The sequence below is a fragment of the Blautia sp. OF03-13 genome, assembly GCF_003460685.1.
Taxonomy (GTDB): domain Bacteria; phylum Bacillota; class Clostridia; order Lachnospirales; family Lachnospiraceae; genus Fusicatenibacter; species Fusicatenibacter saccharivorans.
In genome coordinates, this window is record NZ_QTVR01000011.1 from 1 (window position 1) to 115,343 (window position 115,343).

Here is a 115,343-nt window from a genome sequence, read left to right on the forward strand (position 1 = left end):
GAGGAACTATCCCGATGAATTACACCCAAGCACAGATTGACCGGGCAAACGCCGTCAGTCTGGAAGATTTTCTCCGCACACAGGGAGAGACACTTATCAAAAGCGGACGAGAATACCGCTGGAAAGAACATGACAGCCTGACCGTCCGGGGAAACAAGTGGTTTCGCCACAGCCAGAGCAAGGGCGGCTATCCCATTGATTTTGTCATAGAGTTTTACGGCAAGTCCTTTCCCGAAAGCTGACAATTATCCAGGGCAATCCCGGCGAGGGCAAGACCTACTTTGCCATGCGCCTTGCGGCGGCTTGCACCAATCGAAAGCCTTTGCCCGGTATGGAGACACTTGAACCTTTCAATATCATCTATCAGACCGCCGAGGACGGTCTGGGCGATACGGTCAAGCCCCGATTGATGGAAGCAGACGTAGCCCTTGCGCTGTAATTCTTTTTCAAGTTTTCTGCGTTCTTTCTCAGAATCCTTAAGTTCGCGGTTAAGCCGGGAAGCTTCTTTAGCGATGCCACCATTGGCATTCATGCAGGCATCTTTCCAGGCTTTGATCTGCTCGATATAAAGACCTTTTTTACGGGCATACTCGGCAAGTTCCGTTTCATTCATACCTGCTGTTTCAACAACAACTAAAAATTTATCCTGTGTACTCCAGTCATCAGGAACAGCATCCGTACCAGGAGCAGCATAGCCTTCCTTTCGGGCTTTATCCCGCCAGTTACGAAGTGTCTGTTCAGAGATTCCTTCTTCTCTGGATATCTTGGTAATAGATTCATTGTTTGGTGGAAGCATCCTCCTGAGGAGTGCATCCTTTAATTCTGGACTATCCTTTCGACATTTGCCCTGTCTCTTTTTTTACCAATACCATAGACAGTTTTCTTTCATTTGCTGTTGTCTCCAATCTCCATACACTGATATGGATAAAGCCTGCCAAGTATCATGCTGATACAGCACCCGGCAGTGCTTTCTGAAAATATGGTTTCTCTGTACTTTTTCTTATCACCCCAGAGATGTAGGATTTCTCACAGGCGGCAGTGTGCTTCACTGCTCCATTGGAAGTTGTCACTCTGTCAGTCGATTCTCCTCGCCCCAGACACAGAGCTGATCCAGCACAGTCATCAGCGTTTTTCCTCGTTCCGAAAGCGTATATTCCACCTTCGGCGGAATCTGCGGATACTCGGTGCGGACGATCAGTTTATCCGCTTCCAGCTCCTTGACAGTCTACATCTGCATTTTTAAAAATATGCGTTTCAAGATTTTTTGAAAGTAAGCGCAAAATAATTCGACGGATTGTGTTGCCCTAAAAATCAATTCATAATAATCATTAGAGAATGCAAGCATTTCACTTCATTTTCTCTTGCTTGAAATGATAGATGCGAGCATTTTACTCTATTCAAGTTATCCCTGTGTGTTAGGATAGTTGTCAGTGAAAGATAATTACTTTTGTGGTAGTATGTAGCTATCACAGGAAGGGAGCTTTCGCTATGAACTATGACGAAGAAGGCGATGGATAAACTGATTACAAGGAAGGAAGCAGCCAGTATACTGGGAATCAGCGTAAAAACACTGGATGCTGTAAGAACAGACGGTTTGATCTCCTATGTTCAGTATGTGGAAAACGGCTGCTGATGCAGTCAGCACAGATTAGGATGACAACGCTGATCGACTATACATCAAAAGTGAAGAACTTGGCTTTGTTGGCAGTAGTCTACCAGAATTTTTCATTACAGTGTTTTGCTAAAGGAATCCGATGGAGCTATACCCTGGATTTTTCTGTATTCTCTGGGTGACATTTTGACTATAGACTGAAAAGCGCTTGAAAACTTTCCCTGGGTTTGGTAGCCTACCTGGGAAGCAATATCCGCGATAGTGTCATTTGTTTCCCGTAATAATTTCATAGCCTGACGCACTCGAAATTCCTTCATATAGGTGGCGATAGGCTGGCCGTAGACTGCCTTGAATATCTCCTTTAGAGTGGAGGTATTTATCAAATACTGTTTGGAAAGTTCTGCGATCGTAAATCGTTGATCCAAGTGCTCTGTCAACTGTTGATGAATTTCTTTTATCAATTCGGTTTGCTGGGAGAAGTATTGAGTCAATTCTTTATGCTCCGATTTCATGTTGCTCAAATAAATCAAAATTTCCAGCACCTTCAATTTCAAGAGGGAAATTCGAACGGATACAGGAGCAGAAAAGAGTGGGGCAAAAATGTGCTCTAAATCGGAACAGGACGGGATTGCGGATGGTTTTCCGGAGCAAAATCGATCCCGTAACTGGTCTGCCTCCACACCGGCATTCTTTAAAACTTCCGGGCAAATGGAAGAGAGCTGTTTCAGATCCACGGAAATGGAAATTCCCTCTGAATATCCTAGGGGAAACATCATGGCGGAATCCGCGCAGCAGGCCATACTGTGTGCTGTCACATCACCTGTACCTAAATAGACGGCAGTACCGTCTTGCATATTCCAACCCACGCGACCACTGCGACAATAGTAAATTTCTAAAACAGAATCCGAAGCATCATGCTGAAACTTGATCTCTGAAGCAAGAAAAACATTGAAGGATACCTCTATTCCAGGAAAAGTTTCATATGCCTCCATAACCCCTTTTCCAGCGGTAACCGCTCGAAACTGTTCTCCAAAGAGTGTGGTACCCGTTCCGCCAGCCCGGCAATGCTTCAAGGCGAGGGTGCCGTTTGGAATCTTTTGAAATTTTTGAGCGATAACTTTGGATTCTTCTTTTTTCATGGCGTTCCTTTTTGTTTTTCTACTTGCGACGGACAGGCGATTTTTACAAGCCACTCAATCATGTGATGGAAATTTCGGGCCTGCTCGGTATCGGCCGCTTTATAATAGACCTCTTTTCCGTCCCGGCGGCTAACGATCAGACCTGCTGATTTCAACTGCTTGAGATGGTGAGAAACTGCAGGACTGCTCATATTTACCATGGCTGAAAGATTGATAACACATTCCTCACAGTGGCAAAGCAACCAAAAAATGCGAATACGGCTGCCATCCCCCAGCTGCTTGAAAATATCAGCTACGGTTTGAAAGTTTTCTACGCTGGGCATATGTTCCAGTTCCTGCTCGATAGTTTGTCCGTGGTCGTGTGGTAAGGGGTTCTGAATCATTTAGCACTCCTCCTTAAAGTCTATCTTACCACAGGCTGAAGGAAAAAGAAACTTTACTTCTGAAATATTTCTGGTTCAGGACCAGCGTCATGGGTGTAATCCAAGATACGGACACCATCACCTATCTCTTTCTGCACCAGCTCCCGCATACGTTTGGCAAAAGGACAGGGGTAACCAATGGGAGTCATGTGATATTGTTCCAGCACATCTTTCAACGTGATTCCTTGCATTCTTTGTTCCGCTGTTTTTTGAATGTCCAAGTAAAAATCCCGCAGCACCAGTTGAATATTTACACCCACGCCACAGGCAGGATTGGTGTGGATGTCCTGATGGAGCAGGGGCTTGTTGCCCTCTACTGCCCGATAGGCATCCAGTAGAGTGATTTTCTCCGGCTCACGAGCCAGAGCAGGTCGGGGATGTCCCTTCACGCTGACCAGCAGTCCTCCCTTCCGCAGGGCGGACATGAGCTGGCGCACATAGGCAGGATTCGTCTGAATGCTCTCTGCCAGCTTGTTACTGGTCAGGTCGCAGTTTGGGTACAGAGCGATAAAAGCCAGAATATGAACAGCATCGCTAAGACGGGTAGAATATTTCATAGCCTGATCTCCTTTTTTGCTTTGATGTTATTTTTATTATAACAACATATTGACAGTGACGCAAGAGGATGCTAAAATAATTTGAAGTAAGAATAAAAATAACACCCACTTGAAAGGAATGGTGACAATGAACTTCTATGATGATCTGGTCATGCAGACCCAGATGAATTATTCCAGGCACTATCATATCTATGCTTCCGGCGGTACGCCTTATCAGCTGACTGACAAAAAGCCGCTGCCGTATAGCGAACAGATCCATCGTTTGGTACAGGAGGTAAAGGAAGCTGACTGTGTGGTAGTGGGCGGGGCCTCCGGCCTGTCCGCTGCCGGTGGTGGAGATTTTTACTACGAGGACAACGACTCTTACCGCAAATACTTCCGCCCTTTTGCCGAGAAGTACCACTTCAAAGGTGCTTTTGCAGGGATGATGCACCCCTGGAAGACAAGGGAAGAGTATTGGGGGTATCTCGCCACATTCCTTCACACCACCCAGACCGCACCTGTGCGTCATTCCTATTTGGATTTAGACGCTTTGCTGAAAGGCAAGGACTTCTTCATCCTCACCACGAACCAGGATACCCAGTTTGTCAAACTCTACCCGGAGGAGAAGGTGGCAGAGATTCAGGGGGATCACCGCTTCTTCCAGTGTGCCGCCTGTTGTACCGATGACACTTGGGATGCGGTAAAGCCGGTGGCTGATATGGTAGCCGCTATGGGGAGTGACACGAAGATTCCCACGGATCTCATTCCCCGATGCCCCCACTGCGGCGGCGAGGCATTCCCTTGGGTGCGAGGATATGGGAATTTTCTGCAAGGAAAGAAATACGAAGAACAGTACGAAAAAATTTCTCGCTATGTGCTGGAACACAAAGACAGCAAAATTTTGTTCCTGGAGCTGGGCGTGGGCCGAATGACTCCCATGTTTATCCAAGAACCTTTCTGGAACATGACCCTCAGCTTTCCCCATGCTCGATATATTGCTGTCAACAACAAGTATGACTTCCTGCCCAAGCAGTTGGAGGACAAGGGCATGACCATTGTGGCCGACATTGCTCAAGTGCTGCGGGATGCACGGGATACCATGGACAGCGGAGATAACGATCGATGAGGGTTGCAAACCAAGCGACGCTTCAGGAACTTGCCGAGCGTATTGATCAAGCAGATGCTGTTGTGATCGGAGGCGGCTCCGGCCTGTCAAGCGCGGCTGGATACGACCACTACCATTGGTCCCCGGCACTTTCGGAGGCATTGGCTCCCTTTCGCGAACAGTATGGCTTTACCTCTCCGCTGGCTGGATTCTACCATTGCTTTTCCAGCTATGGGGAACAGTGGGGGTATTACAGTCAATATATCCGCTTCATGTGGGAAGCCCCTACTGGGCAGCCCTATCTGGACCTGCAGGCGCTTGTTGCGGACAAACCTGCTTTTGTTCTGACCACCAATGTGGATCAGCAGTTTTTTCGAGTATTTCCCCAGAAACAAATTTGCGCCTTTCAGGGAGACTTTAGCTACTGCCAATGCAGTCAGCCCTGCCGGGATGATATTGGGGAAAACCGCGAACTGGTGAAGGAACTGACTGGTTGCCTGGCAGGTGTTCGCCTGCCGGAGGAGGCTGTTCCTCGTTGCCCGGATTGCGGGCGGGTGCTGGTGCCCTGGGTACGAGATGATACCTTTCTAGAGGGAACCTTCTGGCAGGATAGTCTGCATCGCTACCATAGATTCCTGCGACACTGGATAATGGATCAGTCCGACAAAAAAGTCCTGCTGTTGGAACTTGGCGTGGGTGAGATGACACCCAGTATCATCAAATTGCCCTTCTGGGAACTTACTGCCAAAAACGAAAACGTCTTTTATGCATGTCTTAATCGAGAGGCAGCTCATAGGCCAGAGCATCTGCGGGGACGCAGCCTGTATCTGCAAGGAGATTTGGCGGAAACTCTGGCTGCCCTCCGGCAGGAGCGATCCATCGCAGCAACCATAAAATAGAAAGGAGCGAACGAATATGATTGATTGGAACCCTATTGCGAAAAAATTCAGAGAAGCGGACGCTATCCTGATCGGAGCCAGTAACGGCCTGTCCATCACCGAAGGACTGCATTTGTTTGCGGACAATGCGACTTTTGAAAGACTGTTTGGGGATTTCAAACAAAAATACGGCTTACGTTGTATTTTGCAGGGCATGATGGCCGGATGGCCCAGCGAGGAGGAAAAATGGGCCTTCTGGGCCCGGCTCATCCATCGTTACTGTGGGCAGTACCAGCCTACGCCGGTGATGAACGATTTGAAGGCCATTGTAGGAGAAAAAGATTACTTTGTCGTCACATCAAACGGAGAAGGTCACTTTGAACTGTGTGGCTTCGATCCGACGAAAATCTATGAGATTGAGGGCAACTGGATTACTATGCAGTGTGCCCGCCCCTGCCACGATACCCTCTATTCAAGTTTAGAGGTGGCCGAAAAATTATCGGCTGCCGAACAGGGCGGCCATGTGCCTACAGAGTTGGTGCCGCGTTGTCCCAAGTGCGGAGGTCCCATGGACATCCACATGGGCGCGGGTCAGAGAATGATCCCGGATGCCGCTGCCCAGGCACGGTTCCAAAACTTTCTGAAAACCTACCACGGAAAGAAACTGGTGGTTCTGGAGCTGGGCATTGGCTGGCGCAATCAGCTGATCAAGGCCCCGATGATGCGCCTGGTGGCCGGCGAGCCAAACGCCACTTATGTGACCATCAATCTGGGGGAGATCTACATTGCGGACAATATCAAAGAGAAGTCCTTCGGACTGGACGGGCGGCTGGATGAGCTGCTGCCTGCTCTCTGGGAGGCGTGTGAGGTATGACGATTTCGGAGCAGGTTCAAAATGACTATACAAATGCATAAACTCTCATGAACCAGGTTGCTTCCTGAATCCTTTGCAGCAGTAGAGAATGCATAAAAAGCCGGGAAGTTGACTCAAATTGTCAATGCCTCCCGGCTATTATCAGGCAGATATTAATATAGTTAGAATCATGGTATATATTTCATTCCCCATTGGGAAATGGTGTAAAAGACCGGCAGCAGGTCCCGCCCTTTTTCGGTGAGGGAGTACTCCACTCGCAGAGGCATTTCATTATATTGGATACGCTGAACCAATTCGTCCGCTTCCAGCTCTTTCAGCGCGTTGGTCAGAGCTGTGTTGGTAATGGGTTTGAGAACTTTTTTCAGTTCCCCAAACCGCATAGGACACTTGATGCACAGTTCATAGAGAATTTGGAGTTTCCATTTGCCCTGCAGCATTTGAACCACCGGCGTGACCGGGCAGTTTCCCTCGCCGGTTAGAATGACACTGCCAACCTTTTCTTTGAATTCTTCATAAGTCATAATTGGATCGTTCCTCGTCTTTTGCAGTATATTTTTTGATACCAGGTATAAATAATTTGCGTACTTGAACAAAAATTACTATCAGATATAATAAATATATCACTGGTTGGCCATACAGTCAACGACTGAAATCTCTTAGAAAGGTCTGAATTTTATGAAAGAACTGAACATTATGGAGGCTACTGTTCTGACCTCCCCCAATCCGCTGACACTGATCTGCTCTAAAAAGGAGGATGGTTCTACGAACCTGGCTCCCATTTGCTTTGTGTCTTACCTCTCCTTCAATCCGCCTATGGTGGCTTCGCCACTGGCAAACAGTCCCACACCGGCAAGCGTGTGCGTGAGACCGGCAAAGTCATTGTCACTGTTCCCGGTGAGAGTCTGGCAGGCGCAGTAATGGCCTGCGGAGCATCTACCGGTGCCGAGACCGATAAGGTGGCCGCCAACAACATCGAGATGATGGCTGTGGAGGGCAGCGATATCCAGATTCCGGCGGACACCCGGCTGGCGATGGTGGCTATCTTGCAGCAGTCGGTGGAGGTGGGCGACCATATCCTGCACATCTGTCAGGTGGACAAGTTCCTGGGCGATGAGGACAAGAAGGGCCTGTATGCCTGGAACGGCTTCGGGAAAGTTGCACCTGCGGCAGAAGGCTAAATCTAAAACGGTAAGGAGGCATCAGCGGTGGCTGTTTGTATTAAATTGAGTGGATCGTCATTGGGACTGAGACCGGACATAGGAAGGGCAAAGCCGTATCGAAACCGGAATGGGTGTGGAACCTGACACATCAGGCCCATTCGCTTGGCATCCCTGTATTTATGAAGGAAGATCTGCTTCCTATCATGGGCGAGGCACAGATGGTACAAGAATTTCCCCTGGCTTTTTACCGGGTATTGGAGGAACAGAAGACATGACAGAAGTAAAAGAGAGCAGCATTCTGATTCAGGATGTAGAAACCAAAAATATTATGACAAAATCCGCCCTGCCGGTGGGAGGCTATTCCGTCAATCCTTATGTGGGCTGTACCCATGGCTGCAAATACTGCTACGCCTCGTTTATGAAGCGATTTACCGGGCACACCGAACCGTGGGGGACATTCCTGGATGTGAAACATTGGCCAGCAATCAAAAATCCGCAAAAATACAAAGGGCAGCGCGTAGTCATCGGTTCAGTGACCGATGGATATCTGCCCCAGGAGGCTCAGTTTCAGAACACCCGAAAGCTTCTTGAACAACTCCGGGGCAGTGAGGCAGAAATTCTCATCTGTACCAAGTCAGACTTGGTAATCCGTGACATCGACCTTCTGAAAAAATTGGGAAAGGTCACGGTCTCTTGGTCGATCAATACATTGGACGAAGGCTTTAAAAATGATATGGACAATGCCGTCAGCATCAAGCGACGGCTGGATGCCATGAAGCAGATCTATGATGCGGGCATTCGCACCGTCTGCTTTATTGCCCCTGTCTTTCCGGGTATCACGGATTTTGAGGCTATCTTCCATCAGGTCAGAAATCAATGCGACCTGATATGGTTAGAAAATCTAAACCTGCGAGGCGGATTCAAAAAAGACATCCTTGACTATATACGTAAAAAACATCCTGACTTGGTTCCGCTGTACGACGCTATCTACAACAAGAGAGACAGAAGCTACTTCCGTGGTTTGGAGGATCAAGCGGAACGGCTGGCGAAAGAAAACAGCTGTCCCTTCGTGGACAACGAGCTGCCCTACGGCCGGGCAGAGCCTGGGCACCCGGTCATTGTGGATTACTTTTACCATGAGGAAGTGCGTGGCTCGGAAAACACCGGGCGACGCAACTCCCAAAAATAATTTGTGAAATAAATGGGTTCTGACATGGAGCTGTGCTTCAATGTCAGAACCTTTTTTAGCACTGTTTACCCATTCAGAAGTTTTCTTATCCCTCTTGGAAGGACTTGTACTCCGTCCATTGTTTTTCGATTTTCCCCGCTCTACAATGTAGACAGAACGATTAAATGATAGGTGTTTATCAAGTTTTACATAAAATTATATTACCGGTAAGCATACGATGAGCAGATGTTTTTTATTGCCTTTCGAGTATAGATACGTTAAAATATACTTATTAAGCATGATGAATTTGGGAGGTATTTTTCGTGGAAATTAGAGTTCTTCGATATTTTCTGACTGTAGTAAGGGAAGAAAGTATCACAAAAGCCTCAGAAGTTTTACATATCACGCAGCCGACACTTTCACGTCAGCTTGCACAGATGGAGGAAGATATTGGTGTAAAGCTGTTTGATAGAGGGACACGGAAAATCAAATTGACAAATGAAGGAATACTTCTTCGCCGTCGTGCGGAAGAAATTTTGCAGCTTGTAGATAAGACAGAAAAAGAATTAGTGGAGCAAGAGGAACAGGTGGAAGGTAAAATTTCCATTGGGTGTGGAGAAATTGCTGCTGTACAACTTCTTCCTAAAATAATTGAGTCCTTTCGTCGGAAATATCCCCGTGTTACTTTTGACATTTTTACAGCCACAGCAGATTTGGTAAAGGAACAAATGGAGAAGGGACTACTGGATATTGGTTTGCTTCTTGAGCCGGTTGATATGGAAAAATATGAATTTATTCGCTTGAATATAAGGGAAAAATGGGTGGTTCTGATGAAATCGGATGATCCACTCTCCAAGAAAGAAACGGTAAGCGCAAAAGATTTGTCTGTACTGCCTTTGATTCTTCCTAGGCGTATGAATGTGCAGAGTGAGTTGGCAAGTTGGTTTGGCAACTACTATGAGAAACTGGATATTGTTTTTACCAGCAATTTAAGTACGAACAGCGCAATTATGGTGAATGGAGGCTTGGCATATTCATTGGTGATTGAAGGGGCTGTACCGTTCTGGAATCAATCAAAGGTTACATTCAGACCGCTTGATCCGCCACTTACAGCAACAAGTGTATTAGCATGGAAACGTGGTCAGCCGTTTAGCTTAGCAACCACAAAATTCATCAAACATATTCAATGCTTTTTAGGCATGGACAAACCATAAAAACTAAGTATTTGATATAATTCAATTAGAAAATTATAATATAGGTGTAGAGATAAAGCAAACAGCTTTAATTTCTGCACCTATATTTTTTATTGAGGAGGGAGTGCCATTTCATGAAACCGGATTATGATTCCCGTATAAACGCCGGATTAAGCAAAGAAGAAATCGCAAAAATTTCAGGATGCGAAGATCAAGAAATGCAGATAAGGATGTTGCGAAAATATCGGTACAAATTGCTTGATGAGGTACATGAAAAGCAGCAGTCACTTGATGCAATCGATTATATGATCTGTAAAACAAAAAAATAACAATAAGAGGAGGAAAAGGCGTGAATCAGCAAACAACTCTGTTTTCAAACGAGAAGTTGATGGCTATGATTATTCCCCTGTTTTTAGAGCAGCTGCTGATAATGCTTGTAGGGATGGCGGACACACTGGTGGTCAGCTACGCAGGAGAAGCGGCAGTATCCGGTGTTTCACTGGTAAATCAGTTCAATACTATTTTTATTTATCTGTTTACAGCATTGGCATCTGGAGGGGCGGTTGTGATCAGCCAGTATATTGGTAGAAAGAAAAATGATGACGCTGGAGAATCCGCCAGTCAGCTTCTTTCATTTTCTGCGATTTTTTCCATACTGATCGTAGTGATGGTTCTAATTGGAAATGAAGGGATGCTTCGTCTGATGTTCGGTAAAGTGGAAGATTCTGTGATGCACTCTTGTATTACATACCTTAGGATTTCTGCATATTCCTATCCGGCATTGGCGGTTTACAATGCTGGCGCTGCCCTTTTTCGCAGTATTGGAAAAACCAGTGTGACCATGTATTTGTCGGTAATTTCCAATATCATCAATGTTATTGGAAATTTCATTGGTGTACTTGTTTTGCGTGCAGGTGTTGCAGGTGTTGCATACCCTTCACTGATCGCTCGGACATTTTCAGCCGTGATGATTACAGTACTTTGTTTTCAGAGAAAAAATGAAGTGTTCTATCGCTGCAAGTGGATTTTCCGGTGGAATGTGGATTTCATGAAACAAATTCTAAAAATCGCTATTCCAAATGGGATGGAAAACGGTATATTCCAGTTAGTCAAAGTAGCATTAAGCGGTATCGTTGCACTTTTTGGAACATATCAGATTGCTGCAAATGGTGTTGCACAAAGTATCTGGTCATTGGCTGCGCTGGCGGGAGTCGCTATGGGTCCCGTATTTATAACGGTCATTGGACAGTGTATGGGAAATGGGGATGCAGATGCTGCGGAGCATTATTTTAAGAGATTGACAAGAATCACATTGCTGATTTCATCGGCATGGAATCTTTTGATTTTTCTTCTGACTCCATTCTTTATGAAATTTTATGCTTTGCAGCCGGAGACCAAACGGCTTGTAATCTGGCTGGTTTTAATCCATAACGTGTTTAATGCAGCAGCATATCCCTTTTCCGGTGCGCTTAGTAATGGGCTGCGGGCAGCGGGTGATGTGAAATTTACCATGTATGTTTCGGTTATCTCCACGATAGCGGTGCGTCTGCTTTTATCATGGCTCTTGGGAATTGTTTTGAAAATGGGCGTGATCGGGATTGCTATTGCAATGGTTTGTGACTGGAGCATTCGGGCGGTCATTTTCTTCTGGAGGCAGAAGTCCGGAAAATGGAAAACATTTCAGGTGATATAGATTCATTTATAATAAGTTCAATATCGGTATATTATGCCTTATGGTCTTAGCAAGTTTTGCCGTTTTGCTGTGAATGTGTGGGAGGTCAATCCTGCTGGAAAAGCTGATGAACAGGTTGCCAGAGAAGGGCTTTCCTGTATGGAAGTTTGGATGAAAGAACTGGGACTTACAATGAATCTCCATGAGTTGGGGGCAACAGAAGAAATGTTGCATGGTATTGCAAATGGAACCATCATCATGGAAGGTGGATATAAGGTGTTGAATCATGATGAGGTATTGGAGATTTTGAAGAACAGTTTGTAAGCATTCAAGTAGGAGCTTTTATAACGATAATATAATAGAAAAAGGCAAGTGCTGTGAAAGAAATTTTTCTTTGATGTTGCTTGTCTTTTTTTAATTCATCACTTGACATTGTGGCAAAGAAATCCTGAAAGGGGACGAGTAGAAAAAAGAGCAGCTGCATGAGCAGGAAGAAGAAAATAGACAGAGCAGTTGATGATGTGGAATGTCCGGTGCAGTGTGGGTGTAATGCTCATGCTACATCGGACTTTTTTCGAAAATGATTTTTAATAATGTTGATTTTCAACTACTTTTAACTCAAATATTGCATCTTAACTTAAAAAGAGTTAAGATTGCAAGTAATGACATGGAATATCTCGATAAAGTTCCTGGAGTCAAGAATCAAAGTGTTTTTAAAGAAGCTTATGTTATGGGATATTCTATTTACTAATGTTGATTTTCAACTGCTGGACGAATGGGAGGTATGCTTCATGCCGTTGCAGCTTATCAGAAACGATATTACAAAAATGAGTGTTGATGCGATTGTCAATGCGGCCAACACGTCCCTTTTGGGTGGCGGCGGTGTGGACGGCTGCATTCATCGTGCGGCCGGACCGGAACTGCTTGCAGAATGCCGTACGCTGCATGGCTGCGAAACCGGCAGTGCAAAAATTACAAAGGGATACCGTCTGCCCTGCAAATATGTGATCCATGCAGTCGGTCCGCGCTGGAGGGATGGCAGGCATCGGGAGCAGGAGCTTCTGGAATCCTGTTATCGGACATCTTTGAATCTGGCGAAAGAAAATGGCTGTCAGTCTGTAGCCTTTCCGCTGATTTCCTCCGGTGTTTACGGCTATCCAAAAGACCAGGCTCTGAAGGTTGCAGTCGATACCATCAGCGAATTTCTGCTGGAAAACGAGATGATGGTCTATATCGTTATTTTTGACCGAAAGACATATCAGATTAGCGGAAAGCTGTTTGATGACATCGCAGTGTACATAGATGACCGGTATGTGGAAGAACATACCGACAGGCGGGCAGAACAGAGTCGGTGTTCCGAAGCATGGCAAGAGGAATCCTGCTTTGAAGCTGCATCTGTCCCGCTGCCGCCCGAAGCAATCTGTAAATCCTGCAGCAGTCAGTCTCTGGAAGAGGCGCTGGGACAGATGGATGAGAGCTTTTCAGAAATGCTGCTTCGAAAGATTGAGGAAAGCGGTATGACGGATGCACAGTGCTACAAGAAAGCAAATATTGACAGAAAGCTCTTCTCAAAAATCCGTTCGGATAGATTCTATAAGCCATCCAAACCTACGGTGCTGGCATTTGCCCTCGCTTTGGAGCTGCCGCTTGCCCAGATGCAGGAGATGCTCGGCAAGGCAGGATTCACATTGTCCCATTCAAGTAAATTTGACATCATTGTAGAATATTTTGTCGAACGGGGAAACTATAATGTGTATGAAATTAACGAGGCACTGTTTGCCTTTGACCAGAGTCTGATCGGAGCATAAGAACAAAGAAATGTCGCTTTCCATGCGACCACTCCACAAAAGAAAATCGCTATACTATGACTGTAAGGTACAAAACCGAGCAGCCATATGCGCGTGTAATGAGCCAAAGTTCGAGCTTGCTCGAAACCTTGGCGAATACCGCGACAGCGAGCCCGCAAGGGCGAGATCTTTTTGGAGGAGGACAAGCATATGAGAAAGAATTTAACAGAGATCGTTTTTATCTTAGACCGCAGCGGTTCCATGAACGGACTGGAACGGGATACCATCGGCGGATTCAATTCTATGATTGAGCAGCAGAAAAAAACAGAGGGCGAAGCACTGATTTCAACGGTACTGTTTGACAATGTGAGTGAAGTCCTGCACGACCGTGTAGATGTAAAGAAAATCCGACCGATGACCGACCGGGATTATACAGTTCGCGGATGCACAGCGCTCTTAGATGCCATCGGCGGTGCGATTCATCACATTGGAAATGTTCATAAGTATGCAAGACCGGAGGATGTACCGGAACACACCATGTTCGTAATCACTACGGACGGAATGGAAAATGCCAGCCGCAGGTACAACAGCGAAAAAGTGAGGCAGATGATCGAGCGGCAGAAAGCGAAATACGGTTGGGAGTTTTTGTTCCTCGGTGCTAATATTGACGCGGTAGAGACCGCAAGCCAGTTCGGAATCGGTGCAGACCGTGCAGTCAACTATCAGTGCGACAGCGAAGGAACTGCGTTGAATTATGAGGTGGTCAGCGAAGCAATCAGCTCTGTCCGGTGCAGTGCCCCGTTGAACGCAGACTGGAAAAAACGTATAGATGAGGATTATAAAAAACGTGGAGGAAAATAGAAATATGCAGGCGTATACCTACGTTTCAAAAGGAAAATTCGAATTAAGAGAGAAGCCAAAACCGACCCTGATGCAGGAGCGGGATGCTATTGTCAAAGTGACACTCGCCAGCATTTGCTCCAGCGATCTGCATATCAAGCATGGCAGCGTTCCGCGGGCAGTACCCGGGATCACGGTTGGCCATGAGATGGTGGGGATTGTGGAAGAGGTTGGAAAGGCAGTTACCAAGGTAAAACCAGGAGACCGGGTGACAGTAAACGTGGAGACCTTCTGCGGTGAATGCTTTTTCTGCAAGAAAGGGTATGTGAATAACTGTACAGATGAAAATGGCGGTTGGGCGCTGGGCTGCCGGATTGATGGCGGCCAGGCGGAATATGTGCGTGTGCCCTTTGCAGATCAGGGACTGAATAAGATTCCGGATGGCGTTACGGATCGACAGGCATTGCTGGTGGGCGATGTTCTGGCTACCGGTTACTGGGCAGCGCGTATTTCAGAGATCTCAGAGCAGGACACGGTGCTGATCATCGGAGCCGGCCCCACCGGTATCTGTACCCTGCTTTCGGTAATGCTGAAAAAACCAAGACGGATTATTGTGTGTGAAAAGGATAAAAATCGTCTGCAGTTTATCCGACAGCATTATCCGGAGATTTTGTTGGTTTCTCCGGAGAAGTGTGAAGCGTTTGTACGGGCAAACAGCGATCATGGGGGAGCTGACGTTGTGCTGGAGGTTGCGGGGGCGGAAGCTACCTTCCGTCTGGCCTGGGAATGCGCGAGACCCAATGGTCTGGTGACGGTGGTTGCTCTTTATGATCAGGCACAGATCCTGCCGCTTCCGGATATGTATGGAAAAAATCTTACCTTTAAAACCGGAGGGGTGGATGGTTGTGACTGTGAAGAAACATTACGGTTGATTGCAGAGGGAAAACTGAACACAGAGCCGCTTATCACCCATACCTATCCCTTAGAAAGGATAGAGGAAGCCTATGAACTCTTTGAAGGTAAGCGGGACGGTGTAATTAAGGTAGTAGTAGAATGCTAAAAGAAGATATAGATAATTCCAATCATTAATGTACTATATATGGTATGATAATGATTGGAATTTTGTTATAACAGGGGGGATTTCCAACCATTAGTATATACGATTCATGAAAAATCAGGTAAAATTATGTATAGGTAATTAAGGGATCGGTTTTATGAATCCGCTGGGTCCGGATGTGGCGACAATCCGTACTTCTGGCTGTATCGTCTTTTCGCATGGAGGCAATGGCTGCCGGAGGATTTGCCGGAGAATATGAACGATGGATGGATATGGCAGATCTGCCGACCGAAGAGGAAGAGAAGGAATTAATTGCCACGCTGTTTTCTCTGAGCTGAATGATCTGACGGCTGAAGCGAGGAATAAATTTACGGAAGAGGAAAACGGTTAATGCAGTGCTTTTGAGGGACAAACTTTCGTGCATTCATAGCAGAGAATACACTCTGTTCCGTTTTTCCGCTTGCGGGTTTCCTTATTAACCTCCACGTTCATGGGGCAGACCTGCAGACACTTCCTGCAATGGACACACTTATCCTCATCGCAGTGGACGCGCAGAAGAGAAAAATAGCTCATAGGTTTGAGAAAAACTGTAATGGGACACAGATATTTGCAGAACGCCCGATTATCTTGAAACAGGAAGGCAAACACAATACCGACAAGGTAATAAAGCGCATTCCCGGCCAGGAAAAGCCAGAACATGATTTGCTCCAGATGTGCCACCTGCATCAGAAACAGCCCAGACACCAACGCCAGAGACAGAAAAAACATCACATAGCGAAGGAAGCCCAGCTTTTCTTTTCGTGGCTTCTGCGGCTGATTGTAGGGCAGAAAGTCCAGCACCATAGCTGTCCAGCAGGCGTAGCCGCACCAGCCACGCCCAAAAAGCAGCGGTCCGAAAATTTTTGCAACCGCGTAGTGGATAGTTGCTGCTTCGAAAACGCCGAGAAACAGGTAGTACCAGAACCTTCGATCTGCATATTTTCACGGGAAATCACGCCAAGGTACAGCAACATATAGCTGCCCACCGCCAACTGGACGAAATGCCGGGCATACCGTTTTCCGGCGGTAAATAGTGCTGTTCCAAGCCCAAGGCAGGCTCCGATGTAGCTGAAATTCAGCAGATAGAAAAAATTCTCCTTTGTGAGCCACAGCGTAACTGCCACTGCTTCAAACAGCAGAAACAGCAGCATAGATGGCACGTATTTGTGAAGTCTGTTAGGGATTTTCGTCATCTCTTTGATCCTCTGCTTTCTTATCTTTTCTCAATGCACGGACTGCCAGGCCGGTGCAAGAGCGTGTCTGATATCTTAGCATAAGTATAGCAGAGAAATAAAAAAATAGGAATCAGATTCTTATAAAACATCTGCAAAAAAAGTGAAACGATTACAGGCGCAGACGGTTATGACCGCCTGCGCCTGTAGTCGTTTGGAGTCATTCCAAACTGTTTTTTAAAAGCTGTCTGGAAGTGGCCTGGACTGGAAAAGTTTGATGTATTTCTATGCATAGGGTATAATGTCTTTAGGGAAAAAGATATGATTACGAAAACAAAATATTCCGGAAACATGATAGAGAAAGCAGGTATGCTATGAAAAGAAAAATTATGATTGCTGCAGTGGCAGCTGCTGTGATTTTTGCGGTGATTGCGATTCTTTCCGTTTTGGCGCAGACACCGGCATTAATCTGAGAAATCGAAATGATCTGCTGTGAAATTTCCGGCGGATCATGGAAGGATGGGAAACTGGCGTTTTGCAAATGATTTTGCCTACTTTCATACAAAAAATACTTTGAATATCAAGAAATCTATGCTACACTGATACTGCATGACAAAATAAAAGAAAGTGGGGATTGTAGTATGAGTGGTCTGTTTCGGGCTCTTCATCGGACAAAAGTGTTTCGAAATCTGACGGAGCAGGAGTTTGCATGGGTTTTATATGATGTGGGAAATTCGGCATTTATTATGCTTGCCTGTTCGCTGATTCCGATCTGGTTTAAGAGTCTGGCAATCGGTACAGGGCCGGGAAAAATCAGTTCGGATCAGGCGACGGCGTATTATTCGATTGCCATTTCCATTGTTACGGTGGTGGTGGCACTGATCGGTCCTGTCTGCGGTGTGCTGGCGGATCGTAAGGATAAGAAAAAGATCTTTTTACCACAACGGCAGGTCTTGGCATCACAGGATGTGTGCTGAATGGCGTTGCAACGAGCTGGGTGCTGTTTCTGGTCATTTATATTGCGACAAGAGTCTGCTATAATGCATCGCTGACGATTTACGATTCCATGCTGAATGATGTGACAACGGAGGAACGTATGGATGAGGTATCCTCCTATGGCTATGCGTGGGGATACCTGGGATCCTGCATTCCGTTTCTTGTAGCACTGATTGCTTACGTTCTGGGGCCGGATATGGTCGGGGTGCTGCCGGATTTTGTCTCTAAGATGATCGGTTTTGGCGTGACGGCTCTCTGGTGGCTGGTGGTGACGCTGCCGTTGCTGAAGGAGTATCGGCAGAAGAATTACGTGGAAATGAGAACGGTTACCGTCGGTCAGACATTTGGAAAAATATTCAGAACCCTGAAAAAAATCGCAGTTTCGGACCGGAAAGTATTTTTCTTTCTGATTGGATTCTTTCTCTATATTGATGGGGTCGGAACTATCATTGACAACTGCATCAACATCGGAACCGATCTGAACCTGAATACGGTTGGACAGGTTGTTTTCCTGCTTGCCACGCAGGTTGTCGCTTTTGGAGGATCTCTGTTTTTTGCAAAACTGTCGCGGAAAAAAGATACGGTATCCCTGATTCTGATCTGCATCGCAGGCTATTTTGTCATCTGCCTCTATGCGCTGACACTGCGGACGCTGGTGCACTTTGCGATTCTGGCATTTGGAGTGGGATGCTTTCAGGGATCAATTCAGTCGTTGTCGCGGTCGTATTATTCCAAAATTATTCCGGCGGAGAATTCGGGAGAATATTTTGGCATCTATGATATTTTTGCCAAGGGCGCTTCCTTCCTTGGATCTGTAGTCATTGCAGTTGTAAAGCTGGCGGGAGGAACGATCAACGTAGCAGTTGCATGTCTGGCGGTTTTCTTTGCACTTGGATTTGTTTTTCTGAAAATTGCAGACCATCAGCCGGTGACGGGTGAAAAATAAAAGATACACAGCATAAAAAAATCTCAAAACCAGGCGAACAAGAGCAACTGGTTTTGAGATTTTTTGCTTTTGACTCCGGGGTTTCACAAAGAGAGGTTACGTGTTACGATAATCAGTGAGTCGGGCTGCCGGGAATGTGGCTGCCTGAAAAAAGCACAGACAGGCCAGATCCGGAAAGCCGGAAGAGTCGATCACAAGGATGCGTTTCTGGACACCGAGGAGCTGCACATTGGTACCAGACCCCATTACACTTCTATCTGCAGACCCCGATTGCACAGATTCATGATTACAGCATGGCGCAGTTTGAGCATTGGACGAAAGAAACATTCTCTGCCAATTTTCGCAAAATGCTGACGCTGGAACAATACCGCGATCCAAAACTTGCGCAGCTTCATCATGATTATCTGGCGGGCGGACCATTGAAATATATGGCGGTGATTTTTCGTAAGCTGGCGGATTCTGATGAAACGGCCATGCAGCTGGCGTTGGAGTTTTATCTGTGACAAGAACCCGGAAGCTTTTGAAAAATTTGAAGCCGCATTCCCCAAAAAGGAAAAGCTGAAACTGCTGGGGCAGCTGTTCTGATTCGAGCGATAAAGTTTGGCAGCAGAACGATGCTGAGGGGTAAGCAGGTGTGTGATAAAAGGAGAACAGGACAATGGGGGAATCCCGTGTCCTGTTTTTTTGCCCCTGAAAAGTGGAAATTTCCTATCCCCTCTGCATACAATACAGGTAGAGTATCTTTTCAAACCCGTTCAGAAAGGATGATCATTATGACGAAAGGCATTGTAAAAATAAAGAAAAACCGTGCATTTGTAGAGCAGCAGAACGGCGAGGTGGAAATGGCTTCCGGGCAGTATGTGTATCTGAAAGTGGAAAATTGCTGGATTCCGGTGGTGGTGCGGTATTCGGCGCGGAGGAAGAAGTGGTATTTTAAGTATCTCGAGGAAATCCCGGTCTGCGGGCAGAAGGTGCTGCTGAAGGCGTAGCCGGTAAAGGGCGTTTCACGTATGTTTAACATGTGTTTAATCTTTCTGAGTCAGAAATTCATTATGCAGCTCATGGATTCTGCGCTGTTCGGCAGCTTTCTGTTTTTCACGCTCCGATCAATACGAAGATCCTGCAAGCAGAGCGCAGATCAGCGTCAGACCGAAAACAAGAAGAAAAGAATAAAGATATGGATGACCGGGATGATTTTCATGATTCATAGGAAGCCTGGCTTTCTGAATGTAAAATTCGTAGATAAGGATTTTCTGTGTCTAAAATTCAGTATAGCAAACGGAATTTTTCGCGTCAATGGAAAGGATTGGTTTCTCGATTTCCAAATTCATCATTTACGCCGTCCCCAAAGTCTGCTAAGATAAAGAAAACTTGTTACCAAACGAGAAAACAGGAGTGATTTACATTGAAAAAGATCTTATTTATCGCAACCGGCGGCACAATCGCTTCGAAGAAGACGGAAAATGGTTTGACTCCGCAGATTACGCCGGAGGAGTTATTGTCTTATATTCCGGAGGTGGAAGGCCTCTGTGAGATTACGGCGGTGAATCCGTTCAATCTGGACAGCTCGAATGTGGTTCCGGAGAACTGGAGCACGCTGGTGAAAGTGGCGAAGGAGCATTACGAGGATTACGACGGTTTCGTCATCGCGCACGGAACTGATACGATGGCGTACACGGCGGCGGCGCTTTCCTATATGATTCAGAATTCGGAAAAGCCGATCGTCATCACCGGAGCACAGCGGCCGATTAATTTGGATATCACGGATGCAAAGACAAACCTGTCCGATAGCTTTTATTACGCCTGTGATGATGCATCCCAGGGTGTACAGATTGTGTTCGACGGAAAAGTCATCGCGGGAACGCGCGCGAAGAAGGTGCGGACGAAGAGCTACAATGCCTTTTCCAGCATCGATTTCCCGTACCTTGCGGTAATACAGGACCGCAGGATTCTGCGGTATCTGCCGATGCTGCCGTATGAAAAGCCGGTTCGTTTTTATGAAAACTTAAGCGATAACGTTTTTCTCTTGAAACTGATCCCGGGAATCAGCCCGGTATTGCTTCCGGCGATTTTTGAGCACTACGATGCGATCATTGTGGAGAGCTTCGGTGTCGGCGGTATTCCGGCGAGCATCAAGGAGCCGTTTTACGAGCTCTGCCAGAAGTACCCGGAAAAACTCATCATCATGTGTACCCAGGTTTCTCACGAGGGAAGCGATATGACCGTCTATGAAGTCGGCCATGAGATGAAAACCCTGTGCAACATTCTCGAGTCATACGATATGACCCCGGAGGCAGTCGCAACTAAAACCATGTGGCTTCTCGGCAACCGTCCGGATGATCATGAGAGCCGGGAAAAAGCATTCTATAAACCGATCAACTACGATACGGTCTGGAAATAAGAAAAAGAAAGACGGCAAAAAGGCTGTCACGGTCCGCAGGAAAGAAATGTTTCTGCTGGCTGTGAACGCCTCTTTTTCTTTTTGAGGAAAAAGAAATTTTCCACAAAATTTTCAGATAGTACGGACGCAAAGTTGATTTTTATTGGAAGAATTGTGCAAATTTCATAGAAAAATCAGAAACAGGTTGACATCTTTTGAACATTTTAGTAGAATTGAATTCATGATGCAGTGCGGAAAACGGCGGATTTTGGATGACGAATCCAACCGCTGGTTACAGTTACAACATATGTGTGAACGATAACGATTTCGGAGGTGCATGCATGAAACGGTTAAGGTTTACAGCAGATATGACAAAAGAACAGAAGCGAAACACCGTTGAGGCGGCGCTGCTTCTTGGTTTCCAGGCAGAGACGGCAGTGTTTCCTGTTGCAGCCGCGGATGGAGAAATCCCGGTACCGGAAACAAAAGAAGAATTCCGGAAGCTGTGGAAGAAAACAGCAGATGCAGCCCCGGAGGGGTATGAGGCGGCTTCGGACCACATCGGGCCGGTTTACGACCTGGATTTCCGGGAAAAAACAGGATTGGAAAAAATGTTCCAAAAAGGTCCGTTTTTAAAAGATCAGAATCACGATTTCCTCCCGGATGCACTTGATGTAAAACTGGTGCTTCCAGAGGACGCAAGCGATGCTATGTTTCTTGCAGCGTGTGATCTGGCATACCGTTTCGGGATGGAGACGACAGGATACGAAGGAACCATTCTTGCCGAGGCGGGTTACAAGGGAAATCAGATTATTTTTGAAAAAGCAGATCAGACAGAACTGGTCCTTGGAGAGACAGACGGTGACGGCGTAAAAGTGTATCTGCGCGGAGACGGCGAAGCACTGACCGCATTCACCGCCCGCCTCTGCAATACATTTCCAAAGATCTGCGGTGAGAGAAGCTGGAAAGATCTCCTGATGGACATGGTGGATGATTTTATCCTACGCGGAGAGGACGGCCAGCTTGCCGAACTGAAAGCTTTACAGGAAAAAGAAAGCGGCGCCTATGCGGTTTACGGATCGCCGCGCTGGAGCGAAGAGCAGAAAAAAGAGGCCGGAGATGCAGAAGTTTACAATTACAAATCCGGTCAGAAAATGTACGAGAAAGTATATGAATTCCCGTGGGAGGTCGAAGTATTTGAAGAACTTCTGGAAACGGAAGTCTATCCGAAACTCAAAGAGGGAAGCACCGTAAAAATCACCGGAGCAGTCAGCGAGACCGAGAGCGTGCGCCGGAAGATGTGCGAAGCGATCGATGCAAAAATCCGCGAAGCAGGCGCTGTGCCGGAACAGACAACGATTTACTGTGCCTACAAACAGGGCTATTCCTGGCTGGCAGAAGAGATGCTTCCGCGTCTGAAAGAGGCCGGAGCCGATACGGTTACCGTTTATTTCAAACCGTTTCTCCCAGAAGGCCAGACGGAATGGAATGATGAAAACGGAGCCATCCCGTCTTACCACAACCTGAGTGCCGAGACGCCGGACAAATGGTACGACCTACCGATCCGTTATCTGCAGGAGCTGTACCCGATCGAGGATCTTCTGGTAAAAGAGCTCGGTATCGAGAGAAAAAATGTCGTATTCAAAGCCTATGAGGGAGAAGATGACATCACATATCTCTGCCAGGGAAGCAAAGAAAACAGCGTCTGCTGTGAGGATGCGTACAAGGCCGCGTGGTCGGAGCGTCCGTATATGAATGAATACCCGCAGATGGGAAAAGTTCACCCGTCGACCGGTTATATAAAAGCAGAAGTAAATGGCAAGCCCATTCTTGACAAAAAAGTCCGCACCGATCTGGAAGAAATCTGGGATGTCTACCAGAGCGAAGTCCTTCCGGACTGCCGCCGCTATATCGAGGAAAAAACGGGCGGAACCGTTGCGGAGGAGATGCAGCCGTTCTTCCACGAACTGAGAATGGACATTACGGTAAGCGAGCCGGACGAGCCGACCGGTTCCCGTGAGGATCTGATCTCATCGCTTGATGCACTCCATGAGGACATGTATTTTGTGGGCGGTGATTATTTTAAAAATTACGGCATTCAGAAAGCCGGCGTGATGCTGGATGCACCGGGCCTGATTCTGCCGGTGATCCATCAGAAAGAGGGCCGGCCGGTCTTTCGCGTTACGCTGACAGAGCCGTTAAAAGATGCGGCATGCATCACAAAAGACGGAGAGACCGCTGCCGCAGAGAGAAAACGAAGTGAAGTCGAAACCTGGATTTCCGCAGTTTCGTGGGAAAACGGAGAGCTGAATTTCCATATCACAGTGAAAGGCGCAGCAGAGGCTACCGTAAAAGCATACGCAGCGCTGTGGTCGAAAGGTGTTCTTGAAAAATGCAGCTGTGTTCCTGTGGAAACAGCGCTTGTCTTTGAAACAGAAAGCGGCGCATCGTATGCGGCACAGACCCTGGAGCGGGAAGAAAAGCCAAAGGCGAAACGGATCGAGAACATCAACCTGCATGAGCACGAACTGATCGGATACGATACGTATCGGGAGATCATTGAGGAGCTGAAAGAAGTTCCGGGTATCGAGGTCTTCCGGATTGCCGTTTCCTATACGGGCCGCGAGCTCTATGCTGTCTGGCTGAAACCGGAGTACGAGGGATATCTGTCGCTGACGAAGCGTCTGGCGAGAGTGCCGAGCGAGGTGATCAATGCAAGACACCATGCAAACGAGGTTGCCTCAACGAATGCATCGTTTATGCTGCTGAAGAAACTTTTAACAGAAGATGTTTACAAAGAGCTGCCGGATAAGCTGAATCTGATCCTGATCCCGATGGAAAACGTGGACGGTGCAGCGATTCACTATGAACTGCAGAAGGAGCATCCGACGTGGAAATTCCATGTGGCGCGGTTCAATTCTCTTGGAAAAGAGTTTTACCGTCATTATTTCCAGCAGGATACGATTCACAGCGAAGCGATGGGCATCAGCCGGATTTACGAGAAATATGCACCGGATATGATGGTGGATAACCACGGTGTGCCAAGCCACGAATGGGAGCAGCAGTTTTCTGGTTATACCTCCCCGTCCTACAAAGGTTTCTGGCTTCCGAGATCGCTCTTATATGGTTATTTCTGGTATGTAATGAATCCGGAATACAAAGGAAACTATGATGTGAATAAGGTCATGGAGGATGTGATCGCAGACAAGATTGCAGCGTATCCGGAGATGAAAGCACTGAACCAGGAGTGGAGTGCACAGTTTGAAAAATATGCCCATGCGTGGATGCCGAAACTGTTTCCGGCCAATTATTATAAAGAAATGATCAATTACTGGATTCCGTATGAATCGAATCCGGCGCATGGATATTCGTCGATCCGCTATCCGTGGATTACAACCGTCGCTTATACGAGCGAGGTTGCGGATGAAACGGCACAGGGAGAATACCTGAACCTGTGTGCGCGGGCTCATGTGGCGCACGACGAAGTGACAATACAGATGCTCATGGAGGCGCGGAACGTTATGGACTGCCGCTTTACCGAGCAGGATGGAACGATTTTGACCAGCTACATACGAAAGAGACCGATGATTGTCTCTAGGTAACTGGAAGAAATACAGGATACAGGGTTGTGAAAGCACGAGCGTGCGGAGCAGCCTGTATCCAAAAAAACTACATTTTATTTAAGGAGGAGTTTAGGTATGGAACTCATCAAATTACTTGGCGTGTTAATCGTTATCGTCGGATTCGCGCTGAAACTGGATTCAATCCTCATCATTTTCCTGGCGCTGATTACGACAGGGATCGTTGGCGGCCTTGGCGTCGGCGGTCTTCTTGAGACCATCGGAACCAACTTCGTAGCGAACCGAAGCATGGCGATCTTCATGATGATCCTGCTCGTTACTGGTACGCTTGAAAGAAACGGTCTTCGTGAAGCAGCAGCAAACCTGATTAAGAAAGTTAAGAGTGCAACAGCCGGCAAGCTGATCGCTGTATACGGCGTATTAAATGGCCTGTTCGGTGCATTCAACGTAGGATTCGGCGGTGTTGCCGGATTCATCCGTCCGGTTCTTCTTCCGATGGCAGAAGGTGCGATCGAGAACAAAGAAGGTACCGTAAACGAAGAGCACTTAGAAGAAGTCAAGGGACTTGCAGCAGCAATGCAGAACTTCACCTGGTTCTTCTTCCAGGTTCTGTTTGTCGGCGGTGCCGGTGGAATTCTGGTACAGACGACACTTGCCGGTCTTGGCTATGAAGTAAGCCTGATTGACCTTGCGGCAATTGAAATTCCGGTTGCATTATTCTCACTGGTTGTTTCCTGTGTCTATATCATTGTAAAAGACAATCGGATTTCGAAAAAATACTATGAAAAATCAGCCGGCAAAAAGGCACAGAAATAGGAGGAACACTAGATGAGCGCATTAAAAGTTATACAGGTTCCAGCCGCATTTAATACGGCCGGATTAAATATTGTATGGATTCTCGTTGGCCTGATTGCAATCTACGCGGGCATTAAAAACCTTCTGGATGAAGAAAATCCGTCCAGAATCGGAACAGCCATTTTCTGGTGTTCGTTCGGTATTGTTACAGCACTTGGCACCTGGCTTCCGGCCAAGGTTTCCGGTGTCCTCGTTATTATTATGTGTCTGCCGCCGATCTTCAAGAAAGTAAAGGTTGGAAAAACAAACGCACCGGAAAAAGCACACACCGAAGCACAGTTTAAGAAGATTGGAATGAAGATTTTCGTTCCGGCATTCTGTGTTGCTGTATTTTCCCTTGCTTTTTCACTGTTCTCCAATATGAGCTCCATGATCGCGATTACACTTGGTGTTCTCGTAGCCATTATTTTCCTGGTTGCATACGACTCGAAAGAGAACAAACCGCAGGTTTTCCTGAAAGATTCCGAGCGTTTCCTTTCCCTTACAGGACCGCTCAGTATGCTGCCGCAGCTGCTTGGCTGCCTGGGCGGTGTCTTTACTGCAGCCGGTGTTGGTGAGGTTATTGCACAAATCGTAGAGAAAGTTGTTCCGAAAGGAAATGTTAATATTGGTATCATCGTTTATGCCGTTGGTATGGTACTGTTCACCATGATCATGGGTAATGCATTTGCAGCCATCACCGTTATGACGGTTGGTATCGGTGCTCCGTTCGTACTGGCATACGGTGCAAATCCGGTAGTCATCGGTATGATCGCACTGACCTGCGGTTACTGCGGAACCTTAATGACTCCGATGGCAGCAAACTTCAATATCGTACCGGTTGCAATCCTGAATATGAAGGACCGCTGGGGCGTAATCAAAAATCAGGTGCTGGTTGGATTAATTATGCTTGTATTCCAGATCTGTTATATGATAGTATTAAAGTAAATCGTCAGGACAGACTAACTAAGGTCATCGTATTTTCCGAAAGGGAAGGGCGGTGGCCTTAACGTCCGTAAAATGGTCGACTAGATATGACAGGAGAAGGAAGAGAAACAAATGACACCGAACATGGAACGGGGGGCCCGGATCATCATCCGCGAATGGGTAAGAGTAAAAGCGTGGGATAAAGTACTGATTGTGACATCAAAGGAGCATCAGGCGGAGGCGAAAGCGCTGGAAATGCAGGCGCGGAAAAAAGCGCGGTCCGTCAACACACTGATTGTTGAAAATAAAGGACGCCATGTGGGCATCTTTTTCGACGATAACGAGGCGGTCTTTGATCCCTACACTGCGATCATTGCAGCGACCGAGTATTCGCTTGTGACAACAAAAGCAGCGAAGCGTGCGATTCAGAAGCACAAAAAGTTTCTGTCGCTTCCGCTTTCGACGAACGACGGAAGAAGTCTTCTGGAGTTCGATTTCCTTTTGATGGACACGAAAAAGAGCCGCATGATGGCAAAGCTGTTTATGAAGTATCTCCGTTCATCCGGCAAAGTGCATGTGACGACACCGGCAGGAACGGATATGATGTTCTACAAAGAGAACCGCAATCCGGGATTTTTCAACGGCGTATTAAGAGACGGAAAAGGCTATTCGTCCTCAAGTATTGAGGTCTATGTGCCGATCGAGGAGACAAAGACAGAGGGCATTATGGTGCTCGACGGATCGCTGGGATACATCGGACGAGCCGATGAGCCGACGAGAATCATCTTCAAAGGCGGCAGAATCGTCGATATCGAGGAGACACCGACCGGCATCCGCTTAAAGAAGTACATGGAGGAATATTTCGATCCACGGATTTATATCGCAGGAGAGCTTGGCATCGGACTGAATTCGTGCTCGAACTGCCTCGGCAACTGCTACATTGAGGATGAATCCGCGTATGGAACCTTCCACGTAGGGCTTGGACGCAATATCGCGCTCGGCGGCGTGCAGAATGCGAAAGGCCACTTCGACCTGGTCTGCCGGGAACCCGATATTTTTACCGATAACCGTCAGATCATGGACCGGGGAAAGATTATTGCACCCGAGCCTGTGTTATACTAAAGGACAGAACCAGGAGACAAAAATTAAGAGACAAAAGGAGAAAAGACGATGAAAGTTTTATTAACAGGATTTGACCCATTTGGAGGAGAGAGCGTGAACCCGGCATTCGAGGCCATCAAACTTCTGCCGGATACCATCGCCGGAGCAGAGATCGTAAAAGTTGAGATTCCGACCGAGTTTACCAGAAGTATTTCCTGTGTGGAAGCAGCCATCAAAGAGCACAATCCGGACGTTGTCATCGATGTCGGACAGGCAGGCGGACGCGCATGCGTAACCGTAGAGAAAGTCGGCATCAACCTTGCAGACGCAAGAATCCCGGACAACGCCGGAGAGCAGCCGTCCGATGAACCGCTGCAGGCAGACGGCCCGACCGCATACTTTGCAACGATTCCGGTCAAAGCAATGGTTCAGAACGTCCGCGAACACGGCCTTCCGTGCCACGTATCCTTCACCGCAGGCACCTACGTATGCAACTGCGTTATGTACAATGTGCTTCACCTGTGCGCAACGAAATATCCGAACATCCGCGCAGGCTTCATCCACGTACCGTTCGCATGCGAGCAGGTAGTCGGAAAAGCAAGCACCATGGCAAGCATGCCGCTGGAAACGATTGCAAAATCTCTGGAGTACTGCATTGAGGCGGTTGTAACCAACAAAGAAGAAGTAAAAGAGGCAATGGGAACGACCCACTAAAGAAGCATTTCAGGCCGTCTTACCGGAAAAAGGTGAGGCGGCCTATATTTTTTGCTTTTTTTCCTTTTGCAAACCATATCTTTTGTGTTACAATAGATTTTGTCAGAATTTTTATGCGAAAGGAACGAAAGAAAATGGAACAGGGTAAAATTTTTAAATTTCATAATGACCTTGATACAGACCAGATCATCGCGTCCCAGTATCTGCTTCTGCCGAATCTGGATGAGATGAAAGGCCATGCGTTTGAATCGTTAGATCCGGACTTTGCAAAAAAAGTAAAACCGGGAGATTTTGTCGTAGGAGGAGAAAACTTCGGCTGCGGTTCTTCAAGAGAGCAGGCACCAGGCGTCTTAAAAGCACTCGGCGTGCAGGCCGTCATCGCAAAATCCTTCGCCAGAATCTTTTTCCGCAATGCCATCAACATCGGTCTGCCGGCGATTGTCTGTAAAGACCTGCCGGATGCCGTAGAAGACGGGGACACCATGGTCCTCCATATGTCCGAGGGAACCGCAGAGGTGAACGGCAAAACGTACACCTGCACCAAACTGCCGGAATATATGCAGAACATACTGAATCAGGGAGGCTTGATTGCCTCTTTGAACCGCGAGGAGGAGTAAGAACCATGGGAATGACAATTGCAGAGAAAATTATCGCCGCTGCAGCCGGCGTTCCGGAAGTAAAGCCGGGAGATATCCACACCGTAACACTGGATCGTCTGATGAGCAACGACGGAACCACCCATCTGACGGTTGATATGTACCGCAACAAATTAAACCACCCGCACATTGCGGATCCGAAAAAGCTCGTTTTCATCGTCGACCACAACGTGCCGTCCGACAGCCCGAAAACAGCAGCATCCCAGAAAAAGATGCGTGATTTTGCAAGAGAGAACAACATTGACTTCTGGGAAGGAAAAGGTGTATGCCATCAGGTGATGATTGAGAACTATGTCCGCCCGGGCGAGCTGATCTTCGGCGCTGACAGCCATACCTGCTCTTACGGAGCACTCGGCGCATTCGGCACCGGTGTCGGCTGTACCGATTTCCTGTACGGCATGGTAACGGGAACTTCCTGGGTACTCGTACCGGAAAGCGTAAAATTCAATCTTGTAGGAAAACTGCCGGAGGGCGTTTATGCGAGAGATCTGATTCTCACCATCATCGGCGAGGTCGGCGCAAACGGATGCAACTACCAGGTGATGGAGTTTACCGGTGAGGGTGCAAAGACTTTAAGCATCAGCGACCGTATGGCACTTTGCAACATGGCAGTTGAGGCCGGTGCCAAGACCGGTATCTTTGAGGCAGATGAGAAAGCCATCGAGTACCTGAAAGAGCACGGAAGAGAGCCAAAAGAAATCTTTCACAGCGATCCGGACGCAAAATACGTCAGAGAGTACACCTTTGACCTTTCCAAAGTCCGCCCGGTTGTTGCAAAACCGGATTTCGTAGACCGCGTTGTTCCGGCAGAAGAGACCTGCGGAACGCCGATCAACGAAGCATTCCTTGGATCCTGCAACAACGGAAGAATCGAAGATCTCCGCGTCGGCGCAGAGATCATCCGCGGAAAGAAAGTCGCAGAGGGCGTCCGTTTCCTCGTTGTTCCGGCAAGCCAGACGATCTACCGCCAGGCATTAAAAGAAGGCATCATCGACACCTTCATGGAGGCCGGAGCCATCGTCATGAACCCGAACTGCAGCGTCTGCTGGGGAAGCTGCCAGGGTGTCATCGGCGAGAACGAAGTGCTGATCAGCACCGGAACCCGTAACTTCAAGGGCCGTGCCGGTCATCCAAGCTCCAAAGTATACTTGGGCTCTGCCGCAACCGTAACCGCATCCGCAATTGCCGGAAAGATTGCGACGGCAGATCAGATCTGACCATTTTCTTTGAGGGATATATAATATTTTTGGGAGAATAAACATATGGAAGCATTTACAGGAAAAGTATGGGTGCTTGGAGACGATATTGATACCGATATCATTATCCCGACCGAGTATCTTGCTTTAAAGACAATTGACGATATGAAACAGTACGGCTTTTCCCCGCTCCGCCCGGAACTGGCCGGACAGATCGAAAAGGGCGACATCATCGTGGCAGGAAAGAACTTCGGCTGCGGCTCCTCGAGAGAGCAGGCACCGGAGATCATCAAGGCGCTCGGCATTTCCTGCGTCATCGCGAAGTCCTTTGCCCGGATCTTTTTCCGCAACTCTATCAACAACGGTCTTCTTCTGATCGAGCAGCCGGATCTGCACGACGATATCAAAGAGGGCGACACCATCACCGTCAAGATGAATGAGCATGTCGATTACAACGGAAAAACATACCCGATCGCAGCTCTGCCGGAGAACCTGATGGATATCATTCAGGCAGGCGGCCTGGTAAAGGCAATGCGCAAGCGCAACGGACTGGACTAAGAGCGGGAGGAAGAAACGATGGGCAATACAGTAATTGAAAAAATCATCCGCCACAACACCGGAAAAGACGTAAAACCGGGCGACATTGTGACGGTCAACGTGGACAGAGTCATGATTCATGATATCTTCATCCCGTTTGTCGGCGATAAATTCGAGGAGATGGGCTTTACCAAACTGTGGGACCCGGATAAAGTCGTTCTGATCTACGACCACCTCGTTCCGGCAAGCCAGGTGGACGATACGAGACATTTCCACAAAGGCGATGAATTTGCAAAGAAATACGGCATGAAAAACGTACACAGAAGCGACGGAATCTGCCATCAGTTAATGACAGAGGCAGGTTACGTAAAACCGGGCGACGTTGTTTTCGGAACCGACAGCCACACGACGACATACGGCTGTGTCGGTGCATTCTCTTCCGGAATCGGCTACACAGAGATGGCGAGCATCCTTGGAACGGGTACGATGTGGATCAAAGTGCCGGAGACGATCAAAGTTGTCATCGAAGGCGAGCTGCCGAAAAATGTGATGTCAAAAGACATTATCCTGCGTCTGATCGGTGACCTCGGTGCAGACGGCGCAACGTACCGCGCACTGGAGTTCTCAGGAAGCACCGTAGAAAATATGACCGTGGCAAGCCGTATGACGATTGCCAACATGGCGATCGAGGCAGGTGCCAAATGTGCACTTTTTACCCCGGATGAGAAGACCGCAGAATACTGCGAGATCGAACTCAATGACTACCAGAAGAGCTTAAAAGGCGATGAGGATGCAAAATATCTGTGCACCATCACCTACCGCGCCGAGGATTTTGTGCCGGTTATGGCATGCCCGTCCCAGGTAGACAAGATCCGTGATACCAGCGTTCTCGAGGGAACCCCGATCGATCAGGTCTTCATCGGTTCCTGTACGAACGGCCGTCTCGAGGATCTGCAGGCGGCAGCCGAGGTTTTAAAAGGCAAAAAAGTAGCCGACTACGTAAAACTGATCGTAACACCGGCAAGCCGCAAGATTTATCTGCAGGCAAGCAAAATGGGCATTCTCGATACACTGGCAGAGGCAGGCGCCATGATTACACATCCAGGCTGCGGTCTGTGCTGCGGAAGAGCGGGCGGAATCCTCTCTGACGGCGAGCGTGTTGTAGCAACGAACAACCGAAACTTTCTTGGAAGAATGGGTACTTCTAAAGTTGAAATTTATCTGGCATCTCCAAAGACAGCGGCAGCATGTGCAGTAGCTGGAAAAATTGTGACGCCGGAAGTGTAAACGAACTTAACAGCAGAAAGGGAAAACAGACGACATGAATGGTTCAATGTTTATCGGAACCTGGTGGGCACTCGTCCCGCCGCTGCTTGCAATTCTGCTTGCATTTGTAACAAAAGAAGTTTACAGTTCCCTGTTCATCGGATCGGCAGTCGGTGTCCTTTTGTACACCGGCTTCCATCCGTGGGATGCGTTCACAAGCTTCTTTGAAATTTTACGGAACAGCATGAACATCAACATTCTGATCTTCGATATCCTGCTTGGCATGGTTGTCGTGCTGATGGCGAAATCCGGCGGCTCGGCGGCATATGGAAAATGGGCGGGGACGAAGATCAAAACGAAGCGGAGTGCGCTTCTGGCAACGATGGGGCTTGGTGTTCTGATTTTTGTGGATGACTATTTCAACTGTCTGACAGTCGGCTCTGTCATGCGCCCGGTCACAGACAGCCACAAGGTTTCCCGCGCGAAACTCGCATACATCATCGACTCCACCGCAGCGCCGATCTGCATTATCGCGCCGATCTCAAGCTGGGCGGCAGCCGTCAACTCGTATGTGCCGGCGGATGCGGGAATCAGCGGATTCCAGCTGTTTCTGCGGACAATTCCGTATAACCTGTATGCGATCCTTACAATTGCGATGGTCTTTTACATCTGCTACACCGGCTTTGATTTTGGTCAGATGAAGCTCCACGAGGATAATGCCGCCAAAGGTGATCTTTTCACGACCGGAGGCGAGGAGTTTGAGCAGGTTTCCGAGCAGGAGGTCAATCCGAACGGAAAAGTCATCGACCTCGTGCTCCCGGTTGCCGTACTGATTGTATCAGCGATCGGAGCGATGGTTTACACTGGCTTCCTCGGCGGCGCGGACAATGTGATTTCCGCGTTCGCAGGATGTGATGCAGAGACGAGTCTGATTTTTGCCTCCGTCGTGACGATCCTGTTTATGATGGCGCTGTATCTGCCGCGGAAGGTCATCACCTTCAAGAGCTTTATGGACAGCCTGTCCGAGGGCTTCAAGCTGATGGTTCCGGCGGTTACGATTCTCGTCTTTGCGTGGACCTTAAAAGGCGTCGGTGATGCGATGGGCCTGGCCCAGTTTGTCGGAAGCGTCGTGGGAGACCATGCATCCGCAAGTATTTTTATCCCGGTGGTGCTGTTCGCCGTGGCGGTGTTCCTTTCCTTTTCGACGGGAACCTCCTGGGGAACGTTCGCGATTCTTGTGCCGATTGCAACGGGCATGTTCGCAGCCGGAACAAATCTGGAGATGATGATTATCTCGGTATCCGCCGTCCTGGCAGGGGCGGTCTGCGGTGACCATATTTCGCCGATCTCGGATACGACGGTTATGTCAAGTGCGGGTGCGCAGAGCAACCATCTGAACCACGTATCGACGCAGATGCAGTATGCGGCCGTTACGGCGTGTGTCTGCCTGGTGGGATATCTGATTGCAGCCGTGACCAGAACGTGGTGGATCACACTTGGCGTCAGCCTTCTTCTTCTTTTGGCTGTTTTAACCGGAATGCGCAGATTTTGCGCAAAAAAAGCGGAAAACGGCAAAAAATAAAAAAGAAAACAGAAAAACGCGTGAAATGCTTGACGGGAGAGAAAAAGAACCGTATACTAAAAAATAGAACAAACATTCACAGGACAACGGTGTCCTGCAAAGAAGAAGCGGAACGCTTTTGGAGCAGGAATGTGAATTGGAACAGAAGGAATTGGATTTTTCAAAGTCCAGTTCCTTCTGTTTATCTCTGTTAAAATTGCATCGGAGCTGTGAAATGCAGGAGAAGAAAGGAGGCATTCCGGGGCGAAAACGCTTTGGAAAAGGGAAGGACTGTTATGGTCAGAAAGATCATAGCAGACAATGGCAAAAACAAAAAGAGGGAGAAAATATATGATATTTGGAAAGTACATTAACAAATACTACCTGAAGAATGCGCCCATTCTGATTCTCGGTCTTGCAGCGCTGATTCTCGTAGATTATTTCCAGCTTTTCATACCGGAGCTGTACCGCATGGTCATCAACGGCATGAACGGCGACCCTGTTCTGGTCAACGGCCAGGCGGCGGTGTTTGATATGGAATTTCTGCTGAATCAGGTCTGCCGGCCCATGATTATTACCATTATCGTCATGGTAGTCGGCCGTTTCCTGTGGCGAGTCTGCTTTTTCGGCTCCGCGATCCGCGTGGTGACCGATCTTCGTACCTGCATGTTCGCGCACAGCAAGGAGCTGTCCCAGGAGTATTATCAGGTCAACAAAGTCGGAAACCTGATGAGCCTTTACACGAACGATCTCGATACCGTGCAGGAGTGCTTCGGCGACGGTATTCTGATGTTCTGCGATGCGCTGTTTTTAGGCCTGCTTGCCGTGATCAAAATGTGGCGCATGAACCACTTCCTGACCGGCCTTTCCATGATCCCGATGGCATTTCTGATGGCCGCCGGCACAACGCTCGGCAAATACCTGATGAAAAAGTGGGAAGAGCGCCAGGCGGCCTTTTCCGAGCTGTCCGATTTCGCGCAGGAAAACTATTCCGGTCTTGCTGTCATCAAAGCATTCGTCAAAGAGACGAAAGAGCTGATGATGTTCCGTAGACTGAACCGCGAGAACGAGGACATCAACGTAGAATATACCAAAATTTCCACACTGCTGAACATTATGGTAACGCTGTTCGTCGAGTCCGTCATCTGCGTAATCTTAGGCTACGGCGGCTATCTCGTTTACTGCGGAAGCTTCGACGCCGGCCAGCTTGTCGAGTATATCGGCTATTTCTCGGCCGTTGTATGGCCGATCATGGCGGTCTCCATGCTGATCGAGAAGACATCCCGTGGAAAAGCGTCCTTAAACCGTATTACGGAACTGCTTGACGCAAAAGTCGATGTGAAGGACCGCGGCGGTGTGCAGGATCTGCCGTCCATCCATGGAAAAATCGAGTTCCGCAATCTGACCTTCCGCTATCCGGACGGGGAGTACGATGTGCTGAAAAACGTATCGTTTACCATTGAGCCGGGCGAGAGTGTCGGCATCGTCGGAAAGACCGGTTCCGGAAAAACGACCATCGTCGATCTGCTGCTCCGCACCTACAACGTGCCGGACGGAACGCTGTTCATTGATGACCACGATGTCAACACCGTTTCCATCCACTCCGTGCGTGAGGGCTGTGCCTACGTGCCGCAGGACAACTTCCTGTTCTCCGACACGATTTCCGGCAATATTTCCTTCGCCTTTGATGACGAAAACCAGGAGGCCATTGAGGATGCGGCGATGATGTCCGATGTCCATGACAATATCGCAGAGTTCAAAGAGGGCTACCGCACCGTTCTTGGCGAGCGCGGTGTGACGGTTTCCGGCGGACAGAAGCAGCGAATCTCGATTGCGCGTGCGCTGATGAAACACGCACCGATTCTGATTCTCGACGATTCCGTCTCTGCGGTCGATACCAAAACAGAGCGCACGATTCTCGACAATCTCAAAAAACGTGAGGGACTGACGACAATTCTGATCGCACACCGGATTTCAACGGTGGAGCAGATGGACAAGATCGTGTTCGTCGAGGACGGAGAAGTCCATGCAGTCGGAAAACACGAGGATCTGTACCGGACCTGCACGGCGTACCGCAAGATGGTCGATCTGCAGAAACTTGAAGAGGAAGCGGGGGAGGAGTAGAAATGCACAATTATTATCCGATTCTCTGGGTCGGCGCGATCATCGGCGTGATTTCCACCCTGCTGATTGTGGCCGCGTTTGTAGTGAAAGATGGAGAAAAAGAAACCGGCTTTGAGCGGAACATGAAAGACAGTGAAATCATGCAGCGTCTGATGGATTACGCAAAGCCGTTTTACCGCCAGTTTATCGTTGTTGGTTTTCTGATGCTGTTTTCGATCGCGTACGATATCATTTCGCCGCTGATCGTCGGCAAAATTGAGGAGCTCGTCGTTGGAAAATTCGCGCTGAATACCCTGTTTCTGTGGGTAGCGGGCTATGCGGCAATCCTTCTTGTCTCGATGGCGTGCACGTATTTCCAGGCCGTGATTCTGCAGAAGACGGGTCAGAAAATCATTTCCAATATGAGGGAGGATCTGTTCGTCCACATCGAGCGCCTTTCCCACGAGCAGTTAAATGAGATTCCGGTCGGAAAGCTTGTCACGAGAACGACAAACGATACGAACGCGATTTCGCTGATGTTCACCAACCTTCTGGTCAATCTTCTGAAGAACTTCTTCGTGATCATCGGTATTCTGATTGCGATGCTGTTTCTGAACTATGAGCTGACGCTGATGGTGCTCTGTTTCGTGCCGTTTATCGTGCTGTTCTCGATTATTTTCCGCAAATTCTCGCGAAGAGCACACCGGAAAGTAAAAGACTGTACTACGGACATCAACACGTATCTGTCGGAGAACCTTTCCGGTATGAAAATCACACAGATCTTCAACCGCGAGGATGCCAAGATGCGCGAGTTTACCGACAAGAGCAACGCACTCGGCCGCGCACAGCAGGAGCAGATTTTCGTGTTTGGTATTTTCCGTCCGCTCGTCTACATGCTGTATATCAGCTCCGTGCTCTGCCTTTTGTATTTAGGCGGCAAGGGCTATCTGGAGGGAACGTCGTTCCTCGGCCAGACGCTTACCAGCGGTATGATCGTCAGCTTTTACATGTATATTTCAAAATTCTTCAACCCGATCCAGAACCTGGCGGAGCAGTTCAACTGGCTGCAGTCCGCATTTGCATCCGCCGAGAAAGTATTCTCGATTCTGGATCTCGAGCCAAAAATGCAGGATGCGCCGGATGCGATCGAGCTTACCGACATCAGGGGCGAAATTGAGTTCCGCGATGTATGGTTTTCCTATATCCCGGGCGAGTGGGTGTTAAAAGGCGTTTCGTTCCACGTCAACCCGAAAGAGACAATCGCATTTGTGGGTTCCACCGGTTCCGGAAAATCGACGATTCTTTCCCTGATCTGCCGGAACTACGAGTTCCAGAAGGGTGAGATTCTGATCGACGGCATCGACATCCGAAAGATCAAGATCGATTCCCTGCGGAAAAAATTCGGCCAGATGCTGCAGGATGTCTTCCTGTTCTCGGGAACGATCCGCAGCAACATTATTCTCCGCGAGGAGGGGATTTCCGATGAGGAGATCATGGACGTCTGCCATTACGTGAATGCTGACCAGTTTATCAACAAGCTGGATCACGGCCTCGACGAGCCGGTGCGGGAGAGAGGAAACAACTTCTCCGCCGGACAGCGCCAGCTTCTCTCGTTTGCGCGTACCATTATCCATAAGCCTTCGGTCATGATCCTTGACGAGGCGACGGCGAACATCGACACCGAAACCGAGCTTCTGATCCAGGATTCCATGGAAAAGATGAAGAATATCGGAACGATGCTGATCGTAGCGCACCGTCTTTCGACGATCCAGCATGCGGATGAGATTATCGTACTGTCCCACGGAAAAATCGTGGAGCATGGAACGCATCAGGAGCTTTTAGCAGCGCAGGGAAGATATTACCAGCTCTACACGCTGCAGTACCACCGCGAGCAGAGTGAGAAACAGAGAGGAAGAAAGTAAGAAAATTTTAGAACAATAAAGACAATTTACAAAAAGGGAGAAATTTTGTTTGTGCAAAGTGACAAAATTTCTCCCTTTTTTACGGTGTATCATATTAAAATAATTTTATATCAATATAGTCATATGAAAAATATATGAGCATAATACGATATCCGTTTTTCCATCTCAAAAAGCGGGCGGTTATAATAAGGGAAGCAAAACGGCAGGCACCAAAAAGCCGGGCCGTCTGTTGAAAGAAAGGGAAAATGTATGGAAAAGAAAGCAAGCCTTGTAGGACGCCTGCTCTCGGAAAATCAGATGTCGGAAGCATTTATCAACAGTATGTTTCTGGCGCTGTCCGGCGGTTTTCAGGATGCCTACACGTACAATTGCAGAGATGAAGTATTCTCAAATGCCCAGACGGGAAACGTTGTGCTGATGAGCCAGAACTTTCTGGAAGGAAACTTTACGGCAGGCCTTCGGTATCTATTCCCGATCCTCTTTTTTGCGATGGGTGTATTTCTGGCAGAAAATTTCCAGGAGCATTACCGGTATGCAAAGAGGCTGCACTGGCGCAGGTACTTCTCGCGGCGGAAATTGTGATCCTTGCGATCGTCGGATTTATTCCGTCCTCTTATAATATGCTCGCGGCGATGCTCGTATCGTTTGCGTGCGCGATTCAGGTACAGACCTTCCGCAAGGTCGGCGGTTATTCGTATGCAAGCACCATGTGCATCGGAAACCTGCGAAGCGGAACCGCAGCGCTGTCCATGTATCTGCGGGATAAGAAAAAAGAACAGCTCCGTCAGGCCGGATACTATTTCGGCGTGATTCTGGCTTTCGCCATCGGCGCCGGAATCGGAGGCGTGTTCTCCATGCTGTATGGAATCCACGTAATCTGGATTTCCTGCGGACTTCTTCTGGTGAGCTTCCTTCTGATGTCACTGGAAAAGTACCGCTGAGAAATAAGAGAGAGTGAAGAAAGAAGGCTGAAAAAATGGAAGTATTTCTGGAGTGCTGTATGACACTATTCTTTTCAGCGGCCATGCTGCTGCTGATCGTCCGCCTGGCAAAGGGTGAGGAGAAAAACATGATGTTTGCGCGTGTGTTCTCCCTGGCGTCCAACGTCGGTTTCTGGATTGGAATCGTCCGCATCGCTGTGCTGAACCGGAGCGGATTTCTGATGTTCTTCTACATCACAGGCGCAATGCTTTCCTACACGGCGATGGTCTTTGCCATGCCGCATAAAAAAGAGCAGATTTCCAGACAGCAGGCATAAATAAAAAAGAGACCCTGTATACGGGAAGGATGGAGCAGCGATGTTCCGTCCGCCGGTACGCAGGGTCTTTTTCTGTTTCAAACAAAAGTTCATAAAATCTTATACGCGTTCCAGAAGCTCCCCGATCAGCTCTTTTGCCGCCGCGTTCTGGTGCTGCCGCGGGTTGATGATAAGACAGATTTCACGTTTGGGGGCCTCCTCGATGAGCGGAATCCGACAGACGGTACGGCTCTTTAAGGCATCGCGTGCCAGCTCCTCCGGATAAAATCCGATGCCGAGGTTATACTCGACCATAGGAAGAATCTGATCCGTCGTCGCCGCCTCCATATCGGGGTGGAAGGCGAGGCTGTGATTCAGAAAGTACTCGGCGTACAGCTCCCGCGTGCCGGTGTCTTTGGCAAGCGAGATAAAAGGATATTCTGACAATTCGCCGAGATGATGCGGCTCTGCGGAAAGGGATGCATATTTCGATCCGCCGATCAGAATTTCCTGGAATGGGAAAATCGGGATCTTGTGCAGCGGTTTGCGGATTTCCACCGGGCTTGTGACGACTGCGAAGTCGACCAGACCGTTTTCGAGCGCCTGGATGGCCTGCGGCGTCGAGTGGTTGGAGATGCGCAGGCGGACGTGCGGATAGCGGGTGTGGAAGTGCTCCAGGCGGGAGAGCAGCATCAGACGAAGTGCCGTCTCGCTCGCACCGATTGTGATAAGGCCGCTCTCAAGAGACCGCTCAAGAGCCAGCTCCTCCTCAACCGTGCGGAGCTGTTCGTAGGCAACGGCCACACGCTCATACACCTTTTCGCCCTCCGCTGTCAGTGTGACACCCTGGTGGGAACGGATAAAAAGTTTGCAGCCAAGCTCACTTTCCAGATTGTTCATGCACCGTGTGATGTTGGGCTGGTTGTTTTTCAGAATTTCCGCGGCTTTTGTAAAGCTGTGATATTGTGCTACGAAGTAAAAAATGCGATAATAATCATATGTAATCATAAAAACCTCCGAAGGATGAAGAAGAAAAAATCATCCATGATTGCTTCAATATAAAATACATGCGCCGGGTTGTCAAGGGATTTCTGAGGATGGTCCGGCCGGATTGTGCGGGGGATGGCAGAAGAGAAGTGGAAATTTTTTGAAAAAACACTTGCAAAATACCCGGACAGGGTATATAGTGTAGAAGAAAATAAGATACCCCATTAGGGTATGCGAAAAAGAAAAGCCAAAACTACAGAAAGGAAGACATACGATGGAACAGTACAATGTAACCGGTATGAGCTGCGCCGCCTGCCAGACCCGTGTCGAAAAAGCCGTGTCAAAGGTACCCGGTGTCACATCCTGCGCAGTCAGCCTTCTGACAAATTCCATGGGCGTGGAGGGAACGGCCTCCCCGGCAGAGATTATTGCCGCCGTGGAAAATGCAGGCTACGGTGCATCGAAAAAAGGCGAGAAGGGAAGCACATCACAGTCGGCTTCCACAGCAGAATACGAAGAGATGCTGAAAGACAAGGAAACACCGGTCATGAGACGCCGTCTGGTGAGTTCCGTTTTTCTTTTGATTCCGCTCATGTATTTCTCCATGGGCCATATGATGTGGGGATGGCCGCTGCCGAAATTCTTTGAAGGAAACCACATCGCAATGGGACTGGTACAGCTCCTGCTTACCGTTGCGGTCATGGTCATCAACCAGAAATTCTTTATCAGCGGTTTCAAGAGCCTCTGGCATAAAGCACCGAACATGGACACGCTGGTAGCGCTTGGTTCTACCGCATCGTTTGTATACAGCGTCTACGCCCTGTTTGCCATGACGGGAGCGCAGGTACAGGGGGACATGGATGCAGTCATGAGCTATATGCATGAATTTTACTTCGAGTCCGCAGCCATGATTCTGACCCTGATTACCGTCGGAAAAATGCTGGAGTCGATTTCCAAAGGAAAAACGACCGATGCGTTAAAGAGTCTGATGAAGCTGGCTCCGAAGACCGCTGTTCTCTTAAGAGACGGAAAAGAAGTGGAAGTCGGCATTGATCAGGTGAAAAAGGGCGATCATTTCATCGTCCGCCCGGGCGAAAATATTCCGGTGGACGGCGTTGTCCTGGAGGGAACGAGTGCCGTCAACGAATCCGCGCTGACTGGCGAGAGTGTTCCGGTGGATAAAGAGGCCGGCGACCGCGTATCGGCGGCGACCTTAAACCAGTCCGGTTTCCTGACCTGTGAGGCGACGAGAGTCGGAGAAGACACAACACTCTCCCAGATCATTCAGATGGTCAGCGATGCGGCAGCGACAAAAGCGCCGATCGCCGAAGTGGCCGATAAAGTTTCCGGTATTTTTGTGCCGGCCGTTATCTGCATTGCACTTGCTACAATTGTGATCTGGCTGTTTGCAGGAGAGAGCGTCGGCTTTGCTCTTGCAAGAGGTATTTCCGTTCTCGTTATCAGCTGCCCATGTGCGCTCGGCCTTGCAACACCGGTTGCGATCATGGTCGGAAACGGAATGGGAGCAAAACACGGAACGATGTTCAAAACCGCAGTTTCTCTCGAGGAGACAGGAAAAACACAGATCGTTGCACTCGATAAGACTGGAACCATCACAAGCGGAGAGCCGCAGGTAACCGATCTTGTCCCGGCGGACGGTGTAAGTGAGGAGGAGCTTTTAAAAGGTGCCTTTGCACTGGAGCACAAAAGTGAGCATCCGCTGGCCCGTGCGATTCTTGCACTTGCAGAGGAAAAAGGCCTGGCCCGCGAAGAAGTCAGTGATTTCTCTGCGCTTCCTGGAAACGGCCTTGTGGCAAAACGGAACGGAAAAGAGCTCTGCGGAGGCAACCGCGCACTGATTACGAAAAAAGCGGTTCTCTCGAAACAGATGGAAGAGCAGGCAGCAAAACTTTCCGAAGAAGGAAAGACACCGCTGTTCTTCAGTGAAGACGGAAAGATGCTCGGTATGATCGCGGTTGCGGATGTCATCAAAGAGGACAGCCCGCGTGCGGTGAAAGAGCTGCAGAATATGGGAATCCGTGTCGTGATGCTGACCGGAGACAATGAGCGCACCGCGCGTGCCATCGGCGCACAGGCAGGTGTGGACGAAGTCATCGCAGGCGTTCTGCCGGATGGAAAAGAAGCGGTCATCAGCCGCCTGAAAGAAAAAGGAAAAGTAGCGATGGTAGGAGACGGCATCAACGATGCACCGGCTCTGACCAGTGCGGATATCGGTATTGCCATCGGAGCAGGAACCGATATCGCGATCGATGCGGCAGACGTTGTCCTGATGAAGAGCCGCCTCTCCGATGTACCGGCAGCGATCCGCTTAAGCCGTGCGACCCTCAGGAACATTCACGAGAATTTGTTCTGGGCCTCATTTACAATATCATCGGTATTCCGCTGGCTGCGGGCGTATGGATCCCGCTGTTCGGCTGGAAGCTGAACCCGATGTTCGGTGCGGCGGCGATGAGCCTTTCGAGCTTCTGCGTTGTGACAAACGCCCTGCGTCTGAATCTGTTTCGGATGCATGACGCGTCAAAAGATAAAAGAATCAAAAACGAAATTCAAAAGGAGGATCTGAACATGACAACAGAACAGGGAATGGTAAAAACCATGACAATCGAGGGCATGATGTGCGGCCACTGCGAGGCAAGAGTGAAGAAAACACTTGAGGCAATCGAGGGTGTTGCATCCGCAGAAGTAAGCCATGAAAAAGGAACAGCCGTTGTAACACTGACAGCTCCGGTATCAGACAATGTGCTGAAAACAGCCGTAGAGGCACAGGATTACACCGTAAAAGGAATCCAGTAAAACAGGAAACATTGAGAAAAGGGAAACGCGCCTGGAATGAAAATTTCCGGGCGCGTTTCCTTTTTTTACCAGATATAGCAAAAATATTGCAATTTGTTCGGAATTTTCGTGACAAAAGGACAAAAATCCGTTAGGATAGAGAAAAAGAAGAGCAAAAACAAAAGGGTTTTTAGGATCAGGAGGTTTTTACATTATGACAGAGTACAGACTTGCAAAGCCGGAAGAGTGGGAGGACTGCATCGAACTTGCAAACTACGTGTTCAGCATGGCACACCGTCCGCACGACTTTGAGCAGTTAATCCCAAGGGTTTATCAGGCAGGACCGGAAATGGCACGGATCCACCGCGTCGCTGTTGCGGAAAACGGCAGACTCCGGGCCGAGATTGCGGTGCTTCCGCAGCAAATGGCAGCAGGGGGTAAGCTGCTCCGCGCAGGATATGTAGGAAGCGTTTCCGTGCATCCAAAGGCAAGGGGCGAAGGCCACATGAAGCGTCTTCTTGGCGACTGGATTACGGATCTGGAAGGAACGTGTGATCTTCTGGCACTGGACGGTCAGAGACAGCGGTATGCCTACTTTGGCTTTACGCCGGGAAGTGAAAAATACACGTTTTACCTGGATGTGGCAAATGTGCGCCATACCTGGAAAAACGGGGAACTCTCCGCTTACACCTTTGCGCCGCTGTTTCCGGAAAACGGCGAAGCGGACGAAGAGGCGGCAGCCTTTGCAAAGAAGCTGAATGAGGAAAAACCGCTTTACGTGGTAAGAGAGGATGTGAAAGCCTGCCTGAAAACGTTCGGCGAGCAGGCAATTGCAATCTGGAAAAACGGTGAGCGGATCGGATATCTGGCACTTTGCGGCGGAAACCAGGTTGTGGAAGCAGAAGTGCTGGAGGAACAGGATTTCGTTCCTGCACTTGCCGCTTATTTAAAAGAAAATGCGCTTGACTCTCTTTTCATTTCCATTCCGGTGTATGAGACCGGAAAAGCAGCAGCGTTATCGGAAGTCTGCGAAAGCTTCACAAAAGAGCGCTGCGGTTCCGCGATGTACCGTATTTTCCAATTTGCAGACGTCATCGAGGCAATGCTGACCATGAAAGCAGAGACGATGGGCATCAGTGATGGAACGTGGTTCGCCGTACTGGAGGGACAGCCGCTGACCGTGACGGTAAAAGATGGAACTGTGACCGTGACACGGGAAGCCCATCCGGGGGCAGATGTACTCAACCGGGAGCAGGCGCAGGAACTGCTTCTTTCACCGCTGGCAAGTAAGGGAAGCAAGGTTCCATCTGAAATCTGGAAGAACATTCCATCCGACTGGTTCCCGCTTCCGCTGTACTGTGCGACGGCAGACGAATTTTAGGCAATGACTGTTGGGAGGCAGAGAAATATGAACGAGACAGAGAAACGAGACAGAAGAGACGAAAAAGAAGAAATCCGGTACCATGTGATTTTCTACGGCCAGGTGCAGGGCGTGGGGTTCCGTTACCGGGCGTATTATGCTGCCTACCAGCTCGGACTGACCGGCTGGGTGAGAAACTGCTGGGATGAGACGGTGGAGATGGAGGTGCAGGGTGATGAGGAGACGATCACGGAGATGATCAAAAGGATCCGCACCTCCAGCTACATCGAAATCACGGATGCAAAATGGACGAAGATTCCGCTGGAATCGGAATTCGGTTTTCATATCCGTTGATCAGGGCTGCTTTTTCTCTTTTTCCGGAATTTCGACAAGAATGATATCGTTGCCGATCTGGCAGATGCGGTCCCATGGGATCACAAAATCCTCGCCGTGGCAGAAAAAGCCGCAGAATTTCACAGGACCCGGAAGAACGAGTCCGGTAAGATGTCCCGTTTTTGGATTGAATTCCACATCAATCGGACAGCCGAGCGTTTTGCAGGTACAGATATTGATAACTTCTTTCTGGCGGAGATCTACAACGCGCATGCGGTGCTCCTTTTTACAGATTCCTATGGAAAAACATATGCGAAAATGTTGCTGCAGTTGACTTGAATTTCACGGAAAAATGCGTATACTGTAAAAGTAGAAAACTTTCCGAAATACTTATTTAGAAACGAGGACGAAAGATATGAGATGTCCATTTTGTAATCAGGATAATACCCGGGTTGTGGATTCACGCCCGATTGAAGACAGCAATGCGATCCGCCGCCGCCGGATGTGCGATGTCTGCGGCAGACGCTTTACGACATACGAAAAAGTGGAGACGATCCCTTTGATCGTCATCAAAAAAGATATGAACCGCGAGCAGTATGACCGCTCGAAAATCGAGACCGGCATCCTGCGCGCCTGCCACAAACGGCCGGTGTCCGCCGAGAAGATCAACGAGATGGTCAACAAGGTGGAGACGGAGCTTTTCAACGGCGAGGAACGCGAGATTCCAAGCTCTGTGATCGGAGAGAAGGTCATGCATTACTTAAAAGACCTGGATCAGGTGGCGTACGTCCGTTTTGCGTCGATTTACCGCGAGTTCAAGGATGTCAACACGTTCATGGACGAGCTGAAAAAGATGCTCGACAAATAGCGGGAGGCAAAAAAATGGAAGTGTCGAACTATATTAAAATGCGCGATCAGATGCAGGAGCGCTTTCTGACGTACGATCAGAAGGAGATCGAAGGGAAGTATGGCTTTGCCTTTGATGACGATTATTTCTATGTGCCGTACCTTTTTGAGGAGTGGAGAGTGAACCGCCATACCGGCGTTGTAGAGGGCTCAAAAGACCATTTTCTTCATGTGCACCAGGGCAGTTTCAATGAGACACTGACGATTTTCGACCTGCTCTGCTGCGGAAAGAAGGAGATTGTGCTCGCCGGCACGTATGCGCGCACCAATTCCTTAAAGGGAACGATCAAAGGCCGCACGATTGCGTCCGGCGTTCACGACAGCCGCGCCGCACGGTATGACGGGCATGTGGAACAGCTGAAAAAAGCATGCGTTTCCCTTAGCGGAAAACCATATTCCCCGGGAGACGCTGCTTTTGTTTTTCATGTCTTTCCGTTTCTGCCGCTCGTCTTCCAGTTCTGGGAGTCCGATGAGGAATTCCCGCCGGTGCTGAAGTTTATGTGGGATGAAAACGTCCTCGATTATCTGCGGTTTGAGACGCTGTATTACGTGATGGGAGACTTCCTGGACGCACTGGATCAAGCCTTCGATGCATGTAAAACAGAAGCCTGATACCTTTTGTGAGACAAAATCTTACGAAAATTTTCCGAATGTTTATAAAAATTTCAGTATACGAATCCCCTGGTTTAATGCTATAATGAGTGAAAGTAAGTAAAAAGAGAGAAGAGAAAGGGGAATGCATATGGCTTTTAGCATGAAAGTAACACCGGAAATAGAGGAACTGACAAACATCTGTCTGGATAACTCCAAAATGGATGTTTCGCTGTATGGGCAATACGATGTAAAACGCGGACTGCGCGATATCAACGGCGTTGGCGTCCTTGCGGGACTGACACAGATTTCAAACGTTGTGTCTTCGGATATCATTGACGGCGTCAAAACGCCGTGTGACGGACGTCTGTACTACCGCGGCATCAACGTGGAAAAACTGACCCAGGGCTTTTTAAGTGAAAACCGTATGGGATTCGAAGAAGTTGCGTATCTGCTCTTATTTGGAAATCTGCCGAATGAAGAGCAGCTCAATCATTTTAAGACAATCTTAAAACAGCAGCAGTCCCTGCCGAAGAACTTTGTGCGTGACGTTGTTATGAAAGCGCCGACCAAGGACATGATGAACACTCTGTCCCGAAGCGTTCTGACCCTGTACGCGTACGACAACCACGCAGATGATACCTCCCTTCCGAATGTGCTTCGCCAGTGCATTAACCTGATTTCTGTTTTCCCGATGCTGTCCGTCTATGGCTATCAGGCGTACAACCATTATATCAAGGGAAAAAGTTTATATATCCACAACCCGTCGAAGAAGCTTTCGACTGCAGAAAATATTCTTCTGATGCTCCGACCGGATCAGAAGTACACTCCGCTGGAGGCGAAGATCCTCGATCTTGCCCTCGTTCTCCACATGGAGCACGGCGGCGGTAACAACTCGACCTTTACAACACATGTTGTTTCTTCTTCCGGAACCGATACGTACTCCGCAATTGCAGCGGCGCTCGGCTCCTTAAAGGGACCGAAGCACGGCGGTGCAAACATCAAGGTTGTGCGGATGTTCGACGATATGAAGTCACACGTCAAAGACTGGACGGATGAGGAAGAAGTATCGAATTACTTAAGAAAGCTGCTGCACAAAGAGGCGTTCGACCAGAAAGGTCTGATTTACGGTATGGGCCATGCGGTTTACTCCATTTCCGACCCGCGTGCGCGCATCTTTAAGAGCTTCGTTGAGCAGCTGGCAAAAGAAAAACACAGAGAGAAAGATTACCGGCTGTACGCTATGGTCGAGGAACTGGCTCCGAAGATCATCGGCGAGGAGCGCCATATTTACAAAGGTGTATCCGCAAACGTCGACTTCTACAGCGGCTTCGTTTACAGCATGCTGGATCTTCCGCTGGAGCTCTACACCCCGATGTTCGCCTGCGCGCGTATCGTCGGCTGGAGTGCACACCGGATGGAGGAACTGATCAACACCGACAAGATCATCCGCCCGGCGTACAAGAGTGTCAAAGATGAAGTGGACTATGTTCCGCTGGAAAACAGATAAAACAGGCAGAAGGGCCGGAGCGTGTCGGGATTTTCCGATCTGCTCCGGCATTGCTCTGTGCAGGAAGTAATGTGTCATTGTGAAAAATAGGAGAGTGCAGGAGAATGAATGAGACAAAAAATTACAGCATAACAAAATCCGGAGCAGTCATACTGGAAGGAGGGGCCAATCGCGGCGTCTTTACAGCAGGAGCGCTGGACTTTCTGATGGAGCAGGAGTATTATATCCCTCATGTGATTGGCGTTTCCGCCGGAGCCTGCAATGCGCTGGACTATGTATCGCGCCAGATTGGCAGAACGAGGGACTGTATGATTGTCACGGATGAGAAAAACCGCTACGTCAATAAGAATATCAAGACAATCGTTGAGAAAAAAGCACTGCTCGACATGGATATGGTGTTCGAACGGTATCCGTATGAGATTTTTCCATTTGATTTTGATACGTATTTTGCATCGCCGCAGACGTGTGAGCTGGTTGTGACAAACTGTGAGACGGGACGCGCGGAATATCTGGATGACCGCGAAAATAAAGAACGTCTGCTTGCAATTGGCCGTGCATCATCGAGCATGCCGATCGCCTGCCCGATGGTGGAGATCGACGGAAACGAGTACGTCGACGGCGGTGTTGCCGATTCGATCCCGATTATCCGTTCCTTAAAGACGGGACACCGAAAAAATGTCATTATTCTGACACGGAATTTCGGTTACCGAAAAAAAGAGGGAACGAGAGGCTGGGAGCTGTATGTGGCGGCATTCCGCAAATACCCGAATCTCGTGCGTGCGCTTGTAAACCGCGCGAAACATTATAACCAGGTGCTCGAATGCATCGAAAAATGGGAAGAAGAAGGCTCCGTCTTTGTGATCCGCCCGGAGATACCGGCGGTATCGCGTCTCGAAAAGGACGAGGAGAAGCTGCGGGAATTTTACCAGCACGGCTATGACCAGATGAAAGCAAATTTTGAGGCTCTGCAGGAGTTTCTGAAAGAAGAATAAAGTTACTGTATAAACGAAAAGAGGATTGGAGAAAGAAGATGAGTGGAAAAAACCAGAAGAACCGGGGAACTATACTGATGCGGATGTTTTACCCGGACCGGAGAGAAAAAAGTGCCTATACGATCGATTACGCGGATCTGTACCGGAAAGGATACCGGGGCGTGATTTTTGATATCGATAATACGCTTGTTCCGCACGGTGCGCCGGCAACGAAGGAGGCGGCTGCGTTCTTTGCGTCTCTTCGGGAGACTGGTTTTTCCACCTGTCTGCTTTCCAACAATCAGAAACCGCGTGTGGCTCCGTTTGCCGATGCGGTCGGTTCTATCTATATCGAAAATGCGCACAAGCCTTCGGTGAAAAACTACCAGGAGCATGCCGGAGAATGGGGATCAAAGAGGAGCAGGCGGTCTTTGTCGGGGATCAGCTTTTCACCGATGTGTACGGTGCAAAACGGACCGGACTTTACAATATTCTGACCGAGCCGATCAATCCGAAAGAGGAAATTCAGATCGTTCTGAAACGGTATCTGGAGCACATTGTACTGTTCTTTTATGAGCGTGATCTGGCCCGCGGCAGGATTACGAAAAAAAACAGTTGAAAAATCGGGAAAAATATTATATTATAAGATAAGCCTATGGTGCGCATTTGGCGCATCGTACTATGTTAAGGAGGAAAAATCAGAATGATTTCAGCAGGAGATTTTAGAAACGGCGTTACCCTCGAGATCGATGGTCAGGTCGTTCAGATTCTTGAATTTCAGCATGTAAAACCTGGTAAAGGAGCTGCATTCGTAAGAACAAAATTAAAAAATGTCATCAACGGTGGTGTGGTAGAGCGTACCTTCCGTCCGACTGAGAAATTCCCGCAGGCTCGTATCGAGCGTGTAGACATGCAGTATCTGTACAGCGATGGTGATTTATTCTACTTCATGAACGTAGAAAACTATGAGCAGATCGCTCTGAACGAAGAGACCATCGGAGATGCTCTGAAATTTGTAAAAGAAAACGAAATGGTTAAAGTATGTTCCTACAACGGAAATGTATTCGCAATCGAACCGCCTCTGTTTGTAGAACTTGAGATCACCGAGACTGAGCCAGGTTTCAAGGGAGATACCGCACAGGGTGCTTCCAAACCGGCTACCGTTGAGACTGGTGCTACCGTAAGCGTTCCGCTGTTCGTAAACCAGGGAGACAAAATCAAAATTGATACCAGAACAGGTGAATATCTGTCCCGTGTATAAGTAAGACTGTTCCCGCCGTTGTCCGTCACAACTTTCTTTGTGGCGGACACGGTTTTCTAAATAAATAGAATATTCGTCTGAAAAATGGCTGATAAAGGCTGTCGGAAGCAGCCCGGGCCCGTTTTTCTCATCGTTCGAAGTTCCGCGAACCAACGAATCTCTGGCATATACAGATCTGTACAGAGGTTTTTAAGTTGTGTTTTCCGGAGCTTTTTTGTTCCGTAAAGCAAAAATACAAAAAGCAATCAAACAGGAAAGGTGGGAAAAAATGGACTATCAGATGTTCAAAGAGCAGCTTGCCGCGCTGCTGAAAAGAAAAGCCGGCGATGATTTTGAGGTGAAGGTAGAATCGGTGCAGAAGCTGAACGGTATCGAAAAAGAGGCGTTTGTCATCAGCAGAAAGAAGGACTGGATTGCACCGACGATCTACGTGGAGCTTCTGTATGAATGCTGTCTGCAGGGCGTGCCGCTTTCTCAGATTGCAGAAAAGGTACTGGAGCAGTACCGGAAAGTGGAAGCGGAGGCGAGAAGACCGGAGAAAGCTGCCTTTTTTACCAACTGGAAAAATGCTGCGCCGCAGATCTACTGCGAGCTCATTCATGCGGAGAAAAACCGTACGCTGCTCTCCGAAGTTCCGCACAGAAAATTTCTCGATCTCGCGGTCGTGTACTATTACCAGATGCGGGGAAACCGCGTGCCGGATGCGACAATTCTGATCCACGAGACGCACCGGGAGCTGTGGGGAATTTCGGCGGAGGAGCTGGATGCCCGTGCCTGGGAGAACACCCTGCGGGATCTGCCGGTGCGCACAGACAGCCTTATGGTGTATTTGAAAGAGGAGTACGGAGTAACGTTTCCCCGGTTCGAGCTTGGTCCGCTGGCGGAACAGTTTTACCTGGTCAGCAACCGCAGAGGAAAGCTGGGTGCAATCTGCATGTGCTATCCCGGCGTGCTGGAGAGTCTTTCGCAGCGCTTTGAGGCAAGTCTTTATGTGATTCCGAGCAGTATCCACGAGTGCATGGTGATTCCGGATTATGATGTGTTCCCGGAGGAGTGTCTTTCCGACATGGTACGGGACGTGAATGAAAAGACGGTCAAGCCGCAGGAGATTCTGTCGGATCACGTTTATTATTACCACCGGGAAAGCGGGGAACTGACGCTGTGTGAGGAAGAAACGTAAGCTGTGTGGCAGAATAGTCTGCGAATAATTTAAGAAAAAAATGGGCGGCTGGGTGGGAAAAATACTTTACAATTGCAGGAGTCTGTGGTAAACTATCATAGTGTGGTTGAGAAAACAGATCACATCAGCGTCTGTAGCTCAGGGGATAGAGCAACGGTTTCCGGTACCGTGTGTCGGGGGTTCGAATCCCTCCAGACGCGTTTTTGCTACATGGCATGCTGCGGCGGGCAGGACCGGCGCAGGACAAGGAAAGCCCCTGCTTCGGTGTGAAGTAGAGGTTTTTTTGTTTACTGAGCATATCAATAACTGATCCGGCGGATCAGTTTTGATGAAGGAGGAAAAATATGGCAAAACCAATGACAACAAAAGATAAAATCCGGGAATGGATTTCCGATAATCTGCGCTACATGCTTCTGATCGGAGCAATTCTCCTGATTGTGGCAGCGGTTCTTCTCATCGTTCATCTGGTATCACCAAAAAACGATGGAAAATCGAGCGGCGGAACCGTAACAAGCAGCAGCACCGGAAACAATGTGCCGGATAAAAAGACACAGGTAAAAGCAGACAGCAAAGCAGATTCTGAGGACAGCACAGGCATTTCATCGGACGTTTCGGATTCCGCGAATGATTCCAGTGCAGATGCTTCCAGTACCGATACCGCCAGCGCGCCGGATGCAGAGGCTGAGCCGACAAGTGAGCCGGAAGCGGCAGACGATACCGGTAATACAGAGAATACCGATAATACGGCTGTCTCCTTTGCCGCGGACAATGTCCCGGAAGTAAGCACCGTGCTGGAGCAGTATTACACCGCGCTCGGTGCAAGGGATATCAACGGTCTTTTTGCAGTAACAGATAATCTGACCGCGGAGGAGCAGGCGCAGATTGAGGCAGAAAGCGACGTGGAGTCATACGGAGATGTAAAGGCTTACACGATCAGCGGTCCAAGCGACGGAACGTACATCACGTTTGTCAGCAGCAGATGCAAATATCTGGGAATCAACCAGACCCTGCCGATGCTTTCGGAGTATTATCTCTACACGAAAGAAGACGGCAGCCTGAAAATCATGGATGATACCGACAGCGATGCGGCCGTAACCGAGGCTATGAAAGCGGCGCTCGAAAACGAAGAAGTCAAAAATCTGATCGAACAGGTTCAGAACGATTATCAGAATGCACTCGATGCAGATGCTTCCCTGAGAGCATATGTAGAGAGCATTCAGTAGGAACAATAGAATAATACAAAACAAAAAAAGCAGTTTCTGGTTTTTATGAAACTGCTTTTTTGGAAGGATAAAACCATGCGCTTAAACAAATACTTAAGTGATGCGGGCGTCTGCTCGCGGCGGGAGGCGGACCGTCTGACAGAAGCGGGCGAGATTACTATAAACGGAAAACGCGCGGAAACCGGCATGCAGGTGGAGTCTGGCGACGTTGTTGTCGTGAAAGGCAAAACCGTTGTCCCGGAGGAGAAAAAAGTCTATCTCGCCTTCAACAAACCGCGCGGCATCGTCTGTACTGCGGAAAAACGGGAGAAAAACAACGTCATCGATTATCTGTCCTACCCGGTGCGGATTTACCCGGTGGGAAGACTCGATAAAGATTCCGAGGCCTCCTTCTGATGACGAACGACGGTGCGATCGTAAATGGTATCATGCGTGCCAGAAACCGCCATGAAAAAGAATACCAGGTCGAGGTAAACAAAGAGATTACACCGGAATTTCTGAAAAAAATGGCATCCGGCGTGCCGATTCTCGATACCGTGACGCGCCCGTGCCGGATCCGGAAAACGGGAGAGCGCAGCTTTACGATTATTCTGACGCAAGGGCTGAACCGTCAGATCCGGCGGATGTGCGAAGCATTAGGATATCGTGTCACAAAGCTGAAACGTGTGCGGATCATGAATATTCACTTGAAAGACCTGAAAACAGGGGAGTACCGCCCTTTAACGGAAAAAGAATTAGCAGAACTGAAAAAGCAGATCGGGGAGGAAAAGCGATGAACGAGACAGAACGGATGAAGGAACTGGTCAAAAAGCTGAACGAAGCGGCAAAAGCCTATTACCAGGAAGACCGGGAGATCATGAGCAACCTGGAGTACGACACGCTGTATGACGAACTGCAGGTATTAGAGGAAAAAACAGGCGTAACACTCGCCGGAAGCCCGACCACAAAAGTCGGCTACGAGGCGATGGACGAACTGCCGAAAGAAGCGCACGAGTCGCCGATGCTTTCCCTTGATAAAACGAAAGATGTGGAAGTGCTCCGCAGCTTCATCGGGGATCACAAAACGCTGCTATCCTGGAAGATGGACGGTCTGACCGTCGTTCTGACGTACCGCGGCGGTACCCTCGCAAAGGCCGTCACCCGTGGAAACGGCGTGATCGGAGAGGTTGTCACGAACAATGCAAAAGTGTTTGAAAATATTCCCTTAAAAATCCCGTACCAGGGAGAGCTGGTTCTGCGCGGCGAGGCGATCATCCGCTATTCCGATTTTGAGAAGATCAACGAGGAGATCGAGGATGTCGATGCGAAATACAAGAATCCGAGGAACCTCTGCAGCGGTTCTGTGCGCCAGCTGAACAATGAGATTACGGCAAAACGCCACGTTCATTTTATGGCATTTGCGCTTGTGAGCGCTCCGGAACAGGATTTCGAAAATTCCAGAATCCGTCAGATGGAGTGGCTGAAAGAGCAGGGCTTCGAGGTGGTGGAATACAAGGCTGTCACCAAAGATAACCTCGACGAGGCGATGCAATATTTCTCCACGAAAATCGAGACAAACGATTTCCCGTCCGATGGCCTTGTCGCGTTGTATGACGATATCGCCTACGGAGAATCACTTGGCACAACCGCGAAATTCCCGCGGAACGCTTTCGCCTTCAAATGGGCGGATGAACAGAAGGAGACCACTCTGCTTGAAATTGAGTGGAGCCCGTCGAGAACCGGTCTCATCAATCCGGTTGCGGTTTTTGAGCCGGTCGAGCTGGAAGGAACTTCGGTTTCCCGCGCAAGCGTCCACAACATCAGTATCATGCGTTCGCTGGATCTCGGTGTGGGTGATAAAATCCTTGTCTACAAAGCAAACATGATCATTCCACAGATCTCAGAGAATCTGACGAGAAGCGGTGTGCGCGATATTCCGGAAACGTGTCCTGCCTGCGGCGGTGCCACCCGGATTCAGATGATGAACAATGTCGAGACCCTCTACTGTACGAATCCGGAGTGCCCGGCAAAATTCATGAAGGCATTCACCCTGTTTGTAAGCCGCGACGCGATGAACATCGACGGCATGTCGGAGGCAACGCTCGAAAAATTCGTGGGCCACGGCTTCATCCGTGAGTTTGCCGATATTTTCCGTCTCGACCGCTACCGCGACGAGATTGTGGAGATGGACGGTTTCGGTGAAAAATCATACCAGAATCTGATCGACAGCATCGAGCGCGCGAAAAACACAACGCTGCCCCGTCTGATTTTCGGACTTGGCATCTTAAATATCGGTCTTGCAAACGCGAGAATGATCTGCAAAGCCTTCGATTTCGATCTCGACCGGATCCGGAATGCATCGGCGGAGGATTTCGCGCAGATCGACGGTGTCGGAGAAGTGATTGCAAAAAGCATCGTGGATTACTTTGCGGATGAGGAAAATAAAGAACGCCTTGAGCGCCTTCTGTCGTATCTGACGATTGAGAAGCCGCAGGCAAGCCAGGAAGAACAGAAATTAGCCGGTCTTACCTTCGTCATCACCGGAAGTGTGGAACATTTCCCGAACCGGAATGCATTAAAGGCAAGAATCGAGGAGCTCGGCGGAAAAGCCACCGGAAGTGTAACGGGAAAGACGAGCTATCTGATCAACAACGACACGACATCCAGTTCCTCCAAAAACCGGAAAGCGCGCGAACTCGGCGTGCCGGTGATCTCAGAAGAGGAATTTCTGAAGATGACAGAAGAATAACGAAATATCTGCAAAGGCGGTTTGCATCCCGCGCGGAATCTGCTATAATCGGAAGCAGACGGCAGAAATTCCTGCCGGAAAAAGCAAACCGCCTGTCTGCGCAGAGAAAAGCGCGGCAGATCAAGAAGAATAGAAACGAGGAAAAAGAATATGCCGGTTAAAGTTCAGGCAGATTTACCTGTAAAAGAAATACTCGAAAGCGAAAATATATTCGTCATGGACGAGACAAGAGCGGTTCATCAGACATCCGTCCGCTGAAGATTATGATCCTGAATCTGATGCCGCTCAAAGAAGATACCGAGCTGCAGCTTCTGCGCTCCCTTTCCAACACCTCCCTGCAGGTTGATGTCACCTTTCTGATGGTGGCAAGCCACGAGGCGAAAAATACATCGACCAGCCATCTGAACACGTTCTATGTGAAATTTGAGGATGTGCGGAAAAATTATTACGACGGTATGATCATCACGGTGCACCGGTCGAGCAGATGGAATTTGAAGAAGTTGACTACTGGGATGAACTGACAAAGATCATGGACTGGACGAACACACACGTTACCTCCACGATGTTCCTCTGCTGGGGAGCCCAGGCGAGTCTGTATCATTTCTACGGACTGAAGAAACGGATGCTTCCGGAGAAGAAATTCGGGCTGTTCTGGCACAAAGTCAACAACCGCAAGATCCCGCTTGTGCGAGGCTTCGATGACGAGTTTTTGGCACCGCATTCCCGCCACACAGAAGTACCGATCGACGATATCCGTGCCTGCAAAGATGTCACGATTCTCGCAGAGTCCGACGAAGCCGGATTCTATCTTGGCATGGCGGAAGAGGGAAGAAAGATTTTTGTGATGGGTCATCCGGAGTACGACCGTATGACGCTCGACGGCGAGTACCACCGCGATAAAGACAAAGGACTCCCGATTGAGATTCCGAAGAACTATTATAAAAACGACGATCCAAATACAAAACCAGTGCTTTTATGGCGGTCACATGCGAACAATCTGTACACGAACTGGCTGAACTACTATGTATACCAGGTGACCCCGTATAATCTTGACGGAACTCCGGATTTTTCGGGAAAATAAGAGAGAAAAAGCCCCCCGCACCGGGCGCACACCGGCTGCGGGGGGGTGCTGTAAAAATCTGCTATAAAAAACGGAAAGCTTTCCGGGCTTACCGTTTGAAATCAAATAATGTTTTCAGCGGAATTTCGAGTGCTTCCGCAATATCCATCAGCTTGTTTAGAGACAGAGAGGTATGACTGTTTGGCGCTTCGATGTTGCTAATATGTGTACGGCTGATCTGGACAGCTTCGGCAAGCTCACTTTGCGTTAATCCGCGTGCTCTGCGATAAAAAGCGATGGTAAGACCGAGGAGGCGCATCTCCTCCGTATGACGTTCTCCCATTGCTATGGCTCCTTTCTGAACAGAGTGATACAAAGACTTATATAATATTTATCTTAAACGATTAAATACCAAAAAGAAACAACTTTAAATTTTTATAATGCACATGTAAATTGTGCAAAATATAGAAATTATCCATCAGAATAATAGGAAAACAGGAAAAAGAGTTCTTTTGACAAATGAGAGGTTTTTGTGTATGCTGTAGAAAACACCAACAAATAAAATCGGAGGTTTTTGCATATGAAAGAGTCGATCCATACCATTCCGCTGATGGATGCATTCAAGGCGGAAGATGAGTGCCCGTTCTGCTATCTGGAGCGGGAAGCAGAGCAGCATGCGATTTCGTTTGCGCTCGGTTCCGGCGCATCCTATATGGAGGATGATGTGCGTGCGGAAACAGACGCGATGGGATTCTGCCGCCACCACTATAAAATGATGTACGATTACGGAAACCGTCTCGGAAGCGGTCTGATTTTATCCACCCATCTGAAAAAACTGAACCAGGAGCTTGCCGCACAGATGGATCTGTTTGCACCGGGAAAATCCTCGGTGTTCAAGCGGATGCAGAAGACATCCCTCGACAAACAGGGCCGTGAGACTGCGATCGGCCAGTGGATTGATGAGAAGACGCATTCGTGCTACGTCTGCGATCACTTCAAGGCAAACTATAACCGCTATCTTGATACGTTCTTTGATCTCTACAAAAAAGATGAGGAGTTTGCAAGACTGTTCCGCGAGGGAAAAGGCTTCTGTCTGCCGCATTTTGCGGATCTGGTAGAAACGGCGGAGAAAAAGCTGAATGATAAACAGAAAGCGGAATTTTACCCGGTTCTGTTCAAAATCATGAAAGAAAATTACCAGCGGCTGCAGGAAGAGGTAACATGGTTTACTGACAAATTCGATTACCGCAACAAGGATAAGGACTGGGGAAATTCAAAAGATTCCATCCAGCGCTGTATGCAAAAATTAGGCGGCGGCTATCCGGCGGACGAGCCGTTTACGGAAGGATTATAATTCTTGTTTATAAAAGGAGCATAAAGTTTCGATGCAGAAGTTTTATCAGAGATTAAAAGAGAATCAAAAGGAGCGCGCCCGGTGCGCGTTTCTTGTTTTGTATTTCGGCGTGCTGGCGGTGCTGCTGTTTCTGGCGCGCCCGCTGCTGGATACGACGGCGGCAGACCGGGAGTGGAGTATTCACTTTCTGTTCCCGTGCCTGCTGGCGTGTATCATACTGACGACAGTCGTCAGTTTCTGCCGGTTTGCTGCAAAGCCGGACCAGAAACCAAAACCGCGCTATGTGGGATGGAAACAGCCGATTCTGATGCTGGCAAACGCAGCCTATCTGTTTGCCACACTGGAATTTGTCACAAACAGCCAGTTCCGGGAGATGAAATGGTATTATGCGTTGTTGAATATCGGTGTCATTTTCGTACTTTCCATTCTCGTTTCCCTCTTTCTGAACTCCATCCGCCGCGCGATGATTTTCATGAACATCTTTTATTTCTGCATGAGTCTGGTATTCTACTATGTTTATCTGTTCCGCGGAGAAGCGTTCCAGCTCATCGACCTGTACAGCATTGCGACGGCGGCGGACGTAGTCGGCGGCTACAAATTCGAGATCACAGGTGAAATCGTGACTTCGTTTATCACGATGATGCTCGTTGTGCGCCTCTGGCTGCAGAGCCGGGAATACCGTTTTGCACGGAAAACGAGGAATAAAATTCTGCTCCGCGTGGCTGCTGCTGCGCTGATGCTCGGAACATACCTGGCGTACATGAATCTGAACTGGAACGCCGAGTTCGGTGTCATCAGTGACCTCTGGAATCCGGCGAAGACATACCGCCAGTACGGAACGACGGTCGGTTTTACCGCGGTCGCAAAATACATGCGCCTGACACCGCCGGACGGCTATTCGAAAGACGAAGTGACAGCGATTGCCGATACGAGCGAGAAAGAGACGAAAACAGAAGATCTTCGAAAAGATAATGCGGATAGCGTGACACCCGTCAACATCATCGCGATCATGAACGAGTCGTGGTTTGACTACCGTTCCGTCGGCGATCCGCAGACGAGCGAGAGCTACATGCCGTTCCTCGATTCGCTGACCGAAAATATCATCAAAGGGCACACGCTGACGTGTACCAAGGGCGGCGGAACAGCAAAAACGGAGTATGAGTTCCTGACCGGAAACTCCTGCAAGCGGTTCCCGGGCATGGTGCCGTACGTCAGCTACTTTACGCACAGCCAGTATTCCCTTGTCACGACGTTAAAAGACCAGGGTTATCAGGCAATTGCGATGCATCCGAACAAGGCGACAAACTGGAAGCGGAGCACGGCATACCGTTTCCTTGATTTTGATGATTTCATCTCGATTGATCAGTTCTCCGATACGGCCAAGCGGTACCGCGGCATGATCAGCGATCAGGCGAACTATGAGAAGATCGTGGAAACCTACGAGAACAAGGAGCCGGGCAGCCCGTTCTTCCTCTTTGATGTGACGATGCAGAACCACAGCGGCTACACGAACCGTTATTTCCAGGCGGATATCAACTGCAACGGCTACGACAGTGATGAGGCCGATCAGTATTTCTCCCTGTTAAAGCTTTCCGATGAGGCAATTTCCTATCTGATCCGGTATTTCCAGCAGGTGGACGAGCCGACGATGATCATTATGTTCGGCGATCATTCCCCGAAGCTGCCGGATGCGTTTGAAACATGGATTGCCGGAGACGCCTATCAGAATCTTTCGGTCGAGGATCAGGAGAAGTTCTATGGAACCCCGTTCTTCATCTGGACCAACTACAGCATGAAATCCGAGAGCAATGTCTGGATCAGCACAAACTATCTCTCAAGCTATGCGTTAAGCCTTACCGGCCTGGAACTGACGCCGTACAACGAGTATCTGCTTGACCTGCGCGAGAAGATGCCGGCGCTCAATCACCTCGGCTTTTTAGCAAGTGACGGAACCTGGTACCGCTGGAACGACAGCGATGCGCCGGAGGAGGATCTCGAGTACGAACGGCAGTATGAATGCCTGCAGTACAATGAACTGATCGACAAAAAAGACCGGGATGACAGCTTTTTTACAATTTCCGGTGAAAAAGACGAGGAATAAGGGCTTTCCCTACTTGCCAGAAAACGGAAACCTATGGTAGACTATACTCCGTATGACCGGGAAACCCCGGCGGTAACTTCACGTTTACAATTAAGAATAAGAAAATGAGGTTTTAAAAAGTATGATTGCAGCAAATAATGTGACACTTCGTGTCGGAAAAAAAGCGTTGTTTGAAGATGTCAATATCAAATTCACCGAGGGAAACTGCTACGGCATGATCGGTGCCAACGGAGCGGGAAAATCAACCTTTCTGAAAATCCTGTCCGGCCAGCTTGAACCGACAAACGGAGACGTAACCATCACACCGGGCCAGCGTCTTTCCTTCCTCGAGCAGGACCACTTCAAATACGACAGCTATCCGGTACTCGACACCGTTATCATGGGAAATGCCCGTCTCTATGAGATCATGAAAGAGAAAGAGGCGCTGTACGCAAAAGAAGACTCACCGATGAGGACGGTATCAAAGCGAGCGAGCTCGAGGGTGAGTTTGCAGAGATGAACGGCTGGGAGGCAGAGACCGATGCAGAGCAGCTCTTAAACGGCCTTGGCATTGAGCCGGAACTGCACTACGCACAGATGGCGGACCTGACCGGCAGCCAGAAGGTCAAAGTTCTTCTTGCAAGAGCCCTGTTCGGAAACCCGGACATCCTTCTTCTCGACGAGCCGACCAACCACTTGGACCTCGATGCGATCGAGTGGCTTGAGGAGTTCCTGATCAACTTCGAGAATACCGTTATCGTCGTATCCCACGACCGTTACTTCCTGAATAAAGTCTGCACCCAGATCGCAGATATAGATTACGGAAAAATCCAGCTCTATGCCGGAAACTACGACTTCTGGTTTGAGTCCAGCCAGCTGCTGGTAAAACAGATGAAAGAGGCGAACAAGAAGAAAGAGGAGAAGATCAAAGAGTTACAGGATTTCATCTCTAGATTCAGCGCCAACGCATCGAAGAGTAAACAGGCTACTTCCCGTAAGAAAGCCCTGGAGAAAATCCAGCTCGACGATATCAAACCGTCCAGCCGGAAATATCCTTACATCGATTTCCGTCCGAACCGTGAGATCGGAAACGACGTTCTGCAGGTAGAGGGACTGACCAAAACCGTAGACGGCGTGAAAATCCTGGATAACTTAAGCTTCACCCTCGGAAGAGAAGATAAAGTTGCTTTCGTCGGAAGCAACGAGCAGGCGATCACCATGCTGTTCAAGATTCTGACCGGAGAAGAAGAGCCGGATTCCGGTTACTACAAATGGGGCGTAACCACTACACAGGCTTACTTCCCGAAGGACAACACCGCAGAATTCGACTGCGACCTGACGATCGCAGACTGGCTGACCCAGTATTCCGAGATCAAGGACGTAACGTATGTCCGCGGATTCCTCGGAAGAATGCTTTTTGCCGGTGAGGACGGCGTGAAACGTGTCAGAGTCCTTTCCGGAGGAGAGAAAGTGCGCTGCCTGCTCTCCAAGATGATGATTTCCGGTGCAAACGTTCTCGTTCTTGACGAGCCGACCAACCATCTGGATATGGAGTCCATCACTGCACTGAACAACGGTCTGATCAAATTCCCGGGCGTGCTGCTGTTCACCTGCCACGACCATCAGTTTGTACAGACTACAGCAAACCGTATCATGGAGATCCTTCCGAACGGCGCGCTGATCGATAAGATGACCACCTACGACGAGTATCTTGCAAGCGATGAGATGGCAAGAAAACGTCATGTCTATACAATGACAGAGGAAGATAATTAAAGATGAGCAAAAAGACGACAGTTTCCGGCATTCTGCTGGTGTTGCTTGTGCTGGCCACAACGCCGCTTCTTGGAACGGACAACGTTTCGTTCCTGAAGTGGTGGCTTATGACCCTGGTGCTCGGTATTGGATTTTATCCGGCTGCCGCAGCGCTGTTTCCGCGGTTTCATGACCGGGGATGGATGTTTTCTAAAGTGCTTGGCATCGTTGTTTCCGGTTTTGCTGTATTTGCTCTTGGAAGCTTCGGACTGGTTCCGTTTACCGCACCGGTCTGCCTGATCACAGTCGGTGTACTGATCCTGGCTTCTTGGATTTTCGGATGTTTTAAGGTACGCGTCCATGCGCCGGAAATCGACTTCCTGATGATGGAAGAAGTGTTGTTTTTCGCCTTTTTCCTTCTCTGGACCTATCTTGCGGGCTTTCACCCGGAGGCACACGGAACCGAAAAATTCATGGATTATGGTTTTATGAAGGCCATGATGCGCAGCACCGCCGTTCCGGCAGAGGATCTCTGGTACAGCGGAAGCGGTATTAACTACTATTACGGCGGCCAGTTCTATGCCGTATTTCTGACGAAGATTACCTTCACGGATGTAAAGCAGACGTACCATCTGATGCGTACGATGGTGGCATCGTTCGCGTTTGTTCTGCCGTTTTCGATCACCTACCATCTGGCAGAGTCGCGTGCGTGCCACCGCATCCGGAAAGAGGGCGGCAATAAAAGCCAGATTGCACCGGTGCTTGGCGGTCTTCTTTCGGGAGGCGCCGTTTCCCTTGCCGGAAATATGCACTATGTGATTTACGGCTGCATCCGCCAGTGGCTGGGACTGAACGAATCGGCTTACTGGTTCCCGAGTTCGACCCGCTATATCGGGTATGACCCGCTTGTGGAAAATGACCGCACGATTCATGAGTTTCCATCGTATTCCTTTGTGCTCGGCGACCTGCATGCCCATGTGGTGAATGTCATGTTCGTCCTGCTGGTGCTGGGCCTTTTATATTCCTATGTGAAAAATACCTGCCGTGATCCGGAAAAAGAGTGGAAATGGTCGTTAAAAGACGTTCTGCTTCAGCCGCAGATCATCGCGGCGGGCTTTCTGATCGGTGTGTTCCACTGGTCCAACTACTGGGATTTTGTTATCTATTTCGTCGTGATTGCAGGCTTCTCTCTGTACGGTGCGCTGTACCGGTATCATGCGCGGGCGAAAGAGACGATCGGAACGGTTCTCCTGCAGGCTGCAGAAGCTTTTGCAATTGGAACGGTTGTCGCCCTTCCGTTTACAATGAAGTTTGAGACGATGGTTTCCGGTGTCGGCATTGCCAGGCACCATTCGATGCTGTATCAGCTGGCGATTCTCTGGGGCCTTCCGACGGTGCTCGTTGTGCTGTTTATCGCAGCCGTTCTGCTAGCATGGCGGAAAAACTGTCATCTTCCGGGCATGGAGAGGCAGGGACAGATTGTACTTGCCGATGGAAAGACGCAGGAAGAGGTGGAAGAGCAGGCCGTTGCCCTGATTCTGGGAGAGAAAAAACCGGAGCCGGGCGAAAAAGAAACGGCGGAAAAGCCAAAAAAAGTTTCTGCCTTCTGTAATTTCTGGAGAGAGATTGCGGTGAGCGATATGGTGATCGGTATTTTAGGCCTCTGTGCCATCGGCCTTATCATCATTCCGGAGCTCGTCTATGTGCGCGATATCTACGAAGAATCGTATGCGCGCTCCAACACGATGTTCAAGCTGACGTATCAGGCATTTATCCTGTTCGGTATCTGCATGAGCTACATCATCACGCGGTTCCTGCTCTGGAAAAAAGAGCGGATTCTGCAGGTGTTCGGCGGAATCGGGCTGGTACTGCTTTTATGGACGTTCGGCTATTTTGGAACGAGCGTGTACTCCTGGTTCGGAAATGTTTTCGATCTGTCCGAGTACCGCGGACTCGATGCGACAGCGTATCTGGAAAATGTCTTTTCCGAGGACGCAGGTGCCATCCGCTGGCTGGATGAAACAATAGAAGGACAGCCGGTTGTGCTTGAGGCGAACGGCGACAGCTACAGCGATTACGAGCGCGTTTCCGCAATGACCGGCCTTCCGACCGTGCTTGGATGGTATGTCCATGAATGGCTCTGGAGAGGGGATCCCGCAGACTTAAATGTCCGCGCCGAGGACGTGAAACAGATGTACACCTCGACCGATACGAATGAAGTGCTGCGCCTGCTGGAGCAGTATCATGTGACCTACATTTTTGTGGGAAGTAAAGAAAAGGAGAAATACGGCGATGCATTGAACGAATCGCTGCTGCAGTCCATCGGAGATATCGTTTACCAGGATACTGCGTCCGGTACGTATATTCTTCAGGTGCAGGATACATAAAGAACAAAAACAGGAGAAAAGAACCGCCGGGTGCGGCATCTTTTCTCCTGTTTTTCATATAATACAGGGAATGCAGAAGAAAGTGCGAAGGGCAGACCATGCGGAGATTCCGAAAAGTGCGGCACGTTCCTCTGCCGCTTCTGGCTGTGATAATGGCGGCTATTCTGTTTGCAGAGCTGGCACGGTGTGAAAGAGAAGGCGCGAAAGAGACAGCGGCGGAAGTAGAAAAAAGTGTGCCCCGCCGTGCGGCGCTGACATTTGATGACGGGCCGAATGCGTGCTATACGCCGGAGGTGCTTGAAATTTTAAAAGAAAATGAAATTCCGGCAACGTTTTTTCTGCAGGGGCAGTGTCTTGCCGGAAACGAAGAAATCGTCCGCCGGATGCATGCGGAAGGCCATCTGATCGGAAATCATACGTTTCATCATGTTCAGCTTACGAAAGTATCAGAAGAGGAAGCGAGGGAGGAGGTCGTGAAAACAAGCAATGCAATCTACGAGATCACAGGGGAATATCCCGTCTATATCCGTCCGCCGTTCGGGGAATGGAGAGAGGGGCTGGACCTTGCAGTGACGATGATCCCGGTACTCTGGGATGTGGATTCCCGCGACTGGGAGAGCCAGAACACCGCGTCGATCTGCAGCGCGGTGCTTCCGAATGTGAAGGATGGCAGCATTATTCTCATGCATGACGGCTACCGCGCGACGGTGGAAGCGCTGCGGCGGATCTTAAAAGAATTAAAAGAAGAGGGATACACGTTTGTGACGGTGCGTGAGCTGATTGAAGAATAGCTTCCGCGGATTCCATCGAACATAGTTGCGGAGAATCCGAGATTAAGGGGTTGAGGATACCCGCCAAAATGTGATAAGATAAAAGGCAGGAAGAAAAATGGGGTGAAAAATACATGGATTTGTTTGATTATATGAAAGAAACCACAATGGAAAAAGAGTCCCCCCTCGCATCGCGCATGCGCCCGACAACGCTGGACGAGGTGGTTGGACAGGAGCACATCATCGGCCCTGGAAAGCTGTTGTACCGTGCGATCAAGGCGGATAAACTCGGCTCCGTCATTTTCTACGGCCCTCCGGGAACGGGAAAAACGACGCTTGCCCGCGTCATCGCCAACACGACAAGCGCAGAGTTTACCCAGCTGAATGCCACGACAGCCGGCAAAAAGGATATGGAAGAAGTCGTAAAAGAAGCGCAGCAGCGGATCGGCATGTACGGCAAAAAGACGATTCTTTTTGTCGACGAGATCCACCGCTTCAACAAGGGACAACAGGATTATCTGCTTCCGTTTGTGGAGGACGGCACACTCGTTCTGATTGGCGCGACGACGGAAAACCCGTATTTCGAGGTCAACGGGGCGCTGATTTCGCGTTCCATTATCTTTGAATTAAAGCCGCTCGAAAAAGAGGACATCGAAAAACTGCTGGAGCGCGCGGTGACGGACCCGGTAAAGGGGCTCGGGACGTACAACGTTGTGCTCGATGCGGATGCAAAAGAGTTCCTCGCCGACATCGCAGGCGGTGACGCGAGAGCGGCCTTAAATGCAATCGAGCTGGGCGTCCTCTCGACGGAACGTCAGGCGGACGGAAAAATCCATATCGATCTCGAAACGGCATCGGAGTGCATCCAGAAGCGCGTCGTGCGGTACGACAAGACGGGCGATCAGCATTACGATACGATCTCTGCATTTATCAAGAGCATGCGTGGTTCTGACCCGGATGCGGCGGTCTTTTATCTGGCCAAAATGCTGTATGCCGGGGAGGATATCAAGTTTATCGCCCGCCGCATCATGATCTGCGCGGCGGAGGATGTCGGCCTTGCCGATCCGAATGCCTTAAATGTAGCAGTTTCCGCGTCCCTTGCCGTGGAACGCGTCGGCATGCCGGAGGCGCAGATTATTCTGGCGGAGGCAGCCACGTATGTTGCCTGTGCACCGAAGAGTAATTCTTCGTGCGAGGCAGTCTTTGCGGCGATGAAGACGGTCGGAAGTGTGCGGACGTCGGTTCCGCCGCATCTGCAGGACGCCCATTACAAAGGTTCTGCCAAACTCGGCCACGGTCAAGGCTATCAGTATGCACATGATTACCCGAATCACTACGTCGAGCAGCAGTATCTGCCGGACGAGATCTTAGGAAGCCGTTTCCTTCATCTTGGAACGAACGGCTATGAGCAGAAGATCCGGGAAAACTTCAAAAAAATTGGAAAAGACATCGAATAAAAGGGGAAGAAATCATGACAGACTGGCTTGGAAAGCCGTATTATTCGCTGGACGCCTATCTGAAAAAGACGTTCGGGGAAAAAGTGTACAAGCTCTCGCTCGACGGCGGGATGACGTGTCCGAACCGGGACGGCACCTGCGGTGACCGGGGCTGCATTTTCTGCAGTGCGGGCGGCTCCGGTGATTTTGCCGGGGACAGAAACAAATCCATCCCGGAACAGATCCGGGAGCAGAAATTTCTCCTGCAGCAAAAGCGGCCGGTGCATAAGTTCATCGCCTATTTCCAGGCGTATACGAACACGTACGCGCCGGTGGAATATCTGGAAAAAATTTTCCGGGAGGCAATTTCGGACGAGGAGGTCGTGGTCCTTTCGATCGGAACGAGACCGGACTGCTTAGGGGAAGAGGTTCTTTCTCTGTTAGAAGAGCTGAACCGGATCAAACCGGTCTGGGTGGAGCTGGGACTGCAGACGATGCATGAAAAAACGGCACAGTATATCCGAAGGGGCTATCCGCTTTCCTGTTTTGAACAGGCAGTAAACGAGCTGCACAGGCGGGGGATTCCCGTGGTTGTCCACACGATCCTCGGTCTGCCGGGGGAGGGACAGGAAGAAGTCTTTGCAACAATGGATTACCTGAATGGACTTTCCATTTCCGGCATCAAGCTTCAGCTGCTTCATGTGCTGAAAAACACGGATCTTGCGGCGGACTACGCGGCCGGAAAATTTGAGGTGCTGGAGCAGGAGGCGTATCTTACCCTTGTCATCGACTGCCTGCGGCGCCTCCGTCCCGATCTTGTGATCCACCGTGTGACGGGAGACGGCCCCGGGGATCTTCTGATTGCACCAACATGGAGCCAGGCAAAACGCACCGTCTTAAATGAGCTGCATCATCGCATGAAAGAAGAACATGCGTATCAGGGACAGCTTCTGGACGAAGAAAAAGGAGGAAACACACCGTGATTGAATCATCCTTTACGTTATACAAACTGATTATTCTCTACATGCTGCAGAATGTGAATTTTCCGCTGTCAAATACACAGATTTCGGATTTTATCCTGGAAAAAGAGTACACGAACTACTTTCATCTCCAGGAGGCGTTAAGCGAGCTGCAGGATACAAAGCTGATCGAGATCGAGAAGGTGCGCAACACCTCGTACTACCACATGACTGAGGAGGGCAGCAAGACGCTTTCCTTCTTCGAAAACGAGATCTCTCCGGAAATCCGGGAGGAAATCGACCGCTATATGAAGGAACACTCCTATGAACTGCGGAAAAAAGCGTCCGTTGTGGCCGATTACTACAAGACCGCGGGAGATGACTACGAGGTCCGCTGTCAGGCAAGAGAGCGGAAGACGACTATTTTTGAGATTGTCGTGACGGTTCCGTCCGAGGAGGCGGCCAAAAAGATCTGCAGCAACTGGGAAAACCGGAGTCAGAAGATTTATGCTTCGATTATGAATGAACTGTCAAGATAACGATTGACAGGAATGGTGGCATATAATAGAATAAATTAGTATGTCTAAAAAGCATAAACATGGAAAACATAGTAAATAAGATTTTATATTCTAAAGGAGATAAAACCGTGCCTGATTATACAAAAGAAATTGAAAGACGGCGTACCTTTGCCATCATTTCCCACCCGGATGCCGGTAAAACCACACTGACTGAGAAATTCCTGCTGTACGGAGGAGCGATCAATCTCGCCGGTTCCGTAAAAGGAAAAGCGACTGCGCGCCATGCCGTATCCGACTGGATGGAGATCGAGAAAGAGCGTGGTATTTCCGTTACCTCTTCCGTTCTGCAGTTCAATTACGACGGCTACTGCATCAACATTCTGGATACCCCGGGACACCAGGACTTCTCGGAGGATACGTACCGTACCCTGATGGCAGCCGATTCCGCCGTCATGGTTATTGATGCATCGAAGGGTGTCGAGGCACAGACCAGAAAGCTGTTTAAAGTCTGTGTCATGCGCCACATCCCGATCTTTACCTTCATCAACAAGATGGACCGCGATGCGAACGATACCTTCGAGCTGCTCGACGAGATCGAAAAAGAGCTCGGCATTGCAACCTGCCCGATCAACTGGCCGATCGGTTCCGGAAAGAAATTCCGCGGTGTTTACGACCGTGACAAAAAGAAAGTCCTTACCTTCTCCGATACAATGAAGGGAACAAAGGAAGGTATCGAGGAAGAAATCGATATCGACGATCCGCATCTTCTCGATGTGGTCGATGAGGACCAGAAAGAACAGCTCATGGATGAGATCGAGCTGCTCGACGGCGCAAGTGCAGAGTTTGACCAGGAGCTTGTCAGCAAGGGAGAGCTCTCCCCGGTATTCTTCGGATCTGCGCTCACCAACTTTGGTGTGGAGACTTTCCTGCAGCACTTCCTCACGATGACGATGCCGCCGCTTCCGCGTACGGCAGACTGCGGCGTGATCGATCCGGTCAAAGAGGATTTCTCTGCGTTTGTCTTTAAAATCCAGGCAAACATGAACAAAGCACACCGTGACCGTATCGCATTCATGCGCATCTGCTCCGGCAAATTCGACGCCGGAATGGAAGTCTTCCATGTGCAGGGAGGAAAGAAAATGCGTCTTTCCCAGCCGCAGCAGATGATGGCGAGTGACCGTCATATTGTTGATGAAGCATACGCCGGCGATATCATCGGTGTATTTGACCCGGGCATCTTCTCTATCGGAGATACGATCTGTATGCCGGGCAAAAAATTCGCATACGAGGGAATTCCGACCTTCGCGCCGGAGCATTTTGCAAGAGTGCGCCAGCTCGATACGATGAAGAGAAAACAGTTCGTCAAGGGAATTTCCCAGATTGCACAGGAAGGTGCGATCCAGATTTTCCAGGAGTACAAAGGCGGCATGGAGGAGATCATCGTCGGCGTTGTCGGCGTCCTGCAGTTTGACGTTTTAAAATACCGTCTGGAGAACGAGTACAACGTGGATATCCGTCTGGAGAACCTGCCGTATGAGCACATCCGCTGGATCGCAAACAAAGAGGAGATCAACCTGGACCGTATTCAGGGTACATCCGATATGAAGAAGGTCATGGACCTCAAGGGAAATCCGCTGCTTCTCTTTGTCAATCCGTGGAGTGTCGGCATGGTACAGGATCGAAACAAAGACCTTGTGCTGACCGAATTCAGCAAAAACTAAGAACAAAAGAGCGGGATGCCGCTTAAAAAGGAGAAGGAATGAACTTATTCGATATTCTGGGCCCTGTGATGGTCGGTCCGTCGAGTTCGCACACAGCGGGGGCAGTGCGGATTGGATGGATGACGCAGAAACTTCTCGGGGAACAGCCGGTGGAAGCAAAAATACTGATGTACGGTTCCTTTGCCGCAACGGGAAAGGGCCATGGAACGGACCGCGGTCTCGTCGCGGGTCTTCTCGGCATGCGGCCGGATGACGAGCGGATTCCGGACAGCTTTGAAATTGCCCGGAAGATGGGTCTTTCCTATTCATTCGGCATCGCCAATCTGACGAGTGCCCATCCGAACAGCGTCGTTCTGGAAGTAAAGGGAAAGAGCGGCCGGACGCTCGAGGTGCAGGCGTGCTCCCTTGGCGGCGGCCGTATCATGATCAACCGCCTCGACGGGCTGGATGTCAACTGCAGCTGCGAGATTCCGACCCTGATCGTCCACAATCTGGACCAGCCGGGGCACGTGGCCGAGGTTACGTCGATGCTGGCACATAAGTCAGTCAACATTGCGAATATGTCCCTCTACCGCGACAAGAGAGGCGGATCGGCCGTCATGGTCGTGGAGATGGATCAGCCGCTTCCCAAAGAGTCGCTGGAATGGCTGGAGCATCTTGAGGGCATTGTAAAGGTAACATACATCAACGTAACGGAAGGAGAAGAGGACGATGTCTTATAATTCACTGGAAGAAATTGTCCGAGAGTGCCAGGAAAAAGACCTGCCGTTTGATGAAGTCATCCTTCTGGACGATATGAATGAGAGAAATGTAAGCCGCGAAGAGTCCATTGAGACGATGCGCGGCATGTGGGAAGCCATGAAAGGCGCTGAACGGAATTACGACGGTTCGCTGCAGTCGAGAAGCGGTCTTGTGGGCGGCGCCGGAAAGACGATGCGCGCGTATGTCGAGAGCGGGAACACGCTCTGCGGACCGTTTGTCGGAAAAGTTATGGCATCTGCACTTGCGATGGGTGAGTCAAACGCCTGCATGAAGCGGATCGTTGCAGCACCGACCGCAGGAGCGTGCGGTGTGCTTCCGGCTGTGCTCGTGAATTACCAGAAAGAGAAGGGGACAGCGGATGAGCAGATCGTGCGTGCGCTCTACACGGCAGCCGGTATCGGCCAGGTCGTTGCGGCGCGGGCCTACATTGCGGGCGCTTCCGGCGGCTGCCAGGCCGAAATCGGAACAGCAAGCGCGATGGCGGCAGGCGCACTGACCGCACTTGGCGGCGGCACTCCGCCCCAGATCACGCATGCGGCAGCGATGGCATTAAAGAACCTGCTCGGTCTCGTGTGTGACCCGGTCGGCGGTCTTGTCGAGGTCCCGTGCGTCAAGCGGAATGTGATCGGTTCCGTGAATGCACTTTCTGCGGCGGACATGGCACTTGCGGGAATCATAAGCCGCATTCCGCCGGATCAGGTGATCGATGCGATGCGGGAAGTCGGCGACCAGATGCATCCGAGTCTGCGCGAAACCGGCCAGGGCGGCCTTGCCAACACGCCGGCAGCACGCGAGTGGTGCGCGGCACAGGAAGAAGAATAAAAAAAACTTTTATTTTCGGAAAACTTTTGGTATAATAAAGGAAAGTCAGCCAAGGAGGAGGTTCTTTAAGATGGCAGAGGCAAAAATTCAGAAAAGAAACACTTATACGATATATGATGACGAAGGAATCGGAACCGTGCAGATTGCAGACGAGGTGGTAGCTATTATCGCAGGACTTGCGGCAACGGAAGTGGACGGGGTAGCCTCCATGGCCGGAAATATTACCAACGAATTAGTCAGCAAGCTTGGCATGAAAAATCTTTCCAAGGGTGTCAAAGTTGATGTACTCGACGGCGTTGTCTGCGTGGATCTTGCCCTCAATCTCAAATATGGATACGAGATTCCGGCAACCTGCAAAAACGTACAGGAAAAAGTAAAAACAGCGATCGAGAATATGACAGGCCTGGAAGTTTCCGATGTCAATGTAGCCATTGCAGGCGTGAATATGGAACAGACGAAATAAAAAACAACGAACCGCGAGGGAATAAGGCGACCCCTTACAACCCCGCGGTTCTTGTTAACTATTCAGAGCCAGATGAAATGGAAGAAAAATAGTTAATTAACTATACAGGAAGGAATTAAAACAGACAATGAACAGAAGCAAACTTCGCGAAAATATTTTTAAACTTCTCTATACCGCAGAGTTCCAGGAGAAAGAGGAGATGCCGCAGCAGATGTCTCTTTACTTTACGTACTCTGACGACAACGACGAGGATGAAGAAGTAACCGTAAGCGAAAAAGATCAGACCTATATGGAAGAGAAATACCATCATGTGACCGAGCACATCCCGGAAATCGACGAGATGCTGAACCGTACTTCCGAGGGCTGGAAAACGACCCGTATGGGAAAAGTAGACCTGGCGATCCTGCGTCTTGCCGTTTACGAGATGAAATTCGACGAGGACGTTCCGGTCGGTGTAGCCATCAACGAGGCCGTTGAGCTGGCAAAACGTTTCGGCAGAGACCAGTCTCCGTCCTTTATCAACGGTATTCTTGGAAAACTGGCAAGAGAAGAAGATGAGAAATAAAAATCAGAATGTTTACACCGTAGGCCAGGTCAATTCATACATCAAAAACATCTTTGACCAGGACTATATGCTCCGCCGGATTTACGTCAGCGGAGAAGTAAGCAACTGTAAATACCATCCGTCCGGCCACATCTATTTTTCCTTAAAAGATGCGGAAGGAACCATTTCCTGTGTCATGTTCGCCGGTTCGCGGCGCGGCCTTGCCTTCCCGATGCGGGACGGCGATAACGTGATTGTCGGCGGCAGCATCAGCGTCTATGAGCGGGACGGAAAGTATCAGATCTATGCAAAAGAGATCACAAAAGAGGGCGCCGGCCTTTTATACGAAAAGTATCTGGCCCTAAAAGCAGAACTGGAAGAGATGGGCATGTTTGCCCCGGAGTACAAGCAACCGATTCCTGCGTATGTAAAGAAAATCGGCGTTGTCACAGCACCGACGGGAGCTGCTGTGCAGGATATCAAAAACATTGCACTCCGCCGGAATCCCTTTGTCCAGATCATCCTCTACCCGGCCCTGGTGCAGGGAGAGGGAGCGGCGGACAGCATCGTGGAGGGCATCCGCCGTCTGGACGCACTGAATCTGGATGTGCTGATCGTGGGCCGCGGAGGCGGTTCGATCGAGGATCTTTGGGCGTTCAATGAGGAAAAAGTAGCGCGTGCCGTTTTTTCCTGCCATACCCCGGTGATCTCCGCCATCGGCCATGAGACCGACACAACGATCATCGATTTCGTGGCAGATCTGCGCGCCCCGACTCCGTCCGCAGCGGCGGAGCTGGCGGTCGCTGATGTCCGCGCGGTACTCAACACACTGGAAAATTATAAAAGCCGCATGAACCATGCGATGGCAAACCAGACGCAGAGAGCGAGAAGCCGCCTTCTGCAGTACGAGACAAAGTGGAAGTATCTCGGACCGGAAAATAAGATCCGTGACCAGAGAGCACGCCACGCCGAGCTGGAGCGTCGGTATACAGATGCGATGGAAGAAAAGCTCAAAGAAGCGCGCCACCGCCTTGCCCTTTACATTCAGGCGATGAAGGGTCTGTCCCCGCTGGACAAGCTGAACCAGGGCTATTCCTACGTGGAAAAAGAAGGAAAAGCCATCACTTCGGTGCAGGATGTCAAAGAAGGTGATCTGCTCGAAATCTGTGTATCAGACGGAAAGATCACAGCGCGCGCAGAGAAGACATCGGCCGTATCCTGGATGGAACAATCGTGAAAAAGCAGAGAATCGAGAAAACATGGGAAATATGGAAGCAGAAGAGAGAAAAGAAGAAGGAACCCCTTCCGGTGAGACACTGGAAGCAGCATTTGGAAAACTGGATCAGATGCTCGAAACGCTGGAGAGCAGCGATGTCAGCCTGGAAGACTCCTTTCGTTTATACAAGGAGGGAATGGAGCTTTTGAACGAATGCAGTCAGAAAATTGACCGCGTCGAGAAAAAAATGCTCCAGATGAATGAGGATGGAACATTCAGAGAATTTTAAAGCGGTACTCGAAGAAAAAACGCGGGAAGCGGAAAGTATCATTGCCGCTTACCTGCCGAAAGAGGAAGGCTTTGCAAAGGAACTGGCAAAAGCCATGAATTACAGTATGACAGCGGGCGGAAAGAGGCTTCGTCCGCTGCTTTTGCAGGAGAGTTTCCGTCTGTTCGGCGGAACCGGGGAGGCTGTAAAACCATTTATGGCAGCCATGGAGATGATTCACACCCATTCCCTGATCCACGATGATCTCCCTGCGATCGACAACGATGATTACCGCCGCGGCAGAAAAACGACCCATGTCGTCTTCGGGGAGGCCGTCGGCGTGCTGGCAGGAGACGCCCTTTTAAACTATGCATACGAGACAGCCTGGAAAGCCTTTCCACTGGAGGAGCACACCGACCGCGTAGTGCGTGCTTTAGGCATTCTCTGTCAGAAAACCGGAATTTCCGGCATGTTGGGCGGTCAGAGTGTTGACGTGATGAATGAAAAAGCCGGCCATTTCGCCATCGACCGTGAGATGCTGGACTACATTTACGAGAACAAGACTTCGGCGCTTTTAGAGGCTGCCATGATGGCAGGTGCGGCACTTGCAGGAGCAAACGACGATGATCTTGACGCGCTCTGCCGGATTGCCTCCAAAGTCGGAATCGCGTTCCAGATCCGGGACGACATCCTGGATGTCACATCCACGATGGAGGAGCTTGGAAAGCCGGTTTTCAGCGATGAAAAGAATGAAAAAACAACGTATGTGACGCTGTTTGGCACAGACGGGGCGGAGCAGGAGGTAAAACGGCTCACGAAAGAGGCCGTGGACGAACTGAAAAATCTGTCCTGTCCGAGAGATAAAATATTTCTGGAAGAGCTGTTTGAATCTCTGACTTCCAGAAAAAAGTAAGGGATGATTTCATGTTAGAAAAAATACAGAAACCAAACGATATCAAGAAGATTCCGGCGGACCAGCTTCCGGCGCTTGCAGAGGAAATCCGGGAATTTATTATCGAGTCTTTGAGTAAAACCGGCGGCCATCTGGCGTCCAATCTTGGTGTCGTGGAACTGACGATTGCAATGCACCGCGTCTTCGATCTTCCAAAAGACAAGCTGATCTGGGATGTGGGACACCAGTCCTACACGCACAAGATTCTGACTGGGCGGAAAGACGGGTTTGAAACGCTGCGCCGGGAAGGCGGCATCAGCGGATTCCCGAAGCGGAGCGAGAGTGACTGCGATGTATTCGACACCGGCCACAGCTCGACCTCGATTTCCGCAGGCGTCGGCTATGTGCGTGCACGGGAACTGAAAAAAGAAAATTATTCCGTTGTTTCGATCATCGGAGATGGTGCGCTGACCGGCGGCATGGCGTACGAGGCGCTGAACAATGCGGCCAGCCTGAAATCGAATTTTATTATCGTTTTAAATGACAACGAAATGTCGATCACCGAGAATGTCGGCGGTATGTCATCGTACCTGTCCGGCCTTCGGACGGCATCGGCGTACACGGGTTTCAAGATGGACGTCACAAAGGCATTGAACCGCATTCCGGGCATCGGACCTGGCATGGTGGATGCGATGCGGAAGACGAAAAGCAGCATCAAACAGATCATCATTCCGGGCATGCTGTTTGAGGATATGGGACTTACGTATTTAGGTCCGGTGGACGGCCACAACATTCCGCAGCTGATCAAGACCTTCCAGGAAGCAAAACGGTTTGAAGGACCGATTCTGGTGCATGTCCTGACACAGAAGGGCCGCGGCTATGAGCCGGCGATGCGCCACCCGGCAAGATTCCACGGTGCGGGTCCGTTCGATGTGAAAACAGGATTGCCGGTTGGAAAATCCAATCCGACGTACACGGATGTCTTTTCCACGGTCATGCGGAAAATGGGAGATCGAAGAAAGGATGTTGCGGCAGTCACGGCGGCGATGATGACCGGTGTCGGACTGAAACGCTTCTCCAACATGTTCCCGGACCGCTGTTTCGATGTGGGAATCGCAGAAGAGCACGCGGTGACATTTGCAGCGGCACTGTCACTCGGCGGCATTACGCCTGTCGTTGCGATTTATTCTTCATTCCTGCAGCGGGCGTACGATCAGATCATGCATGACGTCTGTATGCAGAATCTCCATGTCGTCTTTGCGATTGACCGCGCCGGTCTTGTGGGCTACGACGGGGAGACACACCACGGCATTTTCGACCTTTCCTATCTGGGTTCGATGCCGAATATGACAATTCTTGCACCGAAGAACCTCTGGGAGCTTTCGGATATGATCAAATTTGCGGTCGATTACGACGGCCCGATCGCGGTGCGCTACCCGAGAGGGGAAGCGTATACGGGATTAAAAGAGTTCCGTGCGCCCATCTGCCTCGGAAAATCAGAAGTGATCCATGAGGGAAGCCGTGTTGCACTTCTTGCCGTCGGCAGTATGGTAAAAATGGCAGAAGAAGTGCAGAAACAGTTAAAAGAGCGGATGGATATGGATGCGGCGCTTGTGAATGCGCGGTTCGTCAAACCAATCGATGAAGAACTTCTTCGAAGCTTTGCCGATACGTATGAGCTTGTCGTAACACTCGAGGAAAATGTAAAAGACGGCGGCTTTGGAGAGCGCGTCCTTGCTTTTGCCGAGGAAGAAGACCTTCCGTTCGGCGTGGAGATCATTGCACTGCCGGACCGCTTTATTCCGCACGGAAGTGTATCATACCAGATGAAACAGGTCGGCTTTACGCCAGAAGATATCTGCGGCAGAATTGAGGAATACTACAGAAAACAGGGGCAGGAAGAAAGATGAAAAAACGATTAGATGTATTACTGGTAGAACGGGGCCTTGCCACATCGCGGGAAAAAGCGAAAGCCATGATTATGGCAGGAGAAGTTCTGGTGGACAATGAGCGGGAGGACAAAGCCGGTTCCATGTTCCCGGAAGAAGTGGAGATTGTCTTAAAAGGAAAACCACTGCCGTATGTGAGCCGCGGCGGCTTAAAATTAGAGAAAGCAATGAAAAACTTTGACCTTACCCTGGATGGAAAGGTCTGCATGGATGTCGGAGCATCCACCGGCGGCTTTACCGACTGTATGCTGCAGAACGGCGCCGTCAAGGTATATTCCGTGGATGTCGGCCACGGTCAGCTCGACTGGAAGCTGCGGAACGATCCGCGCGTTGTCTGCATGGAGCGCACGAACATCCGTTACGTCGTGACGGAGGATATCGAGGAGAGACCGTCCTTCGTATCGATCGACGTATCGTTTATCTCCCTGACCAAGGTGCTGCTTCCGGTCCGAAATCTGATGGAAGAGAACGGCGAAATTGCAGCTCTGATCAAGCCGCAGTTTGAGGCAGGACGCGAAAAAGTCGGCAAAAAAGGTGTTGTCCGTGATCCGGCTGTACACAAAGAAGTCATTGAGATGGTCATTTCCTATGCGAAAAGCATTTCCTTCGGCGTGCGCCATCTGGAATTTTCTCCGATCAAAGGACCGGAGGGAAATATCGAGTATCTCGTTCACCTTGTCCGGCTGCCGGACGGCGTGACAGAGGAAGAGACCAATGTCGATGTAGACGCCGTTGTAAAGAGCGCACACGATACACTGGATAAATAAAAGGGTTAAGGAGCATGATATGGAGCGATTTTACCTGATCACAAACAGAGCAAAAGACCCGGACCTTACCGTGACAGACCAGATCAGGCAATATCTGGAGGAGCGCGGAAAAACGTGTCTTCTCTGCGATAACAGCGAAAAAGGGGAAAAATACCATTATACGGATCCGGCGAAGGTTCCGTCAGATATCGACGGCATTCTGGTGCTCGGTGGTGACGGCACGCTTCTGCAGGCAGCAGGCGACGTGGTGGATTTACAGATTCCACTGCTCGGCATCAATCTGGGAACGCTCGGCTATCTTGCGGAAATCGACCGTGACACGCTTTATCCGGCGCTGGATCATCTGATGGCAGATGAGTATACGATTGAGCACCGCATGATGCTCTGCGGATCGATTTACCGGGACGGAAAGCTGATTGCGGAGGACGCGGCACTCAACGACATTACGATCACCCGTGAGGGAAACCTGCGTGTCGTCCGGTTCGACAATTACGTCAACGGGGAGTTTTTAAATTCCTACAGCGCCGACGGCATTATCATCGCAACGCCGACCGGTTCGACCGGCTACAGCCTCTCCGCGGGCGGCCCGATCATCTCACCGTCAGCCAGCCTGATGCTGATGACACCGCTTGCCCCGCACACCCTGAATACGAGAAGCATTGTCTTTCCGGCAGAGGATGTGATCGAGGTGGAGCTCGGGCCTTCGAGAGACGGCGGCATTGAACAGGGCATGGCATATTTTGACGGCGACACCCGCGTTCCGATGAAAACCGGCGACCGGATCGTGATCAAAAAGGCCAGACGGGATACTCTGATTGTGAAGATCAGCAACATCAGTTTTCTGGAGACATTAAGAAAGAAAATGGCAAACATTTAAGATATAGTTACTGGGGAAGGATGCTTGAAATGAAAATCGCGAGACATGCACAGATTATCAAATTAATTAACCAATATGACATTGAAACACAGGAGGAGCTGGCAAAGAAGCTGGAGGAGAGCGGCTTTGCCGTAACGCAGGCGACGATTTCGAGGGATATCCGCCAGCTGAAGCTCACAAAAGTACCAAAAGAGAACGGCGGAAGCCGCTATGCGGTTCTGCAGAACGCACCGTCCGAGGTTGGGAGCCGCTATGCGCGCGTGTTAAAAGACGCGTATATTTCCGTTGATCTTGCCAAGAATATTCTGGTCATCAAAACCGTGTCTGGAATGGCGATGGCGGCGGCAGCGGCTTTCGATGAGATGAACTGGAATGAAATTGTCGGCTGCATCGGCGGAGACGATACGATTCTCTGCGTGGCAAGAGACGATGATGCGGCGCTTGTGGCAGCAGAACGACTGAAAAAAATGGTGGACGGCATGGAGGAGACGGGCGAAGAGTTCTAAAGAACGCACGTCTCTGCAAAAAGAGACAAAAAGATGACAGCAGGTGTGACACCGGAGGAAAAGAATGCTCACAAACTTACACGTAAAAAATCTGGCCCTGATCGACGAAGCGGAAGTGGAGTTCGGTCCGGGCCTGAATATACTGACCGGAGAAACCGGAGCCGGAAAATCCATCCTGATCGGTTCGATCAACGCGGCGCTTGGAAAGAAGATATCCCGCGAGATGATCCGGACGGGAGAGACAAGCGCGCTGGTGGAACTGGTCTTTGAAACCGAAAATCCGCATGTGCTGGAGCTGTTAAAAGAGATGGATCTCGAGGCGGAGGAGGGTCAGGTGATTATTTCCAGAAAGATCACCGGATCCCGCAGCGTCTGCCGCATCAATGGCGAGGCATGCAATATCTCGCAGGTAAAAGCTCTTGCGTCCCTGCTGCTCGACATCCACGGCCAGCATGAGCACCAGTCGCTGCTCTATCCGGACCGGCAGATCGCGATTCTTGACGCGTTTGCGGGAACCGAGGCGGCCACGGCAAAAGGAGAGGTCCGGGCGCTGTACCAGGAGTGGAAGAATGTCCGAAAGGAGCTCTCGGCGTACGAACTCGACGAGGAGGCAAGAAAGCGGGAGGCAGCATTTCTTACGTTTGAAATCAACGAGATTGATCAGGCAGAGCTAAAAGAGGGCGAGGACGAAGCGTTGGAAACTGCGTACCGGAAAATGGGCCATGCGAAAAAGATCGCGGAATCTCTGCAGACGGTATATGCGATCACCGGCTACGGTGCAGAGAACAGCGCCGGGGAGCAGGTCGGCCGCGCAATCCGGGAGCTGCAGCAGGCCGCGGTGTACGACGATGCACTTTCCGGTCCGTCGCAGACCCTTTCCGATATTGACGGACTGCTGAATGATTTCAACCGCGAAATTTCCGCATATCTTTCCGAACTGACCTTTTCCGAAGAAGAGTATTACGAGACGGAAAAGCGGCTCGATGAGATCAACCGCCTGAAAGCAAAGTATGGAAAGACGATGGAAGAGATCGCCGCATACCGCGAAGAACAGCAGAAAAAACTGGAAAAACTGGAAAATTTTGAGAGCTGCCGCGCCGCACTGCAGGAGCAGTTACAGAAAACGGAGCAGAAACTGGATGCGGCCGCACATAATCTGTCCAAAATCCGCAGAAACTATGCAAAACGGCTCGAAACACAGATTATCGAAGGTCTGCGCGACCTGAATTTCCTGCATGTCGCATTTGAAATTTCATTTGAAAAGACAAAAAGCTACACCGAAAACGGAACCGATGCTGTGGAGTTCTTAATCTCCACAAACCCGGGCGAAGCGATCCGTCCGCTGGCGAAAGTTGTTTCCGGCGGTGAACTGTCGCGAATCATGCTTGCAATCAAGACGATTCTTGCCGACCGCGACGAGACAGAAACCCTGATTTTCGATGAAATCGACACCGGAATCAGCGGAAGGACGGCGCAGAAAGTTTCCGAAAAAATGGCACAGATCGGGCAGCGCCATCAGGTCATCTGCATCACCCATCTGCCGCAGATCGCAGCGATGGCAGATTCTCATTTTGAAATCGAAAAAAACGTCGAAGAAAACGAGACCGTCACATCGATCCATCCATTATCCGAGGAAGATTCTGTCAGAGAACTGGCAAGAATGCTCGGCGGCGCGAAAATTACAGATTCTGTTCTGGCAAATGCCAGCGAGATGAAGGAATTGGCACAGGTACAAAAATCTGCAAGACTCAAATAAAGAGAAGTCCGCATACTAAGAGGGAAATCACGAAACAAAGCGTGGTTTCCCTCTTTTTCGCGGGCGGCGAGTCAAAGTCCGTGCCTGCACGAGAACTTGACAACCGCCGCGAAAACAAAAGAAATGCCGCAGTTCTGCCCTGCGGCGGAAAGGATGGGAATGCAAATGACGAGAAAACAAAAATACCGAAGAGTCCTGCTTGCGCTGGCGGCGCTGTTTCTGATCCTCGCCGTTCTTCTTGGCTACGATGCCATGCGCGAATCCCTGCCGGATACGATGTATGTGGATGAGAACAGCGAAAGCCCGTTTCAGCCGCTCACGAAACATCCGCTTCTGACGATTTCGGAAGATACGAAGGAAGCAGAAAAAACCGAATTCGGAGAAACGGGAGAAACGGTTGTAGAATGTTCCGCCGCCGGGATCCCGCTGAAAAAGATCCGTGTGATCCAGGAAGAACGGCCGAAAGTTGCCGTCTGCGGCGCGCCGGTCGGTATCTATATGGAGACCGACGGTGTGATGGTGATCCGTACAGCCGAAATCCGTTCGTCCGACGGAACCGTCAGCCGTCCGTCAGAAAATATTCTGCGGGAAGGCGACTATATCACAAAAGTAAACGGACAGAGCATCCGCAGCAAGCAGGAGCTGATTGATGCAGTAAAAGTATCAAACGGTTCCCCGGTGTGTCTTTCCCTGCTTCGGGACGGGGAAACGATCGAGGTGCAGGTGACACCGCAGAAAAGCCAGGACGGCACCTGCCGCCTCGGGGCCTGGGTCCGCGACAATATGCAGGGAATCGGAACACTGACTTTCGTGGAACCGGACGGAACCTTTGCAGCGCTCGGCCATGGAATCAGTGATGTCGATACCGGAAAAATGCTCCAATTGAACGGCGGAGAACTGTATCTGACACAGATTCTGTCTGTGATCCCGGGAAAAGCGGGTGTACCGGGTGAACTGCAGGGCGTGATCCATTACGAAGAAAAGAACCGTATCGGGTCAGTGGCGGAGAATACCATCTACGGTATCCACGGCGTTCTGGACAGGGAAAAAAGCAGTGCACTGCCGCTTACCGTGACGGAAATTGCCTACCGGCAGGAGATCGAGACGGGCCCGGCCACCGTGCGGATGTGCGTGGACAATACGGTAGAAGAGTATGAGGCGGAGATTACGGAAATCGATCTTGGAAGCGAGAATACGAACAAAAATTTTGTGCTCGAAATTACCGATCAACGGCTGCTACAGAAAACCGGCGGTATCGTACAGGGAAATTCCGGCTCGCCGGTGCTCCAGAACGGAAGGCTGATCGGCGCCATTACCCATGTTTTCGTAAACCATCCAGAAAAAGGCTACGGTGTCTTTGCAGAAAACATGCTTGCACGGAACTGAAAAAATATGCGTTAATTTGGTTGAAATTGTTACAAACTTCCGAATTTTTACGGAAAATGTCGATCGAATTTTCAAAAATTTACGGGAAATATATTGAAAATGCGAAAAAATAAAATTATAATGTCTGTGTGATTGGAAAAAGTTCAGAAGAAAACGGATGCAGTGAAATTCCGGAAAGACTATGAGTTTTTGCAAAGGAGAGCTTTATGGAAAAGATCAACATTGCCATCGCGGATGATAACGAACGCATGCAGGAAATGCTTGGGAACGTCATAAAACAGGATGACACGCTTGAACTGATCGGGCAGACCGGAAACGGAAATGATATCTACAGTATCATCCGCGACAAAGAACCGGACGTCGTACTGCTTGACATTTTCATGCCGAAGATGGATGGTCTGACTGTAATGGAGAAAGTCAATGAGGATAAAAATCTGAAAAAAAGACCTGCCTTTATCGTTGTCTCCGCCGTAGGAGAGGAGAGGATCACCGAAGATGCGTTCCGGCTCGGCGCTTACTATTACGTCTTAAAACCGTTCGACAACGAAACTCTTCTGAACCGGATCAAAGCAACAAAAGGAATGACAGCAGTAAGAAGATACCATCCAAGAAATTTTACAAACCCCGGAAAAGAGCCGATCTGTCCGCCGGAAAACAGTCTGGAAATCGATGTGACAAATATGATCCACGAGATCGGCGTTCCTGCCCATATCAAAGGATACCAGTACCTGCGCGATGCGATTCTGCTTTCCGTAGAGGACACGGAAATGCTCAATTCCATTACCAAGATTCTCTATCCGACCATCGCGAAACGCCACCAGACAACGTCAAGTCGTGTCGAGCGTGCCATCCGCCATGCGATTGAAGTGGCCTGGAGCCGCGGCAAAATGGATACAATCGACGAGCTGTTCGGCTATACCGTGAACAACCGCAAGGGTAAACCGACAAATTCTGAATTTATTGCATTAATTGCAGATAAAATACGTCTTGAACTGAAAAATCAGTAAAAAGTAACAAAAAAATCCGAACAAACGGAGAAATTACAGAAGTTTAGACTTTTTTTTCTGGACAAAGTACGGTATAATACAGACAGGACGTTGATTATCCTTTCGCGTTTCATAGGATCGTGACAAAAAGGAAGGAATTACAGAAAAACAAAGATGCGATAATCAGCATGAAATTACAGGAGGATTCTTTTCATGAAAAATATTTTGTTCGTGGCTTCAGAGTGTGTACCGTTCATCAAAACAGGCGGTCTGGCGGATGTAGTAGGTTCTCTGCCGAAGTACTTCCCGAAAGAGTATTTTGATGTGCGCGTGGTGATTCCAAAATACGCAGGAATCAAAGAACAGTTTAAAAATCAGATGCGGTATGTGACAAACTTCTACATGGATCTGAACTGGAGACAGCAGTATGTCGGCATTTTCGAGATGGAATATGAAGGCATCAAATTCTACTTTATCGACAACGAGGAGCATTTCGGAGGAAGCACTCCATATGCGGGCATGCCGTGGGATCTGGAAAAATTTGCTTACTTCAGCAAAGCAGCGCTTTCCATTTTACCGACCATCGGCTTCCGCCCGGACCTCATCCACTGCCACGACTGGCAGACCGGTCTCGTTCCGGTTTACCTGCACGAGCGTTTCCAGGCAGATGAATTCTATCGGGGAATCAAAACCGTCATGACGATCCACAACCTGAAATTCCAGGGCATCTGGGACCGCAAGACGATTCAGAGCATTACCGGCCTTTCCGACTACTACTTCACACCGGATAAGCTGGAGTTCAAACACGATGCCAGCTACTTGAAGGGCGGTCTGGTTTACGCAGATGCGATCACCACCGTCAGCAATACATACGCGCAGGAGATTCAGACCCCGTTCTATGGCGAAGGACTCGACGGTCTGATGTGTGCAAGAGCAAACGATCTGCGCGGTATTGTAAACGGACTCGACTACAATGAGTGGAACCCGGAGACAGACGCTCAGATTGCAAAGAATTTCAATGTAAAGAACTTCCGTAAAGAGAAAGTGAAAAATAAACTGGCACTGCAGGAGGAGTTAGGACTCGAGGTCAATCCGAAGACGATGATGATCGGTATCGTATCCCGGCTGACCGATCAGAAGGGCTTCGACCTCATCAGCTATATGATGGATGAGATGTGCCAGGATGCCGTACAGTTTGTGATCCTTGGAACCGGCGAGGAGCGCTACGAGAACATGTTCCGCCACTTCGCATGGAAATACGACAAGAAGGTTTCGGCAAACATCTACTATTCCGATGCAATGTCACACAAGATCTATGCATCCTGCGATGCCTTCCTGATGCCGTCCCTGTTTGAGCCATGCGGACTCTCCCAGCTCATGAGCCTCCGCTACGGAACCCTTCCGATCGTCCGCGAGACCGGCGGCCTCAAAGACACCGTAGAGCCGTACAATGAGTACGAGGGAACAGGAACTGGATTCAGCTTCACAAACTACAATGCGCATGAGATGATGGGTACCGTGCGGTACGCAGAGCGCATCTATTACGACAAAAAACGCGAGTGGAACAAGATGATCGACCGCGCAATGGCACAGGATTTCTCCTGGGCGAATTCCGCAAAACAGTACGAGGAAATGTACAACTGGCTGATCGGATAAGCTGGTCTGCATTCTGAAAAATAAGAAAAAAATCCCGAAATGGCAGAAGAGGAAAGAAAAGCCGTTTCGGGATTTTTTTGCAGTATTTTTGGGTTGCGGCAGGAGAGTGGAATATGCTACACTTGTGCATAAGGATATATTCGAAGCAGCTCCGGTGCAGAGGATTTGGGGGCTGAAAAAAGACACAAGAAAAACAGTTGACAACAAAGCAGATTTGTAATAGTATGTATACAGAAGCGAACGAACGTTCGCATGGTAAGGAGAATATTCAGTATGGGAAATAATAACGAAGATAAACTGCGTGCACTCGATGCCGCACTTGGACAGATTGAAAAACAGTACGGAAAAGGAGCTGTCATGAAGCTCGGAGATTCCGCAGCAAACATGAACGTGGAAACCATCCCGACCGGCTCTTTAAGCCTGGATATCGCACTCGGCCTTGGCGGTGTGCCGAAGGGAAGAATCATCGAGGTATATGGACCGGAGTCTTCCGGTAAAACAACCGTAGCGCTCCACATGGTAGCCGAAGTACAGAAACGCGGCGGAATCGCCGGCTTCATCGATGCAGAGCATGCGCTCGATCCGGCCTATGCCAAAAACATCGGTGTTGATATTGAAAACCTTTATATCTCACAGCCGGACAACGGCGAGCAGGCACTTGAGATCACCGAGACGATGGTTCGTTCCGGTGCGGTAGACATCATCATCGTGGACTCTGTTGCAGCCCTCGTTCCAAAAGCCGAGATCGACGGCGACATGGGAGATTCCCACGTCGGACTGCAGGCGCGTCTGATGTCTCAGGCACTCCGGAAACTGACTGCAGCGATCAGCAAATCCAATTGTATTGTTATCTTTATCAACCAGCTGCGTGAAAAAGTCGGTGTCATGTTCGGAAATCCGGAGACTACAACCGGCGGCCGTGCACTGAAATTCTATTCTTCCATCCGTCTTGATGTCAGAAGAATTGAAGCCTTAAAGCAGGGCGGAGAGATGGTCGGAAACCGTACCAGAATCAAAGTCGTGAAAAACAAAGTAGCTCCGCCGTTCCGCGAGGCAGAATTTGATATCATGTTCGGAAAAGGAATCTCCAAAGAAGGAGACGTTCTGGATCTGGCAGCTTCCGTCGGCATCGTACAGAAGAGCGGCGCATGGTTCGCATACGGCGGCGACAAGATCGGCCAGGGACGCGAAAATGCGAAAGCATACCTGCGCGAGCATCCGGAAATCATGGATGAGATCGAGCACAAAGTGCGCGTGGCTTACGGCCTGATCAAGGAAGAAGCGCCGGAAGGCACAGAAGAAACAGCAGCAGTTCCGGAAACCGAAGGAGACGACGAATAAATGTTTGTGACAGAGATTCGTCCTCTGAATAAAAAGAAATCACGGATCCTCTTCGATGACGGAGAGGATCTGGTTCTTTATAACGGGGAAATCCGCGCTTCCCGCATCAAAGAGCAGGAGGAGCTTCCCGATGAGGTTTACGAAAAGCTGGCAGGGGAAGTGCTGACTAAAAGGGCCAAACACCGCGCGATGTATCTGCTGCTCAGACAGATGCGGACGAAAAAAGAGCTGGAAGATAAGTTACGAAAAGACGGCTATCCCGAGAGAGCCATTGAAGAGGCTGTCTCGTACGTGGAGAGCTTTCACTATATCGACGACCGCGCATACGTGGAGCAGTATCTTGCGGGCAGCGGTGCGAAAAAAGGGAAAAAGGCAGTCCTCTATGCGCTGGCACAGAAAGGCGTGGACCGGGAACTGGTGGAATCCGTCCTGGAAGAGCAGGAGGATGCCCGCGATGAGTATGAACTTGCAAAAAGTGCCGCCTTCGCAAAGCTCGGCACGCCGCACCGGCTGGATGAAAAAGAGTACCGCCGTGCCGCCGGTTTTCTGACGCGGAAGGGATTCGGCAGTTCCGAAATCCGTCGGGCACTGGAAGAATACCAAGATTCCGCTGACGAAGAATCCTGAATATTCCCGGCGATTCCGCCACATGCCGCGAAATTATGTGCAATAAATTACATGAATATTTTTAAAACATTGACAAATTTGTGAAAACAGTATAAAATTGTAGTGTTGTAAATGTGCAATGAAAACTAAATAAGGAGGTGCTCCGGTAATGGGTACAGGTATTACAATTCTGCTGGTATTCATTGCTGTAGTAGTCACGCTGCTTATTGCGGTTCCTGTTACCAGGAAAATTGCTGTGGACAATAAAATCAAGCAGGATGCTGAGAAAATTGGCACAGCGGAAGAAAAGGCGAGAAACATCATAGATGAAGCACTGAAAACTGCCGAAACTAAGAAACGGGAAGCCCTGCTGGAGGCGAAGGAGGAGTCTCTTCGTACGAAGAATGAAGTAGAAAAAGAGACCCGAGAGCGCAGAGCGGAACTGCAGAAATATGAGAAGCGCGTTTTATCGAAAGAAGAATCTGTAGATAAAAAAGCGGACGTATTGGAGCGTCGTGAAAACGAAATTGCAGCAAAAGAGGCAAGCGTCAGAAAGAAAGAAAAGGAAGTAGACGGTCTACACGAAAAAGGAGTACAGGAACTGGAAAGAATTTCCGGTTTTACCTCCGAGGAAGCAAAAGAGTATCTGTTAAAATCTGTGGAAGACGAAGTAAAAATCGACACAGCAAAGCTCTACAAAGAGCTGGAGAGCAGAGCAAAAGAGGAAGCAGGCCGTAAGGCAAAAGAGTATGTGGTAACAGCTATTCAGAAATGTGCTGTCGATCACGTATCCGAGAGTACCATCTCCGTGGTACAGCTTCCGAGCGATGAAATGAAAGGCCGCATCATCGGCCGTGAAGGACGAAACATCCGTACACTCGAAACCATGACAGGCGTTGACCTGATCATCGACGATACACCGGAAGCAGTCGTTCTTTCCTCATTCGATCCGATTCGCCGTGAGGTGGCAAGAATTGCTCTGGAAAAACTGATCGTAGACGGAAGAATCCATCCGGCCCGCATCGAAGAGATGGTAGAAAAGGCCCGCAAAGAAGTAGAACAGAATATTCGCGAGGAAGGCGAGGCAGCCGCACTGGAAGTCGGTGTACACGGACTTCATCCGGAGCTGATCCGTCTCCTTGGAAGAATGAAATTCCGTTCCAGCTACGGACAGAATGCATTAAAGCATTCGATCGAGGTAGCACAGCTTTCCGGTCTCCTCGCAGGAGAGGTAGGATGCGATGTCCGCATGGCAAAACGTGCCGGACTGCTTCATGATATCGGTAAATCCATCGACCATGAGGTAGAAGGATCTCACATTCAGATCGGTGCAGATCTCTGCAAAAAGTACAAAGAATCTCAGATTGTGATCAACACAGTAGAATCACATCACGGGGATGTAGAGCCCCAGTCTCTGATTGCATGTATCGTTCAGGCAGCGGATGCAATTTCCGCAGCAAGACCGGGTGCAAGAAGAGAAACACTCGAAACATATACCAACAGATTAAAACAGTTGGAAGACATCACGAATTCGTTCAAGGGTGTCGAAAAATCTTTTGCTATTCAGGCTGGTAGAGAAGTCCGCATCATGGTTGTTCCTGAGCAGGTATCCGATTCTGAAATGGTACTGCTCGCAAGGGATATCTCGAAACAGATCGAAGCTGAACTGGAATACCCGGGACAGATCAAGGTCAATGTTATCCGCGAGAGCCGTGTAACGGATTACGCGAAATAAAAGACTTTCTACGAAACAATTTAATAACGAAATCAAAAAGAGGCTGTGGACATGAGCAATCATGTTCCACAGCCTTTTCAGTGTGTATAAGAACAGTAAGTTTCAAAAGAATTTATACGTGCCGTATCCGGTTCGAGCGCATTTTCTGAGGTGTAGAGCCATACAGCTTTTTGAAGGTCCGCATAAAAATTTTGTAATTCGACAGCCCGTTTTTCTCCATCAGTACCGTGATCGTTTCGTCGGAATTCTGTAAATCTTCGTACAGGTGCATCGTGCGCACATCGTTCAGATATTCGAGAAAGGTCTGTCCGGTATACTTTTTAAAGAGCCGGCAGAAATACTCCTTCGAGAGCGCCAGGGAATCCGCGGCTGTTTCGAGGCTTAACGGTTCCGGGTAATGCACTTTCACCCAGTTCATAACGTGTGTCACGCGCTGCAGATCGCGCTGTGAACCCGTGAGGGATGCCGAAGGGATCTGGTGGGAATACGACCGGCAGAGATGGTACAGAAATTCGTACAGTCGTGAGGTAAAGAGAAGCTGGTATGAATCGGAAGGATTCTGCCGGATCTCGTTCATCTCCGAGAGCAGTGCGCGGAGCGGAGCCGGCTGTTCCGAGCAGGGAATGATCGTGTCGAAACGCATCGTATCAAAGTCCGGCAGATATTGGCGCATCTGGCTTGCGGAAATCTGCAGCAGAAGATATGTACAGGTGTTGGAGCGCGTCATATGGAGGTCGCCGGAGTTGATGATAATCAGATCGCCCTCGTTTAACTGATACTCCGTTGCCTGGACAATCGCGGAAAACTGTCCCCTGATCAGATAGAGAATTTCCACATATTCGTGCCAGTGCGCCGGAAAAACAAAAGCGGGCGCATCCTGCAGCTCAAAACGGACGTGCAGCAGATCGGTTTCGTGTATTGTTTCGTAAAAGCAGGATTCCATAAGTACCTCCAGGATGTGATAGAAATATACGTCAATTATAATCAAAAAAGATAAGAATATTGTACCAGAAATTGGGCGAAATATCAATATCAACCAGAGAAAGGACAAGAAAGGAACTAGAAGTTACACGAAAAAGGGAAGATAATGGAGACATTAGCACGAAACAAAGTTTGGGAGGAACAAAGACATGAAAGCAAAGGTAAGAACCTTTAACGGAACTACATCTCCGGAAGTAACCCAGCGTGAAACAGATCACCGCAAACTTGCCCGCGAGGCAGCAGCAGAGGGATTCGTTCTTCTGGAAAACAAAGATCATTTCCTGCCGCTGGCAAAGGGCAGCAAGGTAGGTCTTTACGGAGCAGGTGCGATCCGCACCATCAAAGGAGGCACCGGTTCCGGCGATGTCAATGAGCGTGACAGCGTTAATATTTTCCAGGGCATGAAAAATGCAGGCTACGACGTAACAAGCAGTGAATGGCTGGAGGATTACGATAAACTCTACGTACAGGCAAGACTGGACTGGAAAAATGAGATTTTCACAAAATTGAATGGAGACGACACAAAATTCTTTGATGCTTACTCTGCAACCCCGTTCTTTATGCCATCCGGAAACCCAATCGATGAAGAGAAAGCAGCAGCCGACGGTGCAGACACCGCATTCTTCGTTCTGGCACGTATCGCAGGAGAGAACAAAGACCGTTTTGATACGGAGGGTGACTACTTCATCTCCAAAGAAGAGAAAGCTATTCTGGCACAGGTTTCCAGATGCTATAAAAACGTTGTTCTTGTTATCAACACCGGCGGCCTGATGGATCTGGCATTCGTAGAAGAATTTGACAATATCCGCTCTATTTTACAGTACGTACAGGCAGGCCAGGAAGGCGGAAATGCATTTGCTGATGTTGTAAGCGGCGATGTAACCCCATCCGGAAAAATGACAGATACCTGGGCAAAAGATTACTATGATTATCCGGGTGCAGAGGTTTACAGCTACAAGAGCGGCGACCTCATGAAAGAAAAATACGAAGAGGGTATCTTCGTTGGATACCGTTACTTCGATACCTTTGAAGTACCAGTCCGTTACTCCTTCGGTTACGGTATGTCCTACACCGATTTCGAGATCAGAACCGATGACATCAAAGTAAGCGGCCGCGGTATGATGAATCCGAAAGTAAGCGTGACTGTTACCGTTACCAACACCGGCGATACTTATGCAGGAAAAGAAGTTGTACAGATCTACGCTTCCTGCCCGCAGGGCAGACTGGTGAAAGAGTTCCGCCGTCTGGCAGGCTTTGGAAAAACAAAACTGCTGGCTCCGAAGGAATCCCAGACCATGACCATCACCTTCCCGCTGTATCAGCTGACTTCCTATGAGGAGGAAAGTGCATCCTGGATTCTGGAGCCTGGCATGTATGGTATCTGGATTGGAAATGATCTGAATACATCTGTTCTCTCCGGCGCGCTGGAGCTGGACGAGAAAGCAGTCATGACAGCGTGTGAAAATATCTGCCCGCTGAAAGAGGAATTGAATGAGATTGTTCCTGATGCAGAAAAAGTTCAGGCAAGAGAGGCTGCATGGCAGAAGGAAGTAAAAGAAAAGAGAATGAGCGTGATCGAGCTTAAAGCATCTGAGATCCCAACTGAGAAAGTAGATTACCAGCGGTACCGGAAGAGCTTCCTGGAAAAGCAGGAAAGATTGTGGAATCCCTTTCTGTGGATCAGCTGGCACTCCTTGCAACCGGTGATCCGGGAAGAGCACAGGGCAACGCGCTTGGCTCCGCAGGAATTTCTGTTCCGGGAGCAGCAGCAGAGACATCCCCGTGTGCTTCGGAGGAGCCGTGGAATGTAACCACCATTGCTCTGGTGGACGGACCTGCAGGTCTTCGTCTGAAGAGAGAATACCAGGTAGACAACGGAAAGATCGTAGCGAGCGATTTCCTGGCGGCCCTGGAAGGCGGATTCTTCAGCAAACCGCAGGAAAAACGCGGAACAACCTATTATCAGTTCTGTACCGCAATTCCGGTTGGAACACTTCTGGCACAGAGCTGGGATGTAGAACTGATCAAGAGAGTCGGCGAGATGATCGGCCATGAGATGGAGCTGTTCAACGTAACACTGTGGCTGGCACCTGGCATGAACATCCACAGAAATCCGCTCTGCGGAAGAAACTTTGAATATTATTCCGAGGATCCGCTGCTTGCCGGTATGATGGCGGCTGCTATGACGCTCGGTGTACAGAAGGTACCGGGCTGCGGAACCACGATCAAACACTTCGCATGCAACAATCAGGAGGATAACCGTATGGGCTCCGATTCCATCCTGTCCGAGCGTGCACTGCGTGAGATCTATCTGAAAGGTTTTGAAATCGCAGTCAAAGATGCACAGCCGATGTCCATTATGACATCTTACAACCTGATCAATGGTGTGCACGCTGCAAACTGCTACGATACCTGCACGAAAGCAGCGAGAGATGAGTGGGGATTTGCAGGAGCTATCATGACCGACTGGACAACCACCAACGTACAGATCCAGGGCGAGTGTACGGCAGCGGGCTGCATGAGAGCCGGAAATGACATGGTAATGCCGGGTCTGCCGGAGGATCACGAGAACATCAAAAAAGAACTTGCAGATGGAACTCTGACGATGGCAGAACTGAAACGCTGCATCTATAACACGGTAAATATCGTACTGCAGTCCAATATGTACGAGGGCGCAGTCAGCTACCTTGATCAGTTCGATGATCTGGATACCTATCTTGTCGTGAAATAAAAGAAGTGAAAAATATCTTATGGGGATATACAAAAAGCAGGGTTTGAAATGATCGGACATTTCGGTGCGTGAGACATTGGGGGACCCTGAAAAGAGGAAAGAAGTGCCATTCGCAGATGGGGGTCTGCGGAGCAGGCACTTCTTTTACGTATATCGTCTATGAACCGTGAATACATTGACAGTAAGGCAGAAAATAAGGAGGCGCAAAAAGCAAATGAGAGAACGGGATGAGAATGCATATATTCGTTTTTTTGCCCTCTGGTTTGCGGCCGGTATGACCCTCGGTGTACTGCTGCTGCTTACGGCATCCCACACGGGAATGAAGGAGGGAAATAGCGTCCGCCTCTTTCAGGCGGAGGCGTTTTTGGGAAGAAAAATTTCCGCAAAGGCCTGCTTTTCCTATCTTCTAAAGGTACGGTTAGCACCGGCATTTGCGGGACTTCTCTTTGGATTGACGGCAATCGGTGCGTATTTTGCCACTGCTGCCGTTTGGGCATATGGTTTTCTGTGTGGCGTCTTTCTCTCGGCTGCCTATCTGCAGAACGGAATGGCAGGTCTTTTATTCTTTTTTCTGGCTCTTTTTCCGCAGATTTTCCTCTACCTTGCCGCGTTATTTCTGATGGCTGCTGCGTGCAGCCGGATGGCAGAGACGAATCACCTTGCCGGCGGCATACAGAAAAAGGAATATTTTTGCTTCGGCGTGCGCTACTTCTTTGCACTGATCCTGCTTCTGTGGGGTATTCTGCTTGAGAGTTATGTCAATCCGTGGTTTCTTGCGAAAATCCTGTAAAAACGGTCTGAAAAGGGAATTGCATTTTTGAAAAAACGTGTATATAATTAAAAGCATTGTTACCCTTTATCGGGCAGTGAGAGGGAGAAAAAAGCAAAAAGGAAAAAAGCTATGCAGGAAACGATACAGTCATTTACGGACTATCTACAGACGGAAAAGAAAGCGTCAAAAAATACAGAAGTCTCCTATCAGCGCGATCTTCGAAAGCTGGCAGTTTTTTTGAAGGAGCACGGAATAGAAAAACCGGAGCAGATGAATGCAACGGTTTTAAATTCTTATTTATTATATCTGGAGCGGGAACACTTCTCCCCGGCAACGATCTCGCGCAGCATTGCGGCGATTCATATGTTTTGCCAATATGCATGTCAGGAGGGAAAAATGGTATCTGACCCGTCGAAAGCGTTGCAGCCACCGAGGGTTGAGCGGAAAATGCCGGAGATCCTTTCCATCGCAGAGGTCGATCTGCTGCTTCGCCAGCCCAAAACCGACACGCCAAAGGGTATCCGCGACAAAGCAATGCTGGAAATGCTGTATGCGACCGGTATCCGCGTCAGTGAGCTGATCCATTTGAAGATACAGGATGTCAACCTTATGATGGGCTACATCACCTGCCGCGATGAAAAGGAGCGGATCGTTCCGTTCGGCGGACCGGCGAAAAAGGCGTTGGAGCAGTATCTGGGGAGTGCGCGCGCAGCCCTGATGCATGGACGGGAGGACGATGTACTGTTTGTCAACTGTTCCGGAGGTCCGATGAGCCGTCAGGGGTTCTGGAAAATTCTGAAATCCTATGCAAAATCCGCAGGCATTACGGCGGATATTACGCCGCATACCCTGCGTCATTCGTTTGCAACCCATCTGCTGCAAAACGGTGCGGACTTAAAGAGTGTCCAGGAGATGATGGGACACGCCGATATTTCGACGACGCAGATGTATCTCCACCTTGGTGTGAATAAAATCAGGGATGTGTACCGGAAGGCACATCCGAGAAAGTAAAGGTGGAACAGAAAAGTAAAACGATAGAAAAACCTCCGCCGCAGACTGGTGAAAAACTGCAGCGAAGGTTTTTGATGTTTTTAGGGTGTTGAGAAAATTTAGCACTCCTCAGCGATATCATAAATCAGGCGTTCGGTCTGATCCCAGCCAAGGCACGGGTCAGTGATGGATTTACCATAGACATGATTTCCGCATCCGATTTTCTGATTGCCAGGCTCCAGATAGCTTTCGATCATAACACCTTTTACGAGACTTTCGATATCCTTGTTGCATCGTCTTGTGTGCAGAACGTCTTTGACGATACGGATCTGCTGCTCGTATTTCTTTCCGGAGTTGGAATGGTTGGCATCGATGATGGTAGCCGGGTTTACGAGATGTGTTTCGTTGTATTTCTCCAGCAGAAGCTGAATGTCCTCGTAGTGATAGTTCGGCACGGAGTTGCCGTGCTTGTTGGTCGCACCGCGGAGAATGGTGTGCGCCAGCGGATTTCCGCTTGTCTTTACCTCCCAGGTACGGTAAATAAAGGAGTGGGAGCCCTGTGCGGCAATGACGGAGTTGATCATAACAGAAAGATCACCGCTGGTCGGGTTTTTCATGCCGGCCGGAATGTCGATGCCGGAAACAGTCAGACGGTGCTCCTGGTTTTCTACGGAACGTGCGCCGACCGCAACATAGGAGAGAATATCGGACAGATAGCTCCAGTTGGACGGATACAGCATTTCGTCTGCAGAAGTCAGATCAGTCTCTTCTACTACACGCATATGCATTTTACGCATGGCGATCAGGCCGTGCAGCAGGTCCGGCTTTCCTTCCGGGTCCGGCTGATGAACGATACCTTTGTAGCCTTCACCTGTGGTACGCGGTTTGTTGGTATAGACACGCGGGATGATGATCAGTTTGTCGGATACTTTGTCGGCAACCTTTGCCAGACGGTGATTGTACTCCAGAACAGCGTCTTCGTTGTCTGCGGAGCAAGGTCCTACGATAACAAGAAATTTATCGGAATCCCCGGTAAAGACTTTTGCGATTTCAGCGTCACGCTGTTTTTTGATTTCGGTTGCGCGGGCGCTTAAGGGATATTGTTCCCGGATCTCTGTTGGGGTGGGAAGTTTTCTTACAAATTCAAGGCTCATTTTCGTTCTCCTTTATCTTAGATGCACTTCTTTTCTAGCTGCGGACAGAGGAGCGTTCTTGTGTGCCCCGTCGCAAACTATCTATAAATTATAATACATAACGCGAAGATTGTCGATATTTTTTCGGCGAAAATTCTGTTTCTCTTAAAAAAGATAGAAAAAAGGTATCAATGAACAGCAAATCCGTTTGCAGATTCCCGATGCAGGAACAAAAGTGCCATTGTCATAATGGTAAGTTCACTTGCAAGAATACCATAGAGATAGCCACGGATGCCGAAAACCGGGACGAGAAAAAGAATTGCAAGAATACGAATTACATCTCCGGCAAGGTTCTGGAAAAAAACGAGAGAAGTTTTTCCAAGGCCGTTTAAAATGCTTCCAAGTGTCGTTTCTAGATAGAGAAAAGGACTTAAAAATGAAAGGATACGCAGAAAAACGCCGACTTCTTCGTTTTGAAAAAGGAAACGTCCAAGCCACGGACCGAAAAAGAAAAAGGCAAAAACAGCGGAAGTGCCAAGCAGCACACAGAAAGAAATTGTATAACGGATCGTGTCTGATATTTGCTCCGGCGTACCGTCGGCCTGCTGTTTTGCTACGCCGGGCAGAAGCATGACGGACACCGCGTGGGTGATGGCAGATGGAAAAAAGATCATAGGAAGTGCCATACCGGTGAGAATGCCATACTGCGAGAGCGCTGCTTTCCGGGAAAGACCGAAGGTGACCAGACAGCCGGGGAGCAGAGCACTTTCAATGCTGTGGAGGACATTCAGAAGAATACGGTTCAGCGTAAGCGGAAGATTCAAAACGGCAAGCTCTCGGAAGGTATCGTACCAGAGGGTCTTTTCTTTGAAAAAAACAGAAATCGGGCGGTGTTTCTGAGGGGACCTGCTGTGCGAGACGGACAGGCAGGCCATCAGAAAGAGACACGAAAAGAGTTCGCCGGCGGCAGTACCGAATGCAGCGACAGCGGCAGAGGGGAGGCTTGTGGAAAGACAGAAAAGCCAGGCAAGGTAGGAAGCGCCCATGCGCACGAACTGTTCCAAAAGCTGGCAAAAAGAAGGCAGTGCCGTCTGATTCTGGCCAAGATACCATGCCGAGAGACAGTTGTGGATCCCGGAGGGGAGAATGCCGAGTGATAAAATCCGGAGGAGCAGAATCGTCCGCGGCTCAAAAAGAAGCCGTGTTCCGATAAAATCCGCGCTGAAAAAGAGAAAGATGGAGGCGGAGAAGGAAAGTATCACTACAATGCCGCATCCGGCCGCCAGACAGATCTTTGCCCGTCTGGAATCCTTTTTGGCAAGGTACGATGCGACAAAGCGCGAGAGCACCGTCTGCATGCCGCCTGCGCCAAGGGAGAGCATCAGTGCGTAGAGTGGTGTGGCGAGCTGGTAGATACCAAAGGCTTCCGCACCGATCCGGCGCGACAGGAATATTCTATAGAGAAATCCAAGAATTCTGCAGATGATCCCGGACGCGGTCAGGATCAGTGTGCCAAGAAGAAGCGTGTTCTTTCTTGTGATTTTCAGCATGGGATAGACTCCTTTCACGGCATTGCGCAGATAGTCTAAAATATGCGAAAAAACTCCTTGACAGAACCCCGTGATAGGTGCTATTCTGAGTGAGAAATAAATCCGATTAAAACTGTCGGAATTGGAAAACGACAGCACAGGAAAAAGGAGAACCAGGAATGAAATTATCGACCAAGGGAAGATATGGCCTGCGTGCCATGATCGATCTGGCGAGTCACGAAGAAGAGGGTGCAGTGTCCATTGCCAGCATTTCAGAACGCCAGAATATCTCAGAGAGCTATCTGGAGCAGCTGGTGCGTCCGCTTCGAAAAGCCGGATTCATTGAGAGTGTGCGGGGAGCAGGCGGTGGATATGTACTTGCAAAACCGGCAGATTCCATTTCGGTAGGAGATGTTCTCCGTGTGCTGGAGGGCGGACTCGAGGCAGTCACGTGCTCGGTCAATGAAGGCCTGGGCGGCTGCGATGCGGCCGATTTCTGCGTCACGCGTTTTGTGTGGCAGAGGATCAATGAGGGAATTACGAACGCTGTGGATTCCATCAGCCTCGGAGAGCTGGTTCAGCAGAGCCGGCAATTAGAGAAAAACAGAAACAGCGATAGAAATGACAAGGAGTGAACAACAATGATTTATCTGGACAATGCGGCAACAACAAAAACAGCCCCGGAAGTTGTCGAGGCTATGCTTCCTTATTTCAGCGAATACTACGGAAATCCATCCAGTATTTATGCAATTGCAGGAAAAAGCAAAGAAGCCATCACCAAAGGAAGAGAGCAGATCGCAAACGTGCTCGGCGCAAAACCGGAGGAAATTTATTTTACAGCCGGCGGCAGCGAGTCCGATAACTGGGCGTTAAAAGCTACCTTTGAAGCATATAAAAATAAAGGAAACCACATCATTACCACAAAAATCGAGCATCATGCGATTCTTCATACCTGTGAGTATCTGGAAAAAGAGCGCGGTGCGAAAATCACCTATATCGGCGTCGATGAGAACGGCGTTGTCAATCTGGATGAACTCGAAGCAGCCATCACACCTGAGACCATTCTGATTTCCGTTATGGCGGCAAACAACGAAATCGGAACGATTCAGCCGATCAAGGAAATCGGAAGAATTGCAAAAGAACACAATATTTTATTCCACACAGATGCCGTACAGGCATTTGGCCAGATCCCGATCAATGTGGATGAGTGCAATATTGATATGCTCAGTTCCAGCGGTCATAAGATTAACGGACCGAAAGGAATCGGCTTCCTTTACATCCGAAAGGGTGTGAAAATCCGCTCCTTCGTACACGGCGGTGCGCAGGAAAGAAAACGCCGTGCCGGAACAGAAAATGTACCGGGCATCGTAGGATATGGAGTTGCGGCAGAGCGTGCGGCAAGAACTATGGCGGAGCGTACCGCAAAAGAAATCGAAGTACGTGATTATCTGATCAACCGTATTTTAACCGAGATTCCGAACTGCCGTCTGAACGGCGATCCGGTAAAACGTCTGCCGAACAACTGCAACATCAGCTTTGAATTCATCGAGGGAGAGTCCCTTCTGATCATGCTGGATATGAAAGGTATCTGCGCATCCAGCGGTTCTGCATGTACTTCCGGATCCCTGGATCCGTCCCATGTACTGCTGGCCATCGGACTGCCGCACGAGAAAGCACACGGTTCCTTACGTCTGACTTTAAGTGAGGAGATCACAAAAGAGGACGTTGATTTCGTTGTAGAGCAGATCAAAGCGATCGTAGACCGTCTGCGCAGCATGTCCCCGCTGTATGAGGATTACATCAAAAAACAGCAGGGTAAATAAGTTAAAAAAAAATAAGACAGTCCATCCAGAAAGCCGGTACAGAAAAATTCAGGTAAAAGCTGTGCCGGAGGAGGACTGCTTTGAAATAGTTCAGGAGGAAGAATAACAATGTACAGTGAAAAAGTAATGGATCATTTCCAGCATCCGAGAAATGTAGGAGAAATTGAGAACGCAAGCGGTGTAGGTACCGTTGGAAATGCAAAATGCGGCGATATCATGAGAATGTATCTTGACATCGACGATAACGGAATCATTCAGGACTGCAAATTCAAAACCTTCGGCTGCGGCGCCGCAGTTGCAACCAGCAGTATGGCAACCGAGCTGGTAAAAGGAAAAACCATCCAGGAAGCTCTGGAAGTAACCAACAAAGCCGTTATGGAAGCACTCGACGGACTTCCGCCGGTCAAAGTTCACTGTTCTCTGCTTGCAGAAGAAGCAATTCACGCTGCACTCTGGGATTACGCAGAGAAACACCACATCAAGATCGAGGTCTTGCAAAACCGAAGTCTGATATCAGCGAGGGCGAGGAAGAGGAAGAATACTAAGTATGGGAAAAAAGAAAGTAGTCGTTGGAATGTCCGGCGGCGTAGATTCCTCGGTGGCAGCGTATCTCCTGAAAAAAGCAGGATACGATGTCATCGGGGTGACCATGCAGATCTGGCAGGATGAGGCCGAGACAGTCCAGGAGGAAAACGGGGGCTGTTGCGGCCTTTCTGCTGTTGATGATGCAAGGCGCGTGGCACAGGTGCTGGACATTCCGTATTATGTCATGAACTTCAAAAAAGAGTTCCGTGAGAACGTCATGGACTATTTCACGAACGAATATCTCTGCGGCAGAACACCGAACCCGTGTATCGCCTGCAACCGCTATGTGAAATGGGAAGCGTTGCTTCAGCGCAGTCTTTCCATTGGAGCGGACTACATTGCGACCGGACATTATGCAAGAATCGAACAGCTTGCCAATGGACGGTATGCGATTGCAAATTCGGTAACAGCGGCAAAAGACCAGACGTATGCACTGTATAATCTGACCCAGGAGCAGCTTTCGCATACGCTGATGCCGGTCGGAGACTACACAAAAGATCAGATTCGTGAGATTGCAGCAAAAATCGGTCTTCCGGTAGCAAAAAAGAAGGATTCCCAGGAAATCTGCTTCGTGCCGGATCAGGATTACGCTTCCTTTATCCGGAACGAGACAGGAATCGTGGCACCGAAAGGCAATTTCGTGAATACAAAGGGTGAAATCCTCGGTACCCATGAGGGGATTACCCATTACACCGTAGGACAGCGCCGCGGACTCGGCCTTCCGATGGGACACCGCGTGTTCGTACTGGAAATCCGTCCGGAGACGAACGAGGTTGTGGTCGGCGAAAATGAAGAGGTTTTCGCAAAAGTAGTAAAAGCAAACAAAGTAAACTATATGGCAATTCCGCCGCTGGAACTTGGAGAAGAGCTCTCCTGCACCGCAAAAATCCGGTACGGGCACAAAGGCTCCCCGTGCGTGATCAAACGGACCGGGGAAGATGAGATTACCTGTACCTTCCCGGACGGCGTGCGTGCTCCGACGCCGGGACAGGCTGTTGTCTTCTACGTGGACGGCTGTGTCGGCGGAGGCGGAACGATTACGGAGGCCGAAAGATGAAAATAGCGGACTGTCATATGCACAGTTTCTTTTCAAGTGACAGCGAAGCACCAACAGAAGAGATGGTAAAACGGGCAGTCGAGCTGGGACTTCCGGCAATCTGCCTGACGGATCACTACGATATGGATTACAGTACCGGCGAGTTCCAGCTCGATACACCGGCGTATGCGGCAAAAATCCGGGAACTGCAGGAAAAATACCGCGACAAAATCGATATCCGATTCGGCGTGGAACTGGGACTGCAGCTCCACTTAAAAGAACGGATGGAAGAGTATGTAAATGCGTGGCCGTTCGACTATGTGATCGGCTCCATGCATGTCATTGACGGAAAAGACCCCTATTATGAGGATGCTTTCCTGGACTGGACAGCAGAAGAGCTGTACCGGGCGTATTTTCGGGCTACAGCAGAAAATATCCGGTTCTTCCACAATTTCCAGACGCTTGGTCATCTGGATTATGTGGTACGCTACTGCAGAGAAAAGGGAAAAGATTACAGCTACCGCGCATTTGCGGACGAGATCGATACCATTTTAAAAGAGCTGATTCAGTACGATATCGCGCTGGAAATCAACACCGGCGGCTACAAGGCAGGCCTTGGCGTGCCGAATCCGACGCCGGATGTCATCAGAAGATACCGGGAACTGGGCGGCGAAAAGATCACCTTCGGTACCGATGCCCACAAACCGGAACATATAGCGTTTCATTTCGCGGACGCGTCAGCTATCGCGCAGGAAGCCGGATTCCGGTACTACGTGCGGTTTAAAGAGAAAAAGCCGGAATATCTGCCGATCCAATAGAAAACACGCAGGAAAAGCCGGAAAAAGCCCCAGAAAGGCTGGATTCCGGCTCTTTCTGCAATAGACGGATCTTTCGAAATTTTGCAGAAATACGGATTGGCATCCGGCTTCTTCACAAATTTTAGAAATAATTTCGTATTTTCTTGAAAATAGAACTTGAATTTTCCGACGAAATTAGGTATTATACAGATAAGGTTGATGTTTCTTTAACAAAGTACAGAGACTCAAAATTAAAATTCACTTTTTAGGAGGAATTGAAAATCATGGCAGTAAAAGTAGCAATCAATGGTTTTGGCCGTATCGGACGTCTTGCATTCAGACAGATGTTTGGAGCAGAAGGTTATGAAGTAGTAGCAATCAACGATTTAACATCCCCGAAGATGTTAGCTCATCTGTTAAAATATGACTCTTCTCAGGGAAAATATGCTCTGGCTGATACCGTAACATCCGATGAAGATTCCATCACAGTAGATGGCAAAAACATCAAAATCTATGCTTTCCCGGATGCTAACAACTGCCCATGGGGAGAGCTTGGCGTAGACGTAGTTCTGGAGTGCTCCGGATTCTACACCTCCAAAGCAAAAGCTCAGGCACACATCAATGCAGGCGCTCGTAAAGTAGTTATCTCCGCTCCGGCTGGTAACGACCTTCCGACCATCGTTTACAATGTAAACCATGAGACCCTGACAGCAGACGATAACATCATCTCCGCTGCATCCTGCACCACAAACTGCCTTGCACCTATGGCAAAAGCTCTGAACGAACTGGCTCCGATCAAATCCGGTATCATGGTTACTATCCATGCTTACACTGGAGATCAGATGACTCTGGACGGACCGCAGAGAAAAGGCGATCTGAGAAGATCCCGTGCAGCTGCAGTTAACATCGTTCCAAACAGCACCGGTGCTGCAAAAGCAATCGGCCTTGTTATTCCGGAACTGAACGGCAAACTGATCGGTTCTGCACAGCGTGTTCCAACCCCAACCGGTTCTACCACAATCCTTACAGCAGTTGTAGAAGGAACTGTAACTGTTGACGAGATCAACGCAAAAATGAAAGCATCTGCAACCGAGTCCTTCGGATACAACACAGATGAAATCGTATCCAGCGACATCGTTGGTATGAGATATGGTTCTCTGTTCGATGCAACTCAGACTATGGTTCTTCCGCTGGACAACGGAACAACAGAGGTACAGGTTGTTTCTTGGTATGATAACGAGAACTCCTACACAAGCCAGATGGTTCGTACCATCAAATACTTCAGCGAGTTAGCATAATTTAACAAACTGAACGGCAAAATTTCAGAGCCCAAAGGGTCCGGTCTGTTAAGGACCGGGCCCTTTTTGCGAATGCGGCGGAAAAATACGGCACAAAAACAGCCCTTTTCCGTGTGCAAAAATTATAAACTGCATTTTTAAATAAGGACCGCGATGCCGCAAAAACAAAGAAACGGCGCGGCAGATGCAGTTGGATATATGGAGGGAAACGCCCATGTTAAACAAAAAAACCGTAGATGATATCAACGTAAAAGGAAAAAGAGTCCTTGTAAGATGTGACTTCAACGTTCCGCTGATCGATGGAAAAATCACAGATGAGAACCGTCTGGTAGCAGCTCTTCCAACGATCAAAAAACTGATCGCTGACGGCGGAAAAGTAATTCTCTGCTCTCATCTTGGAAAACCGAAAGGAGAACCAAAACCAGAGCTTTCTCTTGCACCGGTTGCAGTTCGCCTTTCCGAGCTTCTTGGACAGGAAGTTAAATTTGCAGCAGATCCTGAGGTTGTAGGACCGAACGCAAAAGCAGCTGTTGAGGCTATGAAAGACGGAGATGTAATCCTTCTGGAGAACACCCGTTACCGTGCAGAAGAGACCAAAAACGGTGAGGAGTTCAGCAAAGAACTGGCTTCCCTGTGTGACGTATTCGTAAACGATGCATTCGGAACCGCACACCGTGCTCATTGCTCCAATGTTGGTGTTACCAAATATGTTGACACTGCTGTTGTTGGTTACCTGATGGAGAAAGAGATCGCATTCCTTGGAAATGCTGTCAACAATCCGGAGCGTCCGTTTGTTGCCATCCTTGGTGGATCCAAAGTATCCAGCAAGATTTCTGTTATCGACAACCTGATCGATAAAGTTGATGTCCTGATCATCGGCGGTGGTATGGCTTATACCTTCGCAAAAGCAGCAGGCGGCACCGTTGGTGATTCTCTGCTTGAGATGGATTATCTGGATTATGCAAACAAAATGAAAGAAAAAGCAGCAGCAAAAGGCGTGAAACTGCTTCTTCCGGTAGACAACGTTGTTGCAGATGCATTCTCAAACGACGCAAATACACAGGTTGTTCCGGCCGGACAGATTCCGGATGGCTGGGAAGGTCTGGATATCGGACCGGAAACTGCAAAACTGTTCGCTGATGCTGTTAAAACTGCTAAAACCGTTGTATGGAACGGACCGATGGGATGCTTCGAGATGCCGAATTTTGCAGCAGGAACCAAAGCAGTTGCAGCAGCACTGGCTGAAACAGATGCAGTTACGATCATCGGCGGCGGAGATTCCGCAGCAGCTGTAAACCAGCTTGGATATGGCGATAAGATGACTCATATCTCCACTGGCGGCGGCGCTTCCCTGGAGTTCCTGGAAGGAAAAGAACTGCCGGGCGTTGCAGCAGCAAACGACAAATAAGAATTTATATTCAAAACTAAGGAGATCAAACGATCATGGCAAGAAAGAAAATTATCGCCGGAAACTGGAAAATGAACATGACTCCGAGCGAGGCAGTAGAATTAGTCAATACATTAAAACCACTGGTAGCAAATGACGACGTTGACGTTGTTTTCTGCGTACCGGCCATCGATATCATCCCGGTTGTAGAGGCTGCAAAAGGCTCCAACATCCAGATTGGTGCTGAAAATATGTATTTTGAGGAGAAAGGTGCTTTCACAGGCGAAATCTCCCCGGCTATGCTGACAGACGCTGGCGTGAAATACGTTGTACTTGGCCACTCTGAGAGAAGAGAATACTTCGCAGAGACCAGCGAGACCGTAAACAAAAAAATGCTGAAAGCTTTCGAGCACGGCATCACCCCGATCATGTGCTGCGGAGAAACTCTGGAGCAGAGAGAGCAGGGTGTAACGATGGATTTCATCCGTCAGCAGGTAAAGGTTGGATTCCTGAATGTAACAGCAGATCAGGCAAAAACAGCCGTTATCGCTTACGAGCCAATCTGGGCAATCGGAACCGGCAAAACTGCTACAACAGAGCAGGCTGAGGAAGTTTGCAAAGGCATCCGCGAGTGCATCGCTGAAATCTATGATGATGCAACAGCAGCAGCTATCCGTATCCAGTACGGCGGCTCTGTAAACGCAAAAACTGCACCGGAACTGTTCGCACAGGAGAACATCGACGGCGGCCTGGTAGGCGGAGCATCCCTGAAACCAGATTTCGGAGCTATCGTAAACTACAATAAATAATTGATTTTGTACGAAATCAATCAATAAAACGGGCTAAAACGCCACCAAACACGGTGAATTCGGCAGAAATGCTGAAGGTGAGGTGTTTGGTGGCGTTTTGCTGTTTTTTATGCAACATATAACCCTTGATTTAGCTATAGAGAGTGCCAGTTTGTGCAAAAAGAAATCACTTCGTTTCTGTGTTTTGAAGCGGAGTGATTTTTTGCGCGGATTGAAAAATTCACGTTTTCGTGATATGCTTGTTTTATATCTGTCGACCAGCCGTCCAGAGAGTTTCTGGAAGAAGTAATCAAGGATTATAACAAAATGTTCCATACGAACTACGATACCTCAAGTGATAAATTCCAGAATTATTATAAAGATGTGTCGCTTCGCATGAAGAATAAGGAATTGGACATTCTGATCGTAGTCAATATGTTTCTTACCGGTTTTGATGCGACGACTATGAATACGCTGTGGGTAGATAAAAATCTGAAAATGCACGGACTGATACAGGCGTTTTCCCGTACAAACCGTATTCTGAATTCTATCAAGACCTTTGGAAATATTGTATGTTTCAGAAATCTGCAGAAGCGAGTAGATAGTGCCATTTCCTTGTTTGGGGATAAGAATGCCGGGGGCCTTGTTTTACTGCAGAGCTTTAAGGATTACTATTACGGATATGAATCCGTAGATGGTAAGCTAATGCCAGGGTATGTGGATCTGATGGAGGAATTGAATCATAAGTTTCCGCTGTCAGAACCGCAGATTGTCGGAGAGCAGAACCAGAAGGATTTTATTGCTTTGTTTGGTGCTATTCTTCGTATGAGAAACCTTCTGCTTTCCTTTGACGAATTTAAGGGGAATGAGCTGATTTCTGAGCGCAATTTGCAAGACTACCTTGGACGTTATCAGGATTTGCGTGACGAGTGGAAACGGAAACGCCGGGAAAGTACGGATATTACAGATGATGTGGTGTTTGAAATTGAATTGATCCGGCAGGTAGAAATCAACATTGATTATATTCTGATGCTTGTAAAGAAGTATCATGATACCCGCTGTGAAGATAAGGAAGTGCTGATAACCATCAATAAAGCGATTGATGCCAGCCCGGAGCTGCGCAGCAAGAAACAGCTTATTGAAACCTTTATTGCAGGAATCAATGATGTGGACGATGTTATGGATGAGTGGCATGAATTTGTTGTGGAACAGCGCGATTATGATCTTAATGTAATTATTACGGAAGAAAAATTGAAGCCGAAAGACACACGAAAGTTCATAGAGAATGCGTTTCGGGACGGAGAGATCAAAACAGCGGGAACGGATATAGATAAAATCATGCCGCCAATTTCTCATTTTGGTGGTGGCGGAAGAGCCAAGAAAAAACAGAGAGTCATTGAAAAACTGAAAACGTTTTTTGAAAAATATTTCGGTATCGGTGGTTCGTCTTCCTTTAATGAGCCAGAGCATAAAGCCGTGACATACGATCTGAGCGATCAGGAAACAGTGTTGATGGCGGCAGAATCTGAAGCACCATACGGAAAATAGTCATAAATGAATGGAACCACATTGGAAGCAAAAAGCAAAATAATAGAGTCATCATGGACAAAACTTAATCATGGAGGTGATCGGATGACAATAGAAGAAATCCTTGCTGGAGAATCCAAGAACGTTGAATTCAAAGTACAACGTCCAGACAAGAGCATGAAATATATGAAAACGGTTGTTGCTTTCGCTAACGGAAAAGGTGGGAGGATTATATTTGGTATTGACGATAAAACAAGAGAAGTTGTTGGCATTCCGGAGGATAAAGTTTTTCGGGAGATTGATGCGATTACGAATGCTATTTCTGACAGTTGTGAACCTACAATTATCCCGGATGTTTATTTGCAAAATATAAATGATAAACCTGTAATTGTTGCAGAAATCAGGACGGGACGTCGGAAACCATATTATATTAAGGCAGAGGGGCTGGAGAATGGCGTATATATTCGAGTTTCTGGAACAACACGCCCTGCTGACCGTGATATGTCAAGAGAATTATATTATGAATGCGATGCCCGCTCTTTTGATTCAATAATCCGCAGAGATATAGAAGTGACCGATGAAGATATTAAAAGTCTCTGTGAACAAATGAAGGAAGTTGCTATTGCCAACTGCAAATCCAATCTTCAGCGATCAGCAGTTAAAGATGTAACGAAAAATGTTTTGCTCAGTTGGGGAATTTTGAAAAAAGATGAGAATGAAAAAATCTATCCGACAAATGCGTATATTTATTTAACGGGACAAGGTGGACTCCGTTCCATGATACAGTGCGCTGTGTTTAAGGGAACGACGCGAGCTGTCTTTTTGGATCGACGTAATTATGAAGGACCGCTTTGGAAGCAAGTAGAGGAAGCGGTGCAGTTTGTCCTTAGAAATATTCGTATGGGATGTCGGCTGGAAGGAGTATATCGACAGGATATTTATGAACTGCCGCCGGATAGTATCCGTGAGTTGATCGTTAATGCAGTTATGAATTGCAGTTACATTCAGAATTCTAATATTCAGGTGGCAATTTATGATGATCGCTTGGAGATCACATCTCCTGGTGGACTGCTTCCTGGCGTAACGATTGAGTTGATGAAGGAAGGATTTTCAAAAATCCGAAATCGTTCGCTTGCCAATGCTTTTGCCTATATGAACCTTGTGGAAGCATGGGGAAGTGGTATTCCGAAACTTATGCAGGCTATGCAGGAATACGGATTGCGTGAACCGGAATTTATTGATATGGAAGTAGCTTTCCGCATCAATCTTTATCGCGGCCAGAATGAGGTCATTGAGGTCAAAAATCGAGATCATGACCTCAATCATGGGTCAAATGATCTCAATCGTGAGCCCGATAATCTCAATCATGAGCCTGTTGACCTCGATCGAGATCCCAATGACCCCAATCATGATCCCAAAGATGACCTTGAAATTCAATTGTCAGAAATGATTTATAAAAATCCGAAACTGACTCAGAAAGAATTAGCAAAAGCGCTTGCAGTTTCTACGGCAACGATTAAGCGTATGCTTACAAAAATGCAGCATGAAGGTAAAGTTATCCGTGAGGGGTCTAATCGAAAAGGAAAATGGATATTGACGGATAAAATGAAATAGGATTGATGATTTGATTGGAAAAGGCAAATGAATTTACCGGCTTTTTTAAGAAAATCAGACGAACTTACAGAACAGTTATCAAAGAAACAAGTGATTGCTGTTATGTCGACATATCACAAAAGATATCCTAGACGGAGTGCGTTCATACATGAATTAATAGAATTTGGATATGTGAAATGAACGATTCTGAACTTTTCTTGTGTCCGGGAGCGGCTTTTTCGCACTTGCGGACATCTCCCACATGTGATATGATGGGAACGACAAAAGTGTCGGAAAAACCGCATGATAGAGGGAAAAAACGCGGCAAATCAGACGACGCGAAAGAAAGCATAAAGGAGAATATGATTATGGCAAGAGAAATCATTAATACAGAAAAAGCACCGGCAGCAATCGGACCTTATGTACAGGCAGTCGCAGACAACGGCCTTTTATTTATTTCCGGACAGCTTGGCTTTGATGTAGAGCATGGCAGCGTGATCCCGGAAACCGTAGAAGAGCAGGCAACCCTCTCTTTAAAGAATCTGGACGCAATCATGACAGCAGCAGGAACTGACCGCACGAAAGTGATGAAAACAACCATTTTCCTGACCGATATGAACGATTTTGCCAAGGTAAATGAAGTATACGGTGCTTTCTTTGGTGAGTCCAAACCGGCTCGTTCCTGTGTAGCAGTTGCCGCTCTTCCGAAAGCAGCAAAAGTGGAAATTGAATGCATCGTATCCCTGAAATAAGAGAGAGAGATGAGTATGGCAGAGGAAAGAGTAATTAAAATCGGAATGCTGGGTCTTGGTACTGTCGGTACCGGTGTGTATAAAGTGCTGAAAAGCCAGCAGGAGGAAATGCTTCCGAAGCTGGGAGCACGTGTAGAGCTGAAAAAAATTCTTGTGCGCAATGTGGAAAAAGCAGCTGCAAAGGTTGACGATCCCTCCATCATTACCACCAGCTTCGAGGAGATTGCCAATGACCCGGAAATCGAGATTGTTGTTGAGGTTATGGGTGGAAAACAGCCGGCCATGAATTACATTCTTGCCTGCCTGGATGCTGGAAAGAATGTTGTAACGGCAAATAAAGATCTGGTGGCATCCGAGGGCAAAAAAATCCTTGCAACAGCAAAGAGAAACGGAAAAGATTTTCTCTATGAGGCATCCGTGGCGGGAGGAATTCCGATCATCCGTCCGGTGAAACAGTGCCTTGCCGCCAATCATATCACAGAGCTGATGGGTATTTTCAACGGTACCACAAATTTCATTCTCACAAAAATGTCGCAGGAAGGCATGGAGTTTGGTGATGCGCTCCGTCTGGCGCAGGACATGGGCTATGCAGAAGCAGACCCGACCGCAGATGTGGAAGGTCTTGATGCCGGCCGCAAGGTAGCAATCCTAGCTTCGGCAGCGTTCAACTCCAGAGTGACATTTGAAGATGTTTACACCGAAGGCATTACCAAAATCACGGCGACTGATATCGAGTATGCAAAAGAGATGGGATGCACGATCAAGCTGCTCGGCGTGGCAAAAGATACCCCGGAAGGAATCGAAGCCCGCGTTCATCCGATGCTGATCGACAGCAATCATCCGCTCGCGACTGTCAATGATTCCTACAATGCCGTATTCCTGACAGGCGATGCCGTACAGGATACGATGTTTTACGGACGAGGTGCCGGAGAGCTTCCGACTGCGAGTGCCGTTGTGGGCGATATTTTCGATGTTGTGCGCAATATTTTATGGAACTGCTGCGGCAGAATCGGCTGCACATGCTACCGGGAATGCCCGATCAAGCGTGTCGGCGAAATTAAGTCGAAATATTTTGTACGCATGCAGATTGAAAATCGGTATGGAACGCTGGCATCGGTAGCTTCTGTCTTTGGAAACAACAAGGTTTCGATTGCACAGATGCTTCAGAAACGTGTCAATGGAAAATACGCCGAGATCGTCGTCATTACGGACGAGGTCAAAGAGCGCCATTTTGAGGATGCCATGCAGATTTTAGGCGGAATGTCGATGATCCAGGAGATTTCTTCGACAATCCGGGTATACTAACAAAATGTAACAATTCAGAGCCATGCGAAATGGAAGAAAAATCGCGAATCCTGCTTGCATGAAGGAGCGCTTTTTCTGGAGTTTCATATGGCGAAAAGCAACATCGAGATGCAGCGTAAGCGGAATCGAGACGGGGCTCTGGATTGTTACCCAAAATTTAAGTAAAGAAGGGAATTCACAATGAGTAAAAAACCAACCGTATTAATGATTCTTGACGGATATGGACTGAATGACAAATGCGAGCATAACGCTGTCTGCGAAGCGAAAACTCCGATTATGGACCAGCTGATGAGCCAGTGCCCGTACGTAAAAGGACAGGCCAGCGGACTTGCTGTAGGTCTTCCAGACGGACAGATGGGTAACTCTGAGGTAGGCCATCTGAACATGGGCGCAGGCCGCGTTGTATATCAGGAGCTGACCAGAATCACGAAAGCAATCCAGGACGGCGATTTCTTCGAGAATGAAGAGCTGGTAAAGGCTGTTGAAAATGCAAAAGCAAATAATTCCGCACTGCACCTGTTCGGACTTCTCTCTGACGGCGGTGTTCACAGCCACATCACCCACGTATTCGGACTTCTGGAGCTGGCAAAACGTAAGGGTCTCGAGAAAGTTTATGTACACTGCTTCCTGGATGGCCGTGACACTCCTCCGGCATCCGGAAAATCTTATGTAGAGCAGCTGCAGGCAAAAATGGATGAGATCGGTGTCGGCGAAATCGGCGTAATCTCCGGCCGTTACTATGCAATGGACCGTGATAACCGCTGGGATCGTGTCGAGCTGGCTTACAAAGCGCTGACAAAAGGGGAAGGCGTAGAAGGAACTGATGCGGCAGAGGCTGTTCAGGCTTCCTATGATGCTGAAAAAACCGATGAGTTCGTTCTGCCGACCGTTCTGAAAAAAGACGGAAAACCGGTTGCAACGATTCAGGATAAAGATTCTGTGATTTTCTTCAACTTCCGCCCGGACCGTGCAAGAGAGCTGACAAGAGCATTCTGTGCAGATGAGTTCACCGGATTTGAGAGAGAAAAACGTCTGGATCTGACCTACGTATGCTTCACGGAATACGATGAGACCATCCCGAACAAATCCGTTGCATTCAAAAAAGAAGAGATCACCAATACCTTCGGTGAGTATCTGGCAGCACATAACATGACGCAGGCTCGTATCGCCGAGACCGAGAAATATGCACATGTAACCTTCTTCTTCAATGGCGGCGTTGAGGAGCCAAATAAAGGTGAGGATAGAATCCTTGTAAAATCCCCGAGGTTGCTACTTATGACCTGAAACCAGAGATGAGTGCTTACGAAGTATGCGACAAGCTGACGGATGCCATCCGTTCCCAGAAATACGATGTCATCATCATCAACTTTGCAAATCCGGATATGGTTGGCCATACCGGCGTTGAGAGCGCAGCAATCCAGGCAGTTGAGGCTGTTGATGAGTGCGTAGGCAAAGCAGTTGATGCATTAAAAGAGGTTGACGGCCAGATGTTTATCTGTGCGGACCACGGAAATGCAGAGCAGCTTGTAGACTATGAGACCGGCGAGCCATACACCGCTCATACCACCAATCCGGTTCCGTTCATTCTGGTTAATGCAGACCCATCCTACACGTTAAGAGAGGGCGGATGCCTGGCAGACATCGCACCGACCTGATCGAGCTGATGGGAATGGAGCAGCCAAAAGAAATGACAGGAAAATCCCTGCTGATTAAGAAATAAAGAGAAATCGTGAAAATGTCCCTGCCGGATTCGTTTTGAAACGGGTGCGGCAGGGATATTTTGCTATAATAATCTGAAAATAAAAATAATTACGCAATAAGAGACAGAATAAAAATGGAAAACAGATAAAAAATCAAAATAAGGTGTTGACAAATGGTGAGAAAACTGATATAGTAAAGTCAACAAAAGAAAACGGAAGAAAAAAACAGAAAGAGAGGACGGACCACCGAGAACATAACGAATTACCCCATAAACTAAGAAAGCGAAGGTATGGACCCAAGAAAACGTAACGAAGTACCCCAAAGCGAAACAAAAGAACAAAAAAAGAAAGGATTCAGTCCAATGCACAGTTCTAACTTATGAAAGCATCCGAAAATGGAAAAATCGGATGGCTTTCATATTGCGTTTTTTATGTTTGAAAAGAATAAGGACTGGAAAAAAGAGGTTTCGACAGAGAGAGTAACATATTTTTCCCATAGCACGGTCATACTGTGAACGCAGAGAAGAAACTTGGTTACTGTTCACTTTGCAGCAAAACAGGAGGGAAAACTATGTTTCGATATTTACCAATTCGAAGCGTGACAGGAAGAGAAATTCTGGATTCGCGCGGAAATCCGACCGTAGAGGTGGAAGTGGCCGTCGGGGAGGGGATTCTCGGGCTGGAAGGCCATATGGGGCGTGCCCAGGTGCCGTCCGGGGCATCGACAGGAAAATTTGAGGCACTGGAAAAAAGAGATCAGGAAGCGCGCTATCTGGGGCAGGGCGTGAGAAAGGCTGTAGAAGCGGTCAATACCGTGCTGGCCGATGCCGTTGTCGGCGAGAATGCGCTCGAGCAGGAGCGGATCGACCATATCCTGTGCCAGGCAGACGGAACCGAAACGAAAGAAAACCTCGGGGCAAACGCCATTCTCGGTGTCTCACTTGCTGTGGCGCGCGCGGCGGCAAATGCGCTTCATCTGCCGCTGTACCAGTACCTGGGCGGCTGCCACACAAGCCGTATGCCCGTGCCGATGATGAATATTTTAAACGGCGGCCGTCATGCCGACAACACCGTCGATCTGCAGGAATTTATGATTATGCCGTGCGGCGCTCCCTCATTCCGGGAGGGTCTTTCCATGTGCGCGGAGATTTACCATACGCTGAAGCAGCTCCTGAAGGAGAAGGGATACTCGACTTCTGTCGGCGATGAGGGCGGCTTTGCGCCGGATTTAAAGGATTCCGATGAAGCACTGCAGCTCATTGTCAATGCGGTCCAGAAAGCCGGCTATGCGCCCGGAAACGACGTGATGATCGCGATCGATGCGGCGGCAAGCGAGCTCTACGAGGAGAGCAGGAACGTCTACTACTTTCCCGGGGAATCCCGTCAGTGCGGAAAGACAGTATTTCGGGATACCGCAGAAATGGTTGCCTACTATGAGGAACTGATCGAAAAATACCCGATCGTATCCATCGAAGACGGGCTGTGCGAGGACGATTTCGAAGGCTGGAAACAGATGACGGAAGCGCTCGGGAACAGAGTACAGCTGGTCGGGGATGATCTGTTTGTGACGAATGTAAGAAGGCTTTCCTGCGGCATTGCACTTGGCACGGCAAATGCGGTTCTGATCAAGGTAAACCAGATCGGAACGCTCTCTGAGGCGCTGGATGCGGTGGAGATGGCGCAGAGAGCAGGGTACCGCGCCGTCATTTCCCACCGGTCCGGAGAGACAGAGGATGATTTTCTGGCAGACCTTGCCGTCGCGACAGGCGCCGGCCAGATCAAAACCGGAGCACCGTGCCGGTCGGAGCGGAATGCGAAATACAATGAGCTTCTCCGCATCGAGGAACGCCTCGGTGAGGAAGCGAAATACCGGAATCCGTTCCCGCAAAAGGGAACCGGCGTAAGAGAATGGTGAAAAACGGCGTAAAACAGGCAAATAACAGTTGAAATCGTTCTTCCACTATGGTAAAATAATATAAGTTAGCCGTAGGAGGTGTAATTGTGGAAATTTTAAGAACGATTTTGACAGTCATTTATGTCATTGATTGTATTGCTTTAACCGTTGTTGTATTGATGCAGGAAGGAAAACAGCAGGGTCTCGGTGCTATTGCAGGTATCTCAGACACTTACTGGGGAAGAAACAAAAGCCGTTCTGCAGAAGGAACTCTGATCCGTGCAACAAAAATCATGGCAGTTCTGTTTATTGTACTGTCGGTTGTATTAAACATGAATTTTTAGCAAAGTAAAGACATCCTTATTCCCACGAGAAGGCGTAAGGGTGTCTTTTTCTACAAAGAGGAGATAATAGATGAAAGATAATAAGAAGAAAAAAGATCGGAGGAAATATCCGCAGGGCAGCGCGGCGTCCCATGCAGGACAGAACAGAGGGAACCATGGCGGTCATGCGGGCCATCCGCGTTCCAGAAGTTCGAAACTGCTGAAAAACCGCAAGACGCTGCTCATGGATCTCGTAAGCTCGAAAAACTATGAGCCGATGCGTCTGAAAGACATTGCCATGCTGCTGCAGGTGCCGAAAGCAAAACGGTCGGAGCTTGCGGAGGTTATGGAAATCCTGGTAAAAGAAGGAAAAATCGATGTGATCTCCGACGGCCGTTACCAGAAGAGCCGCGGTGCATCCACAACGACGGAAAAACGGGAAAAAAGAGACCGCCGCGCCGGAGAGCAGGGCAGAAGAGGACGCGATGACCGATTCCACAGAAAGAATGGAAAGGACGGCGACACAGAGAAGAAGCCGCGTATCCAGACTGTCGATATCCAGGCAGTCGTGGACGCTTACCAGATCCCGGAGGAGTTCCCGGCACGCGTGATCACACAGGCAGAAAAATGCCCGGAGGAAGTAATTCCAAACGATTACAACGGCCGCCTCGATCTGAAAAGCTGGCAGATGGTGACAATCGACGGCGAGGATGCCAAAGACCTCGATGACGCCGTATCCGTCACAAAAGCGGGCGATACGTGGACGCTTGGCGTTCATATCGCTGATGTGAGCAACTATGTGCAGGAAAATTCCGCCCTCGACCGTGAGGCGTTAAAGCGCGGCACCAGTGTCTATCTGCCGGACCGCGTCATTCCGATGCTGCCGAAGCGTCTGTCAAACGGCATCTGTTCCCTGAATGAAGGACAGGAGCGCCTGGCACTCTCCTGTATTATGACGATCAACGAGAAAGGCCGTGTGATCGGCCATCAGATCGCTGAGACGGTGATCCGCGTGGACCGCCGCATGACCTACACCGCCGTCAATGCAATCCTGACCGAGCCGGAAGCACATCCGGAGCTGATGGAGGAATATCATGAGCTGGTTCCGATGTTCCGCCAGATGCAGGAACTGTCTGCACTGATCCGGAGCTGTCGGAAAGAACGCGGAGCAATTGATTTTGAATTCCCGGAGAGCAAAGTAATTCTTGATGCAGAAGGGACGCCGGTGGAGATCTGCCCGTATCCGTCGAACGTGGCAACACGGATGATCGAGGACTTCATGCTGATGGCGAACGAGACCGTGGCAGAGGAATACTGCACACGCGAAATCCCGTTCTTATACCGGACGCATGACAAGCCGGACGGAGACCGCATGGAGGCAACGCTGACGCTGATCCGTGAACAGGGCATCAAAGTCGAAAAGCGTTCCCATGAGATTACGCCGGGTGAGGTGCAGAAGATTCTCACCAGCATCGAGGGAACCCCGGAAGAGCCGTTGATCAGCCGCCTGCTGCTCCGGTCGATGGCAAGAGCCATTTATACCCCGGAATGCAGCGGCCACTTCGGACTGGCAGCGTCATATTACTGCCATTTTACCTCACCAATCCGCCGTTACCCGGATCTGCAGATCCACCGCATTATCAAGGATGATCTGCGGGGACGTCTCGACAAGGGCGGCAGAATCGGCAAATATTCGTCCATTTTGCAGCATGTGGCGGAGCAGTCGAGTGCGATGGAGCAGCGTGCTGCAGAGGCAGAAAGAGAGGCTGTGAAGCTGAAGAAAGCCGAATATATGCTGGAGCATGTCGGCGAAGAGTACGACGGCGTCATTTCCGGCGTGACCGGATGGGGCTTCTATGTGGAGTTGCAGAATACCGTTGAGGGACTCGTTCACATCATGACACTGAAAGACGATTATTATAATTTTGATGAAGAAAATTACCGTCTGGTCGGAGAGCAGCACGGAAGAGTATTCCGCCTTGGTGAGCCGGTGCGTGTCCGTGTACGAAACGCCGAGCCTGCCAACCGGACAATCGATTTTACGTATGTAGAAAAAGAAACCGAGACAGAATAAATCCCTGGAGGAAAAAGCTATGGCAAAACAAAAAGGAAATCGAATGATTGCCAACAATAAAAAGGCATATCATGACTATTTTATCGAGGATAAATACGAGGCCGGCATCTCCCTTGCCGGTACCGAGGTAAAATCCCTCCGCATGGGAAAATGCAGCATCAAGGAGTCCTTCATCCGCATTGAGCGTGATGAGGTATTTATCTACGGCATGCACATCAGTCCGTACGAGAAGGGCAACATATTCAATAAAGACCCGCTGCGCATCCGGAAACTGCTGCTGCACGACTATGAGATCCGCAAACTTGAGGCGCAGATCAAGGAAAAAGGCTACACGCTCGTTCCGCTGCAGGTGTATTTTAAAGGCAGCCTCGTAAAAGTCGAGATTGGTCTGGCACGCGGTAAAAAACTGTATGATAAACGGCAGGATATCGCAAAGAAAGATCAGAGACGTGAGGCGGAGAGAGATTTCAAAGTTAAAAATCTGTATTAAAAATCCTTGACAAAAAGTATGGGGAAAGACTATAATACAATATACGGCAGTTGAAAGAGAGTTTTCACTGCACAGGGACGATCTGTTTGCGTCCTCGTATCAAAGAAAAGCGTCTGTAGAACCAGCACGGGCTTGTACTGGTTTCGACGGGGGTTTTGAAGTTTGGGAAGCCATTCGTGGACTCCGGGACCGCGTCATCAACCTGGAACCTAAATTTAAACGCAGACGATAATTACGTAGCGTACGCTGCCTAAGTGTGGCGTTGTCAGCTGAATAGTTTTCCGCGGCTATTCTTCTGGCATCAAACAGATGCGGAGCACTTCGTTTCCAAAGCTTTGCGGAGATGGAAGATTTTATGAAGCTACCGAAGCGGCAAGCCTGTCATCCGGCGTGCCGATGGGGGAACCTTTAATAGAATGACTGTAATGGGAGATGCCTGAATGAATAGGCTTTCGGACAGGGGTTCGATTCCCCTCAGGTCCATACCTGAAAAACCGCTAAAATCCAGTGTTTTAGCGGTTTTTTTGTACATTTTTGATGGAAAAAACAGGGCAAAAATGCCGCTTTAGACCGTTTCAGACCGTTTAAAACCGCATGAATTTTGGTAAAAAAAGAAAGGAAAAATTCGAAATTTTGTCAAACTTTATCTTTATTCGCACTGTTAAGAACGTAAAAGAGACCGTTTCAAAGTGCTGCAGGCACATGAAGTAGAGATACTTGATGTGCCTGCTTTTTTGTACAATAGGAAAGTTCGACTTCCGTCGAACTCTTGATAAAAAGAGCCCGCACAAAGGCGGGCATGGCAAACA

99 protein-coding genes, 1 tRNA gene, 1 other RNA gene and 12 pseudogenes are annotated in these 115,343 nt (G+C 49.1%); 99 read left to right on the plus strand and 14 right to left on the minus strand.

Annotation, left to right across the window (positions count from 1 at the left end):
- Window positions 1-14: 14 nt before the first annotated feature.
- Window positions 15-430: pseudogene (locus DXA55_RS09885) on the plus strand (AAA family ATPase); the annotation flags it as partial.
- Window positions 431-691: 261 nt separating this feature from the next.
- Here the strand turns inward: DXA55_RS09885 and DXA55_RS18110 are convergent.
- Both DXA55_RS18110 and DXA55_RS09905 read right to left on the minus strand, forming a co-directional pair.
- Window positions 692-826: pseudogene (locus tag DXA55_RS18110) on the minus strand (transposase); the annotation flags it as partial.
- 240 nt (window positions 827-1,066) lie between these two features.
- Window positions 1,067-1,222, minus strand: a pseudogene (locus DXA55_RS09905) (winged helix-turn-helix transcriptional regulator); the annotation flags it as partial.
- 273 nt (window positions 1,223-1,495) lie between these two features.
- Between DXA55_RS09905 and DXA55_RS09915 the strand changes: the two are divergent.
- Window positions 1,496-1,633 carry a hypothetical protein gene (locus DXA55_RS09915; protein WP_442857661.1) on the plus strand — a complete coding sequence of 46 codons (138 nt, stop codon included), beginning with the start codon at window positions 1,496-1,498 and terminating at the stop codon, window positions 1,631-1,633.
- 95 nt (window positions 1,634-1,728) lie between these two features.
- Here the strand turns inward: DXA55_RS09915 and DXA55_RS09920 are convergent, their stop codons facing one another.
- From DXA55_RS09920 to DXA55_RS09930, 3 genes are read right to left on the minus strand one after another with little or no spacing between them, the layout of a single operon-like run.
- On the minus strand, window positions 1,729-2,751 hold the full coding sequence (locus DXA55_RS09920; RefSeq protein WP_117814028.1) for a helix-turn-helix domain-containing protein: 1,023 nt from the start codon (window positions 2,749-2,751) through the stop codon (window positions 1,729-1,731).
- A complete protein-coding gene (locus DXA55_RS09925; RefSeq protein WP_055228485.1) occupies window positions 2,748-3,134 on the minus strand; it encodes an ArsR/SmtB family transcription factor in 387 nt (128 codons plus the stop codon). The genes DXA55_RS09920 and DXA55_RS09925 overlap by 4 nt, the downstream gene beginning before the upstream one ends.
- Window positions 3,135-3,187: 53 nt before the next feature.
- Window positions 3,188-3,730: an Rrf2 family transcriptional regulator gene (locus DXA55_RS09930; protein WP_242991104.1), complete on the minus strand. Its 543-nt coding sequence runs from the start codon at window positions 3,728-3,730 to the stop codon at window positions 3,188-3,190.
- Window positions 3,731-3,857: 127 nt separating this feature from the next.
- Here DXA55_RS09930 and DXA55_RS09935 point away from each other — a divergent pair, with 127 nt between their 5' ends.
- Genes DXA55_RS09935 through DXA55_RS09945 form a run of 3 tightly spaced genes read left to right on the plus strand, consistent with a single transcriptional unit; the run spans window position 3,858 to window position 6,569 of the window.
- On the plus strand, window positions 3,858-4,838 hold the full coding sequence (locus tag DXA55_RS09935) for an NAD-dependent protein deacetylase (protein ID WP_173841546.1): 981 nt from the start codon (window positions 3,858-3,860) through the stop codon (window positions 4,836-4,838).
- On the plus strand, window positions 4,835-5,716 hold the full coding sequence (locus DXA55_RS09940) for an NAD-dependent protein deacetylase, SIR2 family (RefSeq protein ID WP_117800762.1): 882 nt from the start codon (window positions 4,835-4,837) through the stop codon (window positions 5,714-5,716). The genes DXA55_RS09935 and DXA55_RS09940 overlap by 4 nt, the downstream gene beginning before the upstream one ends.
- Before the next feature lie 16 nt (window positions 5,717-5,732).
- Complete coding sequence (locus DXA55_RS09945) at window positions 5,733-6,569, plus strand: NAD-dependent protein deacetylase, SIR2 family (protein WP_117814030.1); 837 nt, start codon at window positions 5,733-5,735, stop codon at window positions 6,567-6,569.
- A gap of 167 nt (window positions 6,570-6,736) precedes the next feature.
- Here the strand turns inward: DXA55_RS09945 and DXA55_RS09950 are convergent, their stop codons facing one another.
- On the minus strand, window positions 6,737-7,090 hold the full coding sequence (locus tag DXA55_RS09950) for a winged helix-turn-helix transcriptional regulator (RefSeq protein ID WP_117814032.1): 354 nt from the start codon (window positions 7,088-7,090) through the stop codon (window positions 6,737-6,739).
- Window positions 7,091-7,244: 154 nt separating this feature from the next.
- Here DXA55_RS09950 and DXA55_RS17755 point away from each other — a divergent pair, with 154 nt between their 5' ends.
- The 11 genes from DXA55_RS17755 (at window position 7,245) to DXA55_RS17105 (ending at window position 15,784) form a co-directional block, all read left to right on the plus strand.
- Complete coding sequence (locus DXA55_RS17755; protein ID WP_242998468.1) at window positions 7,245-7,487, plus strand: hypothetical protein; 243 nt, start codon at window positions 7,245-7,247, stop codon at window positions 7,485-7,487.
- Entirely contained in the window at window positions 7,427-7,747 is a 321-nt protein-coding gene (locus DXA55_RS17760) for a flavin reductase (protein WP_242998471.1), read from the plus strand. The genes DXA55_RS17755 and DXA55_RS17760 overlap by 61 nt, the downstream gene beginning before the upstream one ends.
- Window positions 7,748-8,000: 253 nt before the next feature.
- Window positions 8,001-8,918: a radical SAM mobile pair protein B gene (locus DXA55_RS09965; protein ID WP_117814034.1), complete on the plus strand. Its 918-nt coding sequence runs from the start codon at window positions 8,001-8,003 to the stop codon at window positions 8,916-8,918.
- A 302-nt stretch (window positions 8,919-9,220) separates the two neighbouring features.
- The gene (locus tag DXA55_RS09970; protein ID WP_022462480.1) at window positions 9,221-10,111 is read left to right on the plus strand and encodes a LysR family transcriptional regulator; all 891 of its coding nucleotides are present in this window, start codon (window positions 9,221-9,223) and stop codon (window positions 10,109-10,111) included.
- Between the two features lie 113 nt (window positions 10,112-10,224).
- The gene (locus DXA55_RS09975) at window positions 10,225-10,419 is read left to right on the plus strand and encodes a DUF4224 domain-containing protein (protein ID WP_022462481.1); all 195 of its coding nucleotides are present in this window, start codon (window positions 10,225-10,227) and stop codon (window positions 10,417-10,419) included.
- A gap of 20 nt (window positions 10,420-10,439) precedes the next feature.
- Window positions 10,440-11,783: an MATE family efflux transporter gene (locus DXA55_RS09980; RefSeq protein ID WP_117760428.1), complete on the plus strand. Its 1,344-nt coding sequence runs from the start codon at window positions 10,440-10,442 to the stop codon at window positions 11,781-11,783.
- A 138-nt stretch (window positions 11,784-11,921) separates the two neighbouring features.
- Window positions 11,922-12,086, plus strand: a complete 165-nt coding sequence (locus tag DXA55_RS18730; protein WP_022462483.1) for an oxidoreductase Fe-dependent alcohol dehydrogenase family — start codon at window positions 11,922-11,924, stop codon at window positions 12,084-12,086.
- Between the two features lie 467 nt (window positions 12,087-12,553).
- Window positions 12,554-13,570 (plus strand): O-acetyl-ADP-ribose deacetylase, encoded by a 1,017-nt coding sequence (locus DXA55_RS09990; protein WP_117760427.1) that lies wholly within the window; start codon window positions 12,554-12,556, stop codon window positions 13,568-13,570.
- A 189-nt stretch (window positions 13,571-13,759) separates the two neighbouring features.
- Window positions 13,760-14,410, plus strand: a complete 651-nt coding sequence (locus DXA55_RS09995) for a vWA domain-containing protein (protein ID WP_117814036.1) — start codon at window positions 13,760-13,762, stop codon at window positions 14,408-14,410.
- Window positions 14,411-14,414: 4 nt separating this feature from the next.
- A complete protein-coding gene (locus DXA55_RS10000; RefSeq protein ID WP_117814038.1) occupies window positions 14,415-15,449 on the plus strand; it encodes an alcohol dehydrogenase in 1,035 nt (344 codons plus the stop codon).
- A gap of 173 nt (window positions 15,450-15,622) precedes the next feature.
- The gene (locus DXA55_RS17105; protein ID WP_158565074.1) at window positions 15,623-15,784 is read left to right on the plus strand and encodes a hypothetical protein; all 162 of its coding nucleotides are present in this window, start codon (window positions 15,623-15,625) and stop codon (window positions 15,782-15,784) included.
- Between the two features lie 49 nt (window positions 15,785-15,833).
- Here the strand turns inward: DXA55_RS17105 and DXA55_RS19295 are convergent.
- Both DXA55_RS19295 and DXA55_RS19565 read right to left on the minus strand, forming a co-directional pair.
- Window positions 15,834-16,669: pseudogene (locus tag DXA55_RS19295) on the minus strand (4Fe-4S binding protein).
- A 176-nt stretch (window positions 16,670-16,845) separates the two neighbouring features.
- Complete coding sequence (locus DXA55_RS19565; protein ID WP_117814040.1) at window positions 16,846-17,010, minus strand: AraC family transcriptional regulator; 165 nt, start codon at window positions 17,008-17,010, stop codon at window positions 16,846-16,848.
- 288 nt (window positions 17,011-17,298) lie between these two features.
- Between DXA55_RS19565 and DXA55_RS17770 the strand changes: the two genes are divergently transcribed.
- From DXA55_RS17770 to DXA55_RS10110, 19 genes and pseudogenes are all read left to right on the plus strand, one after another.
- The gene (locus DXA55_RS17770; protein ID WP_242998473.1) at window positions 17,299-17,634 is read left to right on the plus strand and encodes a hypothetical protein; all 336 of its coding nucleotides are present in this window, start codon (window positions 17,299-17,301) and stop codon (window positions 17,632-17,634) included.
- Complete coding sequence (locus DXA55_RS10015) at window positions 17,628-18,599, plus strand: MFS transporter (RefSeq protein WP_242998475.1); 972 nt, start codon at window positions 17,628-17,630, stop codon at window positions 18,597-18,599. The genes DXA55_RS17770 and DXA55_RS10015 overlap by 7 nt, the downstream gene beginning before the upstream one ends.
- Before the next feature lie 134 nt (window positions 18,600-18,733).
- Window positions 18,734-19,102 carry a hypothetical protein gene (locus tag DXA55_RS17775; RefSeq protein WP_242998477.1) on the plus strand — a complete coding sequence of 123 codons (369 nt, stop codon included), beginning with the start codon at window positions 18,734-18,736 and terminating at the stop codon, window positions 19,100-19,102.
- A 270-nt stretch (window positions 19,103-19,372) separates the two neighbouring features.
- Window positions 19,373-19,588, plus strand: coding sequence for a hypothetical protein (locus DXA55_RS10030; RefSeq protein WP_117814042.1), 216 nt, complete (start codon window positions 19,373-19,375; stop codon window positions 19,586-19,588).
- A gap of 416 nt (window positions 19,589-20,004) precedes the next feature.
- Window positions 20,005-21,000: an asparaginase gene (locus tag DXA55_RS10040; protein WP_117509129.1), complete on the plus strand. Its 996-nt coding sequence runs from the start codon at window positions 20,005-20,007 to the stop codon at window positions 20,998-21,000.
- 320 nt (window positions 21,001-21,320) lie between these two features.
- Entirely contained in the window at window positions 21,321-24,581 is a 3,261-nt protein-coding gene (locus DXA55_RS10045; RefSeq protein WP_242998479.1) for a M14 family metallopeptidase, read from the plus strand.
- Window positions 24,582-24,677: 96 nt separating this feature from the next.
- Entirely contained in the window at window positions 24,678-25,376 is a 699-nt protein-coding gene (locus DXA55_RS10050) for a 5-oxoproline transporter, DUF969 family subunit (RefSeq protein ID WP_117814046.1), read from the plus strand.
- Window positions 25,377-25,388: 12 nt separating this feature from the next.
- Complete coding sequence (locus tag DXA55_RS10055; RefSeq protein ID WP_022462495.1) at window positions 25,389-26,342, plus strand: DUF979 domain-containing protein; 954 nt, start codon at window positions 25,389-25,391, stop codon at window positions 26,340-26,342.
- Window positions 26,343-26,453: 111 nt separating this feature from the next.
- Window positions 26,454-27,443 (plus strand): peptidase, encoded by a 990-nt coding sequence (locus tag DXA55_RS10060; RefSeq protein WP_242998481.1) that lies wholly within the window; start codon window positions 26,454-26,456, stop codon window positions 27,441-27,443.
- Window positions 27,444-27,491: 48 nt separating this feature from the next.
- A complete protein-coding gene (pcp, locus tag DXA55_RS10065) occupies window positions 27,492-28,136 on the plus strand; it encodes a pyroglutamyl-peptidase I (protein WP_022462497.1) in 645 nt (214 codons plus the stop codon).
- 134 nt (window positions 28,137-28,270) lie between these two features.
- Window positions 28,271-28,753 (plus strand): LeuD/DmdB family oxidoreductase small subunit, encoded by a 483-nt coding sequence (locus DXA55_RS10070; protein ID WP_055218301.1) that lies wholly within the window; start codon window positions 28,271-28,273, stop codon window positions 28,751-28,753.
- A 5-nt stretch (window positions 28,754-28,758) separates the two neighbouring features.
- Window positions 28,759-30,009 (plus strand): 3-isopropylmalate dehydratase large subunit, encoded by a 1,251-nt coding sequence (locus DXA55_RS10075; protein ID WP_055218299.1) that lies wholly within the window; start codon window positions 28,759-28,761, stop codon window positions 30,007-30,009.
- A 45-nt stretch (window positions 30,010-30,054) separates the two neighbouring features.
- On the plus strand, window positions 30,055-30,546 hold the full coding sequence (locus DXA55_RS10080; protein WP_022462500.1) for a LeuD/DmdB family oxidoreductase small subunit: 492 nt from the start codon (window positions 30,055-30,057) through the stop codon (window positions 30,544-30,546).
- 18 nt (window positions 30,547-30,564) lie between these two features.
- Complete coding sequence (locus DXA55_RS10085; protein WP_055218295.1) at window positions 30,565-31,812, plus strand: 3-isopropylmalate dehydratase large subunit; 1,248 nt, start codon at window positions 30,565-30,567, stop codon at window positions 31,810-31,812.
- A gap of 34 nt (window positions 31,813-31,846) precedes the next feature.
- Window positions 31,847-33,373 carry a Na+/H+ antiporter NhaC family protein gene (locus tag DXA55_RS10090; RefSeq protein WP_055267079.1) on the plus strand — a complete coding sequence of 509 codons (1,527 nt, stop codon included), beginning with the start codon at window positions 31,847-31,849 and terminating at the stop codon, window positions 33,371-33,373.
- 330 nt (window positions 33,374-33,703) lie between these two features.
- The gene (locus tag DXA55_RS10095) at window positions 33,704-35,476 is read left to right on the plus strand and encodes an ABC transporter ATP-binding protein (RefSeq protein WP_055267077.1); all 1,773 of its coding nucleotides are present in this window, start codon (window positions 33,704-33,706) and stop codon (window positions 35,474-35,476) included.
- 2 nt (window positions 35,477-35,478) lie between these two features.
- A complete protein-coding gene (locus tag DXA55_RS10100) occupies window positions 35,479-37,377 on the plus strand; it encodes an ABC transporter ATP-binding protein (RefSeq protein ID WP_117814048.1) in 1,899 nt (632 codons plus the stop codon).
- Window positions 37,378-37,698: 321 nt separating this feature from the next.
- A pseudogene (locus DXA55_RS10105) lies at window positions 37,699-38,318 on the plus strand (YoaK family protein).
- Between the two features lie 35 nt (window positions 38,319-38,353).
- A complete protein-coding gene (locus DXA55_RS10110; RefSeq protein WP_055218286.1) occupies window positions 38,354-38,635 on the plus strand; it encodes a hypothetical protein in 282 nt (93 codons plus the stop codon).
- Between the two features lie 99 nt (window positions 38,636-38,734).
- Here the strand turns inward: DXA55_RS10110 and DXA55_RS10115 are convergent, their stop codons facing one another.
- Complete coding sequence (locus tag DXA55_RS10115; protein ID WP_055228469.1) at window positions 38,735-39,622, minus strand: LysR family transcriptional regulator; 888 nt, start codon at window positions 39,620-39,622, stop codon at window positions 38,735-38,737.
- Window positions 39,623-39,875: 253 nt separating this feature from the next.
- On the opposite strand from DXA55_RS10115, the pseudogene DXA55_RS10120 reads away from it, so the two are divergent.
- The 3 genes and pseudogenes from DXA55_RS10120 (at window position 39,876) to DXA55_RS10130 (ending at window position 44,108) form a co-directional block, all read left to right on the plus strand.
- A pseudogene (locus tag DXA55_RS10120) lies at window positions 39,876-42,415 on the plus strand (heavy metal translocating P-type ATPase).
- Between the two features lie 193 nt (window positions 42,416-42,608).
- Window positions 42,609-43,775: a GNAT family N-acetyltransferase gene (locus tag DXA55_RS10125; protein WP_055267068.1), complete on the plus strand. Its 1,167-nt coding sequence runs from the start codon at window positions 42,609-42,611 to the stop codon at window positions 43,773-43,775.
- Between the two features lie 27 nt (window positions 43,776-43,802).
- Window positions 43,803-44,108: an acylphosphatase gene (locus DXA55_RS10130; protein ID WP_055218278.1), complete on the plus strand. Its 306-nt coding sequence runs from the start codon at window positions 43,803-43,805 to the stop codon at window positions 44,106-44,108.
- On the opposite strand, the gene DXA55_RS10135 is transcribed toward DXA55_RS10130, so the two are convergent.
- Window positions 44,109-44,360, minus strand: a complete 252-nt coding sequence (locus DXA55_RS10135; RefSeq protein WP_022462511.1) for a YlmC/YmxH family sporulation protein — start codon at window positions 44,358-44,360, stop codon at window positions 44,109-44,111. It abuts the gene before it with no gap.
- 142 nt (window positions 44,361-44,502) lie between these two features.
- Between DXA55_RS10135 and nrdR the strand changes: the two genes are divergently transcribed.
- The 12 genes and pseudogenes from nrdR (at window position 44,503) to metA (ending at window position 55,538) form a co-directional block, all read left to right on the plus strand.
- Entirely contained in the window at window positions 44,503-44,955 is a 453-nt protein-coding gene (gene nrdR, locus DXA55_RS10140) for a transcriptional regulator NrdR (protein ID WP_022462512.1), read from the plus strand.
- Window positions 44,956-44,969: 14 nt separating this feature from the next.
- Window positions 44,970-45,605, plus strand: a complete 636-nt coding sequence (locus DXA55_RS10145; RefSeq protein ID WP_055218276.1) for a DUF3786 domain-containing protein — start codon at window positions 44,970-44,972, stop codon at window positions 45,603-45,605.
- A gap of 130 nt (window positions 45,606-45,735) precedes the next feature.
- On the plus strand, window positions 45,736-47,094 hold the full coding sequence (locus DXA55_RS10150) for a citrate/2-methylcitrate synthase (protein WP_055218390.1): 1,359 nt from the start codon (window positions 45,736-45,738) through the stop codon (window positions 47,092-47,094).
- Window positions 47,095-47,198: 104 nt separating this feature from the next.
- Entirely contained in the window at window positions 47,199-48,086 is an 888-nt protein-coding gene (locus tag DXA55_RS10155) for a patatin-like phospholipase family protein (RefSeq protein WP_055218274.1), read from the plus strand.
- A gap of 74 nt (window positions 48,087-48,160) precedes the next feature.
- Window positions 48,161-48,684: pseudogene (locus DXA55_RS10160) on the plus strand (YqeG family HAD IIIA-type phosphatase).
- A gap of 84 nt (window positions 48,685-48,768) precedes the next feature.
- Entirely contained in the window at window positions 48,769-49,326 is a 558-nt protein-coding gene (efp, locus tag DXA55_RS10165) for an elongation factor P (protein WP_022462517.1), read from the plus strand.
- Window positions 49,327-49,594: 268 nt separating this feature from the next.
- Window positions 49,595-50,506, plus strand: a complete 912-nt coding sequence (locus tag DXA55_RS10170; protein ID WP_147342012.1) for a DUF5688 family protein — start codon at window positions 49,595-49,597, stop codon at window positions 50,504-50,506.
- A gap of 127 nt (window positions 50,507-50,633) precedes the next feature.
- Window positions 50,634-50,706: transfer RNA gene (locus DXA55_RS10175), tRNA-Arg, on the plus strand.
- 144 nt (window positions 50,707-50,850) lie between these two features.
- Window positions 50,851-51,729: a hypothetical protein gene (locus DXA55_RS10180; protein WP_117760413.1), complete on the plus strand. Its 879-nt coding sequence runs from the start codon at window positions 50,851-50,853 to the stop codon at window positions 51,727-51,729.
- 45 nt (window positions 51,730-51,774) lie between these two features.
- Window positions 51,775-52,505, plus strand: a pseudogene (locus tag DXA55_RS19300) (pseudouridine synthase).
- Window positions 52,502-54,457 (plus strand): NAD-dependent DNA ligase LigA, encoded by a 1,956-nt coding sequence (gene ligA, locus DXA55_RS10190; RefSeq protein ID WP_117800830.1) that lies wholly within the window; start codon window positions 52,502-52,504, stop codon window positions 54,455-54,457. Before DXA55_RS19300 ends, ligA begins: the two are co-directional and overlap by 4 nt.
- Window positions 54,458-54,607: 150 nt before the next feature.
- Window positions 54,608-55,538 (plus strand): annotated as a pseudogene (gene metA / locus DXA55_RS10195) (homoserine O-acetyltransferase MetA).
- Between the two features lie 88 nt (window positions 55,539-55,626).
- Here the strand turns inward: metA and DXA55_RS10200 are convergent.
- Window positions 55,627-55,860: a helix-turn-helix domain-containing protein gene (locus DXA55_RS10200; RefSeq protein WP_117814052.1), complete on the minus strand. Its 234-nt coding sequence runs from the start codon at window positions 55,858-55,860 to the stop codon at window positions 55,627-55,629.
- A 237-nt stretch (window positions 55,861-56,097) separates the two neighbouring features.
- On the opposite strand from DXA55_RS10200, the gene DXA55_RS10205 reads away from it, so the two are divergent.
- From DXA55_RS10205 to rny, 27 genes and pseudogenes are all read left to right on the plus strand, one after another.
- On the plus strand, window positions 56,098-56,871 hold the full coding sequence (locus DXA55_RS10205; protein WP_117814054.1) for a DUF6062 family protein: 774 nt from the start codon (window positions 56,098-56,100) through the stop codon (window positions 56,869-56,871).
- A gap of 31 nt (window positions 56,872-56,902) precedes the next feature.
- Entirely contained in the window at window positions 56,903-58,972 is a 2,070-nt protein-coding gene (locus tag DXA55_RS10210) for an LTA synthase family protein (RefSeq protein WP_117814056.1), read from the plus strand.
- A gap of 121 nt (window positions 58,973-59,093) precedes the next feature.
- Window positions 59,094-60,724 (plus strand): annotated as a pseudogene (locus DXA55_RS10215) (ABC-F family ATP-binding cassette domain-containing protein).
- Window positions 60,725-60,726: 2 nt separating this feature from the next.
- A complete protein-coding gene (locus tag DXA55_RS10220; RefSeq protein ID WP_117814058.1) occupies window positions 60,727-63,090 on the plus strand; it encodes a DUF2298 domain-containing protein in 2,364 nt (787 codons plus the stop codon).
- A gap of 98 nt (window positions 63,091-63,188) precedes the next feature.
- Complete coding sequence (locus DXA55_RS10225; protein ID WP_117814060.1) at window positions 63,189-63,881, plus strand: polysaccharide deacetylase family protein; 693 nt, start codon at window positions 63,189-63,191, stop codon at window positions 63,879-63,881.
- Window positions 63,882-63,994: 113 nt separating this feature from the next.
- A complete protein-coding gene (locus DXA55_RS10230; protein ID WP_022462529.1) occupies window positions 63,995-65,317 on the plus strand; it encodes a replication-associated recombination protein A in 1,323 nt (440 codons plus the stop codon).
- Between the two features lie 14 nt (window positions 65,318-65,331).
- On the plus strand, window positions 65,332-66,279 hold the full coding sequence (locus tag DXA55_RS10235; RefSeq protein ID WP_117814062.1) for a TIGR01212 family radical SAM protein: 948 nt from the start codon (window positions 65,332-65,334) through the stop codon (window positions 66,277-66,279).
- The gene (locus tag DXA55_RS10240) at window positions 66,276-66,794 is read left to right on the plus strand and encodes a DUF4364 family protein (RefSeq protein ID WP_022462531.1); all 519 of its coding nucleotides are present in this window, start codon (window positions 66,276-66,278) and stop codon (window positions 66,792-66,794) included. The genes DXA55_RS10235 and DXA55_RS10240 overlap by 4 nt, the downstream gene beginning before the upstream one ends.
- A gap of 107 nt (window positions 66,795-66,901) precedes the next feature.
- The gene (locus DXA55_RS10245; RefSeq protein ID WP_022462532.1) at window positions 66,902-68,494 is read left to right on the plus strand and encodes a peptide chain release factor 3; all 1,593 of its coding nucleotides are present in this window, start codon (window positions 66,902-66,904) and stop codon (window positions 68,492-68,494) included.
- 38 nt (window positions 68,495-68,532) lie between these two features.
- Window positions 68,533-69,216 carry an L-serine ammonia-lyase, iron-sulfur-dependent subunit beta gene (gene sdaAB, locus DXA55_RS10250; RefSeq protein WP_055218253.1) on the plus strand — a complete coding sequence of 228 codons (684 nt, stop codon included), beginning with the start codon at window positions 68,533-68,535 and terminating at the stop codon, window positions 69,214-69,216.
- The gene (sdaAA, locus tag DXA55_RS10255; RefSeq protein WP_055267051.1) at window positions 69,206-70,078 is read left to right on the plus strand and encodes an L-serine ammonia-lyase, iron-sulfur-dependent, subunit alpha; all 873 of its coding nucleotides are present in this window, start codon (window positions 69,206-69,208) and stop codon (window positions 70,076-70,078) included. Before sdaAB ends, sdaAA begins: the two co-directional genes overlap by 11 nt.
- A 70-nt stretch (window positions 70,079-70,148) precedes the next feature.
- A complete protein-coding gene (locus tag DXA55_RS10260) occupies window positions 70,149-70,541 on the plus strand; it encodes an Asp23/Gls24 family envelope stress response protein (protein WP_022463352.1) in 393 nt (130 codons plus the stop codon).
- 127 nt (window positions 70,542-70,668) lie between these two features.
- Entirely contained in the window at window positions 70,669-71,106 is a 438-nt protein-coding gene (nusB, locus tag DXA55_RS10265) for a transcription antitermination factor NusB (protein ID WP_022463351.1), read from the plus strand.
- On the plus strand, window positions 71,096-72,322 hold the full coding sequence (gene xseA, locus DXA55_RS10270; protein ID WP_117814064.1) for an exodeoxyribonuclease VII large subunit: 1,227 nt from the start codon (window positions 71,096-71,098) through the stop codon (window positions 72,320-72,322). The genes nusB and xseA overlap by 11 nt, the downstream gene beginning before the upstream one ends.
- A gap of 22 nt (window positions 72,323-72,344) precedes the next feature.
- Window positions 72,345-72,590, plus strand: coding sequence for an exodeoxyribonuclease VII small subunit (gene xseB / locus DXA55_RS10275; protein WP_226906307.1), 246 nt, complete (start codon window positions 72,345-72,347; stop codon window positions 72,588-72,590).
- A complete protein-coding gene (locus tag DXA55_RS10280) occupies window positions 72,568-73,482 on the plus strand; it encodes a polyprenyl synthetase family protein (protein ID WP_070103718.1) in 915 nt (304 codons plus the stop codon). Before xseB ends, DXA55_RS10280 begins: the two co-directional genes overlap by 23 nt.
- Window positions 73,483-73,493: 11 nt before the next feature.
- The gene (gene dxs, locus DXA55_RS10285) at window positions 73,494-75,371 is read left to right on the plus strand and encodes a 1-deoxy-D-xylulose-5-phosphate synthase (RefSeq protein ID WP_055267046.1); all 1,878 of its coding nucleotides are present in this window, start codon (window positions 73,494-73,496) and stop codon (window positions 75,369-75,371) included.
- Window positions 75,368-76,177, plus strand: a complete 810-nt coding sequence (locus tag DXA55_RS10290; protein ID WP_055267045.1) for a TlyA family RNA methyltransferase — start codon at window positions 75,368-75,370, stop codon at window positions 76,175-76,177. The genes dxs and DXA55_RS10290 overlap by 4 nt, the downstream gene beginning before the upstream one ends.
- A 19-nt stretch (window positions 76,178-76,196) precedes the next feature.
- Complete coding sequence (locus DXA55_RS10295; protein ID WP_022463345.1) at window positions 76,197-77,054, plus strand: NAD(+)/NADH kinase; 858 nt, start codon at window positions 76,197-76,199, stop codon at window positions 77,052-77,054.
- 29 nt (window positions 77,055-77,083) lie between these two features.
- Window positions 77,084-77,560 (plus strand): arginine repressor, encoded by a 477-nt coding sequence (gene argR / locus DXA55_RS10300; protein ID WP_022463344.1) that lies wholly within the window; start codon window positions 77,084-77,086, stop codon window positions 77,558-77,560.
- 64 nt (window positions 77,561-77,624) lie between these two features.
- A complete protein-coding gene (gene recN / locus DXA55_RS10305) occupies window positions 77,625-79,316 on the plus strand; it encodes a DNA repair protein RecN (protein ID WP_117509106.1) in 1,692 nt (563 codons plus the stop codon).
- Window positions 79,317-79,481: 165 nt separating this feature from the next.
- Window positions 79,482-80,702: a SpoIVB peptidase gene (gene spoIVB, locus DXA55_RS10310; protein WP_070103244.1), complete on the plus strand. Its 1,221-nt coding sequence runs from the start codon at window positions 79,482-79,484 to the stop codon at window positions 80,700-80,702.
- A 206-nt stretch (window positions 80,703-80,908) separates the two neighbouring features.
- The gene (spo0A, locus tag DXA55_RS10315; protein ID WP_055218233.1) at window positions 80,909-81,709 is read left to right on the plus strand and encodes a sporulation transcription factor Spo0A; all 801 of its coding nucleotides are present in this window, start codon (window positions 80,909-80,911) and stop codon (window positions 81,707-81,709) included.
- A 192-nt stretch (window positions 81,710-81,901) separates the two neighbouring features.
- Window positions 81,902-83,344 carry a glycogen synthase GlgA gene (gene glgA, locus DXA55_RS10320; RefSeq protein WP_117760400.1) on the plus strand — a complete coding sequence of 481 codons (1,443 nt, stop codon included), beginning with the start codon at window positions 81,902-81,904 and terminating at the stop codon, window positions 83,342-83,344.
- A gap of 273 nt (window positions 83,345-83,617) precedes the next feature.
- Window positions 83,618-84,685 (plus strand): recombinase RecA, encoded by a 1,068-nt coding sequence (recA, locus tag DXA55_RS10325; protein WP_022463338.1) that lies wholly within the window; start codon window positions 83,618-83,620, stop codon window positions 84,683-84,685.
- Window positions 84,686-85,312 (plus strand): regulatory protein RecX, encoded by a 627-nt coding sequence (locus DXA55_RS10330; protein ID WP_117760399.1) that lies wholly within the window; start codon window positions 84,686-84,688, stop codon window positions 85,310-85,312.
- Window positions 85,313-85,460: 148 nt separating this feature from the next.
- Window positions 85,461-87,026, plus strand: coding sequence for a ribonuclease Y (rny, locus tag DXA55_RS10335; RefSeq protein ID WP_022463336.1), 1,566 nt, complete (start codon window positions 85,461-85,463; stop codon window positions 87,024-87,026).
- 112 nt (window positions 87,027-87,138) lie between these two features.
- Here the strand turns inward: rny and DXA55_RS10340 are convergent, their stop codons facing one another.
- Window positions 87,139-87,969, minus strand: a complete 831-nt coding sequence (locus DXA55_RS10340; RefSeq protein WP_022463335.1) for an AraC family transcriptional regulator — start codon at window positions 87,967-87,969, stop codon at window positions 87,139-87,141.
- Between the two features lie 187 nt (window positions 87,970-88,156).
- Between DXA55_RS10340 and DXA55_RS17780 the strand changes: the two genes are divergently transcribed.
- From DXA55_RS17780 to xerD, 4 genes are all read left to right on the plus strand, one after another.
- On the plus strand, window positions 88,157-89,818 hold the full coding sequence (locus tag DXA55_RS17780; protein WP_242998483.1) for a glycoside hydrolase family 3 C-terminal domain-containing protein: 1,662 nt from the start codon (window positions 88,157-88,159) through the stop codon (window positions 89,816-89,818).
- Window positions 89,819-89,832: 14 nt separating this feature from the next.
- Window positions 89,833-90,738, plus strand: a complete 906-nt coding sequence (locus tag DXA55_RS17785; RefSeq protein ID WP_242998487.1) for a glycoside hydrolase family 3 protein — start codon at window positions 89,833-89,835, stop codon at window positions 90,736-90,738.
- Between the two features lie 214 nt (window positions 90,739-90,952).
- Window positions 90,953-91,528, plus strand: coding sequence for a stage II sporulation protein M (locus tag DXA55_RS10350; protein ID WP_117814068.1), 576 nt, complete (start codon window positions 90,953-90,955; stop codon window positions 91,526-91,528).
- A 111-nt stretch (window positions 91,529-91,639) separates the two neighbouring features.
- Window positions 91,640-92,521 (plus strand): site-specific tyrosine recombinase XerD, encoded by an 882-nt coding sequence (gene xerD, locus DXA55_RS10355; RefSeq protein WP_055267026.1) that lies wholly within the window; start codon window positions 91,640-91,642, stop codon window positions 92,519-92,521.
- Window positions 92,522-92,619: 98 nt separating this feature from the next.
- Here the strand turns inward: xerD and DXA55_RS10360 are convergent, their stop codons facing one another.
- Window positions 92,620-93,654 carry a 3-deoxy-7-phosphoheptulonate synthase gene (locus tag DXA55_RS10360; protein ID WP_022463331.1) on the minus strand — a complete coding sequence of 345 codons (1,035 nt, stop codon included), beginning with the start codon at window positions 93,652-93,654 and terminating at the stop codon, window positions 92,620-92,622.
- A gap of 167 nt (window positions 93,655-93,821) precedes the next feature.
- Window positions 93,822-95,183, minus strand: coding sequence for a polysaccharide biosynthesis protein (locus DXA55_RS10365; protein WP_055218215.1), 1,362 nt, complete (start codon window positions 95,181-95,183; stop codon window positions 93,822-93,824).
- A gap of 158 nt (window positions 95,184-95,341) precedes the next feature.
- Here DXA55_RS10365 and DXA55_RS10370 point away from each other — a divergent pair, with 158 nt between their 5' ends.
- From DXA55_RS10370 to ssrA, 18 genes and pseudogenes are all read left to right on the plus strand, one after another.
- Window positions 95,342-95,797 (plus strand): RrF2 family transcriptional regulator, encoded by a 456-nt coding sequence (locus DXA55_RS10370; protein ID WP_022463329.1) that lies wholly within the window; start codon window positions 95,342-95,344, stop codon window positions 95,795-95,797.
- 6 nt (window positions 95,798-95,803) lie between these two features.
- Entirely contained in the window at window positions 95,804-96,985 is a 1,182-nt protein-coding gene (gene nifS, locus DXA55_RS10375; RefSeq protein ID WP_022463328.1) for a cysteine desulfurase NifS, read from the plus strand.
- A 108-nt stretch (window positions 96,986-97,093) separates the two neighbouring features.
- A pseudogene (gene nifU, locus DXA55_RS10380) lies at window positions 97,094-97,530 on the plus strand (Fe-S cluster assembly scaffold protein NifU).
- Window positions 97,531-97,532: 2 nt separating this feature from the next.
- Complete coding sequence (gene mnmA, locus DXA55_RS10385; protein ID WP_117509091.1) at window positions 97,533-98,627, plus strand: tRNA 2-thiouridine(34) synthase MnmA; 1,095 nt, start codon at window positions 97,533-97,535, stop codon at window positions 98,625-98,627.
- The gene (locus DXA55_RS10390) at window positions 98,624-99,424 is read left to right on the plus strand and encodes a histidinol-phosphatase HisJ family protein (protein WP_117814070.1); all 801 of its coding nucleotides are present in this window, start codon (window positions 98,624-98,626) and stop codon (window positions 99,422-99,424) included. The genes mnmA and DXA55_RS10390 overlap by 4 nt, the downstream gene beginning before the upstream one ends.
- Before the next feature lie 263 nt (window positions 99,425-99,687).
- Complete coding sequence (gene gap / locus DXA55_RS10395; RefSeq protein WP_022463324.1) at window positions 99,688-100,701, plus strand: type I glyceraldehyde-3-phosphate dehydrogenase; 1,014 nt, start codon at window positions 99,688-99,690, stop codon at window positions 100,699-100,701.
- 214 nt (window positions 100,702-100,915) lie between these two features.
- Window positions 100,916-102,109, plus strand: a complete 1,194-nt coding sequence (locus DXA55_RS10400; RefSeq protein WP_022463323.1) for a phosphoglycerate kinase — start codon at window positions 100,916-100,918, stop codon at window positions 102,107-102,109.
- A 35-nt stretch (window positions 102,110-102,144) separates the two neighbouring features.
- Entirely contained in the window at window positions 102,145-102,897 is a 753-nt protein-coding gene (gene tpiA, locus DXA55_RS10405) for a triose-phosphate isomerase (protein WP_022463322.1), read from the plus strand.
- A gap of 246 nt (window positions 102,898-103,143) precedes the next feature.
- Window positions 103,144-104,424, plus strand: coding sequence for a type I restriction endonuclease subunit R, EcoR124 family (locus DXA55_RS10410; protein WP_416388403.1), 1,281 nt, complete (start codon window positions 103,144-103,146; stop codon window positions 104,422-104,424).
- Window positions 104,425-104,508: 84 nt separating this feature from the next.
- Window positions 104,509-106,017, plus strand: coding sequence for an ATP-binding protein (locus DXA55_RS10415; protein ID WP_117814072.1), 1,509 nt, complete (start codon window positions 104,509-104,511; stop codon window positions 106,015-106,017).
- A 347-nt stretch (window positions 106,018-106,364) separates the two neighbouring features.
- On the plus strand, window positions 106,365-106,748 hold the full coding sequence (locus DXA55_RS10420; RefSeq protein WP_055218381.1) for a RidA family protein: 384 nt from the start codon (window positions 106,365-106,367) through the stop codon (window positions 106,746-106,748).
- A 15-nt stretch (window positions 106,749-106,763) separates the two neighbouring features.
- On the plus strand, window positions 106,764-108,053 hold the full coding sequence (locus DXA55_RS10425) for a homoserine dehydrogenase (protein WP_055267016.1): 1,290 nt from the start codon (window positions 106,764-106,766) through the stop codon (window positions 108,051-108,053).
- 180 nt (window positions 108,054-108,233) lie between these two features.
- A pseudogene (gpmI, locus tag DXA55_RS10430) lies at window positions 108,234-109,773 on the plus strand (2,3-bisphosphoglycerate-independent phosphoglycerate mutase).
- Window positions 109,774-110,324: 551 nt separating this feature from the next.
- Entirely contained in the window at window positions 110,325-111,668 is a 1,344-nt protein-coding gene (gene eno / locus DXA55_RS10435; protein ID WP_117814074.1) for a phosphopyruvate hydratase, read from the plus strand.
- Between the two features lie 86 nt (window positions 111,669-111,754).
- On the plus strand, window positions 111,755-111,991 hold the full coding sequence (secG, locus tag DXA55_RS10440; protein WP_055226503.1) for a preprotein translocase subunit SecG: 237 nt from the start codon (window positions 111,755-111,757) through the stop codon (window positions 111,989-111,991).
- 223 nt (window positions 111,992-112,214) lie between these two features.
- Window positions 112,215-114,044, plus strand: coding sequence for a ribonuclease R (gene rnr, locus DXA55_RS10445; protein WP_442857662.1), 1,830 nt, complete (start codon window positions 112,215-112,217; stop codon window positions 114,042-114,044).
- A gap of 19 nt (window positions 114,045-114,063) precedes the next feature.
- Window positions 114,064-114,534, plus strand: a complete 471-nt coding sequence (smpB, locus tag DXA55_RS10450) for an SsrA-binding protein SmpB (RefSeq protein WP_022463315.1) — start codon at window positions 114,064-114,066, stop codon at window positions 114,532-114,534.
- 128 nt (window positions 114,535-114,662) lie between these two features.
- Window positions 114,663-115,020, plus strand: a transfer-messenger RNA (tmRNA) gene (gene ssrA / locus DXA55_RS10455).
- The last annotated feature ends 323 nt before the right edge of the window (window positions 115,021-115,343 follow it).

Coding starts and splice junctions, on each gene's coding strand:
- DXA55_RS09915 (WP_442857661.1), top strand. CDS start 1,496: ATGACGAAGAAGGCGATGGATAAACTGATTACAAGGAAGGAAGCAGCC.
- DXA55_RS09920 (WP_117814028.1), bottom strand. CDS start 2,751: ATGAAAAAAGAAGAATCCAAAGTTATCGCTCAAAAATTTCAAAAGATT.
- DXA55_RS09925 (WP_055228485.1), bottom strand. CDS start 3,134: ATGATTCAGAACCCCTTACCACACGACCACGGACAAACTATCGAGCAG.
- DXA55_RS09930 (WP_242991104.1), bottom strand. CDS start 3,730: ATGAAATATTCTACCCGTCTTAGCGATGCTGTTCATATTCTGGCTTTT.
- DXA55_RS09935 (WP_173841546.1), top strand. CDS start 3,858: ATGAACTTCTATGATGATCTGGTCATGCAGACCCAGATGAATTATTCC.
- DXA55_RS09940 (WP_117800762.1), top strand. CDS start 4,835: ATGAGGGTTGCAAACCAAGCGACGCTTCAGGAACTTGCCGAGCGTATT.
- DXA55_RS09945 (WP_117814030.1), top strand. CDS start 5,733: ATGATTGATTGGAACCCTATTGCGAAAAAATTCAGAGAAGCGGACGCT.
- DXA55_RS09950 (WP_117814032.1), bottom strand. CDS start 7,090: ATGACTTATGAAGAATTCAAAGAAAAGGTTGGCAGTGTCATTCTAACC.
- DXA55_RS17755 (WP_242998468.1), top strand. CDS start 7,245: ATGAAAGAACTGAACATTATGGAGGCTACTGTTCTGACCTCCCCCAAT.
- DXA55_RS09965 (WP_117814034.1), top strand. CDS start 8,001: ATGACAGAAGTAAAAGAGAGCAGCATTCTGATTCAGGATGTAGAAACC.
- DXA55_RS09975 (WP_022462481.1), top strand. CDS start 10,225: ATGAAACCGGATTATGATTCCCGTATAAACGCCGGATTAAGCAAAGAA.
- DXA55_RS18730 (WP_022462483.1), top strand. CDS start 11,922: ATGGAAGTTTGGATGAAAGAACTGGGACTTACAATGAATCTCCATGAG.
- DXA55_RS09990 (WP_117760427.1), top strand. CDS start 12,554: ATGCCGTTGCAGCTTATCAGAAACGATATTACAAAAATGAGTGTTGAT.
- DXA55_RS09995 (WP_117814036.1), top strand. CDS start 13,760: ATGAGAAAGAATTTAACAGAGATCGTTTTTATCTTAGACCGCAGCGGT.
- DXA55_RS10000 (WP_117814038.1), top strand. CDS start 14,415: ATGCAGGCGTATACCTACGTTTCAAAAGGAAAATTCGAATTAAGAGAG.
- DXA55_RS17105 (WP_158565074.1), top strand. CDS start 15,623: ATGTGGCGACAATCCGTACTTCTGGCTGTATCGTCTTTTCGCATGGAG.
- DXA55_RS19565 (WP_117814040.1), bottom strand. CDS start 17,010: ATGTTTCCGGAATATTTTGTTTTCGTAATCATATCTTTTTCCCTAAAG.
- DXA55_RS17770 (WP_242998473.1), top strand. CDS start 17,299: ATGAGTGGTCTGTTTCGGGCTCTTCATCGGACAAAAGTGTTTCGAAAT.
- DXA55_RS17775 (WP_242998477.1), top strand. CDS start 18,734: ATGTGGCTGCCTGAAAAAAGCACAGACAGGCCAGATCCGGAAAGCCGG.
- DXA55_RS10030 (WP_117814042.1), top strand. CDS start 19,373: ATGACGAAAGGCATTGTAAAAATAAAGAAAAACCGTGCATTTGTAGAG.
- DXA55_RS10045 (WP_242998479.1), top strand. CDS start 21,321: ATGAAACGGTTAAGGTTTACAGCAGATATGACAAAAGAACAGAAGCGA.
- DXA55_RS10050 (WP_117814046.1), top strand. CDS start 24,678: ATGGAACTCATCAAATTACTTGGCGTGTTAATCGTTATCGTCGGATTC.
- DXA55_RS10055 (WP_022462495.1), top strand. CDS start 25,389: ATGAGCGCATTAAAAGTTATACAGGTTCCAGCCGCATTTAATACGGCC.
- DXA55_RS10060 (WP_242998481.1), top strand. CDS start 26,454: ATGACACCGAACATGGAACGGGGGGCCCGGATCATCATCCGCGAATGG.
- pcp (WP_022462497.1), top strand. CDS start 27,492: ATGAAAGTTTTATTAACAGGATTTGACCCATTTGGAGGAGAGAGCGTG.
- DXA55_RS10070 (WP_055218301.1), top strand. CDS start 28,271: ATGGAACAGGGTAAAATTTTTAAATTTCATAATGACCTTGATACAGAC.
- DXA55_RS10075 (WP_055218299.1), top strand. CDS start 28,759: ATGGGAATGACAATTGCAGAGAAAATTATCGCCGCTGCAGCCGGCGTT.
- DXA55_RS10080 (WP_022462500.1), top strand. CDS start 30,055: ATGGAAGCATTTACAGGAAAAGTATGGGTGCTTGGAGACGATATTGAT.
- DXA55_RS10085 (WP_055218295.1), top strand. CDS start 30,565: ATGGGCAATACAGTAATTGAAAAAATCATCCGCCACAACACCGGAAAA.
- DXA55_RS10090 (WP_055267079.1), top strand. CDS start 31,847: ATGAATGGTTCAATGTTTATCGGAACCTGGTGGGCACTCGTCCCGCCG.
- DXA55_RS10095 (WP_055267077.1), top strand. CDS start 33,704: ATGATATTTGGAAAGTACATTAACAAATACTACCTGAAGAATGCGCCC.
- DXA55_RS10100 (WP_117814048.1), top strand. CDS start 35,479: ATGCACAATTATTATCCGATTCTCTGGGTCGGCGCGATCATCGGCGTG.
- DXA55_RS10110 (WP_055218286.1), top strand. CDS start 38,354: ATGGAAGTATTTCTGGAGTGCTGTATGACACTATTCTTTTCAGCGGCC.
- DXA55_RS10115 (WP_055228469.1), bottom strand. CDS start 39,622: ATGATTACATATGATTATTATCGCATTTTTTACTTCGTAGCACAATAT.
- DXA55_RS10125 (WP_055267068.1), top strand. CDS start 42,609: ATGACAGAGTACAGACTTGCAAAGCCGGAAGAGTGGGAGGACTGCATC.
- DXA55_RS10130 (WP_055218278.1), top strand. CDS start 43,803: ATGAACGAGACAGAGAAACGAGACAGAAGAGACGAAAAAGAAGAAATC.
- DXA55_RS10135 (WP_022462511.1), bottom strand. CDS start 44,360: ATGCGCGTTGTAGATCTCCGCCAGAAAGAAGTTATCAATATCTGTACC.
- nrdR (WP_022462512.1), top strand. CDS start 44,503: ATGAGATGTCCATTTTGTAATCAGGATAATACCCGGGTTGTGGATTCA.
- DXA55_RS10145 (WP_055218276.1), top strand. CDS start 44,970: ATGGAAGTGTCGAACTATATTAAAATGCGCGATCAGATGCAGGAGCGC.
- DXA55_RS10150 (WP_055218390.1), top strand. CDS start 45,736: ATGGCTTTTAGCATGAAAGTAACACCGGAAATAGAGGAACTGACAAAC.
- DXA55_RS10155 (WP_055218274.1), top strand. CDS start 47,199: ATGAATGAGACAAAAAATTACAGCATAACAAAATCCGGAGCAGTCATA.
- efp (WP_022462517.1), top strand. CDS start 48,769: ATGATTTCAGCAGGAGATTTTAGAAACGGCGTTACCCTCGAGATCGAT.
- DXA55_RS10170 (WP_147342012.1), top strand. CDS start 49,595: ATGGACTATCAGATGTTCAAAGAGCAGCTTGCCGCGCTGCTGAAAAGA.
- DXA55_RS10180 (WP_117760413.1), top strand. CDS start 50,851: ATGGCAAAACCAATGACAACAAAAGATAAAATCCGGGAATGGATTTCC.
- ligA (WP_117800830.1), top strand. CDS start 52,502: ATGAACGAGACAGAACGGATGAAGGAACTGGTCAAAAAGCTGAACGAA.
- DXA55_RS10200 (WP_117814052.1), bottom strand. CDS start 55,860: ATGGGAGAACGTCATACGGAGGAGATGCGCCTCCTCGGTCTTACCATC.
- DXA55_RS10205 (WP_117814054.1), top strand. CDS start 56,098: ATGAAAGAGTCGATCCATACCATTCCGCTGATGGATGCATTCAAGGCG.
- DXA55_RS10210 (WP_117814056.1), top strand. CDS start 56,903: ATGCAGAAGTTTTATCAGAGATTAAAAGAGAATCAAAAGGAGCGCGCC.
- DXA55_RS10220 (WP_117814058.1), top strand. CDS start 60,727: ATGAGCAAAAAGACGACAGTTTCCGGCATTCTGCTGGTGTTGCTTGTG.
- DXA55_RS10225 (WP_117814060.1), top strand. CDS start 63,189: ATGCGGAGATTCCGAAAAGTGCGGCACGTTCCTCTGCCGCTTCTGGCT.
- DXA55_RS10230 (WP_022462529.1), top strand. CDS start 63,995: ATGGATTTGTTTGATTATATGAAAGAAACCACAATGGAAAAAGAGTCC.
- DXA55_RS10235 (WP_117814062.1), top strand. CDS start 65,332: ATGACAGACTGGCTTGGAAAGCCGTATTATTCGCTGGACGCCTATCTG.
- sdaAB (WP_055218253.1), top strand. CDS start 68,533: ATGAACTTATTCGATATTCTGGGCCCTGTGATGGTCGGTCCGTCGAGT.
- sdaAA (WP_055267051.1), top strand. CDS start 69,206: ATGTCTTATAATTCACTGGAAGAAATTGTCCGAGAGTGCCAGGAAAAA.
- DXA55_RS10260 (WP_022463352.1), top strand. CDS start 70,149: ATGGCAGAGGCAAAAATTCAGAAAAGAAACACTTATACGATATATGAT.
- nusB (WP_022463351.1), top strand. CDS start 70,669: ATGAACAGAAGCAAACTTCGCGAAAATATTTTTAAACTTCTCTATACC.
- xseA (WP_117814064.1), top strand. CDS start 71,096: ATGAGAAATAAAAATCAGAATGTTTACACCGTAGGCCAGGTCAATTCA.
- xseB (WP_226906307.1), top strand. CDS start 72,345: ATGGGAAATATGGAAGCAGAAGAGAGAAAAGAAGAAGGAACCCCTTCC.
- DXA55_RS10280 (WP_070103718.1), top strand. CDS start 72,568: ATGGAACATTCAGAGAATTTTAAAGCGGTACTCGAAGAAAAAACGCGG.
- dxs (WP_055267046.1), top strand. CDS start 73,494: ATGTTAGAAAAAATACAGAAACCAAACGATATCAAGAAGATTCCGGCG.
- DXA55_RS10290 (WP_055267045.1), top strand. CDS start 75,368: ATGAAAAAACGATTAGATGTATTACTGGTAGAACGGGGCCTTGCCACA.
- DXA55_RS10295 (WP_022463345.1), top strand. CDS start 76,197: ATGGAGCGATTTTACCTGATCACAAACAGAGCAAAAGACCCGGACCTT.
- argR (WP_022463344.1), top strand. CDS start 77,084: ATGAAAATCGCGAGACATGCACAGATTATCAAATTAATTAACCAATAT.
- recN (WP_117509106.1), top strand. CDS start 77,625: ATGCTCACAAACTTACACGTAAAAAATCTGGCCCTGATCGACGAAGCG.
- spoIVB (WP_070103244.1), top strand. CDS start 79,482: ATGACGAGAAAACAAAAATACCGAAGAGTCCTGCTTGCGCTGGCGGCG.
- spo0A (WP_055218233.1), top strand. CDS start 80,909: ATGGAAAAGATCAACATTGCCATCGCGGATGATAACGAACGCATGCAG.
- glgA (WP_117760400.1), top strand. CDS start 81,902: ATGAAAAATATTTTGTTCGTGGCTTCAGAGTGTGTACCGTTCATCAAA.
- recA (WP_022463338.1), top strand. CDS start 83,618: ATGGGAAATAATAACGAAGATAAACTGCGTGCACTCGATGCCGCACTT.
- DXA55_RS10330 (WP_117760399.1), top strand. CDS start 84,686: ATGTTTGTGACAGAGATTCGTCCTCTGAATAAAAAGAAATCACGGATC.
- rny (WP_022463336.1), top strand. CDS start 85,461: ATGGGTACAGGTATTACAATTCTGCTGGTATTCATTGCTGTAGTAGTC.
- DXA55_RS10340 (WP_022463335.1), bottom strand. CDS start 87,969: ATGGAATCCTGCTTTTACGAAACAATACACGAAACCGATCTGCTGCAC.
- DXA55_RS17780 (WP_242998483.1), top strand. CDS start 88,157: ATGAAAGCAAAGGTAAGAACCTTTAACGGAACTACATCTCCGGAAGTA.
- DXA55_RS10350 (WP_117814068.1), top strand. CDS start 90,953: ATGAGAGAACGGGATGAGAATGCATATATTCGTTTTTTTGCCCTCTGG.
- xerD (WP_055267026.1), top strand. CDS start 91,640: ATGCAGGAAACGATACAGTCATTTACGGACTATCTACAGACGGAAAAG.
- DXA55_RS10360 (WP_022463331.1), bottom strand. CDS start 93,654: ATGAGCCTTGAATTTGTAAGAAAACTTCCCACCCCAACAGAGATCCGG.
- DXA55_RS10365 (WP_055218215.1), bottom strand. CDS start 95,183: ATGCTGAAAATCACAAGAAAGAACACGCTTCTTCTTGGCACACTGATC.
- DXA55_RS10370 (WP_022463329.1), top strand. CDS start 95,342: ATGAAATTATCGACCAAGGGAAGATATGGCCTGCGTGCCATGATCGAT.
- nifS (WP_022463328.1), top strand. CDS start 95,804: ATGATTTATCTGGACAATGCGGCAACAACAAAAACAGCCCCGGAAGTT.
- mnmA (WP_117509091.1), top strand. CDS start 97,533: ATGGGAAAAAAGAAAGTAGTCGTTGGAATGTCCGGCGGCGTAGATTCC.
- DXA55_RS10390 (WP_117814070.1), top strand. CDS start 98,624: ATGAAAATAGCGGACTGTCATATGCACAGTTTCTTTTCAAGTGACAGC.
- gap (WP_022463324.1), top strand. CDS start 99,688: ATGGCAGTAAAAGTAGCAATCAATGGTTTTGGCCGTATCGGACGTCTT.
- DXA55_RS10400 (WP_022463323.1), top strand. CDS start 100,916: ATGTTAAACAAAAAAACCGTAGATGATATCAACGTAAAAGGAAAAAGA.
- tpiA (WP_022463322.1), top strand. CDS start 102,145: ATGGCAAGAAAGAAAATTATCGCCGGAAACTGGAAAATGAACATGACT.
- DXA55_RS10415 (WP_117814072.1), top strand. CDS start 104,509: ATGACAATAGAAGAAATCCTTGCTGGAGAATCCAAGAACGTTGAATTC.
- DXA55_RS10420 (WP_055218381.1), top strand. CDS start 106,365: ATGGCAAGAGAAATCATTAATACAGAAAAAGCACCGGCAGCAATCGGA.
- DXA55_RS10425 (WP_055267016.1), top strand. CDS start 106,764: ATGGCAGAGGAAAGAGTAATTAAAATCGGAATGCTGGGTCTTGGTACT.
- eno (WP_117814074.1), top strand. CDS start 110,325: ATGTTTCGATATTTACCAATTCGAAGCGTGACAGGAAGAGAAATTCTG.
- rnr (WP_442857662.1), top strand. CDS start 112,215: ATGGATCTCGTAAGCTCGAAAAACTATGAGCCGATGCGTCTGAAAGAC.
- smpB (WP_022463315.1), top strand. CDS start 114,064: ATGGCAAAACAAAAAGGAAATCGAATGATTGCCAACAATAAAAAGGCA.